108 protein-coding genes (1 of these 108 running past the window's edge) are annotated in these 115,343 nt (G+C 52.8%); 48 read left to right on the top strand and 60 right to left on the bottom strand.

The genetic code is table 11. The features are described 5' to 3' along the window. Positions 1–459, top strand: the 3' portion of a protein-coding gene (gene frr, locus NOU37_05390) for a ribosome recycling factor (GenBank protein ID MCQ4574663.1). Its footprint begins 102 nt before the window's first position; only the last 459 of its 561 coding nucleotides appear in the window; its start codon lies off the left edge, out of view; it ends in the stop codon at positions 457–459. Between the two features lie 62 nt (positions 460–521). On the opposite strand, the gene NOU37_05385 is transcribed toward frr, so the two are convergent. From NOU37_05385 to NOU37_05290, 20 genes are all read right to left on the bottom strand, one after another. After that, positions 522–1,787, bottom strand: coding sequence for an NAD(P)/FAD-dependent oxidoreductase (locus NOU37_05385; protein MCQ4574662.1), 1,266 nt, complete (start codon positions 1,785–1,787; stop codon positions 522–524). A gap of 17 nt (positions 1,788–1,804) precedes the next feature. After that, on the bottom strand, positions 1,805–3,259 hold the full coding sequence (locus NOU37_05380) for an NADH-quinone oxidoreductase subunit N (protein ID MCQ4574661.1): 1,455 nt from the start codon (positions 3,257–3,259) through the stop codon (positions 1,805–1,807). Between the two features lie 3 nt (positions 3,260–3,262). Then, on the bottom strand, positions 3,263–4,825 hold the full coding sequence (locus NOU37_05375) for an NADH-quinone oxidoreductase subunit M (protein ID MCQ4574660.1): 1,563 nt from the start codon (positions 4,823–4,825) through the stop codon (positions 3,263–3,265). Between the two features lie 12 nt (positions 4,826–4,837). Beyond that, positions 4,838–6,811 carry an NADH-quinone oxidoreductase subunit L gene (gene nuoL, locus NOU37_05370; GenBank protein ID MCQ4574659.1) on the bottom strand — a complete coding sequence of 658 codons (1,974 nt, stop codon included), beginning with the start codon at positions 6,809–6,811 and terminating at the stop codon, positions 4,838–4,840. Then, on the bottom strand, positions 6,805–7,137 hold the full coding sequence (nuoK, locus tag NOU37_05365; protein ID MCQ4574658.1) for an NADH-quinone oxidoreductase subunit NuoK: 333 nt from the start codon (positions 7,135–7,137) through the stop codon (positions 6,805–6,807). Before nuoK ends, nuoL begins: the two co-directional genes overlap by 7 nt. A gap of 23 nt (positions 7,138–7,160) precedes the next feature. After that, complete coding sequence (locus NOU37_05360; GenBank protein ID MCQ4574657.1) at positions 7,161–7,649, bottom strand: NADH-quinone oxidoreductase subunit J; 489 nt, start codon at positions 7,647–7,649, stop codon at positions 7,161–7,163. A gap of 4 nt (positions 7,650–7,653) precedes the next feature. Then, the gene (locus tag NOU37_05355) at positions 7,654–8,235 is read right to left on the bottom strand and encodes an NADH-quinone oxidoreductase subunit I (protein ID MCQ4574656.1); all 582 of its coding nucleotides are present in this window, start codon (positions 8,233–8,235) and stop codon (positions 7,654–7,656) included. A gap of 10 nt (positions 8,236–8,245) precedes the next feature. Next, positions 8,246–9,325: an NADH-quinone oxidoreductase subunit H gene (locus NOU37_05350; protein MCQ4574655.1), complete on the bottom strand. Its 1,080-nt coding sequence runs from the start codon at positions 9,323–9,325 to the stop codon at positions 8,246–8,248. A 6-nt stretch (positions 9,326–9,331) separates the two neighbouring features. Beyond that, a complete protein-coding gene (locus tag NOU37_05345; protein ID MCQ4574654.1) occupies positions 9,332–10,951 on the bottom strand; it encodes a molybdopterin-dependent oxidoreductase in 1,620 nt (539 codons plus the stop codon). 3 nt (positions 10,952–10,954) lie between these two features. After that, positions 10,955–12,229: an NADH-quinone oxidoreductase subunit NuoF gene (gene nuoF, locus NOU37_05340; GenBank protein ID MCQ4574653.1), complete on the bottom strand. Its 1,275-nt coding sequence runs from the start codon at positions 12,227–12,229 to the stop codon at positions 10,955–10,957. Between the two features lies 1 nt (position 12,230). Continuing rightward, on the bottom strand, positions 12,231–12,701 hold the full coding sequence (locus NOU37_05335) for an NAD(P)H-dependent oxidoreductase subunit E (GenBank protein MCQ4574652.1): 471 nt from the start codon (positions 12,699–12,701) through the stop codon (positions 12,231–12,233). 20 nt (positions 12,702–12,721) lie between these two features. Further along, positions 12,722–13,930 (bottom strand): NADH-quinone oxidoreductase subunit D, encoded by a 1,209-nt coding sequence (locus NOU37_05330; protein ID MCQ4574651.1) that lies wholly within the window; start codon positions 13,928–13,930, stop codon positions 12,722–12,724. A gap of 10 nt (positions 13,931–13,940) precedes the next feature. Continuing rightward, the gene (locus NOU37_05325; protein MCQ4574650.1) at positions 13,941–14,426 is read right to left on the bottom strand and encodes an NADH-quinone oxidoreductase subunit C; all 486 of its coding nucleotides are present in this window, start codon (positions 14,424–14,426) and stop codon (positions 13,941–13,943) included. Further along, positions 14,426–14,899 (bottom strand): NADH-quinone oxidoreductase subunit NuoB, encoded by a 474-nt coding sequence (nuoB, locus tag NOU37_05320; protein ID MCQ4574649.1) that lies wholly within the window; start codon positions 14,897–14,899, stop codon positions 14,426–14,428. Before nuoB ends, NOU37_05325 begins: the two co-directional genes overlap by 1 nt. Next, positions 14,890–15,246: an NADH-quinone oxidoreductase subunit A gene (locus tag NOU37_05315; GenBank protein MCQ4574648.1), complete on the bottom strand. Its 357-nt coding sequence runs from the start codon at positions 15,244–15,246 to the stop codon at positions 14,890–14,892. The genes nuoB and NOU37_05315 overlap by 10 nt, the downstream gene beginning before the upstream one ends. A 224-nt stretch (positions 15,247–15,470) precedes the next feature. Further along, complete coding sequence (locus NOU37_05310; GenBank protein MCQ4574647.1) at positions 15,471–16,163, bottom strand: 2-phosphosulfolactate phosphatase; 693 nt, start codon at positions 16,161–16,163, stop codon at positions 15,471–15,473. A 177-nt stretch (positions 16,164–16,340) separates the two neighbouring features. After that, positions 16,341–17,774, bottom strand: coding sequence for a pyruvate kinase (gene pyk, locus NOU37_05305; protein ID MCQ4574646.1), 1,434 nt, complete (start codon positions 17,772–17,774; stop codon positions 16,341–16,343). Between the two features lie 22 nt (positions 17,775–17,796). Next, positions 17,797–18,885 carry a phosphotransacetylase family protein gene (locus NOU37_05300; protein ID MCQ4574645.1) on the bottom strand — a complete coding sequence of 363 codons (1,089 nt, stop codon included), beginning with the start codon at positions 18,883–18,885 and terminating at the stop codon, positions 17,797–17,799. A 16-nt stretch (positions 18,886–18,901) separates the two neighbouring features. Beyond that, entirely contained in the window at positions 18,902–21,001 is a 2,100-nt protein-coding gene (locus NOU37_05295) for an acetate--CoA ligase family protein (GenBank protein MCQ4574644.1), read from the bottom strand. A 13-nt stretch (positions 21,002–21,014) separates the two neighbouring features. Next, positions 21,015–21,542 (bottom strand): type 1 glutamine amidotransferase, encoded by a 528-nt coding sequence (locus NOU37_05290; protein MCQ4574643.1) that lies wholly within the window; start codon positions 21,540–21,542, stop codon positions 21,015–21,017. 205 nt (positions 21,543–21,747) lie between these two features. Here NOU37_05290 and NOU37_05285 point away from each other — a divergent pair, with 205 nt between their 5' ends. From NOU37_05285 to NOU37_05275, 3 genes are all read left to right on the top strand, one after another. Next, a complete protein-coding gene (locus NOU37_05285; GenBank protein MCQ4574642.1) occupies positions 21,748–22,134 on the top strand; it encodes a metalloregulator ArsR/SmtB family transcription factor in 387 nt (128 codons plus the stop codon). 124 nt (positions 22,135–22,258) lie between these two features. Then, positions 22,259–24,391, top strand: a complete 2,133-nt coding sequence (locus NOU37_05280; protein MCQ4574641.1) for a heavy metal translocating P-type ATPase — start codon at positions 22,259–22,261, stop codon at positions 24,389–24,391. A gap of 28 nt (positions 24,392–24,419) precedes the next feature. Beyond that, complete coding sequence (locus NOU37_05275) at positions 24,420–24,890, top strand: hypothetical protein (GenBank protein ID MCQ4574640.1); 471 nt, start codon at positions 24,420–24,422, stop codon at positions 24,888–24,890. A gap of 85 nt (positions 24,891–24,975) precedes the next feature. On the opposite strand, the gene NOU37_05270 is transcribed toward NOU37_05275, so the two are convergent. Further along, entirely contained in the window at positions 24,976–26,424 is a 1,449-nt protein-coding gene (locus tag NOU37_05270; GenBank protein MCQ4574639.1) for a trypsin-like peptidase domain-containing protein, read from the bottom strand. A 33-nt stretch (positions 26,425–26,457) separates the two neighbouring features. Further along, entirely contained in the window at positions 26,458–27,012 is a 555-nt protein-coding gene (locus NOU37_05265) for a hypothetical protein (GenBank protein ID MCQ4574638.1), read from the bottom strand. Positions 27,013–27,302: 290 nt separating this feature from the next. On the opposite strand from NOU37_05265, the gene NOU37_05260 reads away from it, so the two are divergent. Continuing rightward, positions 27,303–29,654, top strand: a complete 2,352-nt coding sequence (locus NOU37_05260; protein ID MCQ4574637.1) for a diguanylate cyclase — start codon at positions 27,303–27,305, stop codon at positions 29,652–29,654. A gap of 39 nt (positions 29,655–29,693) precedes the next feature. Here the strand turns inward: NOU37_05260 and NOU37_05255 are convergent, their stop codons facing one another. Next, on the bottom strand, positions 29,694–31,862 hold the full coding sequence (locus NOU37_05255) for a thioredoxin domain-containing protein (GenBank protein MCQ4574636.1): 2,169 nt from the start codon (positions 31,860–31,862) through the stop codon (positions 29,694–29,696). A 375-nt stretch (positions 31,863–32,237) separates the two neighbouring features. On the opposite strand from NOU37_05255, the gene NOU37_05250 reads away from it, so the two are divergent. The 10 genes from NOU37_05250 (at position 32,238) to NOU37_05205 (ending at position 43,461) form a co-directional block, all read left to right on the top strand. Beyond that, the gene (locus NOU37_05250; protein MCQ4574635.1) at positions 32,238–32,789 is read left to right on the top strand and encodes an arginine decarboxylase, pyruvoyl-dependent; all 552 of its coding nucleotides are present in this window, start codon (positions 32,238–32,240) and stop codon (positions 32,787–32,789) included. Then, positions 32,786–33,871 carry a deoxyhypusine synthase gene (gene speY / locus NOU37_05245; protein ID MCQ4574634.1) on the top strand — a complete coding sequence of 362 codons (1,086 nt, stop codon included), beginning with the start codon at positions 32,786–32,788 and terminating at the stop codon, positions 33,869–33,871. Before NOU37_05250 ends, speY begins: the two co-directional genes overlap by 4 nt. A 27-nt stretch (positions 33,872–33,898) precedes the next feature. Then, a complete protein-coding gene (speB, locus tag NOU37_05240; GenBank protein ID MCQ4574633.1) occupies positions 33,899–34,786 on the top strand; it encodes an agmatinase in 888 nt (295 codons plus the stop codon). Positions 34,787–34,789: 3 nt separating this feature from the next. Then, positions 34,790–35,995, top strand: coding sequence for a bifunctional glutamate N-acetyltransferase/amino-acid acetyltransferase ArgJ (argJ, locus tag NOU37_05235; protein ID MCQ4574632.1), 1,206 nt, complete (start codon positions 34,790–34,792; stop codon positions 35,993–35,995). Between the two features lie 143 nt (positions 35,996–36,138). Then, positions 36,139–37,629, top strand: a complete 1,491-nt coding sequence (locus NOU37_05230; protein MCQ4574631.1) for an insulinase family protein — start codon at positions 36,139–36,141, stop codon at positions 37,627–37,629. Between the two features lie 2 nt (positions 37,630–37,631). Then, positions 37,632–39,122: an insulinase family protein gene (locus tag NOU37_05225; GenBank protein MCQ4574630.1), complete on the top strand. Its 1,491-nt coding sequence runs from the start codon at positions 37,632–37,634 to the stop codon at positions 39,120–39,122. 24 nt (positions 39,123–39,146) lie between these two features. Next, positions 39,147–40,028 carry a hypothetical protein gene (locus tag NOU37_05220; GenBank protein ID MCQ4574629.1) on the top strand — a complete coding sequence of 294 codons (882 nt, stop codon included), beginning with the start codon at positions 39,147–39,149 and terminating at the stop codon, positions 40,026–40,028. A 91-nt stretch (positions 40,029–40,119) separates the two neighbouring features. Further along, positions 40,120–40,608: a Crp/Fnr family transcriptional regulator gene (locus tag NOU37_05215; GenBank protein ID MCQ4574628.1), complete on the top strand. Its 489-nt coding sequence runs from the start codon at positions 40,120–40,122 to the stop codon at positions 40,606–40,608. A gap of 536 nt (positions 40,609–41,144) precedes the next feature. Further along, positions 41,145–41,954: a tetratricopeptide repeat protein gene (locus tag NOU37_05210; protein MCQ4574627.1), complete on the top strand. Its 810-nt coding sequence runs from the start codon at positions 41,145–41,147 to the stop codon at positions 41,952–41,954. A 652-nt stretch (positions 41,955–42,606) separates the two neighbouring features. Further along, a complete protein-coding gene (locus tag NOU37_05205; GenBank protein ID MCQ4574626.1) occupies positions 42,607–43,461 on the top strand; it encodes a transporter substrate-binding domain-containing protein in 855 nt (284 codons plus the stop codon). A 164-nt stretch (positions 43,462–43,625) separates the two neighbouring features. Here NOU37_05205 and NOU37_05200 read toward each other — a convergent pair whose 3' ends face one another. Beyond that, complete coding sequence (locus tag NOU37_05200) at positions 43,626–44,357, bottom strand: hypothetical protein (protein ID MCQ4574625.1); 732 nt, start codon at positions 44,355–44,357, stop codon at positions 43,626–43,628. Positions 44,358–44,925: 568 nt separating this feature from the next. Here NOU37_05200 and NOU37_05195 point away from each other — a divergent pair. The 3 genes from NOU37_05195 to NOU37_05185 all read left to right on the top strand — a co-directional run bounded on the left by NOU37_05195 (position 44,926) and on the right by NOU37_05185 (position 47,442). Beyond that, positions 44,926–45,402, top strand: a complete 477-nt coding sequence (locus NOU37_05195) for a Crp/Fnr family transcriptional regulator (protein ID MCQ4574624.1) — start codon at positions 44,926–44,928, stop codon at positions 45,400–45,402. 238 nt (positions 45,403–45,640) lie between these two features. Then, positions 45,641–46,012 carry a cyclic nucleotide-binding domain-containing protein gene (locus tag NOU37_05190; GenBank protein MCQ4574623.1) on the top strand — a complete coding sequence of 124 codons (372 nt, stop codon included), beginning with the start codon at positions 45,641–45,643 and terminating at the stop codon, positions 46,010–46,012. A 107-nt stretch (positions 46,013–46,119) separates the two neighbouring features. Continuing rightward, the gene (locus tag NOU37_05185; GenBank protein ID MCQ4574622.1) at positions 46,120–47,442 is read left to right on the top strand and encodes a clostripain-related cysteine peptidase; all 1,323 of its coding nucleotides are present in this window, start codon (positions 46,120–46,122) and stop codon (positions 47,440–47,442) included. 39 nt (positions 47,443–47,481) lie between these two features. On the opposite strand, the gene pheT is transcribed toward NOU37_05185, so the two are convergent. Beyond that, entirely contained in the window at positions 47,482–49,512 is a 2,031-nt protein-coding gene (gene pheT, locus NOU37_05180; protein ID MCQ4574621.1) for a phenylalanine--tRNA ligase subunit beta, read from the bottom strand. Between the two features lie 63 nt (positions 49,513–49,575). Next, on the bottom strand, positions 49,576–50,595 hold the full coding sequence (gene pheS / locus NOU37_05175) for a phenylalanine--tRNA ligase subunit alpha (GenBank protein ID MCQ4574620.1): 1,020 nt from the start codon (positions 50,593–50,595) through the stop codon (positions 49,576–49,578). A gap of 387 nt (positions 50,596–50,982) precedes the next feature. On the opposite strand from pheS, the gene NOU37_05170 reads away from it, so the two are divergent. Both NOU37_05170 and NOU37_05165 read left to right on the top strand, forming a co-directional pair. Next, positions 50,983–52,695, top strand: coding sequence for a 2-oxoacid:acceptor oxidoreductase subunit alpha (locus tag NOU37_05170; GenBank protein ID MCQ4574619.1), 1,713 nt, complete (start codon positions 50,983–50,985; stop codon positions 52,693–52,695). 118 nt (positions 52,696–52,813) lie between these two features. Continuing rightward, a complete protein-coding gene (locus NOU37_05165; GenBank protein MCQ4574618.1) occupies positions 52,814–53,677 on the top strand; it encodes a 2-oxoacid:ferredoxin oxidoreductase subunit beta in 864 nt (287 codons plus the stop codon). A 220-nt stretch (positions 53,678–53,897) separates the two neighbouring features. Here the strand turns inward: NOU37_05165 and nadC are convergent, their stop codons facing one another. The 3 genes from nadC to NOU37_05150 all read right to left on the bottom strand — a co-directional run bounded on the left by nadC (position 53,898) and on the right by NOU37_05150 (position 57,487). Continuing rightward, positions 53,898–54,779, bottom strand: a complete 882-nt coding sequence (nadC, locus tag NOU37_05160; GenBank protein ID MCQ4574617.1) for a carboxylating nicotinate-nucleotide diphosphorylase — start codon at positions 54,777–54,779, stop codon at positions 53,898–53,900. Positions 54,780–55,115: 336 nt separating this feature from the next. After that, positions 55,116–57,080 (bottom strand): excinuclease ABC subunit UvrB, encoded by a 1,965-nt coding sequence (gene uvrB, locus NOU37_05155; GenBank protein ID MCQ4574616.1) that lies wholly within the window; start codon positions 57,078–57,080, stop codon positions 55,116–55,118. Positions 57,081–57,085: 5 nt separating this feature from the next. Further along, positions 57,086–57,487, bottom strand: a complete 402-nt coding sequence (locus NOU37_05150) for a helix-hairpin-helix domain-containing protein (GenBank protein MCQ4574615.1) — start codon at positions 57,485–57,487, stop codon at positions 57,086–57,088. Positions 57,488–57,676: 189 nt separating this feature from the next. Here NOU37_05150 and galU point away from each other — a divergent pair, with 189 nt between their 5' ends. The 5 genes from galU (at position 57,677) to NOU37_05125 (ending at position 63,296) form a co-directional block, all read left to right on the top strand. After that, on the top strand, positions 57,677–58,540 hold the full coding sequence (galU, locus tag NOU37_05145; GenBank protein ID MCQ4574614.1) for a UTP--glucose-1-phosphate uridylyltransferase GalU: 864 nt from the start codon (positions 57,677–57,679) through the stop codon (positions 58,538–58,540). Between the two features lie 92 nt (positions 58,541–58,632). Beyond that, positions 58,633–60,060 carry a glucose-6-phosphate isomerase gene (locus NOU37_05140; GenBank protein MCQ4574613.1) on the top strand — a complete coding sequence of 476 codons (1,428 nt, stop codon included), beginning with the start codon at positions 58,633–58,635 and terminating at the stop codon, positions 60,058–60,060. A gap of 141 nt (positions 60,061–60,201) precedes the next feature. Continuing rightward, positions 60,202–61,941 (top strand): dynamin family protein, encoded by a 1,740-nt coding sequence (locus NOU37_05135; protein ID MCQ4574612.1) that lies wholly within the window; start codon positions 60,202–60,204, stop codon positions 61,939–61,941. Positions 61,942–62,024: 83 nt separating this feature from the next. Continuing rightward, positions 62,025–62,501: a 2-C-methyl-D-erythritol 2,4-cyclodiphosphate synthase gene (gene ispF / locus NOU37_05130; GenBank protein ID MCQ4574611.1), complete on the top strand. Its 477-nt coding sequence runs from the start codon at positions 62,025–62,027 to the stop codon at positions 62,499–62,501. 135 nt (positions 62,502–62,636) lie between these two features. Next, positions 62,637–63,296, top strand: coding sequence for a hypothetical protein (locus tag NOU37_05125; protein MCQ4574610.1), 660 nt, complete (start codon positions 62,637–62,639; stop codon positions 63,294–63,296). A gap of 442 nt (positions 63,297–63,738) precedes the next feature. Here NOU37_05125 and NOU37_05120 read toward each other — a convergent pair whose 3' ends face one another. The 10 genes from NOU37_05120 to NOU37_05075 form a co-directional block, all read right to left on the bottom strand. Continuing rightward, the gene (locus NOU37_05120; GenBank protein MCQ4574609.1) at positions 63,739–63,984 is read right to left on the bottom strand and encodes a hypothetical protein; all 246 of its coding nucleotides are present in this window, start codon (positions 63,982–63,984) and stop codon (positions 63,739–63,741) included. Between the two features lie 62 nt (positions 63,985–64,046). Then, a complete protein-coding gene (locus NOU37_05115; protein MCQ4574608.1) occupies positions 64,047–64,667 on the bottom strand; it encodes a MutH/Sau3AI family endonuclease in 621 nt (206 codons plus the stop codon). 34 nt (positions 64,668–64,701) lie between these two features. Then, the gene (locus NOU37_05110) at positions 64,702–65,646 is read right to left on the bottom strand and encodes a site-specific DNA-methyltransferase (protein MCQ4574607.1); all 945 of its coding nucleotides are present in this window, start codon (positions 65,644–65,646) and stop codon (positions 64,702–64,704) included. A 370-nt stretch (positions 65,647–66,016) separates the two neighbouring features. Next, a complete protein-coding gene (locus NOU37_05105; GenBank protein ID MCQ4574606.1) occupies positions 66,017–66,190 on the bottom strand; it encodes a hypothetical protein in 174 nt (57 codons plus the stop codon). A gap of 214 nt (positions 66,191–66,404) precedes the next feature. Continuing rightward, positions 66,405–67,535, bottom strand: a complete 1,131-nt coding sequence (locus NOU37_05100; GenBank protein ID MCQ4574605.1) for a radical SAM protein — start codon at positions 67,533–67,535, stop codon at positions 66,405–66,407. Positions 67,536–67,614: 79 nt separating this feature from the next. After that, positions 67,615–68,454, bottom strand: coding sequence for a lipoate--protein ligase family protein (locus tag NOU37_05095; protein ID MCQ4574604.1), 840 nt, complete (start codon positions 68,452–68,454; stop codon positions 67,615–67,617). Further along, positions 68,441–69,544, bottom strand: coding sequence for an alanine dehydrogenase (ald, locus tag NOU37_05090; protein ID MCQ4574603.1), 1,104 nt, complete (start codon positions 69,542–69,544; stop codon positions 68,441–68,443). The genes NOU37_05095 and ald overlap by 14 nt, the downstream gene beginning before the upstream one ends. Positions 69,545–69,555: 11 nt before the next feature. Then, complete coding sequence (locus NOU37_05085) at positions 69,556–70,743, bottom strand: phosphopentomutase (GenBank protein ID MCQ4574602.1); 1,188 nt, start codon at positions 70,741–70,743, stop codon at positions 69,556–69,558. Next, the gene (gene deoC / locus NOU37_05080) at positions 70,743–71,408 is read right to left on the bottom strand and encodes a deoxyribose-phosphate aldolase (protein ID MCQ4574601.1); all 666 of its coding nucleotides are present in this window, start codon (positions 71,406–71,408) and stop codon (positions 70,743–70,745) included. Before deoC ends, NOU37_05085 begins: the two co-directional genes overlap by 1 nt. A 73-nt stretch (positions 71,409–71,481) precedes the next feature. Then, positions 71,482–71,718 (bottom strand): YggT family protein, encoded by a 237-nt coding sequence (locus tag NOU37_05075; GenBank protein ID MCQ4574600.1) that lies wholly within the window; start codon positions 71,716–71,718, stop codon positions 71,482–71,484. A 438-nt stretch (positions 71,719–72,156) separates the two neighbouring features. Between NOU37_05075 and ribD the strand changes: the two genes are divergently transcribed. The 3 genes from ribD (at position 72,157) to NOU37_05060 (ending at position 74,669) form a co-directional block, all read left to right on the top strand. Beyond that, positions 72,157–73,284: a bifunctional diaminohydroxyphosphoribosylaminopyrimidine deaminase/5-amino-6-(5-phosphoribosylamino)uracil reductase RibD gene (gene ribD, locus NOU37_05070; protein ID MCQ4574599.1), complete on the top strand. Its 1,128-nt coding sequence runs from the start codon at positions 72,157–72,159 to the stop codon at positions 73,282–73,284. 67 nt (positions 73,285–73,351) lie between these two features. Next, on the top strand, positions 73,352–74,137 hold the full coding sequence (locus NOU37_05065; GenBank protein MCQ4574598.1) for a hypothetical protein: 786 nt from the start codon (positions 73,352–73,354) through the stop codon (positions 74,135–74,137). A 67-nt stretch (positions 74,138–74,204) separates the two neighbouring features. Then, complete coding sequence (locus NOU37_05060; GenBank protein ID MCQ4574597.1) at positions 74,205–74,669, top strand: hypothetical protein; 465 nt, start codon at positions 74,205–74,207, stop codon at positions 74,667–74,669. 29 nt (positions 74,670–74,698) lie between these two features. On the opposite strand, the gene NOU37_05055 is transcribed toward NOU37_05060, so the two are convergent. From NOU37_05055 to aroB, 3 genes are all read right to left on the bottom strand, one after another. Beyond that, complete coding sequence (locus NOU37_05055) at positions 74,699–75,316, bottom strand: hypothetical protein (GenBank protein ID MCQ4574596.1); 618 nt, start codon at positions 75,314–75,316, stop codon at positions 74,699–74,701. A 128-nt stretch (positions 75,317–75,444) separates the two neighbouring features. Then, entirely contained in the window at positions 75,445–76,548 is a 1,104-nt protein-coding gene (dprA, locus tag NOU37_05050) for a DNA-processing protein DprA (GenBank protein ID MCQ4574595.1), read from the bottom strand. Next, the gene (aroB, locus tag NOU37_05045; protein MCQ4574594.1) at positions 76,541–77,620 is read right to left on the bottom strand and encodes a 3-dehydroquinate synthase; all 1,080 of its coding nucleotides are present in this window, start codon (positions 77,618–77,620) and stop codon (positions 76,541–76,543) included. The genes dprA and aroB overlap by 8 nt, the downstream gene beginning before the upstream one ends. Positions 77,621–77,703: 83 nt before the next feature. Between aroB and NOU37_05040 the strand changes: the two genes are divergently transcribed. The 11 genes from NOU37_05040 to NOU37_04990 all read left to right on the top strand — a co-directional run bounded on the left by NOU37_05040 (position 77,704) and on the right by NOU37_04990 (position 89,770). Continuing rightward, positions 77,704–79,053: a bifunctional folylpolyglutamate synthase/dihydrofolate synthase gene (locus tag NOU37_05040; GenBank protein MCQ4574593.1), complete on the top strand. Its 1,350-nt coding sequence runs from the start codon at positions 77,704–77,706 to the stop codon at positions 79,051–79,053. 146 nt (positions 79,054–79,199) lie between these two features. Beyond that, entirely contained in the window at positions 79,200–79,508 is a 309-nt protein-coding gene (locus tag NOU37_05035) for a DsrE family protein (GenBank protein MCQ4574592.1), read from the top strand. Positions 79,509–79,573: 65 nt separating this feature from the next. Then, on the top strand, positions 79,574–79,924 hold the full coding sequence (locus NOU37_05030) for a DsrE family protein (protein MCQ4574591.1): 351 nt from the start codon (positions 79,574–79,576) through the stop codon (positions 79,922–79,924). 1 nt (position 79,925) lies between these two features. Next, positions 79,926–80,204, top strand: coding sequence for a hypothetical protein (locus NOU37_05025; protein MCQ4574590.1), 279 nt, complete (start codon positions 79,926–79,928; stop codon positions 80,202–80,204). A gap of 5 nt (positions 80,205–80,209) precedes the next feature. Continuing rightward, positions 80,210–82,675 (top strand): 4Fe-4S binding protein, encoded by a 2,466-nt coding sequence (locus NOU37_05020; protein MCQ4574589.1) that lies wholly within the window; start codon positions 80,210–80,212, stop codon positions 82,673–82,675. A gap of 78 nt (positions 82,676–82,753) precedes the next feature. Continuing rightward, the gene (gene rpsO / locus NOU37_05015; GenBank protein MCQ4574588.1) at positions 82,754–83,032 is read left to right on the top strand and encodes a 30S ribosomal protein S15; all 279 of its coding nucleotides are present in this window, start codon (positions 82,754–82,756) and stop codon (positions 83,030–83,032) included. A gap of 70 nt (positions 83,033–83,102) precedes the next feature. Further along, positions 83,103–85,211: a polyribonucleotide nucleotidyltransferase gene (gene pnp / locus NOU37_05010; protein MCQ4574587.1), complete on the top strand. Its 2,109-nt coding sequence runs from the start codon at positions 83,103–83,105 to the stop codon at positions 85,209–85,211. A gap of 151 nt (positions 85,212–85,362) precedes the next feature. Then, positions 85,363–85,578 carry a cold shock domain-containing protein gene (locus NOU37_05005; GenBank protein ID MCQ4574586.1) on the top strand — a complete coding sequence of 72 codons (216 nt, stop codon included), beginning with the start codon at positions 85,363–85,365 and terminating at the stop codon, positions 85,576–85,578. 36 nt (positions 85,579–85,614) lie between these two features. After that, on the top strand, positions 85,615–86,460 hold the full coding sequence (locus tag NOU37_05000) for an ATP-binding protein (protein MCQ4574585.1): 846 nt from the start codon (positions 85,615–85,617) through the stop codon (positions 86,458–86,460). An 8-nt stretch (positions 86,461–86,468) separates the two neighbouring features. Then, the gene (locus NOU37_04995) at positions 86,469–87,836 is read left to right on the top strand and encodes a sigma-54 dependent transcriptional regulator (GenBank protein MCQ4574584.1); all 1,368 of its coding nucleotides are present in this window, start codon (positions 86,469–86,471) and stop codon (positions 87,834–87,836) included. Between the two features lie 179 nt (positions 87,837–88,015). Next, positions 88,016–89,770 carry an adenosylcobalamin-dependent ribonucleoside-diphosphate reductase gene (locus NOU37_04990; GenBank protein ID MCQ4574583.1) on the top strand — a complete coding sequence of 585 codons (1,755 nt, stop codon included), beginning with the start codon at positions 88,016–88,018 and terminating at the stop codon, positions 89,768–89,770. Between the two features lie 13 nt (positions 89,771–89,783). Here NOU37_04990 and NOU37_04985 read toward each other — a convergent pair whose 3' ends face one another. The 7 genes from NOU37_04985 to NOU37_04955 form a co-directional block, all read right to left on the bottom strand. Next, positions 89,784–91,268 (bottom strand): B12-binding domain-containing radical SAM protein, encoded by a 1,485-nt coding sequence (locus NOU37_04985; GenBank protein ID MCQ4574582.1) that lies wholly within the window; start codon positions 91,266–91,268, stop codon positions 89,784–89,786. A gap of 86 nt (positions 91,269–91,354) precedes the next feature. Further along, the gene (locus NOU37_04980; protein ID MCQ4574581.1) at positions 91,355–92,839 is read right to left on the bottom strand and encodes a B12-binding domain-containing radical SAM protein; all 1,485 of its coding nucleotides are present in this window, start codon (positions 92,837–92,839) and stop codon (positions 91,355–91,357) included. A 143-nt stretch (positions 92,840–92,982) separates the two neighbouring features. Then, positions 92,983–93,846, bottom strand: coding sequence for a universal stress protein (locus NOU37_04975; GenBank protein ID MCQ4574580.1), 864 nt, complete (start codon positions 93,844–93,846; stop codon positions 92,983–92,985). Between the two features lie 33 nt (positions 93,847–93,879). Continuing rightward, a complete protein-coding gene (locus NOU37_04970) occupies positions 93,880–94,887 on the bottom strand; it encodes an acetylserotonin O-methyltransferase (GenBank protein ID MCQ4574579.1) in 1,008 nt (335 codons plus the stop codon). 138 nt (positions 94,888–95,025) lie between these two features. Continuing rightward, positions 95,026–96,228 carry a radical SAM protein gene (locus NOU37_04965; GenBank protein MCQ4574578.1) on the bottom strand — a complete coding sequence of 401 codons (1,203 nt, stop codon included), beginning with the start codon at positions 96,226–96,228 and terminating at the stop codon, positions 95,026–95,028. Positions 96,229–96,327: 99 nt separating this feature from the next. Further along, positions 96,328–96,540: a glutaredoxin family protein gene (locus NOU37_04960; protein MCQ4574577.1), complete on the bottom strand. Its 213-nt coding sequence runs from the start codon at positions 96,538–96,540 to the stop codon at positions 96,328–96,330. Positions 96,541–96,703: 163 nt separating this feature from the next. Beyond that, positions 96,704–97,654, bottom strand: coding sequence for a tetratricopeptide repeat protein (locus NOU37_04955; protein ID MCQ4574576.1), 951 nt, complete (start codon positions 97,652–97,654; stop codon positions 96,704–96,706). A gap of 417 nt (positions 97,655–98,071) precedes the next feature. Here NOU37_04955 and tilS point away from each other — a divergent pair, with 417 nt between their 5' ends. After that, on the top strand, positions 98,072–99,523 hold the full coding sequence (tilS, locus tag NOU37_04950) for a tRNA lysidine(34) synthetase TilS (protein ID MCQ4574575.1): 1,452 nt from the start codon (positions 98,072–98,074) through the stop codon (positions 99,521–99,523). An 80-nt stretch (positions 99,524–99,603) separates the two neighbouring features. On the opposite strand, the gene NOU37_04945 is transcribed toward tilS, so the two are convergent. Further along, a complete protein-coding gene (locus NOU37_04945; GenBank protein ID MCQ4574574.1) occupies positions 99,604–100,329 on the bottom strand; it encodes an XRE family transcriptional regulator in 726 nt (241 codons plus the stop codon). A gap of 163 nt (positions 100,330–100,492) precedes the next feature. Between NOU37_04945 and NOU37_04940 the strand changes: the two genes are divergently transcribed. Together NOU37_04940 and NOU37_04935 are read left to right on the top strand one after the other, a co-directional pair. After that, entirely contained in the window at positions 100,493–100,618 is a 126-nt protein-coding gene (locus NOU37_04940) for a hypothetical protein (protein ID MCQ4574573.1), read from the top strand. Positions 100,619–101,190: 572 nt separating this feature from the next. Continuing rightward, positions 101,191–101,943: a class I SAM-dependent methyltransferase gene (locus NOU37_04935; GenBank protein ID MCQ4574572.1), complete on the top strand. Its 753-nt coding sequence runs from the start codon at positions 101,191–101,193 to the stop codon at positions 101,941–101,943. 266 nt (positions 101,944–102,209) lie between these two features. On the opposite strand, the gene NOU37_04930 is transcribed toward NOU37_04935, so the two are convergent. Continuing rightward, the gene (locus NOU37_04930; GenBank protein MCQ4574571.1) at positions 102,210–102,389 is read right to left on the bottom strand and encodes a hypothetical protein; all 180 of its coding nucleotides are present in this window, start codon (positions 102,387–102,389) and stop codon (positions 102,210–102,212) included. Between the two features lie 639 nt (positions 102,390–103,028). Between NOU37_04930 and NOU37_04925 the strand changes: the two genes are divergently transcribed. Continuing rightward, on the top strand, positions 103,029–103,568 hold the full coding sequence (locus tag NOU37_04925; protein ID MCQ4574570.1) for a hypothetical protein: 540 nt from the start codon (positions 103,029–103,031) through the stop codon (positions 103,566–103,568). Between the two features lie 146 nt (positions 103,569–103,714). On the opposite strand, the gene NOU37_04920 is transcribed toward NOU37_04925, so the two are convergent. From NOU37_04920 to NOU37_04880, 9 genes are all read right to left on the bottom strand, one after another. Next, entirely contained in the window at positions 103,715–104,080 is a 366-nt protein-coding gene (locus tag NOU37_04920; protein ID MCQ4574569.1) for a DUF4168 domain-containing protein, read from the bottom strand. 321 nt (positions 104,081–104,401) lie between these two features. Then, complete coding sequence (locus NOU37_04915) at positions 104,402–105,085, bottom strand: TRAP transporter TatT component family protein (GenBank protein MCQ4574568.1); 684 nt, start codon at positions 105,083–105,085, stop codon at positions 104,402–104,404. Positions 105,086–105,241: 156 nt separating this feature from the next. Continuing rightward, positions 105,242–105,457, bottom strand: a complete 216-nt coding sequence (locus tag NOU37_04910) for a glycine zipper domain-containing protein (GenBank protein MCQ4574567.1) — start codon at positions 105,455–105,457, stop codon at positions 105,242–105,244. 380 nt (positions 105,458–105,837) lie between these two features. Beyond that, the gene (locus NOU37_04905; protein ID MCQ4574566.1) at positions 105,838–106,854 is read right to left on the bottom strand and encodes a choloylglycine hydrolase family protein; all 1,017 of its coding nucleotides are present in this window, start codon (positions 106,852–106,854) and stop codon (positions 105,838–105,840) included. Positions 106,855–107,379: 525 nt separating this feature from the next. Further along, positions 107,380–109,119, bottom strand: a complete 1,740-nt coding sequence (locus NOU37_04900; GenBank protein MCQ4574565.1) for an amidohydrolase family protein — start codon at positions 109,117–109,119, stop codon at positions 107,380–107,382. 242 nt (positions 109,120–109,361) lie between these two features. Further along, positions 109,362–110,363 (bottom strand): tyrosine-type recombinase/integrase, encoded by a 1,002-nt coding sequence (locus NOU37_04895; protein MCQ4574564.1) that lies wholly within the window; start codon positions 110,361–110,363, stop codon positions 109,362–109,364. Positions 110,364–110,446: 83 nt separating this feature from the next. Next, the gene (locus NOU37_04890; GenBank protein MCQ4574563.1) at positions 110,447–110,815 is read right to left on the bottom strand and encodes a hypothetical protein; all 369 of its coding nucleotides are present in this window, start codon (positions 110,813–110,815) and stop codon (positions 110,447–110,449) included. Between the two features lie 23 nt (positions 110,816–110,838). Then, complete coding sequence (locus tag NOU37_04885) at positions 110,839–111,606, bottom strand: type I restriction enzyme HsdR N-terminal domain-containing protein (protein ID MCQ4574562.1); 768 nt, start codon at positions 111,604–111,606, stop codon at positions 110,839–110,841. Between the two features lie 26 nt (positions 111,607–111,632). Further along, positions 111,633–112,367, bottom strand: a complete 735-nt coding sequence (locus NOU37_04880; protein ID MCQ4574561.1) for an XRE family transcriptional regulator — start codon at positions 112,365–112,367, stop codon at positions 111,633–111,635. Between the two features lie 124 nt (positions 112,368–112,491). Between NOU37_04880 and NOU37_04875 the strand changes: the two genes are divergently transcribed. From NOU37_04875 to NOU37_04855, 5 genes are all read left to right on the top strand, one after another. After that, on the top strand, positions 112,492–112,680 hold the full coding sequence (locus NOU37_04875) for a hypothetical protein (protein ID MCQ4574560.1): 189 nt from the start codon (positions 112,492–112,494) through the stop codon (positions 112,678–112,680). A 46-nt stretch (positions 112,681–112,726) separates the two neighbouring features. Continuing rightward, positions 112,727–113,083: a hypothetical protein gene (locus NOU37_04870; protein MCQ4574559.1), complete on the top strand. Its 357-nt coding sequence runs from the start codon at positions 112,727–112,729 to the stop codon at positions 113,081–113,083. Between the two features lie 811 nt (positions 113,084–113,894). Beyond that, a complete protein-coding gene (locus tag NOU37_04865; GenBank protein MCQ4574558.1) occupies positions 113,895–114,161 on the top strand; it encodes a hypothetical protein in 267 nt (88 codons plus the stop codon). Next, positions 114,158–115,114, top strand: coding sequence for a YqaJ viral recombinase family protein (locus NOU37_04860; protein MCQ4574557.1), 957 nt, complete (start codon positions 114,158–114,160; stop codon positions 115,112–115,114). Before NOU37_04865 ends, NOU37_04860 begins: the two co-directional genes overlap by 4 nt. Positions 115,115–115,129: 15 nt before the next feature. Further along, positions 115,130–115,343, top strand: a 214-nt coding sequence (locus NOU37_04855) for an ATP-binding protein (protein MCQ4574556.1), incomplete at its 3' end; no start/stop codon positions are given.

Below are 115,343 nucleotides of genomic sequence, written 5' to 3'. Positions count from 1 at the left end.
CCCGGTCTCGTCGATCATGTAAAGGTTGACTACTACGGCACGGGCACGCCACTGAAACAACTTGCCACGGTAGCCATACCCGAACCACAGGCCATCGTAATAAAACCATACGACCCCTCTGTACTGAAAGAGATAGAAAAAGCCATCCTGCAGTCTGATCTGGGGCTTAACCCCCAGAACGACGGGAAGTGTATCCGCATCAACCTCCCTCCCTTAAGCGAAGAACGCAGGAAGAAACTGGCATCCCAGGTCAAAGAACTCTCTGAGGGTACCAAGGTCTCTATAAGAAACATACGCAGGGAGGCCAACAAGCGTATAGACAAAGAGGAAAAGGACTCCATACTCACCGAGGACGATGCCCACAAGACCAGGAATAAGGTGCTGGACCTGACACACTCTTACGAAAAAAAGGTTACCCAGACCATTGAGAAGAAGACCGAAGAAATATTGAAGTTTTAACCCGTCCGAACCAGCCGGTTTGAAAAATAGTCATCATTGAATTATTTTGCAGCCTCAACCCTTTAACTCTTCGAACTGTCCCCCTTCGAGACTAAAAATTTATACATTGGGGACCCATTGAATCTGCTTATTTGCCGCGCCTCATACCAGGCGGTAAATTTTTCCAGATACCTCAGTATCGGCCCGGGCGGCCTGGCCCTGACCCTCTGCAGCCCCTCCAGAGTCCTGTCTCCGCGCAGCACCTCGCAGTAGGCATACCACAGCCGGTCGTTCCTGCGGTACAGGTTGTGGATGTAGCGGGGGAAGGTATTGAAGAAACTCCGCATCTTTCCCGCGGCGATTATCTCCTGCATCAGCCCCACGTCGATTTCCCTCTCGTAGTCCAGGAGACTGTCGCCTCCTCCGGCGAGATACTTCTGGATATGACATGCGGCAATCTGCCCGCTCCTCAGGGCATAATACAGCCCCTCGCCCATAAACGGGTCTACAAGCCCCGCGGCATCACCCACCAGCACCCCCCAGCCCGCGGCAATACGTTCTCCCGGCCTCCGGGTAGGTATAGGATGCGTGGAAAGACGTCCGTCATCAGGTATCTTCAGGCCCTCTTTTTCAAGAAATTTATGCAGGTATGGCCTCAAAATCCCGGCCAATTCACGGGGAACCATGGCGCCTACTGTAAGGGTGGTCTCCTTGGGGAATATCCACGCGTATCCACCCGGAACGCTGCCCCAGTCAATTATAAAGAGGTTTTCCGGTATCCGGGCATTGCTTCTCTCTTTTTCTACCTCACAGACAAGACCCAGCTGAACCAAGGCAGTACCGCCGGGGTCTTTTAAGACCTTCCTTACCATGCTGTGTGCCCCATCCGCGCCGACCACCACACGGGCCTCAAAGACGTCTCCGCCGGTAAAGACCCTGGTAATGCCTGTGCGGCCGGTGGTAGGTTCGAGTGACAGTGCCTTTTCCCCATGGAAGAGCTTTGCCCCAACCCCCAGGGCATGTCTGAGCAGAAAGTCATCAAACCTGGCGCGGTTCACGGTGTAAGAGATGGGCAGGCTGCACCTCCTCGTAAACCTCTCCCTCAGCCCCCGCTGGAAGACCATGCCGAAGACCTCCCGTTCCACCACCTCTTTAACGTCGAACGGTAGTATACGAACGGCCTTTAGCTGCAGTCCACCCCCGCACACCTTGGATACGGAGGCTGTGGAAGGGTCTTTTGCCTCTAATATGGCAACACTTATCCCATTGCCGGCAAGCGTATAGGCTGCCATAGAGCCTGCGGGCCCACCGCCTACTACTATGCAGTCGAAGGTCTTTAGCGAGGGCATATATTATGTGGAAGGAATTACATCACGGGAGACGCTATCGCGGCAACAGCCTCTTTAATTAACCCCAACACAGGAGAGGGATAAACCCCCAGGACCAGGATGGCAACACCCAATATGGCCAGGACCAACCTCCCCGCCATTGGATGAGTTACCACCGGCTCGCCCGCCCCCTCAGGCATTGTGTACATCCTCAGCAGGAGTCCCAGGTAGTAATATAAGGAGACAGCCGAATTAAGTACGCCGATCACGGCCAGGCCTACGAAGCCCGCGTTAACCGCCGCGCCAAATAGATACAACTTTCCTATAAATCCTGCCGTAAGAGGAATCCCCGCCAGAGAGAGGAGGCATACGGACAGGACGGCAGACTGTATCGGGTAATTGTAGGCCACCCCCGCATAATCCTGTACGTTGAGTCTCTCCTCGGGCCCCTTGGATAGATAGGCTATACAACCGAATGCCGCCAGCCCGGTCATCGCGTACACGGCCATATACAGAACGGCGGCCTCCATCGCCCTCGTATCAAGTACGACCAGGGCGACAAGCATATAACCTACTTGGGCAATACTGGAGTAGGCAAGCATTCTCTTAACGCTGTTCTGAAGCAGTGCGGAGATGTTACCCACAAACATGGTCAAGACCGAAATCCACCAGAGCGTGGCCACCCAGTCAACGTGCGGTACGGCGAACGGCCCTGCAAAGAGCCTCAGTAAGAGGGCGAAGACGGCTATCTTGCTCCCCGCGGACAGGAAACCGCTGATGGGCGTCGGTGCCCCTTCATAGACGTCAGGCGCCCACATGTGGAAAGGGACCATCGAAATCTTAAAGCCCAGCCCTACCAGCATCATTGCCAGACCTATCTGGGCGTGGAACGGTACCGTACCCTGCGAAAGTGCCTGCTTTATCTTTATGAAATCAATCGTCCCCGTGCCACCGAAGACAAGGGCTATACCAAAAAGTAAAAACGCGCTGGCAAAAGCACCCGTAAGCATGTATTTAATGGCGGCCTCATTGGATACCCACCTTTCCCTCTGGGAGGCGACCAGAACGTAGGATGATATGGATAAAAGCTCTATGGCCAGGAACATCACGAGCAGGTCCCTGCACGACACAAGAAGCATCATCCCCAGAACAGCCAGCAAAAGGAGCGGATAATATTTCCCGCCGTCAATACCCGTAAATTCCACGTAACCCAAGGATATGAACATTGTCGCGGCCGCGACCAATATAAATATAGTATCGAAGAATACCGTGTAGCTGTTGATGGCCACCATGGATTCCTCAGGTGGAACAACGGCCCCCCATTGTGAATACACTGCAAAGAGGGCGAGGCCCAGCCCCAGAAGGCTCGTTATAAACACGTACAGCTTATTGCGATAGAACGCGTCTACCAACAACGCCGCCATCGCAAAGAAGGCCACGATGAGCAGCGGCATTATCGTACTCAGATTGACAAAAGGAAGCGTTATCTCCATAGTTTATTCAGACCCATCTCTTTCAGTCTTGACCAGACGGACACCGTTTTCTCTCCCGGTATCGTCCAATTGTGCCGTTTCTTTCTTCACCTGTCCTATAAGTTTTAAGGCGGAGGGTTCAATCCTGTCGAGCAACAGATTAGGATATACGCCAATGACGACCACTATGACCGCGGGTATAGTAAGAGTAACCGTTTCTGCCAGAGAAAGGTCCTGCCAGGACCTGGCGCCTTCGGGCGGCTTCTCCAGCATAATCCTCCAGAACATCCACAGCAGATAGACGGCGGTAAGCACCACCACAAAGGCGGCCAGCACGCCGTAAATCACACTGACTTTGAACGCGCCAATGAAGATCAGGAACTCACCGACGAAGTTGCTCAATCCCGGCAGGCCCACCGAAGCAACTACAAAAAACAGGAAGAAACCTGCCAGAACCGGCATATCCTTCCACAGCCCGCCCAGTTGAGAAATCTTTTTGCTCCCGCTCCTCTGGTGAATCATACCTACAACCAGAAACAGTCCACCGCTGCAGAGGGCGATTGAGACCATCATAAACAGCGCACCCTCAATACCCTGGACGTTAAACACAAATATCCCGAGTATAACCAGTCCGACGTGGCTAATACTGGCGTAGGCAATAAGCCTCTTCATGTCATCCTGTGCCGCCGCCAACGTAGCGCCGTACAGGTTGGCGATGAGCGCAAGTACCACCACAATAGGGGCAAAGCTTGTAGAAAATTCCGGGAACAGGGGCAACAGGAACCGCAGGAACGCGTAAGCCCCCGTCTTTATAAGTAAGCCGGTGATATCCACGGCACCCGAGACCGGGGCCTCGGCATGCGCGTCTGTAAGCCAGGTATGGAAGGGGAACAGGGGTGACTTTACCGCAAACGCCACAAAAAACGCAAGCGCCATCGGCAGCAAGGCATGTGGCGGAATCGGCGTGTCATAGAGCCTCGTTATGTCAAAGGTGTACTCCCCCGTCTGGCCGTGATGGAAGAAGTAAAGGGCAAGTATGGCCACCAGCATGAGCAGGCTGGTGCTCATCGTGTATATTATGAGCTTCAGCGTGGCATAGCGCCTGTTCTCACCTCCCCACACGCCGATAAGGAAGTACATCGGTATCAACATGATTTCCCAGAAGACGTAAAACAGCAGAAGGTCCTGCGCAAGGAATAAACCGATAAGCCCCGCTTCCAGAAACAGCAAGAATCCGTAAAAAAGGCCCTGCCGTTTTCCCTCCTGGTTCCATGAGGCAAGCATGGCCAGGGCAACCATAAACGTGGATATAAGCACCATGAAAAGGCTTATCCCGTCCACGCCCAGGCTGTAGCTGGCGCCCAGCTCGGGTATCCAGTTGTGCTTCTCCACAAACTGCATATCGGCGCATGCAGGGTCAAATCGCATAAAAAGAAATATAGCCAATACCAGATTCTCGATGCCTAACAGGATGGCCAGGAGCTTTGACAGGAATTCATTCTGCCAGAGTCCAAGGAAAATGACCATTGCCCCTGCCGCAGGCAACAATATTAGTAACGATAGAATTGGCCAGCTAGATGCGTCCATTGTGATATCAACCTAGATATAAAGGATTAGTATTATCGCTCCCAGCACCGTAACCGTCGCGTACCAGCGCACCATCCCCAGCTGCAGGCTGGGCACAATGCGGCCAAGACCCGTAATTAAACCCGCCATCCCTCCGACAATATTGTCTATCACGGCCCTGTCTAAAGCCTTCCAGAAGAAGGTGGAGAGTTTCATATATGGGTCTACAAAGACGGCCTGATAGACCGCGTCAAAGAACCAGGCGTTTGTGAGGAGACTATAGACCACGGCAAACCTTTTGCTTATCGCAGCGGGTACGTCTCTACCGCCGGGCATTACGTAGAAGTAATAGGCCAGCCCGATACCGCTAAAGGCCATGACGGCCGACACCAGCATAAGGAGCATCTCCAGTGACAACGCGGGGGCGTGTCCTTCCACCGCTCCGGCAGCTCCTTCAGCCGCTTCGGCCGTAATCTCGTCTACAGATTCAATAGCGCCATGCGCCCCGGCACCATCGAAAACCGGCGAAAAGAACTCACCTATACGGTCGACTCCTCCAAGGACGTGCGGGACCCCCATATACCCGCCCGTGGCCGCAAGCAATGCAAGCAGCACCAGGGGCAGAATCATTACCTTCCCGGGAAGGTGGAGGTGCAGGTCCCATCTTTTTTCACCGAAAAAGACCACGAATATTATCCTGAACGTATAGAAGCCCGTCATGCTCGCCGTAACGGCTATAAGGGCCCACATCAAGAACCCGCCGTTGACAAAGGTGGCGTGGAGAATGGCGTCCTTGCTGAAGAAACCCGCAAGCCCCGGTACACCGGACATGGCCAGCGCGCCGATGGTAAACGTGAGGAAGGTGGCAGGTATATACCGCCTCAACCCGCCCATCTTCCTTATATCCATCTCATCGTGCATGGCATGTATAACGGCCCCGGAACCCAAAAACAGGAGGGCCTTTGCAAAGGCATGTGTAAGCAGGTGGAATATGGCCGCAGTCGGAGCGCCTATCCCCAGGGCCAGGAACATGTGCCCCAGCTGACTCACTGTGGAATAGGCCAATATCTTCTTTATATCCGTGTGCACCAGCGCCACCGTGGCGGAGATGAAGGCGGTCAGCAGGCCGATTATCGCGACCACCTGCAGGGCGCCCGGAGCCACCTGAAATAAGGGATAACACCTGGCCACCAGATAGACACCCGCCGTTACCATGGTGGCGGCGTGTATTAGTGCGCTGACCGGTGTGGGCGCCTCCATGGCATCCGGAAGCCACGTATGCAACGGCACCTGCGCGGACTTCCCCACCGCCCCCGCAAAGATAAGCAGGGCAATACACGTGGCCATACACGCACAAAGAACCTCTCCCGGATTCTCAAAGACGCTGGCGAAGTGGAGAGTACCGAACTGCAAGAAAATCAGTATTATCCCCACTGCAAAGAAAAAGTCGCCGAAGCGAGTGACCACAAACGCCTTCAGACTCGCCGACGCCGCGCTCCGCCTCTCATACCAGAAGCTGATCAAGAGATACGAACAAAGACCGACACCTTCCCAGCCAATATAGAGCACAAGAAAATTGCCCGCAAGCACCAGCGTAAGCATGAAGAACACAAAGAGATTCAAATAGAAGAAGTACCGGGCAAAGCACTTATCGCCCTCCATGTAGCCGACGGAGTAGACGTGTATAAGGAAGCTCACTCCGGAGACCATGATAATCATGGCCATCGAAAGCGGGTCTAACAGCAGGTCTACAGGGACCTGGAAGTTGCCGGAGCTTATCCACTGAAACAGACATTGCTCAAAATGTCTTTCCTCTACCGGCAGGGCGTAGAATATCCTGAAGATACACAGTGACAGCAGAAACGAAAGCCCGATACTGCCGCATCCGACTATGCTGACTATGAGGTTGCCCACCCTGTAGCCCAGGAGGCAATTGAAGAGTGCCCCGAAGAGGGGTATAGCAGGCACGAGCCACAGGAGGTTAAAGACTTCCTTGCCTTCTACCACTTGAGCACCTCCATATCGTCCGTGTCCAGTGAGCCCCTGTTCTTGAACACAAGCATTACAATAGACAGGCCCACGGCTATCTCCACCGCGGCAACGACCATTGCGAATAGCACAAAGATCTGTCCGTCAAGCGAGCCCATCTGCCTGCAAAAGGCGATGAAAGTGACACCGGCGCCGTTTATCATGAGTTCGATGCACATAAGAAGCACAATGATGTTGGTCCTCACAAGAAAGCCCAGCACGCCCAGGCTGAATAAAGCCGCGCCCAGTACGAGAAAGTGAGACGGTTCCACCGCTAAAAGATGCTGAATAACCTCAGGCTCCAAGACTGTCTTCTCCTCCAAAAGGTCTAACGCTTGCCGGCAAGCATTACCGCACCCACCACTGCAACCAGCAACAGAATCGACGCCAGCTCGAGCGGGATCAGATATTGCGTATACAACACGCTCCCTATGGACTTAATACTGCCAAAGTCTGCCGGAATGGACGCGCACTCAAAACAACCGGAGGAGACCAGCGAGATGAACACCCCTCCGAACGTCAACGCCACAAGCACTCCAAGCACCCCAAGGAGGTCGGGGCGGAGCCGCTTCTGCACCGTTTCGTCAAACCTGAGCATCATAACGGCAAACAGCAGTAAGACCACAATAGCGCCCGCGTACAGTATTACCTGCACAATCGCCAGAAACGGCGCGCTCAACATGGCGTACACCCAGGCAACGGTCAAGAGCGTGATTATCAGAGACAGCACGCTGTATATTACCCTGGTCTGCAGGACTACCGACGCCGCAGAGATGATTGCTATGGTAAACGCTACGTAAAAAAGTATCTGTTCCATTAGTCTATTTATAAAGCCCCAACGGGTTTACCTTTGGCGCCCCTTCACCGGGCGAGTTCAGGCTCCGCTGGTGGCCCGGAAGGGGTTTTTGCTCGATCAACACCTCTTTATTGTACTTCAGGTCTTCACGGCTGTAGCCGGCCTCCGGAAGCTCCCCGGTATCCATATACATAGCGTCCACCGGACAGGCCTCTTCACACATCCCGCACCAGCAGCACCTGGTTATGTCTATCTCAAAACTCTCCGGACATTTCTCAATCTCCGGGTCCTCGTGCTCCGTGGCGACTATGCTTATGCATTGCACCGGGCACGCCGTCTCGCAGAGCATGCATGCCACACACCTGGTTGAGCCGTCCGGCCTTGTGTTTAACCGGTGCCTTCCCCGCCAGCTCTTTGACATGGGGATTCTCTGCTCGGGATACTGTATGGTTACCGCGGCGGGCACGTCCGTTTGAAGGCCGAAGAGGTGGGCTATGTGATAAACCATGTTATACGCAAAATGGCCCGCCGTTATCTTCAGCCCCCTGAGTATCTCAAACAGATACAGGCTTTCCAGGAAGCTTAGCTTTTCACTTACTATCTTCACCTTTTGTCCTCTAGATAATAATCAGCATAAAACCGGTTAATACAACGTTTAACAGGGCCAGAGGGAGCAAGAACTTCCAGCCGAAGTCCATGAGCTGGTCATACCTGAACCTGGGCAGGGTCCATCTGATTAACAACATCAGCCAGCAGAAGAATATTACCTTGGCGCCGAACGCGGCTACCTGCAACAGCACCACCAGCACGTGGGGCAGCGGTATGGTCAGCAGGCCCGGTATAAACAGCCCCTTATCGTCCAATAAGGGAATCTGCCACCCGCCGAAGTAGAGTGCCGTCATGACCCCTGCCACGGCGATTATCTCTATAAACTCGGCCATCCAGAAGGCTCCAAACTTCATGCCGCTGTATTCTGTAAAATAGCCGATTATCTCCGACTCACTCTCAGGCAGGTCGAAGGGTGTGCGTTTGGTCTCCGCCACGCCCGCCGCAAAAAATATCAGGAACCCCAGGGGCTGGGCCACCACACCCCAGTACGGAATAAAGCCAAATATATACTGACCCTGCGCCCTTGCGATGTCGTCCAGCTCGATAGACCCGTATACCATTATGACGCCTACTACGGAGAGGGCCAGGGCCAGCTCATAGGAGATTACCTGGGCCGCAGCCCTTATGCCGCCCAGCATTGAGTATTTATTTCCGGACGCCCACCCGGCCAGGACCACGCTGTATATGCCCAGCGACCCGAAGGCCAGGACGAAAAGCAGCCCCACGTTCAGGTCGGCTATCTGAAGTTTTATGTTCAAGCCCCCGACGTGGAGGGTGTCCCCGAAGGGGATAACGGCAAAGACGATAAGCGCCGTGAAAAGGGAGAGAAAAGGCGCCAGGGTGTGGAGGAGTGGATTGCCTTTCGGGGGTATCCAGTCCTCCTTTGTCATCATCTTTATGGTGTCGGCGATGGGGTGGAACAACCCTATTATCCTGAACCCGAGGACGTCTGCACGATTCGCGCCCACGCGGTCCTGCATCACGGCGCTCTGCTTCCTTTCGGCCCAGCTCATTATCGCCGCCACGTTCAGCACAAACCCGAAGACGATGGCTATCTTTAACAGTATGATTGTCACTTCCAGGAACACCTGTCGCTATTCTCCTGATGTTGCCAGCTTTACGCCCTTGTCGCCCACCTTCTGATAACTCAGGCCGTAGTAACTGGACACCTCTCTGGATATCTCGTTAAATATGTCCTCGGCCTTTTCATAAGGTAACGGGTGACCCATGGCATGTGAGAGCCTTGTCGTTATTTCCCAGTCCGGGAGAGATTCGTCAAGTGGCTCGACGGCCCTTTTTATCCTCTGGACCCGCGGCTCGAAGTTGGTGAAGGTGCCGTCCTTCTCCACAAATGTGGCGCCGGGAAGGATGGCATGGGCGAACTGACACACGGGGCTGTAATTGCTCCCCTGGTATACCACAAACTCGACACCGGAGAGGGCGTCTCTTACCCTGTCTTCACCGAGGTGTTTTGCCATATTGCCGCCTACTATGTACAGCGCCCTGATTTCGCCCTTGGCCGCCTTATCTAGTATTTCTTCCGCCGTCGTCCCCAGACCACTGAGACCCAGCAGCTCGGCACCCTTTGAGTTAGGATTTCTGTCTGACATTAACAGCACGTCGTCTTTCTCGCCTTCATTCCACCCCGGCACCTTAAAATCAATGTTGGAGATGCCGAGTTTCTCGTGGAAGAGCTTTTTCACCACGTACAGGTCCTCATTACTGAGCTGGGCCGAGGGGATAACCCCGACAGACGACGGCCCGTATCTTTCATATATATTCCTCAACTCCCGGGCCACCATGTCGAGCGCGGTATCCCAGTCGGCCAGTATGAAATCCTCCCCCTTTTTTATGGTGGGTTTCCCCAGCCTGTCGAAGGAATCTACAAAATGATAGCCATACCGGCCTTCGTCGCATAGCCAGAGCTTATTCACGTCATCATTCTGCCGCGGCTTAAGCCGGTATACCCTGTGCCTCGTCTTGTCAACGGACCTGTGATTGGAATGAACTTCCACGTTACAACCCCTTGAGCATCCCGGACAGATGGACTCTGTTCTGGAAAGGAACCAGGTCCTGGACTTAAAGCGGAAATCCTTGGCCGTAAGCGCGCCAACCGGGCAAATGTCTGTAAGATTACCCTGGTAGTTATTCTCCAGTGGTCTGCCGTTGTAGCTGCCTATCTGTGAGTGGTCGCCCCGGTTGAATATGCCCAACTCCTCCTTGCCAACTACCTCCTGGCAGAACCTTACACACCTGGTGCAGACGATACACCTTTCGATGTCAAGGACTATCCTCGGACCAAGGTCTACCACCTTGGGCTTATGCAACTTGCCGTCTTTGGGGTTAAGACGGCTGCTGTGCAGGCTGAACTTGAAATAGTTGTCCTGAAGTTTGCACTCCCCGGCCTTGTCACATACGGGGCAATCCATGGGATGGTTCAGCAGGAGCAGCTCTAGTACGCCTTTTCTCGCCTCCTGTACCTTCGGTGTGTCTGTGAACACGACCATGTCGTCTCTGACCGGATTGGAGCAGGAAGTTATTAGTTTCGGCGCGTCTTTGACCTCCACCAGACACATCCTGCAGGCGTCCACGACGGTTAGGCTCGGGTGGTAACAGAAGTGGGGTATCTCAATCCCCAACTCCTTCGCCGCGTTCATGATTGACGTCTTCGGAGGGACGTCTATCTTTCGGTCGTTTATGGTAACGACGGGCATTTTCTAGTTAACCCCTCCATTTCGTATGTAATCTTCAAATTCACCCCGGAACTTTGTTATGAAACTTACCGACGGGCCAATAGCAGCCTGGCCCAACGGACACAGGGTCTTCATGTTTATGGTCTCGGAGATGCTCAGTATGGTGTCAAGGTCCGCTATCTCTCCTTCGCCCTTTTCTATACGGGTCAATATCCTGACCATCCAGCCCGTGCCTTCCCGGCACGGTGTGCATTTACCGCAGGATTCATGGGCGTAGAACCTCATAAGGATATTCAGGGTCTTTACCATGTTAGTGTCTTCATCCATTACGATAATGGCGCCTGAACCGAGCATGGTCTTTATGGCCGCGAGTGAATTGAAATCCATTTTGACGTCTATCTCGTCCGCGGTCAGCACCGGCGCCGAGGACCCGCCGGGTATTACGGCCTTTAGCTTCTTGTCTCCTCTTATGCCGCCGGCGTGCTCGTATATAATCTCTCGGAGCACCGTCCCCAGGGGGAGCTCATAGACACCGGGTTTCTTCACGTGCCCGCTGATTGAATAGAGCTTTACCCCTCCGCCCACGTCAGGTGCGCCAAGGTTGTTAAACCATTCGCCGCCTTTATTTATTATGCAGGGTATGGCGGCCATGGTCTCGACGTTATTTATGACGGTCGGACCCTGAAACGCGCCGACTATGGCCGGAAACGGTGGTTTCATCCTGGGCTGGCCCTTTTTGCCCTCCAGAGACTCTAGCAGGCCGGTCTCCTCGCCACATATGTATGCCCCGGCGCCTCGATGTACAACCATCTCCAGGTCAAAACCTGAATTCAGGATATTCTTGCCCAGATACCCCTTGGCGTAGGCCTCGTTTATCGCATCCCGCAGTTTCCGGATACTCTTTGCGTATTCTCCCCGGACGTAGATAAACGCGGTGTGGATGTCAACGGCGTAGCTGGTAATGATGGAACCCTCTATGACCGCGTGCGGGTCTTGTTCCATGAGCGGCCGGTCCTTAAAGGTGCCCGGTTCGCCTTCATCGGCGTTTACCGTAAGGTACTTGGGCTTTGGGGAATCCTTTGGGATGAAGCTCCACTTCTTACCCGTTGGAAAACCGGCACCGCCCCTGCCCCGAAGGTTCGACTTCATTACCTCTTCCACAATTTTCTCTCGCGTCATCAAGGTAATGGCCTTCTTCAGCGCCGTATAGCCGCCTCCGCTCTCGTACACTCCGATTACGTGTGAATCCCTCTTTCCGAAGTTCCTTGTCAGGATAGGTGTAGGGGCCTTATTGGTCATGTTACTTGAGTGAACCCAGTATTTTGTCTAAAGATTCGCCGGTAAGATTCTCATGAAAATCGTCGTTTATCTGTATTACGGGGGCGGTGCCGCAGTGCCCCAGGCATTCCACGGTAGACAGTGTAAACTTCCCGTCCGCTGTGGTCTCACCCACGTTGATCCCCAGCTTATTTTTCAAATGCCCCAGGATGTCCTCCGCGCCGAGGAGCGAGCAGCTTATGTTGGTACATAGCTGAAGGTGATACTTACCCAGGGGTTTCGGGGTGTACATGGTGTAAAAGCTGCGTACCTCTTGCACCCTCACCGGGGAGACGCCGACAAGTCCGGCGACATACTCCTCTACCTCTGGAGTAATAGCGGAGAACTCCTGCTGCGCCAGCCATAAAGTCGGTAGCAGGGCCGCACCCTTCTCCGGGTACTTGTTTACCACCGACTTAAATTTGTCCATTGTTTTGGCAGAGAATTCTGGCATAGTTATTTCCCGGCTATCCCTTATCTGTCACACTCGCCGCCGATCATGTTCACCGAACCAAAGCTGGGCACGATGTCGGCTATCATGCCCCCCACGACCATCTTTTTGACACCTGTCATATTACAGAAGGACGGGGCCCTGCATCTCATTCTGTAAGGCTTACCCGTGCCGTCGCTTACGATGTAAAAACCCAGTTCGCCGTTTGCCCCCTCGACGGCCTGGTAGGCCTCGCCCTCAGGCGGGCAGATACCGTGCCCCTCCATGAACAGCTTGAAATGGTTTATGAGGGACTCCATATTGCTGTAGACCTCTTTCTTCGAAGGGAAGGTAATCCTTTTATCCTCCACATTAACCGGGCCGGAGGGTATTTGGGCCAGTGCCTGTTCGATAATTCCCATGCTCTGCTGCATCTCCTCCATGCGGCACAGGTAGCGGTCGTAGTTGTCTCCGTTGGAACCCACGGGCACGTCGAAATCCATCTGCGCATACATCATATAGGGCTGGGCTTTTCTTACGTCATAGGGCACGCCGGTCGAGCGTAGACAGGGTCCCGTAAACCCGTGTGATATGGCCTCGTCGGCGGTTATGACGCCCACGCCCTTCACCCTGTCCACGAATATCCGGTTCTTCGTGAGCAGTCCGTGTATCTCCTTCAGTACGTCTCTGGTAATTTTGATGGCGTTTATCGTCTTGTCATGGAAATCCTCGGAGAGGTCGGCCTTTACACCGCCTATCCTCCCGTAGCTTGGGGTAACACCCCTGCCTCCAGACACATCTTCTATCAGCTTCCACAACTCCTCCCTGGCCTTTAGCATATAAAGGAACGCAGTGAGTGCGCCCAGCTCCATCGCCGTGGCGGCTACACAGGTGAGATGGTCGGTTATTCGGGATATCTCGCTCATTATGGTGCGTATGTATTTACCCCGCACGGGTATGTCGATGCCAAAAAGCTTCTCCACCGTCATGGCGTAGCCGAAGTTGTTGATAATGGGCGAGACGTAGTTTAACCTGTCCGTGTATATTATGGCCTGATGATAGGTGCGGTTCTCGCACATCTTCTCAAAGCCCCTGTGCAGGTAACCGATGTTGATGTCAGTGTCTACCACCGTCTCCCCGTCCAGCGTGAGGAGCATCCTTACCGTACCGTGCATGGCGGGGTGAGACGGGCCCATCTGGAGGACCATCTCTTTGGTGTGGATTTCCCTGGCTAGTGTGCTTACATTTTCCATTTATATCTGACTAACTCTCCGGAAGTACGAGCGGCTGGCGTTTGTCGACAGGGTAGTCCTTCCTGAGGGGATGGCCCTCAAACTCTTCGTAGAGCAGGATTCTCCTGAGGTCCGGATGGCCGTTAAACTTTATGCCAAACATGTCCCAGCATTCCCGCTCCAGCCAGTCTGCCACCGACCACAGGGAGCTTACGGAGTCAATAGTGGGGTCCGATTCCGGTACAGGGGTCTTAACGCGCAGCCGTTGATTATTTTTCAGCGAATAAAAGTGATAAACAACCTCGAAACGGGGGTCTTTCTTGCCAAGATAATCAACCGCCGTCAGGTCCATAAGGAAATTGAACGATAGGTCTGCGTCCTCCTTAAGATAGCGGCATATCTCCACGATATCCACCCTCTTGACTACTGCCGTGTCATCTCCCCTGTGAGAGTGAGTCGCCACGATAGAGCCGTGGAATCTTTCCTTCAGCTTCTTCAGGGTAACGCTCTCGGCCATCAGACCTCCTGCTTCTGGTTCTGAATCTTTTCCTGCAGTTTCATGATACCCTCCAACACCGTTTCGGGTCTGGGGGGACATCCGGGTATGTATACGTCGACGGGGACGATGGTGTCTATCCCCTGCACTGTGGCGTAGTTATCGTATGGGCCGCCTGAGCAGGTGCAGCCTCCGAAGGCCACCACCCACTTCGGCTCACACATCTGTTCCCAGACCCTCTTCAGTACGGGAGCCTGTTTATGGCTGATGGTTCCCACCACAAACAGCACGTCAGACTGCCTGGGAGAAAAGCGCGGAAGTCCCGCGCCAAAGCGGTCTATGTCATAGTGGCTAGCGGCCGTGGCCATATATTCCATCCCGCAGCATGCGGTTACAAAGGGGTATAGAAACAGGGAGTACTTTCTGGCCCAGCCCAAGACCTTATCAGTCCTTGAAAGGACTACGCTGCCACCCAGGGCGTCCTCTAGCGCCATTCCAGTGCCTCCTCTTTCCATGCATATATAAGCGCAATCGCCACTATCAAAATGAACACCATCATTTCCATAAGGCCAAAAATAGCGAGTTCATCGTAGAGCACCGCCCAGGGGTAAAAAAAGACCACCTCTACGTCGAAGACAAGAAACAATACGCCTAATAGATAAAATTTTATGGGAAATCTATCCCTGGCGGGACCGGAGGGAGGCATTCCACACTCAAACGGCAATGCCTTTACGGGGTTCATCCTCTTTGGGCCAAGCACCGAGGTGAGAAATATGAGAAGCCCGGGAATAAGGGCCGCTACTATAAAGGTGAGAATTAAGGCTAACTCGTTGCCCTGCACGCCACCACCCCTCCTCTCCTCTCAGAATTACGAAGGCCACTAAGTTTACAAAAAATATTATCAATGTCAAACGATTTCTTGTTTCATCATGCAGAGCAAAGCCCTATGTACTAAGCACATAGCAGTTTAAATGTTAGTGTGTTGGGGATGGCGGTGCGGTGGCGGGGTGTGTGTGTGTGGCTGTGTGTCCCTCTGCCCGTCGTGCGCGACCGGGTGTGCAGGGTTCAGCCACTCTGCAAGGATACTTTACCTCGAATATACCGTGGTATTATCTCGTATTCGCCCACCCGTGCGCAAAAATCTATATCATCCTTGAAACCGAGTTCGAGAAGGCGTATGCCGTGGTTTGAACCGATGACGGCCTGTGGGAGGCTGTCACGGTGGTGGAGATAGAGGGTGTAAGCGGCGCGAGCGGAAGCACTTAAAGCCACCTCACGCCCTTTCAGGAGTTCATGGATAATCATTCCGCCGCACACGGTGTCCTCGGCGGACATCTGTCCGTCAGTACCCGAGAGGGCCAGCAGCACGTCTCTGTCTCCCGCAGAGAGATATTCCGCCACCGCCGGAAGGTTTATAAAAGAACATATTATCACCTCTTTCGGGCCGTTGAGCGCCGTCAGATTTTTCGTACAGTTCGTGGTCGTAAAGATGAGGGTCTTGCCGCGGACCATTTTGGCGGAATATTCACTGGGTGAATTACCGAGGTGAAAACCCTTGACCTTTATACCGTCCCTCTCACCGCCCAGGAGCACTCCGTTCTTCCCAAGTCTTTTAACCTGCCGCTTATACAATTCCCTCGCGGCACTTACGGTAGCGCAGGGATAGACGACACTACACCCCTGGGAGAGGGCGTATATTATAGTAGTGCATGCCCTGAGCACGTCAATGACCACCGCTGTCCGGCCCGCCTGCTCCACGCGGCATAGTTCAGACGGCGTAAATGACAGGTCTACCTCAAATAATTTCTCTGTAATAAGGCTCTCCCCACTGTTTCATAAAGACGGGGTTCCGGCGCACCGCGCATTACTGAGACCATCCCAAATTCCCGGGTGGGCGTATTCTTTGCGTCGTTTTCACCGGGGGCTGACGTATTGTTATGGGTGCCCTATCCTGTAGGTCTTCAGCATGTTGGTGTTGGGATAGCCGGCGGTTATTACGATTGTATCCCCGCGTTTTACCAGCCCCGTCTTCAGGGCGGCCTTTTCCGCCTCTTTCATCATCTCATCCGCACTTCGGACTTTTTTCATCCTTACCGGGTAAACACCCCAGGTAACGCACAACCGGTTAACCACGTCCGGGTACGGGCTGGCGCCTATGATCTGGTATTCCGACCGGTAGCGGGACACCAATCTGGCCGTCTTACCTGTGTTTGTACATGCAATTATAGCCCGCGCCCTTACATCCATAGCGGCCATGTTCGCACCGTGTGTAATGGCGTCTTCTATCGTGTCCTCGCTAATCTGCTCCTCGGCGAGTAGCTTCTCATGGTCTATGGTAGATTCGGCCTTACGCGCGACCTTGTCCATCATCCTGACACACCTCACCGGGAACCTGCCCACGGCCGTCTCCTCGCTCAGCATAAGGGCGTCTGTACCGTCCAGCACGGCGTTGGCTACGTCCGCCACCTCCGCCCTGGTGGGGGAGGACCTTTCTACCATGGACTCCAGCATCTGCGTGGCGGTTATCACGGGCTTGCCCATAGTAACGCAGGAGCGGATTATCCTCTTCTGCACGAGCGGCACATCCTCCAGCTCCGTCTCCACGCCCAGGTCTCCCCTGGCCACCATCACGCCGTCCGCCGCCTCAAGTATCTCATCCAGATTGTCCAGCGCCTGCCGCCGCTCTATCTTGGCTATTACGGGGATGTCCCCGCCACCCTTCGACGCTATAAATCTTCTGGCAATATGTATGTCCCTGGCGCTCCCCACAAACGACAGCGCAATCAGGTCCACCCCCTGAGAAAGCCCGAAGGTGACGCACTTCCTGTCAGCTCCGGTCAGGGCGTCGATGTCTAAATCCGTATCCGGCAGGTTGACCCCTTTATGTTCCCCTAGCAGCCCGCCTTCCAGGACGCTGCAACTAATTTCTTTCTTGTCCCTGCGGACGCCCGTGACTTTCAGCCTTATCTTCCCGTCGTCAATTAATATGGCAGCGCCCGGGCGGATTTTCTTGATGAAGCCGGGGAAGTTTACACTTACCCTTTCGCTGCATCCCTCTACGTCCTTACCCGTGATAACAAGCCTCCCACCCTTCCGTATCGTGACAGATTCCGACTCCATCCTGCCCGTTCGTATCTTTGGGCCGGGCAGGTCCTGCATTACGGCTATGGGCCTTTTCAGTGACGCCGATATCCGGCGGATGCGGGCTATTGCCTTCGCGTGGTCTTCATAACTGCCGTGGGAGAAATTCAGTCGTGCCACGTTCATCCCCGCAAGCGCCATGTCCCTGAGTACCTTTGGGCTGGAACTGGCGGGCCCGATCGTGCACACTATCTTCGTTTTTCTCAGCATTTTATTAGTCGGCGGCATACCGGGTTACCTCATCACAAGTTCATCTGGCGGCCTTCGGCGACAGCCCAAGCTTTTTATAAAACAGGGGGAAATCGATCTCACGTTCTGTTATGTCTCTAAGTCTTGGCAATTTAAGCTCGCTCCACCTCTGCAGGTGAGTGGCCAGGCTCTCACACGTCTCTACCGCCCAGGCCGTGTCCTTCTTCACCACCACAACCGCCGTGCCCGTCTCCTTCGCCCGGGCCAGAATGGCGGCGCTGGGATGGAAACCACCCGTAAGTATAAGACACTTCGTCGGTGTCTCAAGGGCGGCGAGCTGTATGTCGCTCCTGTCACCCCCCGTGACAACCGCTTTGTTTGCCACACGACGGAAGTATTTGAGCGCACTCTCCATGTTCATCGCCCCCACCATGAAGTGTTCTACCAGTTCGTCCAGTCCCTCCTCGCCAGAGATTACCTCACCCTTCAGCGCCTTGACCATTTCCCTCACCGGTAATGAACCCATCAAGGGGTCGTTCTGTATAACCGCAAGCGTGTCAATGCCGTGCGACTTAAGATACGGCGACACCACGTCTTTTACATATTCCAGCCTGTCCTGCGGCACCAGATTAAATATTACACCGATAAGACTGTCGCCAAGGACGTTACGGGCGTACATGAAGCCGTCCAGGGCCTCAAGGAGGTTTTCGTACTTGTCCACGAAGACCACCTTCGCCTTAGTCTCATCCACAAAGTCAAGCCCCGAGAGACCCACCAGCGACCCGTTCGAGAGCTTCCCCAATCCGTGCACAAGCATAATGTCCCTGCCCTTTGACAATTTTGCAAAGGTCTTAAACACCTTGTCCCTCACCTGCGACGTCTTCAACTCACCCCTCAGGGCGGAGGTCAACACCTCGTCTGTCAACACCACGGGGCATACGGATTCAAGCGGTACGTCTTCACCCAGGACCCTCTGTAACGACAGTGCGTCTTCATCTACAACGGTATCGTTTACCCTGGTGGGCAGCGCACCCAGGGGCTTGAAAAAACCGACCTTAAAGCCGTCGGCCTTTAACCTGAGCCCCATACCCAGCCACACCAGGCTCTTCCCCGAAAATTCCGTCACAGAACCTATCATAACAGGTATCATGACCAGATAACCTCCATCATCCGGGCGTTATGGCGGCGCGCGCGTCCAGGGCGACCACGCCGCTCCCGTGCGGCAGTACCACCAGGGGGTTTATGTCCAGCTCCAGTATCTCAGGGAAATCCGTAACCAGCTGTGAGATGCGCTGGATGCCTTCGACGGCCGCGTCTATGTCCAAAGCGCCTTCCCCCCTCACGCCCCTGAGCAGTGGATACGACCTTATCTCTTTTACCATCTCAGAGGCATCTGCCCGCGTTACGGGGGCTATGCGGAACGAGACGTCCTTAAGCATCTCCACGTATATACCCCCAAGCCCGAACATAATAAGATGACCGAATTGCTCGTCGTAACTGACGCCCAGAATCACCTCCCGGCCGCCCTTGACCATCTCCTGCACAAATACGCCGTCGATGTGGACGCCCGGTATCCTCCGCCTCACGCCCGCGACGATTGACTCAAATGCGCGGCCCACGTCGTCCGGGCCCTCAAGCCCCAGCCTGATGCCCCTGACGTCAGACTTGTGCAGTATGTCGGGCGAGGCCACTTTGAGGACCACCGGGTAACCAATCTCCCCGGCGGCGCTCACCGCAGAATCTTTTGTGTCGGCCAGTATACTCCCGGGCACCCGGAACCCGCACGCAGTGACCACGTCTCTAGCATCACCCTCGGCCAGCGTGTAGCGGCCCTTCTCCCTGGCCCTTTTGAAGACGGCGCCAACGGCCCCGCCGTCTATTTCAAAGACAGCGGGTTTCTCCACCACCTTTTCCACCCACTGCCTTTGTTTATACATCATGTCAACCGCGCGCACCGCGTTCTCGGGAAAGCGGTAATTGGGGATGCCGTACCCGGCCAGCACGTCCACGGCGGGTTTCATCGTGGGACCCCCCAGGAACGAGGCCACCACCGTCTTCTCTTTATACTTATCCCCAAGCTCGCCCACCACCCTTGCGATCTCCCTTTCGTCCAAGACCGCGATGGGGGCAAGTATGGTGATTACCGAGTCCACGTTGTCGTCCTTTAAGACTATCTCAAGCGCGGTGCGATAACGTTTGGGGCCCGTATCGGCAATAGTGTCGACCGGGTTATATATGCCGGCCATTGGAGGCAGGCTCGCCCTCAGTGCCTCGATAGTGTTCTTTGAAAATGAGGCCATCTTAAGGCCCGAACGTTCTACCGTGTCAGAGGCCAGGATGCCCGGCCCCCCGGCGTTGGTAAACAGGGCGATCGACGGCCCGCGCGGTGTGTCCCTCAGGCTAAAGGCCTCAGCCAGGATGAAGAGCTCCTCCAGGGTGTCCGCCTTCAGTACGCCCGACTGGCGAAAGGCCGCGTTAAAGGCATTCTCAGAACCCGCCAGGCTCCCCGTGTGCGATGATACGGCCCTTGCCCCGGCCTCGGAACTGCCGGACTTTATAAGTATGATAGGCTTCTTCTTTGTCACACGGGACGCGGCCTCCATGAAGGCTCGCCCGTCCTTTATCCCCTCGATGTAGCCCAGGATGACGCGCGTATCCGGGTCGTCCTCAAGGGCATTCAGCAGGTCCACCTCGTCTATGTCCATGTTGTTGCCCATGCTGACGAATTTAGAGAACCCGATGTGCTCAGTCAAGGCCCAGTCAAGTATGGCGGCACAGACCGCCCCCGACTGGGAAAAAAAGGCGATGTTGCCGCCGGGAGGGTTGCCCGCCGAAAAGGTCGTGTTAAGCCCGTGATGCGGATTTATGACACCGAAACAGTTGGGGCCGATTACCCTTATATTGTGCCTGCGTACCCTCTCAAGGAGTTCCCTCTCTCTGGCCGCACCCTCACTGCCGCTCTCCTTGAAACCCGCCGTGATAATCACTGCCGAGTCGATGCCCTTTTCCGCGCACTCATCTACGACCTGTAAGATAACACCTGCGGGAACAACTATAACGGCCAATTCTATCTCTTCTTTAACCGCCCTTACGCTGGGGTAGGCCTTGTGACCGAGGATGGAATCGGTATTGGGATTGATGGGAAAAATCCTCCCGGGGAAATTGAAATCAATGATGTTCTTGAGAATACTATGGCCGATCTTATGTTCTTCCCGTGCGGCGCCGATGACTGCTATGGATTTAGGTTGGAAGAAATGTTCTAGCATACCGGGGTAGATGTTATGATTCCTTGAGCTTGGATATAATCGCCTTCAAAAAATCCGGAAGGTCGGCCGGAAAACGGGAGCTTATCATATTGCCGTCGACGACCACCGGCTTGTCCTCATAGACGGCGCCGGCGTTTATGACGTCATCTTTAATGGTGCGGTAACACGTCATCCTCTTGCCCTTTACCACGCCTGCCGATATCGGCACCCAGGCGCCGTGGCATATGGGCGCAATCACCCTGCCCGCCTCGCCCATGGCCCTTACCACCTTGAGCACGCTGTCGTAACACCTGAGCCTGTCGGGGGCATACCCTCCGGGGATGATTACCGCGTCAAATTCTTCCCAGTTCACCTCATCCACGCGGCAGTCTGCCGGCATGGGATAATTACCGTTCTTGCCGCGGTATGTCTTCTTCTCAGGACCCGCGACCACCACCTCCGCCCCCGCCTCCAGCAGCCTCAGTTTGGGATACCATCCCTCCAGGTCTTCATACAGGTCCTCCACCAGGATAAGGATCTTCTTGCCCCTGAGTGGTTCCATCGCTGTACTCCCTTATATATAATGTAACCGTTCCCGCAACTGGCCAGATTCTAATACAAGGAGTCTGAACTATCCAACAAAAACATCTTTATAATAAGTTTACCCCCCCATATGACGACCTTGACTTACACGGTCTCATTAACTATCATATGTGAACAATTGTTCAATAATAGTTCCGTGGATATCAAAATTAATTAATAAAAATATGCCCAAACAAATACTGCAAAAGCGAACGAAGATAAAGGAAGACATCTGCGACACGCACTACATCAACCGCGAGAGGGTGCAGTACGTAGAGAAGCGGATGCAGGCCGACGGCGTGGTGGTCAGGCTGGCCGAGACCTTCCAGGTGCTGGGAGACCCCACCCGGATAAAGATAATCTTCGCGCTGTCACAGAAGGAACTCTGCGTCTGCGACCTGGCGGGCCTGTTGCGCCTGTCGAGTTCCGCCGTCTCTCACCAGCTCAGGGTGCTCAGGAATATGAGGCTGGTAAAATACCGGAAGGAAGGCCGTGTCGCGTACTATTCCCTGGACGACTCGCACATCAGCAGGCTCTTTGACGAGGGCCTCAGACACGTTAAGGAATCGTGAGAAAGTAGTATCGCAGGGTTAAAGTTCGCCAAAGGCAGATTTCCCTCCAAACAAACCGGCGGGTCGTGCCGAAGGTCAGATCCACCTCCGGCGGACTGCCGCGTTCAACGAGTAGAAGGGTTATATGGAAAAAACGCTTTCACTGAAAATCCCTGAAATGGACTGTCCCGAAGAGGCCAAGCTGCTGAAGAAGAAGTTCGGGGGCCTGAAGGGGGTGAGCAGTCTTGACACCTTCCTGCTGTCCAAGGAATTGAGGGTCAGTTACGACGAACGGCACCTGAGCAGGGACGACATCATAAATGCGATAAAAGAGACCGGTATGAGTGCCAGCCCGGTCGGCGCGCCCGCTGACCAGGCTGACCAGAAAAAAGCAAGCGACCGCGACAAGAGGCGGCAACTGGCGCTCACGGGACTCTCCGGGCTCTTTGTGGTATCGGGGCTGGTACTGTCTCTTGAGGGCTTTACCGCAAACATAACCATACCGTTATATATGTGCGCCATGCTCACCGGCGGGCCGCGTATAGCAATAAAGGGGTTAAGGGCGGCCCGGGAGCTTGACCTCGACATCAACTTTCTCATGACCGTCGCGGTCATTGGCGCCGCGGCCATAGGTGAGTGGAGCGAGGGCGCGATGGTGGTCTTCCTGTTCTCGCTGGCCCAGTTACTCGAATCGCGCAGCCTCGACAGGGCAAGAAACGCCATCCATTCACTTATGGACCTGTCCCCGCGTGAGGCGCTGGTGAAGAGGAACGGAGAGGAGGTCGTCCTGCCCGTGGAGGATGTATGGCTGGGGGACATCGTGCTGGTAAAGCCCTCGGAAAGGATTCCGCTAGACGGTATAGTCACGGATGGCTATTCCTACGTGAACCAGGCCCCTATCACCGGTGAGTCAACGCCCGTAAAGAAGTATCTGGGGCAGGAAGTCTTTGCCGGCACGATCAACAAAGACGGCGCCCTGGAGTTCCGTGTAAACCACCTCGCGAAGGATACGACACTTGCCCACATAGCCCACCTGGTTGAGGAGTGCCAGTCACAGAGGGCGCCGTTCCAGAGTTTTGTGGAGAAATTTGTGCGTGTATACACCCCGACGGTAATAACCCTCGCGATACTGGTGGCAACCGTTCCGCCCCTCGTTATGGGGACCGCCTTTTCACCCTGGGTCTATAAGGGGCTGGTGCTGTTGGTTATATCCTGTCCCTGCGCGCTCGTCATAGCCACGCCCGTGAGCCTGCTCTCAGGGATTACCTGCGCGGCAAGAAACGGTGTCCTCATAAAGGGAGGCATGCATCTGGAAGAAGCGGGCCAAATAAAGGCAATCGCCTTTGACAAGACGGGTACGCTCACAAGGGGTATCCCGGAGGTAATCGACGTGCTCCCTCTGGCAGCAGACTCAATATCCCGGGACAGGCTCCTCAGTATAGCCGCATCGATTGAATTAAGGAGTGAACACCACCTCGGCAGCGCCATAGTCCGGACGGCGAGGAGGGGTGACATAAAACTCATGGAGCCGACCGTCTTTCAGGCCATCCCCGGAAAGGGCGCCTTCGCAGACATAGAAGGAAAGAGGTATTACATAGGAAACATGAAACTCTTCAGGGACCTGGGAACGCCCATATCGCACGTAGAATCCAAGCTCTCAGGACTCCAGACACAGGGTAAGACGGTTATGCTCGTAGGAGAGGCCGGCGGCCTGCTGGGTATAATCACGGTAGCGGACGAGGTGCGTAAGTCCGGCATAAAGGCGCTGCCGGAGCTGAAACAAAACGGCATAAATAAGATTCTGATGCTTACCGGAGATAACAACGGCACGGCGAAGGTTATCGCCGGGAGACTCGCCGTTGATGAATACTTTGCGGAACTCATGCCGGAGGACAAGGTAACGGCGGTAAGGGAGTGTATAAAGAAATACGGCAAGACGGCCATGGTGGGAGACGGGGTGAATGACGCGCCGGCCATGGCGGCGGCAACACTGGGTATTGCAATGGGCACGGCAGGAACCGACACCGCCCTGGAGACGGCGGACATCGCGCTTATGTCTGACGACCTCTCGAAGCTGCCGTTCGCCTTCGGTCTGAGCCGCCGCACGCTGGGGGTCATTAAGGAAAACATCGCCTTCGCCCTCATAATAAAGGCCGTGTTCCTCGGCCTTATAATCCCCGGCTGGACAACGCTGTGGATGGCGGTGGGGGCCGACATGGGCGCCTCGCTCCTGGTAATATTTAACGGCCTCAGGCTGTTGAGGTATAATTATCGGTGAAGGCAGACGTTTTAGGAGAGGGATTAATATGAGATTTCTAAAAAGGACGGTGCCGTTTATCTGTGTGTTCCTGATGTTTGTTGTGCACATCTCACAGGCTCAGCAGGTCCAGAAGAATCAAGACCTCTCAGGGTTGTGGAAGATGCACTTTAAGGGTGTTGAGGCCGGCTGCCAGGACGAGGCCGAGAACGGGCCGAAGGAGGGGGAATTTGTCTTCAATGTATTGCAACAGGGAGACACACTCTCTGGCACGTGGACAGACGGCAGGGCCACTAACATGTTTACCGGCAGGGTCAGTGGCTCCATCGTCAGCGCGGCGGTGTACGGATTTTACAATGAAAATTGTCGTGTCCTCACGGACATAACCGTACAGATTGCGGGCGAGGGTAGACTGGTAGGGACGTACTCCGGGCATGAATTAAACTGTGAGACGTGTGCCTGGCAAGGTGAGGTTACTATAATCATTCAAGATGTTCCCGAACTGCCGCCTCCCAGATAGCCGGGGAGTGAGTGCCTCAGGTGACGGTGGCGGAGGGCCCTGAGGGCCCTGAGGGGACGTTCCCGCGGGACTGTGTCAGGATGATTTACCTGCCCGTTATCTTTGTCTGCCTTTCAAGTTCAGCCTTTGTGTTTACTTCTGTCTGTTCTTTCATCTCCGGTCGCTCTTTTGTCTCTGTCTGCGCGGGAGTTTCAAAGAGTTCCGCTACGTGTTTGGCAGGGATGGCAAGGTTTGAGCCGGTAAAGCCGGTGAAGATGCCGTAGGTAATGGCTATCACCTTGCCGTTACGGTCAATAACCGGCCCTCCACTTCCACCGATAGTCGTCTGGGCGTCAAACACAACCTTGTCCTCCAGCACGCCTGTTATGTGTCCCTGCGTGGCAAGTGGCCTTACCAGATGGCGTCTTGAGAGTTCATCGGCCAGCTCCAGGAAATCGAGCCCCAGGGTATAAACCAATTCATCCATTACGGACTTCTCGACTCTGGCAAGAATGGCGCTTATCCCGGCAGGGTAACCTATAACGACTACCGGTTCGCCCACAACGATGTCCCTGTTGGTGTCCAGCTCCAGTATTGGGAGTTTTTTATCGCCGTGGTCGATACTGACTATAGCCAGGTCCATTCTTTCTGAAACCCTTTCCACCTTAATGGGGAATGATTTCTCAATGCCCGGGAAAAACGCCCTGAACTCCTTGAACTCTGGCGTGAAACCCATCTCCACCGGTCCGTACCGCCCGGGCCGTCTCCACCAGGGTATGGCTATATGCTTATTGGTCAGAATCTTACCGTCCATACCAATCAAGAAACCTGAGCCGGTATACTCGTAGGGGACGTTTAACGGGCCTACGGACTTATCTGTTTGAAAACCGTAGACGCCCTGTATCAGACACACGCCGCCGCTGAAGTTCCTTATTATCATCTCGGCGACAGCGTCTCTGGCCTCCAGTGTCTCTATCCTCTCGGCGGTTTTCTCCAGGCGGTGTGTTACCTCTTTCTCAAGCTTTCGCTGTGAGAGTGAGCTGTAAAATATAATCGACCATAGTACAAGGGCGACCAGTACTCCAAATCCAAGCGCCATGCGGAAGCGCAGGGAAGACTGCGTAAACGCCTCCCACAGTAGTTCTCTTAAGAAGGACCCGGTAGTAATGAGTCCTCCCTGATGCTCCTCTCTGGCCATGGCGACGGAGTCCTCCAGCATTTCCCGGAAGGGCTTGCCCACCGGCCCCTCTTCGCTTTTTGCCCTGAAGCACACCTTAGGGCCCCCCTCACCAAATTCAATCATATCGCCGTCGTGGAGTATAACCTCCTCCACCCGCTGATTGTTTATGGAGATGCCGGCTGCCCTGCTCCTCAACAGGTACTTACCGTCTTTCTGCTCTACTATTTCGGCGTGGAAGGGTGCGGCGTGTCGGTCAATGGAGGGGTCGAAGCACAGCTCGTTTCCGGGGTCTGTGCCGACATTCAGCCTAGCTTCGGTGAAGACCTCTGTACTGCCTCTCTTACTGCCTGAGAGATGAACAAACACTATCTTCATTGTATACCCCCATCAGAAAACGCATCAACGGGGTTAGTGTTTATGGAAATGCTCGTAAATATCGTCAGCAAAAGACCTTAACGCACTGACGTCATGGCCCAGCTCCTTAAGCCTCCTGTCGAAATCATCAATACTGATGAAATTCTCAGAGACATATTCCGCCACAAAGGTCTCTGCCGTTATCAAATTTACCTCAGGGCCTTTGTCGTCCGGGCTCTGATATATTTTATAGGCTATCAAATCCGCAATAGTCTTCAGCGCAATGTCCTCGTCCTTTTCTATTTTACCTCTTACCGTCTCAAATGTAAGTTCTTTCATCCGGTAATGGTATCTGTAGGTTGCCTCCGCAATCTCCTGGAGCCCTTTTGTGTCTCCAGAAAGCCGGGAGACCTTGGCCAGAAAATCCTCCGGATTTTTGAAATGGTCTGCTATATATTCCTTTAAAGCGGCTTCGGCCTCCTGGAAATTGGCCTCCCGGCCCTTACTCCCCTTGCTTTTGGATATCTTGTATGCCACCAGGTCCACAATGGCCTTGAGGCTGGGATTTTCTTCAATCTTTGCGCCTGGCTCGTTAATGTCCGAGTGCATAACGATTACCTTTCCCCCTCAGGCAGTTTACCATACGTCACGCCGGAACGTCTCACAAATGAATGTACGGTATTATATATCACACGGCCCCGCAATTCTACGTGAAACCCGGTTCCCAACGACACCTTTTTTGCCGGGTCAACATGGCGGCCTGAGTCCTCAACGGGGACTTATTCCTGCGGCCCCGACCTTACGAAAGGCCCGAGCCTGGACGCCAGAAGTATAAGCGCCGCCTCCGCCACAATTTTAACAGAGTGTGCTGAAACAGAATACGTAGTATAATGAATTTCATGAAGAAATCCATAAGGACACACTTTGCGCTGCTTTTCGCCCTGCTGTCTCTGGCCCCGGTCGCAATAATCTTTGCCATCTACAGCCCCGGGGTTATAAGGGATTTGAACGTCAGGGGCATCCAGGACCTCCATACCCTGGGCAGTGGTCACCGCAGTGTCATCTCCCTGTGGATTAAGGAAAAGACACAGGATGCGGAGCGCATCGCCCTTTCCCGCCAGGTCCTCACGGCCCTTAAGGAACCGCAACAGGGCCGGGAAGGACTCTCCGGGTTCCTGCATTTTAACCTGAAAGAGCTCGGTTTATCGGGGATTTATGTCTTTGACAGAGAGGGCGAGCTCGTGGCCTCAGAGGGAAAAGGCGGAGATACCGGTCCACCGGAAGACGTAAAACGGCTCCTCGAAGACGTCCGGGAAGGCACGTCTGTAAGATGGGCGGACCTGCATAAGCCGGGAAATGTGAACAACAAGCATCTAGCCCCTTTTTTGACGACTCCCGTACTCGCAGGGTCGGATGCCGTGGGGACCGTGGTCGTACACCTCGATCTCTGCGAGTTAAGAGGGGTGTTGGCGAACATAGTCGGTAAAAGGGAAGGTTGCAGTTACCTTATCGACAAAGAAGGCAATATACTAACCTGCCTCATACTAGACCCTGCCGGTTCATACCTTAAAAGTGTGGGCAACAAACCGGTTGACCCCCGGACGGGGAAACCCACGCTGGCAGTAAGCGCCTGCGTCTCCGGCCGGACGGGTTTTTCCCTGCAGCCTTACGCCAACAATGAAGGGGAAGACGTAATGGGTGCGTGGGGATGGCTGCCGGAACTGGACGCGGGGGTAATACTGGAGTTGAGCGCGCAGGAGATATATGGAGCGGCCTCAATGGTCAAGAGAAGGCTGTGGCCCCTCCTGCTGGTAATTACTCTGGGTGTAATCGTGGTATCGGTATTTATAGGCCGCAAGGTCTCGGAGCCCGTACTCTCTCTGACAGAAACGGCAAAGAAAATAGCCGCGGGCGACCTGGAAGAACGCACCTCGGTAAAATCGCAGGATGAGCTCGGCGAGCTGTCGGAAAGCCTCAACACCATGGTCGAATCTTTGCGGAGAGAACATGCCGCGCTTGAAGATGCCAACAAGAAACTTGCCGCGGCCCTGGCAATAGACAGCCTTACCGGACTCTACAACCATCAGCGCTTTATGGAGATGATAGACGCAGAGCACCGGCGGGCCGGGCGTTACAACCTTCCCCTGTGCCTGTTAATGGTGGATATTGACAATTTTAAACTGATAAACGACACCCACGGCCATCCCTTTGGTGATTTTGTCCTGAAAGAACTTGCTCACTTAATAAGAAACTCTATAAGAGATACCGATATTGCGTACAGATACGGTGGTGAGGAGTTTGCCGTCATCCTCCCCAGCACCGGCCTTGACGGCGGCTACGCGGTGGCGGAGAAGCTGAGGGAGGAAGCAGCCGGCCACGTCTTCAAGAAAAGTGGTTTGGTCACCAGGCTTACACTGACCGTGGGTATATCGTCCCTGGAAGGCGAAAGCATAAAAACCGGCAAAGATATGATAAAACATGCTGACAAGGCCATGTACGAGGGGAAATTAAAGGGGAAGAATACGGTTGTCTCCTGGAGTGAAAGTATAATCCTGGAAAGGCTCATTTCTAAAGAAGAGGCGAAATCCACGGAACACTACCGGAAGAGGTTCTTGTCAACTGCCGATACCGCCAAGAGGTCGTACATGGAGGCCGCCACCGGGCTGATAAAGACCCTGGAGGCAAAAGACGGTTTCTCCGCTACACACTCATACCTGGTGGCCGCCTACGTGGTAGAGTTTGCGGAAGAACTGGGACTTTCTAAAGAAGACACGGAAGTTATAAAAAACAGCGCCATCCTCCATGACATAGGCAAAATCGCCATGCCGTCTTTTATCTTGGTAAAGAAAGACAAGCTCACGGAAGAAGAATACGGTAGATTAAAGATACATGCCGAAGAAAGCGTGAGGATGCTAAAGGACACAGGCTTCCTGCAAAAAGAACTGCCCATAATCCTCCACCACCAGGAGTGGTTCAACGGAGAGGGTTATCCTCATGGATTAAAGTTGGCGGCTATCCCGCTGGGCGCAAGGCTGCTGGCCGTCTGTGATGCATATGCAGCGATGACCTCCAAGAGGCCCTATCGTAAGCGCCTGTCCTCTAAACATGCCTTTGAGGAACTGCGCAAGGGGGCGGGGACGCAGTTTGACCCCGACCTTATAGAACCGTTTATCCGGATGGTGGAAAAATTCATCGCCAGCACCAGACGCATCCACATCCCGCAGTTAAATAAGACGGTGGATATAGCGTAAACTACAGCCGTGCGGGGTGTATTGCAAGCCGCTGGCAGACTACTCCACCCCCAGGGTCTTTAATAACTCCGCCACCCGCGCCTCTTCATGCGTGGGGGGTGCGCAGTAACTGAGCGGTATACAGACATAGGCCACCGCCGTGCCGTCGCTGCTCGCCGGGTAGGGCAGTTCAGATACGTCTGTGGGGTCGTGCAGGGTGACTATCTTCCCCGGCCGGTAAGCCGCTAGAGCAGATCCCAGAAGCAGTAACGTGTCCGGGGCGTCCATCTTCCCAATTATAACCGCGTGGGGCGGAGGGTTTATGTGGTAGGCAAGGGCCAGAGCGTAGGTAGAGGCAAAATGGCCGGATGCCTCGGCAGACCCGGCGAAGGCCCTGAGTGTGCGCTCCGAACTCTCACGGTATTCCTCCTCGCGCGTCATGTAATACAGCCTGTCCAACACCATTACAGCCACCGCATTTGCCGCAGGCGTCGGCACGTCTTCATACGACTTACGCGCGAGATTATCCCGGGCACGGGCCGTGTCAAAGAAACCCCCGCCTTCATTATCCCAGAAATTGTCGAGACAAAATTCCATGATATCCTCTGCCACCCCAAGATAGAACCTGTAGCCCGTGACCTCATAGGCGTTAAGACAGGCCATAGACATCTGTATATTATCATCCAGAAAACCCGGTGCACGCGCCTCTGTCTGATAGTACGTGTGAAAGACCCCTCTCCCCCTCCTGTAGGAGTTCATTAATAAGAAATCCAGTGCCTTCAGCGCGTCGTCCATTATATCTTTACGGCCGAGAAACTTATATGCCTCCAGATATGCCGAAATCATCATCCCGTTCTGAGAACTGTACTTGTTCCTGTCAACAAACGGCGTGGGGGAGGCATTCCTTGATTCAAACAATTTCCTGCGGCCATTGTCTATGACAGAATACACCTCTTTGACCGGTATGTTCAGCTCACCTGCCACGTCCTCCGGCGTGGCAGATATCCGCAGTACGTTCCTGGCGGGGTTGTGCCGCATCTCTCCCTGCGCCTCTATCCCGTAGTAATACTTAATCGCCCCGGCCTCCAGAGAGGTCAGCGCGGCGTCCACCTCTGCGGCCGTCCACGTGTAATAATCACCGTCATCCCCCCTGCCGGCGTCCGCATCCTGAGAGGCATAAAACCCGCCGAACCTGCTGTCAGACGCCTCACGGTTTATGTAGTCCAGCGTCTCTTCCGCGGCCTCTTTGTAGGCTTCACTGCCCGTGGCGGCATAGGCATGGACGAGATTTCTTAGCATACCGGAGTTCACGTAGGACATCTTTTCAAAGTGCGGCACGCGCCACTCCCTGTCCATTGTGTATCGGAAGAAGCCGCCCCTGATGTGGTCTCTGATACCTCCTTCCGTCATGGCATCGAGTGTCTTCAGGGTCAGCCCTTGTAGCCCCGCATCACCGTTAACAAAGGCCCTCCAGAGGGCAAACTCCACCCCTGTCTCGCTCGGAAACTTCGCGCCCGTACCAAACCCGCCGAAATCGCCGTCAAATTCCCCGGTAATCCTTCCCGCAATGGCATCCAGGAGCCCGGGAGATGGTTCGCCGGTCCTTAACCCGGCGTCCTTTTGCACAAGGGCGAACTGATGGTGTTGTTCCGCCTGCGCCAGAACCTCACCTTTATGTTCCCTGTAATAATTCGCAATCCTGGGGAGCAGGGATTTTAGGCCCGTAAGCCCCAACTGGTCATCCGCGGGAAAGTACGTGCCGGCGAAAAAGACCTTGCCGTCAGGGGTAAGAAACGCGGTAAGCGGCCAGCCGCCCTGTCCGGTGATGGTACTCACGGCGGTCTGATACCAGCGGTCTATGTCCGGCCGCTCATCCATATCAACCTTGATTGCCACAAAGTATTTGTTGATCAGCCCGGCCACCTCCGGGTCCTCATACGTCTCCTCGTCCATCACGTGGCACCAGTGGCACCATATGGCACCTATGTCAAGCAGTATGGGCAGGTCCAGTTTCTTCGCCAGTGCGAAGGCCTCTTCGCCGTATTCGTGCCAGTCTATTGCCTGGAACCGGGCGCTCCTGAGGTAGGGGCTGGCGGATTCGGCGAGTCTATTCTCCTCTTGTTGTACCGGTGCCGGACGACCTTGCTCCCCGGCACAAAGAGGCGTAACGCCGTTCAAACCACCTGCGATAACAACACTTAAGAGGATTACACTGTGTAATGTCGACATACTCCCCCTCGTAAAAGATGTTTCTTATTTAATATATTCCCCCCCGGCCTCAATTTATTTCATGATTACGATACATTTAATGCCCGCCTGTAATTGTCTTGCCTGAGAGACTCGCGGAGACCTGCCCGCAACATGGTGTATCTTGACATACGTTACATGCCGTATCACGGCACAGCAATTCACCGGAAGCGAATCTACCTCTGCACGGCCCCGGTTTCACATAACATAGCTACGCGAAGGGGAAACTCCACGTGTGAGTCGTATTTGTTCAGGCAATTAATTTTTTATTTTCTGTTGATTTTTAGAGGGCTTTATTCTAATTAGTAAAGATTCACATGTTTTTTGATAAGAGCTCTTATTTTAAGAAAGACGACGATGCAGGGACTGGTCCCAAACCGGGTATTTTTTACAAAGGGCGTGGGAAAGCACAAAGAAAAACTCCAGTCGTTTGAGCTTGCGCTCAGAAAGGCCGGCATCGAGAAATACAACCTGGTCAAGGTCTCAAGTATTTTTCCTCCGAAGTGCAGGATCGTAACCAAGAATATAGGCAACCCCCATATCAAACCCGGGCAGGTGGTCCACTGCGTACTCAGCGAAAACTCCACCAATGAACCCCATCGAATGATAAGCGCTTCCATCGGGCTTGCGGTGCCGGCCGAGGCCGAGCACTACGGCTATCTGAGCGAACACCACGGGTTCGGAGAGAATGAGGAAAAGGCGGGCGATTATGCCGAAGACCTCGCCGCTACCATGCTTGCGACTACACTGGGAATAGAGTTCGACCCGGAAAAGAATTACGACGAGAGGAAACAAATCTTCCGCATGAGCGGTAAGATAGTAAAGACCAGGAATATCACACAAACGGCCCGCGGCGATAAGGACGGGCTGTGGACTACCGTCATTGCTACCGCGGTCTTTCTGCCATGAAAAACTGCCGCCAACAGACGCTGAGAGACAAATACCTTCGTGGGGGCACCATCCAGGCCTTCCAGACAAGAGAAGACATGCGTGTGGTAGACCTGGTGGAGGGTTTCGCCGCCTCAGGGGCCTTTAATGCGGGCAGGCTGGCAGAGGCATCAAAGCTTTTTCTGAAGATGGCCGGGGGAGATACCACCATATGTCTCACCCTCTCAGGGGCATTGACCCCAACGGGTATGGGCGGCATCGTGATAGAACTCATGGAGGCAGGGCTGGTAGACTTTGTTATCTCTACCGGCGCGAATGCCTATCACGACCTTCATTTCGCTCTTGACCTGCCCATGCACCGCGGCGACTTCCGCGCCGACGATTCCGAACTCCGCCAGGCAAAGGTCTATCGCATATACGACACGTTTGTCACTGACGAGGTGCTGGTGGAAACCGACAATTTCCTGCAAGACATTCTGAACCATGACACGGATTATAATGGCATATCAAGCGCGCACCTGCACCACATCATCGGGAAGGTTACCCTGGAAAAGGCGCCTTACCCGGAACGAAGTTTTGTGGCCCAGGCCGCAAAACTCGGCATACCAATATTTACTTCCTCTCCCGGAGATTCGGCAATAGGCTTGATGCTTGCCCTTTTAAGGCTTCACGGGGGCAAGGCCGCTGTGGACTCCAACCTGGACGTCCTCCAGACGGCGGCTGTAATCCACGCCAGTAAGCAGAACGGCGTTATCATCCTGGGAGGCGGGTCACCCAAGAATTTCTATTTGCAGACACAGCCCATGCTTGAAATGGTCTTTGGCAGGCCCTGCAAGGGGCACGATTACTATATACAGATAACTACCGATTCACCCCAGTGGGGCGGTCTCTCCGGGGCTACGCCACAGGAGGCTATATCCTGGGGAAAGGTTAAAGAGGAAGAGGTCAAGAACCACGTCGTCGTATACTGCGACGCCACTATAGCGGCGCCTATACTGATGACATACGGCCTTGCAAAGGCGGCGAAGAGACCTCAGAAAAGGTTGTACGAGAAACTTCCGGAGATGGTTGCCGCCCTCAAGCAGGACTCAAAACCTCTCTAAAATCACTTTTTGGGTACATGTGGTTTCATGTCCGAACCCGAATACGTTCCATATAATTTTGGCGCGCTGCCCGAAGAGGACTCCCAACTCGAAAAAAGCCGGTTAGTGATACTCCCCGTGCCGTACGACTCCACCGCAAGCTACCGCACGGGCACGAAAGAAGGCCCACGGGCCATCATAAACGCGTCAAGAAACCTGGAGACATTCGACGAGGAACTCCTATGCGACGTCACCTCACAGGGCATACACACGCTCCCTGAACTCATGCCGGACCACAGGGGCCCCGAACACATGATAAAGAGGGTCGAGGAGGCCGCTGAAAAGATCCTTAAGCAGGGAAAGTTACTGGTAACGCTGGGTGGTGAACACAGCATCACGCTTGGGGCGGTCCGTGCCCATAAGAAAATCTTCCCGAAACTGTCGGTACTTCAGATAGACGCCCATCTGGACCTCAGGGATTCCTACGCAGGCTCTATATACAGCCACGCAAGCGTCATGCGCCGCGTGTATGAACTCACCGGTATCACCCAGGTGGGCATCAGGAGTTTTTGCGAAGAAGAGTATGATTTTGTTAAGAAAAACAACCTTAAACCCTTTTACCAGCGTGACATCAATAAAACGGAAAACTGGCCCGACGAGGTGGTAGAGAGAGTTTCGGATGAGGTCTACGTTACCGTTGACCTTGACGGACTCGACCCCTCTATCATGCCTTCTACGGGGACTCCTGAGCCGGGGGGGCTGGGGTGGTATGAGGTCCTGAGGCTCCTGAGAAAGATATCGGAAAAGAGCAGGATAGTCGGCTTCGACGTTACGGAACTCTGCCCAGAGGCTGATAATACGGCCCCCGACTTCCTCGCCGCCAGACTTGTTTACAAACTAGCCACTTACACACTAACTTCTAAAAAAGGGAAATAGGATATGGAAGAGATACAGGGAGGCGTAACTGTGCCAAAGGGCTTCCTTGCGGGGGCGGCCCACGGCGGCCTGAAGAAGGAAGGTTATGACGTGGGTATCATACTGTCCGAACGTCCGGCACAGGCGGCAGCGATGTTCACCACCAATCAGATAGTGGCCGCACCGGTGGTCTACAGCCGTGAGGCGATAAAGAAGGGCCAGGTGCGCGCCGTGGCCGTCAACAGCGGCAACGCCAACGCCTGCACCGGCAAACAGGGCCATGAAGACGTAAGGGCGATGGTGGCGTCCACCGCAAGCTCCCTGGGTATTCCACCGGATGACGTGTTCGTGGCCTCCACCGGAATAATCGGTGAACGACTGCCGGTCGATAAGGTCACCTCAGGGATAAAAGAGGCCGTAAGAAACCTGGGACCCGAGAGGGAAAATGGGCACGCCTTTGCGGAATCGATTATGACCACCGACACCCGTACAAAAGAGGTTGCCGTGAAGATAAAGGCGGGTGAACATCTAATCACCATCGGCGGGGCTGCCAAGGGTGCCGGCATGATAGCCCCCAATATGGCCACCATGCTATGCTTCATTACCACGGACTCCGCAGTCCCAAGCAATATATTGGGCAGGTGCCTGAATAAATCAGTAACCAACTCTTTCAACCGGATAAGCGTGGATGGGCACATGAGCACCAATGACACGGTCGTTATTCTTGCAAACGGTGCTGCGGGCGAACCGGTAATAGACGACGCCACAATGGTGCTCCCTGTCTTTCAGGAGGCCCTGGACCACGTCACACACCACCTCGCAAGGGCAATCGTTAAAGACGGCGAAGGGGCGACCAAACTTGTGGGAATAGCCGTCAGCGGCGCCCCCACTGATGCCTACGCACTGCGGATAGCCCGCGCCATAGCGGATTCCCCGCTGGTCAAGACCGCCGTAAACGGTGAAGACCCTAACTGGGGAAGGATCATCTCGGCGGCCGGCGCGACGGGCATTCCCCTTGACGAGCAAAGACTCAACCTATATATTGGAAATGTCCTTGTATTTGAAGGGGGAGGTCCTGTTGCCTTCGAGCAGGAGAAACTCCTGGAGGAGATGAAGAAAAAAGAGGTGCATATACACCTCCATCTGGGTCTGGGCAAATCAAAGATCGAGTTCTGGACCTGCGACCTCTCCCACGAATACGTCACCATAAACGCCAAATACCATACATAAAACGACATCTCGAAAGACCTGTATAATTGTCATTCTGAGTTTTTTGACCGAAGAATGACATGACGTATGGTTGGTATTTGCAAAATTTTGCAGAATCCTTGAGACTGTTATCAATTATACGCAAAATACAAGATAGAAAGAAAATGAAGATCATGAAAAACCACAGGAACTGCATGATAATTTTCACTGTCCTGTTGACTTTCTTTCTGCACGCAGCCACCCTCAACGCCCAGGAGCTGAGGCTGGACGCCAAGGAGCACGTCCTGAAGAACGGTATGACGCTGCTGATGCTCGAAAAACACCAGAGCCCCACGGTCTCTGTAAGAATAGTCTTTAAGGTCGGTTCGGTAAACGAGCGTCCGGGCATCACCGGCGCCTCCCATCTCTTCGAGCACATGATGTTCAAAGGCACACAGCTTTTCGGCACAAAGGACTGGGAAGAAGAGAAACCCCTTCTTGAAAAAGAAGACGAGCTGGTGCTGGCCATCGAAGCCACGGACGATGAGGCAGAGAGGGTTGCACTGGAGAACGAGCTTGCGGGGGTAAGAAAGAGGCTCCAGGAGATTACGAACACCGAGGAGTTCTGGGCCATATACATGAGAAACGGGGCCACGGGTATAAACGCCTCAACAAGTGATGACATCACCCGCTACTACTGTAACCTGCCGGCCAATAAACTGAAACTATGGGCCTTTCTGGAGTCGGACAGGATGAAGAACCTGGTGCTCCGCGAATTCTATTCCGAAAAGGACGTGGTAATGGAGGAGAGGAGGATGCGCACGGAGACAAGTCCGTTCGGCCTCCTGTTTGAGCAGTTAAACGCAGCGGCCTTCACCGCCCATCCCTACGGTTGGCCCACCATAGGCTGGATGTCGGACATAGAAAACATTACGAAAGAAGAGACGGAGAAATATTTTACCCGGTATTACGCGCCCAATAACGCGGTAATCGTCGTGGTCGGAGACATAAACCCGCAACAGGTAATCGACCTTGTAGAGGAATATTTTGGCGACATCCCCGCCCAGCCGCCCATCCCCGGGGTAACCACCCTGGAGCCGGAGCAGAAGGGCGAACGCAGGATAGAAGTGGAGTACGACGCGAACCCGATGGTGGCCGTCGGCTACCACAAGCCGAATATCACGCACCCCGACCAGTACGTCTTCGACGTGATAGAGAGCCTTCTTACCAGCGGCAGGACGTCCCGCCTCTACAAGAGGCTGATAGAAGACGAGAGGATCGCGGTAATGGTGAGGAGCTATGCCGGGGGTTCGAAGTACCCGGACCTGTTTTTTGTCTTCGCGAGTCCCCGCCACCCGCACACCACCGGGGAAGTGGAAAAGGCGGTATATGAAGAGCTGGAGAGGCTCAAGACCGAGCCGCCCTCGGACTGGGAACTCCAGAAGATAAAGAACCAGCTCGAGGCCAATTTCATTCGAGGTTTAGAGTCCAACTCCGGCCTGGCCGACGAGATAGGCTATTACGAGGCCGTTGCCGGTGGCTGGAGCTACATAAACACGGCTGTAGAAAGGATAAAAGCCGTCACCGGAGAAGACGTCATGAGGGTGGCGAAGAAATATTTCATTAAAACAAACCGCAACGTGGGCACGTTAATTCAGAAGAAGAAAGGGGCTTAGGGATGAGGAGAAACGGATTCCGGAACGTCGTGATTATAGCCCTTGCCCTGGTCGTGTCCGTGTTGCTCGGCGGCTACGCGCACGCGCAGCACGCGATGCCCGGAAAGGGCGCGGCCCTTACGGAGCCCCAGTCAAAGGGCGCGAAGATTGTGTCAAAGTTCAAATATGAGCCGCTTGTGTGGTCGCCCCCTAGGGTGGAACGCAGGGTGCTCCCCAACGGGATGATACTGTTTATGCTGGAGGACCACGAACTCCCCCTGGTGAACATAACGGCGGCAGTGAGAACGGGCTCCATTTACGAACCCGCGGACAAGGCCGGTCTGGCGTCCCTCACCGGGTACGTGATGCGTTCGGGCGGGACGACGAACATGAGCGCCGAAGAGATTAACAGGGAACTTGAATACATGGCCGCCTCGGTTGAGACGAGTATCGGCAGGGAGGAAGGCTCCATCGGGCTCTCCGTAATGACAAAGGACCTGGACAAGACACTGGAAATCTTTGCTGACATACTGAGGCACCCCGCGTTCCCCGAAGACAAGATTGAGCAGAGAAAGGAAGAGGTCCTTGAATCCATAAGAAGAGAAAACGACGACCCTACCCAGATAGCCTTCAGGGAGTTCCGCAAGCTCCTGTACGAACCACATCCTTACAACCGGAAGGTCAACGGCTACGCCGATACGATTCCAAGGATTACCAGAGAAGACATGATAGCCTTCCATAACAAATTCTTCCATCCCAACAACATGATTATGGGCATCTCTGGCGACTTTGACACGGCGGAGATGTTACGGAAGCTCGAAAAGGTCTTCAGTGGATGGGAAAAGGAGAAGATAGACTTTCCACATGTGCCAAAGGTCGACAAAGAAACGGAACTCTCCGTGAACTACGTCGACAAAGACTTGAACCAGTCCACCATCCTCCTCGGTAACATCGCGATTGAGAGGACAAACCCGGACTACTTCGCCGTTAAGCTGATGAGCTTTATCCTGGGGGAGGGCAGTTTCACGGCCAGGATACCCAAAAAGGTAAGAGACGAGGAGGGGCTTGCCTACTCCGTCTACAGCGCGTTCCATACCCCGAGGGATCTAGGGTTCTTCTTTGTCTCGTGTCAGACCAAGGTCGAGTCCACCTCAAGGGCCATAGAACTTATACTGGAAGAGATTCGGAGGATAAAACAAAGGCCCGTGAGCGATGACGAGCTCAACGGTGCAAAGGACACCTTCATAAATCAGTTTATCTTCCTCTTCACTACCAGCGGCGCCATAGTAAGCCACATGGTGGATATAGAATATAAGGGCCTGCCCCTTGATTACCTGGACACCTATGTGGACAACATAAAGGCCGTTACCAGAGAAGACTTGATGAAAGTGGCAAAGAAATACCTCCATCCCGATAAAATAATCATCCTTGTAGTGGGAGACGAGGACAAGTTTGACCGTCCCCTCAACGACTTTGGGAAGGTCAACGTGCTGGAACTGGAACCGGCACAATAGACACTTTCTCTTCAGGGAAACAAAGTGAGAGAGTCCGCACACTCCATCGCCGGCGGGGGCCGCTTCAAAGGCTATGGGTGGATTGGGCTCGGCCTTATACTGGCAGCCGAGTCAGCGCTTATACTGCAGAACGAATACCCCATCGCCAGAACAATCAGCGTATGGACGACTCCCATCTGCTGGTGGGGCTACATACTCTTCGTGGACGCCGTAATCTTCAGACTCAAGGGCAGCTCGCTCATAAGTACGAGGACGGGCGAATTCTTCCTGCAACTGCCGCTTTCAATAGGGTTCTGGCTGATCTTTGAGATATACAACCTGCACCTCCAGAACTGGGAGTATCATGGCCTGCCGGAGAACCTCGTAATACGCAATCTTGGACTGGCCCTGTCCTTTGCGACCATAATGCCGGGAATATTCCAGACGGCAGAACTGCTGGCGACCCTCAAGGTCTTCCAGGGGTTTAAAACGTCTCCGCTCCGGGTAACAAACAGGATCGTTTACGGCGGCATGGTGCTTGGTTTCCTTTTCCTGATAATACCGCTCCTGGTCAGCCAGCATCACGCCCGTTATCTGTTTGCGTTTGTGTGGACGGGCTTTGTGATATTGCTGGACCCTGTAGTGTATTCAAGCGGTGGCAACTCACTGCTCAAGAACCTGGAGGAAGGGTTCCTGGAAAGGATTCTCTGTCTTTTTGTGGCGGGCTATATCTGCGGCTTCTTGTGGGAATTCTGGAACTACTGGGCCGCCGCGAAGTGGGTATATATCGCACCCTTTACGGCGGGTGTAAAGATATTTGAGATGCCCCTGGCGGGTTTTTTTGGTTTTGGCCCGTTTGCCTGGGAGTACTTTGTGATGTATAATTTTGTAAGGCTTTTCATCAGGCGTAATACCGGTCCGTGCTAAAATCTTTGAGGGCGTTACAAAGAATATCCAGGTACAAGGCCGCCTTTGGCCTGTACAGGGGTGTTTACCATCTAAATAGGAGGAGTAAGAGATGGCTAACGTTATCGATATTAGCTTCGAAGGTGCGACGGTAAAAGTTCTCAATCCGGGAGACATCCTCTATAAAGAGGGAAGTATTGCTGACAAGATGTTCTACATCGAGAGCGGCTCGCTTTCGCTAACGAGGGAGGTTCAGGACAAGATCATAAAAATCGGGGAGGCAAATGAAGGAGAGTTCCTCAGCGAGCGGGCCATACTTGGTGAAGGGGCGGCACGCGTCACAACGGCCGAGGCAAACACCGAATGCGAGGTAGTGGTGATAGGCAAGAAGCAGTGCAAGAAGTGCTTCGATGACCTTCCCCCCTTCATCCAGAAGATGATAACGAGGATGGCCAGAAGGCTCACACAGGCGAACGAGCTGGTTGTGAAGCTGATTTACACACAAGAGATGGTGAAGGAAATGGCCGTAAAGATGCAGGAGCTTGAGGGCTCCATGCTGGAGAGCCTGGAACATCACGGCATAAAACATCGGAGGGTATAGAACGTCACGAGACGGGTTGACAATGCGCGATTTCACTGACCGATACCCCCTGTCCCCCTTCCCGCACTAATTTTGTGGCGGGTATTAACCCTGAGCACGTTATATATGGTTTAACCCCTTATTTTTTAAGGTTATGAGCTAAGGGAAGGTGACTTACCCCCACTCAAAGTATCAGTATTTAAGTTAGTACTGCAGTGGCTGCCGTACGGTTCCGTTCGGCTATATGCAGATATTACTCTTTGAGGCGGGAATAAGTCAATCTAAAGGTGACCGGAGGATTTGATAAGCAGCACGAGAGGCCCCGAAATTTAACAGACACCCACCCGCCAGAATCGATTTTAAGGCTGTTTTGCCTAAGAGAGTCTTAGGTTTCAAGGACATTGGATTGGTTTAGGGTGGTATTGGTCGGGTAGGGCAGAGTTTCTTCCCAAAAAAAGCAGTTTTTGGGGTGTAGGAGGTCTACAAAAGCCCACAGAATGTAGGCTTGACAACCCTTCCTGCTAGTAGTACCTTCCCACATTAGAGGGTGCAAAACAATGAGCAGTACAAGCCCAAAAAATCTCCTGTCAACTTTCCACACGGTTCTATTCTATGTTCTCTTCACTAATCTTGTATCCTACCAATTTCTGCCGTCTGTTAGCCAAGCTGGCTGGCTTAGCAGTGAGAAATCCCCAGAAGAGATAGCAAAGGAGTACGGAGATACAGTGGTGTTAATAGCGGCCTTCGATAAAAACGGTAAGTTATCTACAGCAGATTCAGAAACGCCAGAATCATTGAGTAGCGCTGAAGAGCATTATGTGCTGGGTAACTCGTATTATAACGAGAAGAAGTACGACTTAGCAATAAAAGAGTACGAGGAGGCAATACGCATAAAGCCAGATTATGCAGGGGCACACTATAACCTGGGCTTGGTGTACACCCAGAAGGGCCTGTACGACCTGACTATAAGGCAGTTCAAGGAGGTAATACGCCTAGAGCCAGATTTAGCAGGGGCACACTTTACCCTGGGTTTCGCGTACGGCCGGAAGGGCCTGTACGACCTGGCAATAAGGCAGTACAAGGAGGCCATACGCACAAAGCCGGATTATGCAGAGGCATACTATAGCCTGGGCATGGTCTACGGCAAGAAGGGCCTGTATGACCTGGCAATAAGGCAGTACAAGGAGTTCATACTCCTCAAGCCCGATTATGCGGATGCACACTATTACCTGGGCGTGATGTACAGTCTGAAGGGCCAGAATGGCCTTGCGATAAGGCATACCGAGCAAGCTCTGTTGCTAGACCCAAACAACAAACCGGCAAGTGAACTTCTGGATGTGCTCTATCGGAGGAAGCGTGGATATTGAAAGTGAAGGGCTTTTCAGCAGGGTAATAGACGGAGACACGCTAGAAGTACGCTTGCATAATTAAAGACGTGTGGTATACTCCTTGAGAGTTAATAAAGCGGGGCGTTAGGTAGCTAGATACCCAACACCCCTAAGCAGGTACGGTAATCGCAGAGCAACCCGTAACTGCCTGATTCTTAATATAAAGCTGCTCCGCAGAAAAGGCAAGTACAATGAAACCCACCAAAGTAGCGATTTACGCAAGGGTATCTACCCAAGAGCAAGACCCCGGCCTGCAACTCTCAGAGCTACGTAGATACGTTCAGGATAGGGAATGGACGGTACACCATCAGAACGTTATATATAGTTTAATCCTTATTCTTTAAGATTATGAGCTAAGGGAAGGTAGCCTGCCGCCCCCTTCATCATGACTGGCAAGTAACTGTCAAGTAAACACACTAAAATATCCTCAAATAAGCGGGGGTCATGGAGAGAGCCACTCCCCACAACCCCTAATAGAATCAAGCGCTTGGCGTTTGATCTGAAGTCGCCTATTTTCCCTTAAACTTTAGAAGCCCTTTTGGTATTATTACACCGTTCTAAAAGAACGCCTCGTATTACAAATAAGTAACTTTAAGGAAGAAAAAATGAAATGCAGACACATCGAAACATTGTGAATAAACTAAACTACTTGTTAATCATCCTGCTTACAACATATTTGATGTCTACAACAGGGTGCAAACAGGAATCTCCGAGCGGCAACTCCTCAAGGTCGGCGGGAGGAACCCTGCAGAAGATTTATAATGAAGGCGTTCTAAAGGTAGGCTACGTGGTGTATCCTCCTACAATTATAAAAGACCCAGAAACAGGAGAACTTTCCGGGTACTTTGTTGACGCCGTCAGATTTATAGCAGAGGTATCGGAGGTAAGAGTAGAATTTGTAGAAACTACATGGGCCACATTCATGAGTGGATTGCAGTCGGGCCAATTTGAGCTATCTATTGGAGCAACATATAGAACTATACCTCGTGCTATGGAGGTTGCTTTCACAAAGCCAATTATTTATATCGGAAATGGTGCTATTATAAGAAATGGCAATGGTCGTTTTACTACTATCGAAGATTTCAATAAGGAGGGAATTAAAATTGCAGTAGCACAAGGAGAAACAAGCCATGAATATGCAAGAACATACCTTGGAAAAGCCGAACTGATAGTGGTATCTACTGCAGACTTATCTGAACCTCTGACAGAAGTTATCGCTGGTCGAGCAGATGTTGGTCTTGCAGATTCATGGACAACCTTTCAGTTTGCTAGAGAATATCCTGAAGTAGTGACCGATTTGTTCGCAGACCGTCCCTACAACATAATGCCGGTTGGGTGGGCAGTTAAGCAGAATGACCAAGAGTTCTTAAATTTCTTAAACACCTCTATTGATTATCTTATAAGTACTGGTCAAATGAGAGAATGGGAGAAGAAATACAATGCTCGCCGGCTTCGTCCAAAAATCTTGTGGGAAGCGGGTGAATAAAAAGGGGAAGGTTACTTAAGCTCAGCACCAGTCCAGGTGTTATATCCCCTGCCTGGCGGCACAAGGATAGCACGTTATATATAGTTTAATCCTTATTCTTTAAGGTTATGAGCTAAGGGAAGGTGGTCTGCGCATGAAACGAGTCACTCTCTTCAATTGCTTCTCTATATCCGTGAACTGTATTCTTTACGTAGGGCCTCTATCCATAATCTAATGAATTCGTTTTCTTCACTTGTTAAGTAATCGATCTTTCTATTCGATTTCATAAGGTCATTTACTAGACATTCTAATCTGGTAACTCTCCTTCCTCCTCCCTGCTCTCTTAAATCTTCTAAGTTAATATCATAAAACTTGATGTATTGGAAAGTAGTAGACTTCAAGGCTTCTTCGAATATATCAGATTCAGGAGTGTCTTCACTTGGAATTTCTTCAATTAAAAGATGCCATAGGGTTGCAAGAGCCTTCTTTATAAGATTAAATGGAAGCATCTTGAAGAATACTTCTATATCTTTTTGCTTTTCTATTGCATAGTCTCTCCGCCGTTCATGAGTTGCCAGGACAAAATCCTTTGAATCTATTTTGATTATCTTCTTTGGTAATAAGGACCTATCTGTATCGTCATCATTAAGAATGATTAATATGTCTACTTCTTTTGGATTATGCCCATGACCAACGAAATTTCTAGAGCTTCGTTCTACTTCAATGATTACCCTTTTTCCTTTATAAATCCCTTTAAAATCATAGCCATGTTCAAACGGCCCTTCAAGATCATCGAATTCAAGTTTCTTATAATTAGCTTTGACATATAATTGTAACCAATATTCTCTAAATTCGCCTTTTTCAGCACGTTTGATAGATTCTTCTAAACCTCGGTTTTTATTTCGATTGGTATTCATAAGTTTCAAGTAATACTGACCAGTCCAGCGTCTTATTGCAAGTGTACTTCTTTGGTAGGCTCCTCTTGTGACAAATGTATTACTAGCAGGAAGCGGAGTCAAGAAAAAAGGGTAGGAGGCAACATCAGCAGAACGTTGGGGCCCCTTATAAAAGGAAAGGCCCCGACCCCGATGCCCGGGCTGTATTGCCGTTAAACGGGGCAGACAAACCCATGTCTGCCCATACCTGTGTGAAATGAAGTGTCCTGAAAAGAATTATCTGCCTGCTTTCGACGGGCCGTCTGCGCGTTTCTGTGGGAATCCGGGTGCTGTTGCGCCGCGGCAAGACGGTTCTGCCCCGCATCTTTCACGCCGACCGTAAACACCTTTGAGGGTCCCTCCGCAGGTTTCTTTAGCCTTGTGCCCCTTGCCTGGGAGTATCTTGTTATGTATAATTCCCTGAAAGTCGTTCACCAGGCTGAACGCAAGCACGCATTAGTCTTCAAAGGTATTATACGAACGTTTTCGGTACAACGGTCACCCTGGACCTGTCTCGAGATGTTCACTGCTAAAAGTGGGAGGATAAGAGATGGCAATTGTTCCTGATTTTAGATTCGAGGGTGCTAAGTCAAGGACCCTCAAGCAGGGAGAGATCCTTTTTTATGAGGGGAGCCCTGCCGACGAGATGTATTTTGTTGAGAGTGGCACCATCGTGATAACCAAGCGGGTGCTCAACAATAGTGTGAAACTGGGAGAGGTTGGTGCCGGGGAGTTTATTAGTGAACGCGCCCTGCTCGGCGAGGAACTCCCGCGCTCTGCAACGGCCGAGGCATTTACAAATTGTGAATTAGTGGTAATAGACAAGAAGCTCTGCAAAAAGTACTACGAACAACTGCCGCCTTTCATCCAGAAGATGCTTGAGAGAATGGCCACCAGGCTTCAACAGACGAACGACATTGTTGTGAAAATGGCCCGTACGCAGGGGATGATAAAGGATCTGGTCATGCGGATGCAGCTGCTTGAAAGTTCCATGATGCAGAGTATAGAACACCATGGAACGGTTTAACAATTGAAAACCGTGTTTCCTGTCTCCCACTCGTCTTGTGTTCCCGGACAGGTCCCTTTGCCTTCGTATCCCTTGCCTGGGAATATGTTACGTTGTATAATGTCTTCGGGTCCTTCGGCATGTGTAGCAGAAACGGTGTTGAGCGCTAAATTGTGACAGGGGGCATCAGGTCACAACTGTTTCTTCAACCAGACCCGGATAATATATTCACTATTTCGAAAAAAGAGGAGAAGTAAAGATGACGTTTGCTGATATCAGTTTCGAGGGCGCCAAAGTAAAGATTCTCCAGCCGAAAGAGATCCTCTTTAAGGAGGGTAGCATTGCCAGCGAGATGTTCTACATAGAGAGCGGCACGCTTGACATATTCAAGGAGGTTGACGGAGAGCGTGTAAAGCTGGGCAAGGTAAGTGACGGAGAATTCCTCGGCGAACGCGCCATACTCGGCGAGGGTCTCCCGCGCACCGCGACGGCCGAAGCACGCACGGAGTGCGAGGTGGTAATAATAGACAAGGAACACTGCAAGAAGTACTACGACGAACTTCCCCCCTTCCTCCAGAAGGTGATGGCAAGCATGGCTATCAGACTGCAAAAGACAAACGAGATGGTCTGAAGCCGGACCCCCGAACCAGAGGCGGTAAAGAGATTGGCCGATAACATACAGGACGGTTTTGACCTAAAGATACCGGATAACGCAGAAAACCGCGTATTGGCGTAATCATGCGACTTCACAGGCTGATACCCATTATCGTCTTTGTCACTTTATTCACCTTCCAAACGGAGGGGCTTTGCGACGAGGGCCGCAAACCCCTTGCAAAATGGACCTGCATCCTTTACCTGGCCGGAGACAACTTCCTCGACTGGTTTACCGTACAGAGCCTTGAAGAGATGAGGGCGGTAGGTTCAAGCTACGACGTCCGGGTGGTTGTGCTGTTGGACAGGACGGACAGGCGCGGCCACCTCTACGAGGTGCGAAAGAACTATCTGGTCAGCCTGCCGCTTGAGGCGGTCAGTCCCGGCTGGAAGGGAGACAGGGAGTTAAACACCGGAGACCCCGAAACACTCTCTACGTTCGCCTCATGGGCCGTGGAGAACCTGCCGGCGGAGAATTACTTTATCAGCCTGGGAGGCTACGGCGAGGGCTGGAGGGGCCTGCTGCACGACATGAATAACGGCAGCGATAAGGTTGACATACTCGGCATAGACGAGATGGAAGAGGCCCTGACCAGGATTACAAAAAGTATAAAGAAGACCAACGGCAAGGATTTTATAGACATACTGGGGCTGGACGCGTGCTACATGGGTATGGCCGAGGTACTGTACCAGGTGGGCGACACCGCAAGGTACGTAATCGTCTCCGAGAACGAAGAGGCGCTCGGCGGCTGGCCCTACGACAAGGTCCTTGAGGCCTTTATACGGGGTCCGGACCGCCCGGCCCGGGAACTCGCATCGTCTGTCGTAGACGCATACGTAAATCAGGTCCGGAACGAGAAAGCCGTTAAAAAGGATAACATGCGGACCGCTTCGCTTATTGACATGAAGGGCTTCAAGAAACTGGTGCCCGGGCTGGAGGCATTGGCGCTTGAACTCAGCGGCATGTTACCGCGTGAGATAAGAAAGATGATTGTGGCAGACCGTCTTACCTGCACGTTCAACGTCAGCGCCCACATAGCCGGCCGTTACGTGCCGTACAGCGTGCACTACGACCTGGGAGAATTTCTGAAGGCACTGATGTTCACCTTTAGCGACGGAGACCCCGCCCTGTGCGCAAAGGCCGAAAACGCCATGAAGGCCCTCTCCGGGGCGGTTATAAAGGAAAGACACCAGGAGGTGGCCGGCCGCAGACTTACCCTGAGCGGCCTGACTATTTATTCAATGGGCGCGGAAGTGGAGGATTACGCCAAACTGCCGTTCCCCCGTGATACCGGATGGGGCAGGTTTGTACAGGCCAAACTAAAACCCCTCGAAAAGGCCATAGGGAAGAAAGAAAAAAAGAAAAAAGAAAAGAAAAAAGGAAGGGGAAAAAACAAGAAGAGCAGGTAGGGACAAGAAGAGGCAAAATCGTTAATTCGTCCCAAAAAACTACCTCAACGCCGCGCCCAGTTCCCTCGTAAGTCTTTCTTCCACAAGCTTCTGCATCTCGCCAACCTCCTCGCCCCTCAGCGTCCTGTCATTGGCGCGGTAACAGAGCTTGAAGGCCAGGCTCTTCTTGCCCGGCGGGACCTGCCTGCCATGATAGAGGTCAAAAAACTCTATCGATTCCAGATATTCAAGTCCCGATTCCTCTATGCACCGTCTAATGTCGGCCCAACTCACCTGTTCATCCACCACCACGGCCATGTCCCTTACCGCGGAAGGATACAGGGGCAGCTTCTTGAATACCGTTGAGAGGTCGGCCCTCTCCACAATAGCGTCAAAATCCAGCTCGGCCATAACAGGCGAAAAGTTAAGGTCGTACTCCTCCACGACCTTTTTCTTTATCTCCCCAAATACCCCAAGCTCCTTGCCTTCGTACTCGACCCGGCAGGACCTCTTCTCGTCAAACGGCCCGCCCGGATGCCCCTGCCACGTTAGAACGCCCCTGAGTCCGAGGGTGGCGAACATGCCCTCCAGTACACCCTTAAGGACGTAAAACGCCTCTTCCGGCGCGACACCCTCTTCCTCCCAGAGCACACAGAGACAGGTCTTCTCATCAGGCAGTTTTCTCGCGCTCTCTGTTGGGAAATAGACGCGGGAGATCTCGAATATCTTTATATGCGGAACGCCACGGTCCTGGTTATGCCTCTTTACGCCGAGGAGGTTGCCCATAAGCGTCTGCCTCAACCGGTCCTCCCCCTTCCGGATGGGATTCCGCAAGGTGAGTGCCGGGGCGTTTTTTGAAGACGTGCCGGGCCGCCGGTACTGTGTTTTATCGACAATGCTGTAGGTTATAACCTCCGTAAGACCCCAGCCAGTAAGTAGTTCACGGGCCATCTCTTCCACCTGTCCATATCTGTTCTGTGGTTTTACCTGGATACTCAGGCGCGTATCGGTGGGGATGTTGTTGTAGCCGTAAATGCGGGCCACCTCTTCTATGAGGTCCACCTCCCGGGTAATGTCGCCGCGAAAGCTGGGCACGGTCACGTCGAGTCTCTCTTTGCGGACCTTGACCTCGAACCCCAGCCGCGACAGGATGTCACCGGCCGTAGCCGGTTTTATCTCTGTCCCCAGAAGGCCGTTAAGCCGCCGCATCCTCACGGAAACGACCGGCTTCTTGAACTTTCTGGAACCGATATCGATTACGTCCCTGCATACCTTTCCGCCCGCCAGTTCCTGTATCAACCGTGCGGCCCTTCTCGACGCCCAGTCCACACCCTCCGGGTCGACACCCCTCTCGAAGCGGTAGGAAGAGTCCGTTGACATAACAAACCGCTTCGCCGCCCGCCTTACAGTCGAGGGTTTGAACCGTGCCGATTCCAGCAGGACGTTCGTAGTCGAGTCCCCGACCTCCGTATCTATACCGCCCATTACCCCGGCGATGGCAACGGGCCTCTGCCCGTCGGCGATAACCAGGGTCTCCGGCGTCAGGTCGTGTCTCGTGCCGTCAATGGTCTTTAACGCCTCCCCACTGGCGGCACGTCTGATTACAAGCCGTTTATCCAGCAGTTTATCCATGTCGAAGGCGTGAAGCGGCTGGCTCGATTCAAGCAACACGTAGTTGGTGACGTCCACCACGTTGTTTACCGGCCTGAGTCCCACCGCCTCAAGGTGCCTCTGGAGCCACGGAGGTGAGGGGCCCACCTTCACGCCGCAGATTATGCGCGCCGTGTAATGTGGGCATGATTCAGAGTCTTCCACGCGGACCTTGAAGTCCACCGGCAATTTTTCCGCCGTATAGTCCGCCTCCGGAGGTTTCAGCTTGCCGCGGGTTATGGCGGCAACCTCCCGGGCAATCCCCAAAAAACCCAGACAATCCGGCCTGTTCGAGGTGACCTCTACGTCCAGACAGTGGTCGTCTTCCAGGGGCTTTAGTTCCTCCACCACCAGGCCGGCCTCCGTAAGGGCGTCGGCAAGCGCCTGCGGCGAGAGGTCAAAATTGCAGTATTCCTTCAGCCAGTTATAGCTTATCTTCATGTTTCAAGGAAACGTCCTAGAGTTGTATGGACACGGTCGTACCGGAGGCGGATTACCGACCGGTCAAAACTGAGACAAAAACCTCATGTCGTTCTCAAAGAATGACCTTATGTCGTTTATACCGTACTTGAGCATGGCCATCCTTTCCACGCCCATCCCGAACGCAAAGCCGGTGTACTTTTCCGCGTCGTAGCCAACCGCTTTGAACACGTTGGGGTCGACCATGCCCGCGCCAAGTATCTCCATCCACCCAGAGCCGCAGGTGCTGCAACCCTTGCCCTTGCAAAGGGAACACGATATCTCCATCTCGGCCGACGGCTCGGTGAAAGGGAAGAAAGACGGCCTGAAACGCACCTGTGTATCGGGCCCGTAGTATGCCTGCACAAAGAGTTTCAGCACGCCCTTCAGGTGCCCGAACGTAACGCCCTCTTCTACCATCAACCCCTCTATCTGGTGGAACATGAATGAATGTGTGGCGTCCACCGTGTCGGGCCTGAATACCTTGCCGGGGGCAATTATGCGGATTGGGGGTCCCTGTTTCTCCATCACCCTTATCTGCACGGTGGAGGTCTGGCTCCTCAGCAGGACGTCATCCGAGCCTGAGACGTAAAAGGTATCAAAGTCGTCCCTGGAGGGATGGTCCGGCGGGATGTTGAGCGCCTCAAAGTTATAATACTCAAGCTCCACCTCCGGCCCGAAGGCCACCTCAAAACCCATCCGGGTGAAGATGTCTTTTATCTCGTTTATGGTCTGTACGAGCGGGTGCCTGCGGCCGAGAGAAGGCCTTCTGCCGGGCAGCGTCACGTCCTGAACCGCGGCGGCTGCGCCGGGACGACCCTTATCTCCCAGTGCCCCTTTCGCCTCTTCATACCTGCCGGACAAATTCTTCTTCAGTTCGTTAAGAAGACGCCCCGCCCCCGGTCTTTCCTCTGCGGGCAGGGACGGGATTTTTGTAAGGAGTTCACTCAAAAGCCCCTTTCTCCCCAGGTATTTTATACGGAAGGCCTCAAGTTCATCGGGTGAACCGGCGTTCTTCAGCTCTGCCTCCGCCTTCCCTTTCAATTCCCGCAGTTCCGTTTTCATAATGACTAAAACCTCTGAAAGGCTTATATGCTCCCGTCTATATATATTAAAATATTAAACCAAAGGCAGAAAAGGTTGTCATATACCACTTTTCCCCCTCCCCCATCAAGGGAGGGGAAGGTGCAGCGTCCGGTCTCCGTACCGGACGTAAGAGACCGTTTAACAATTTGTCACAAAACCCCGCAAATCTATGGATATAAACAAATTATGCCAAGCAAAATAATATCACAACACACATGATTGTCAAGAAATCTCACGGGGACTGCCGCCGCAATACCTTTATAGCTTGACACCTGTTTAACGCAGGGGATAAGATGCAATGGCCCTGTCAAATCACGCGGATACGCGGATACAAAAAAAGGGGGGGGTATACAACTGGATTTTAAGATAAAGATAGGCGGTGCTGCCGGGCAGGGGATGCAATCCATCTGCCACATCCTTTCCCACGTCTTCTCCCGCAACGGATACCACGTATTCTCGGTCCAGGACTACCAGTCACGCATCAGGGGCGGGCACAATACCTCTACCGTAAGGATACGGGACGAGTACGTAACCGCCATGACGCAGGGCGCCGACATACTGATAGCCCTGAATAAAGAGACCATTGACCTGCATAGGGGAGAGGTGCCGCGGGGCGGGGCGATTATTTATGACGGGGAGAAGGTGCGTCTGCCCGATAGTTCGCAACAGGAGGGCCCGGCACTTGTCAGTGTGCCGCTCGAACGGCTGGCCGTGGAGAAGGGGGGCCACAGGAGATACGGTAATTCGGTGGCGGCGGGCGCGGCGCTTGGGCTCATGCGGTATGATTTTGAGACTCTCGCTGAGATGTTGAAGGAGATATACGGCAAAGATGAGAAGGTCGCGGACGATGACGTAAAGGCCGCGAGGGCGGGATACGATTTCACTACCGAGGATTTCTCCAGACAGTTCACCTGGGAGTTCACCCCCCCTGATAAGGGTAAACGCCGGATGCTCATAAGCGGCAACGAGGCGCTGGCGCTGGGGGCGCTTGCGGCGGGATGCAAATTCATGTCGGCCTACCCGATGACCCCGTCCACCGGGATAATGACCTACCTTGCGGGAAAGGCCGGTGAGTGGGGACTGATAGTGGAACAGGCGGAGGACGAGATAGCGGCCATAAACATGGCCATCGGCGCGTCCTTCGCAGGGGTCAGAACCTTGACCGCCACCTCCGGGGGCGGTTTCTGTCTCATGGTCGAGGGGCTTGGCCTGGCGGGCATGACCGAAACGCCGATTGTGGTGGTGGAGGCGCAGCGGCCCGGACCATCAACCGGACTTCCCACCCGGACCGAGCAGTCGGACCTTGAGTTTGTGCTGCATGCGGCGCACGGTGAGTTCCCAAGGGCGATACTGGCGCCGGGCACCGCTGAAGAGGCATTTTACCTCATGGGCAAGGCGTTTAACCTGGCGGACAGGTACCAGACGCCTGTGATAATCATGAGCGACCAGCACCTCGCCGACTCCTGCTGGACCATAGATGAACTTGACGTGGAAAAGATAACCGTTGACAGGGGCGAATTTCTTACCGAAAAAGACCTGGCAAATATAACGGACGGGTACAAGAGACACGCCATCACCGACTCCGGCATATCCCCAAGGGCGCTTCCCGGGACCCCCGGCGTAACGGTGGTAACGGACAGCGACGAGCACGATGAGGAAGGCCACCTGACCGAGGACCTTGAGATACGGAACCGGATGGTAGAAAAACGCATGAAGAAACTGGACGGATTGAAAGGCGAGATATTACCTCCCGGGATTTACGGTGCGAAAGGGGCAGAGACCCTGCTAATCGGCTGGGGTTCAACCTACGGGGCCATGCGGGAGGCGGTGGACACGATAAACGCGGACGGCGGCAGCGCCGGTATGATGCACATGAGCGAGCTGTGGCCCTTCCCCTCGGAGCATGTGGCCGGTGCAATGGAGAAGGCCAAAAAATGTCTCGTGGTGGAGAACAATGCCACCGGACAGCTGGCACGCATAATAAAGGCAGAGACAGGCGGCAGGGCCGTCACCGGGAATATTCTTAAATATGACGGTCTCCCTTTCTGCCCGGAGTATATAATTAACCATGCGAAATAATCTGAAATAGCAAAACAACAAAAAAATGCAGCGTGCGAGCAAGCTCGCACGTAATTGCTTGTTTAACATTTGATTGGGGACGGAACCCCGGTGCTATATTTGAAAGGCTAGTGCGGTCATGGTAGAGCTGAAGGATTATCAGGGACAGGAGACGGCGTGGTGTCCCGGCTGCGGTAACTTTATGTTACTGAGGGCTGTGCAGGAGGCGCTTGTCGGGCTGGGTCTGGAGCCTCATCAGGTGCTCCTCGTCTCCGGTATCGGCCAGTCGAGTAAACTCCCTCACTACATGAAGGGCAACACCTTTAACAGTCTCCACGGCCGCACACTCCCGCCGGCCACCGGGGCGAAGCTCGCGAACCACGAGCTGGTGGTCGTGGTCACAACGGGCGACGGCGACTGCTACGGGGAGGGCGGCAACCACTTCATGCACGCCATACGGAGAAACGTCAATATCACCGTAATCGTGCACAACAACCAGGTCTACGGCCTGACCAAGGGCCAGGCATCACCCACCAGCGAGGTAGGGTTTGTGACAAAAGTCCAGCCGGGGGGCGTGTTTGAATCCGCGTTTAATCCCATCGCGGTGGCCATTGCCCTTAATGCCGGTTTTGTCGCGCGTGGTTTTGTCGGCGAGAAAACACACCTGGTGGATTTATTCCAAAAAGCCGTCCGGCATGAGGGGTTTGCCCTGGTAGACGTCCTCCAGAACTGCCCCAGCTTTAACAAACAGAACACTTTTCAGTGGTACAAGGAGCGGGTCTACAAATTGGAGGATAAAGAACCGGATTACGACCCCGGCGACAAGATGGCGGCGTTCCAGAAGGCGCAGGAATGGGGCGACAGGATACCCATAGGACTGATATACAACCACACCGGCCGCGCGGCCATGGAGAAGCGAGAGCCTGTAATCGCCAAAAAACCCCTTGTAAAACAACCCCTCGACCGCTCCGGGTTTGATGAACTGCTTAAAGAGTTCTATTAGTCTGTCGAGTGCGTCGAGACGCACCCGACTCCCTGTCGCCACGAAAAATTAGCTGAGTAAACTCAGCCACTACAATGGAAAAACACCCAAGCCCATTTATTGTAGCGGTCGAGCTTGCTCGACATAAAACCACAGGGGCACGACATGTCGTGCCCCTACGGTTGAACGTGGCAGCAAGCTGCCACGCTACATAGAAAGTTCTGTACTCGTGCCCCTCAACCTAAACCCTCCCCTTAATCTCCAGGGCGATGTCGAGACCGCTGGCGGAGTGGGTGAGGGCGCCGACGGATATCCAGTCCGGGCCGGCCCCGGCAATCTCCGCTACGTTCTCAAGCGTCACGCCGCCTGAGACCTCTACTATAGCGGATTCTTCGCCTCCGCGGCTTCTTATAATCTCTATGGCCCGGGAAATATCCTCAACGGACATGTTGTCCAGCATGATTATGTCCGGCCTTGCCGCAACCGCCTCTTCCACCTCTTCGAGAGACCCGGTCTCTACCTCGATGAGCATCCACTGCGGCGCTTTTTGCCGCGCCTCCCGGACGGCCTTTGTCAGGGCCTGACCCTCCTCAAGTATCTTCAGGTGGTTGTCTTTTATAAGTACCTGGTCGTAGAGGCCCATGCGGTGGTTCATCCCGCCGCCCATCTTCACGGCGTATTTCTCGAGCGTCCGCCAGCCAGGGGTGGTCTTTCTTGTGTCGTATATCTTTGCCTTATGCCCCTTTATCCTTTCTACGTATCGCACGGTAAGGGTGGCTATGCCGGAAAGCCTCTGCAGGAAATTGAGTACCACCCTCTCCCCGAACAGTATGGCCCTGGCGGGACCTTTCACCGAGGCAACCGCCCTGCCGGGAAGCAGCATCGCGCCGTCAGCCACCAAATATTCAAAGGATACCTCCGCGTCTAGTTTCTTATATACCTCTCTGGCTATGGGCAGGCCGGCGACCACTCCAGGCTCTCTGATGATGAACTCCCCCTTTGCCTCCAGCCACTCAGGTATCAGGCTGTCGGTGGTCACGTCACCGCCGCCTATGTCTTCGCTTATGGCCGCGTCTATCAGGGCCTGTATCTCTTTTTCTTGAGGATTGACCGGCAACTCCATTTTTTCACCACCCTTTTTATGTGATGTACAGGGGCGACCCTGCCGCCGCAACGTTTATAATTTAAACTTTAGACATAGTACCGGGGCTCTGTCCCCCCGGTCAACGATGTTACGTCAGACATGGGTGGCAGAGCACCCATGCGATATTATTTCTTATTGGGTGCCGCAGGGCTTAAGCCCTGCGGTGTTCATGCGCTAACACTTGTAGCTGCACCATTCATGGGGCTTTGATACAGGCCCGATAAATCGGGCAGCTACGCAAAACACACGGCGCGTCGAGACGCACCCTACAAAATATTGTAGCGTCCGATCACCGTATCGGACGAACAAAAAAAACTAATTAGAATAAATTGCCGTGAGCCTGTCCCTCAGCTCGGCGGCCCGTTCAAAGTCGAGCTTTGCGGCGGCCTCCTGCATCTCCTGCTTCAGTTCGTTTATGTAATCGCGCGTTACGTATTCTTCCTCGGTCTCCGCCACCACCTCGCGCGCGTACCTCTTTGACGACACCTCTTCCTCGATGCCCCTGCGTATCTCCTTCTGGATGGTCCGGGGGGTGACGTTGTGCCTGCGGTTATATTCAAGCTGGAGTTCACGGCGTCTGGCGGTCTCGTCGATGGCCCTCTTCATGGAGGATGTGACGGTGTCCGCGTACAATACCACCTCGGCGTTTACGTTCCTCGCGGTGCGTCCGATGGTCTGTATGAGCGAGGTCTCCGAGCGGAGGAAACCCTCCTTGTCGGCGTCCAGTATAGCCACCAGCGACACCTCCGGCAGGTCCAGGCCCTCCCGGAGGAGGTTTACCCCTACGACCACGTCGAACTTGCCCATACGCAGGTCGCGCAGGATCTCCACCCTCTCAAAGGCGTTCATCTCGGAGTGGAGGTACATACCTTTAAGCCCCTCCTCCTGGATGTATTCGCTTAAATCTTCCGCCAGACGTTTTGTCAGCGTAGTGGCCAGCACGCGTTCATCCTTTGCTGCCCGCTTCTTTATCTGCTCAAGCAGGTCCTTTACCTGTGTGGTCGCGGGTTTGACGTGGATGACGGGGTCAAGGAGTCCCGTGGGCCGGATGATTTGCTCCACAACCTCTCCGCCGCACGCCTTCAGTTCATAGGGGGCGGGTGTGGCCGAGACGTACAGTACCCGGTCTATCTTGCCCTCCCACTCACTGAAGCGCAGCGGGCGGTTGTCCAGGGCGGAGGGCAGGCGGAAGCCATGCGCCACGAGGGTTTCCTTTCTCGAGCGGTCTCCGTTGTACATGCCGCCAATCTGGGGCACGGTCACGTGGGACTCGTCCACTATCAGAAAAAGATCCTCCGGGAAGTAATCAATCAGCGTAAAGGGCGGTTCACCGGGGGCGCGGCCGCTTATATGCCGCGAGTAGTTCTCTACACCGTGGCAGTAGCCCGTCTCTTTCAGCATCTCCATATCATAACGCGTGCGTGCCTCAAGGCGCTGCGCCTCCAGGAGTTTACCCTTGGACCTGAGCTCGCCGAGCCACCATACCAGCTCCTTCTCTATCGACGCCACCACGCCGTCTATCTTACCCTCCGGCATCACAAAATGCTTGGCGGGGTAAATCTCAAGCGAATCTTCCTGACTGAGCACCTCGCCGGTCATGGGGTCTATCACCGTGAGCCGGTCTATCTCATCACCGAAGAATTCTATACGGTAGCCACACTCCTCGTAGGAGGGGTACAGTTCCACAACGTCTCCCCTCACGCGGAATGCGCCCCGTTCAAAGGCGAGGTCGTTGCGCTCGTACCGTATGTCCACCAGTTTCTTCAGTAACAGATTGCGGTCCATCTCCTCACCCCTGTTAATCCGTACGTACATCTCCCGGTACTCTTCGGGCGAGCCCAGACCGTAGATACAAGAGACGCTGGCGACTATCACCACGTCCTCACGTGTCATAAGGGCGCTGGTGGCGGCGAGCCGCAGCCGGTCAAGCTCCTGGTTTACTGTGGCCTCTTTTTCTATGTATATGTCCCTCTGGGGAATGTAGGCCTCAGGCTGATAGTAGTCGTAGTAGCTGACGAAATACCTGACCGCGTTATGGGGGAAAAATTCCTTGAACTCGCTGTATAGCTGGGCGGCCAGGGTCTTATTATGGGACATAACCAGAGTGGGCCTGCCCAGGGCCTTAATGACGTTCGCCATGGTGAAGGTCTTGCCCGAGCCGGTCACGCCCAGAAGGGTTTGACATTTCCTGCCCCCGCTGAATGCTTTATCAAGTTTTTTTATGGCCCCGGGCTGGTCGCCTTTGGCCTCGTATGTGGATACCAGTTTGAAATCAGCCACCCGTACTACTCCGTCCTCTTGCTGTAAACTTTTTTGTTGTCACCGCTTATCTTTACAAAATCCCTGATTGTCTCCAGGACGTTCGGTGATATACTTTTTACGTTCAGGAGTTCGTCCAGGCTCGTAAAGGGGCCGTGTTCCCGGCGGTATTCCACGATGGCCTTTGCCCTCTTTTTTCCTATTTTCGGCAGCGGCAGGAGTTCGTACCACTCCACGGTATTTATGTCAAGCCGCAGCGACAGCTCACCGGGATTCTGCCTCAAGACCTTTATCTCCCCTGAGCCGATGTGGTTGTCCATCACAAATTTGATGGTGATGCCGATTATAAGGGTGGAAAACAGCACGCAGAGCACCGCAAATTCCCTGCGGGAGAGTTCCAGAGGTTCAAGGTTTTTCGGTAACTTCATCTTTAATATTGATTTAAGGACGTGGTGGATTGTCTCAACACTGATTCTATTGACACAAAATCATCCGGTCAAGGAAATTTGTCTCCTGTTTTTCCATTGGAATAATCGTATCAACTAAAGTAAAATTATACGGACTTGTATCTTAAGTGGGGGTTCCCGTTTGTCACATATTAAGGTAAGAGGAGTCTTATGAAGGTCAGGAAGGCCGTAATACCCGTGGCCGGTCTGGGCACGAGGTTCCTGCCCGCCACAAAGGTCTCGCCCAAAGAGATGCTCCCTCTGGTGGACAAGCCTGTGATTCAGTACGTGGTGGAGGAGGCGAAGCTCTCGGGTATAGAGCAGATAATAATGGTTACGGGCCGGAGCAAGAGGCCCATTGAAGACCACTTTGACACCTCCTATGAGCTTGAGAGCCTTCTGGAGAAAAAGGGCGACCACAAGCTCCTCAGGGAGATAAAGGCCATCTCTAACCTTATCTCCTTTTGTTTCGTCCGGCAGAGCGAGGCCTTGGGGCTCGGGCACGCAATACTCTGTGCCAAAGATGTCGTCGGGAACGAACCATTCGCAGTACTTCTGCCCGATATGATAATGGAGTCTGAGACACCCGCGCTTGGGCAGGTCCTTGACATATATTATCGCTTTAAGGGACCTGTGATATCGCTGGAAGAGGTGGCGCCGTCCGAGGTAAGCCACTACGGGATAATCAAACCCGAGACGATTGAGGACGGTGTTTACAAGGTACTTGACATGGTCGAGAAACCGAAGCAGGGGGAGGCGCCCTCGAACCTGTCCATTTCAGGGAGATACGTACTTCCCCCCGAAATATTCGGCCTGATTGAGAAGGCCGCCCCCGGCACGTCGGGTGAGATACAGCTTACAGACGCCCTGAAGAGCCTGGTGGACTTGGGGCCGGTCTACGGCTGCCGTGTAGACGCAAAGTTGTACGACACCGGGAACAAGCTGGGCTTCCTGCAGGCCACGGTCGAACTCGCGCTGAAGAACCCGGAATTCGGCGGAGACTTCCGCAGGTATCTCAAGGAACTAAAATTATAAAGCCGCCTAATGATTTCTCAGCCCCACCTCTTAGGATGATAGGATGATGGGATGAAAACACCCTTGATATTATTAACCTATGTAAGGTTGCCATGAGTAAAGAGACACAAAGCATACGTCTGGACTTTAACGGCATGATGACCGGGTGTGTCGGTGAAGAACACGGTATATCCCGCGCCGAACTTGAGGATGCCGGCGAACGGGCCGCCGGGTGTTTCACTGATTTAGTGAAAGAAAGGTCCGCGGGACGGCTCCCGTTCCTTGACCTGCCATACGACAAAGATACTGCCGCAAAGGTATCCGAAGCGGCGGATGACATCAAGAGGGCTAAGGTTGAGGATTTTGTGGTACTTGGGATAGGGGGGTCGGCCCTCGGCAATATTGCGCTCCATATGGCCCTCAACGACCCCGTCTATAACGAGCTTCGGGATGTGCGGCAGGGACGCCCACGGATACACGTCATAGACACCATCGACCCGGACATATTCGATGCGCTGCTCACGATAATTAATCTTGAAAAGACGGTTTTCAATGTCATCTCCAAGTCCGGGACCACGGTAGAGACGATGGCGCAGTTCCTTATTGTCAGAGATATTTTGAGAAGAAAAGTTAAGGGCGGTTACGGGAAACACTTCATCGCCACTACCGACCCGGAGAGCGGGGTGTTGAGGCGCATCGCCGGGGATGAGGGTTACACCACCCTCGATATACCCGGGGGCGTAGGCGGGCGGTTCTCCGTGCTTAGCCCCGTGGGTCTGTTGTCTGCCGCCGTGAGCGGTATCGACATAGACGCGTTACTGGCTGGCGCGGCCTCCATGGACAAACGCTGCCAGTCCGGTGATATAAGACAAAACCCGGCCCTCATGAACGCTGTACTGCAGTATCTCAGCTACAACAAGGGCAGGCATATCTCCGTTATGATGCCGTATTCGTCAAGACTTGAGGGCCTCTCAGAGTGGTACTGTCAATTGTGGGCCGAGAGTTTAGGGAAGAAACTGTCACTGGACGGGAAGGTCGTCCACTGCGGCCCGACCCCCGTGCGTGCCCTGGGTCCGACAGACCAGCATTCACAGCTCCAACTCTATATGGAGGGGCCACTTAACAAGGTTATAACGTTTCTCGCAACCGGCAGTTTTTCATGTTCGCTCAAAATCCCTTATGATGTGCCGGACGACAGCCTGTCCCATCTTTCAGGCCACTATCTTGACGAACTAATGGATGCGGAAAGGCTTGGCACAGAAGCCGCACTGACTGAGGCCGGGCGGCCAAACTGTACAATATTTTTGCCCGAGATATCGGCCTTTTATATCGGACAACTCCTTTATTTCTTTGAACTTCAGACCGCGCTGGCCGGACGGCTGTTTGGTATAAACCCGTTTGACCAGCCGGGGGTCGAGGCATGCAAGATAAACGCAAACGCCCTCCTGGGTAAGAAGGGTCTTGAGGACAGGAAAAAGGAACTGGAACAGTCTTACGAGAAGTATCAGGATACTGAAACGGGATGTGAAAACGTAATCTAGTTCTCTCTGTATTTTGCCGGCTGAATCTCTGCAAGGGGACGCAGGGAAAAGTTCTTACTTTCCCAAAAAAGTTCTTGACGTAAGATGATATGCTAGTATAATTTGCGCTTAAGGTGGCCTACATAGACTGATACTCAACGTATGTCAAAAGCTATCATCAAGAATAAGGAGCTCAAGAGGACCCTAACTGAGGTCACGGATCTCCTAAAAGACGTTGAGGGTTTTTTCACCCGAATGGGCAATCCCGATTTCGAGAAAAAGATTCGGGATATGGCCAAACAGATGGCCGAGCCCTTTTATATCATTATTGCCGGCGAATATAACGCCGGTAAATCCACCTTCGTAAACGCCCTCCTCGGTAAAAGAATTCTGCGTGTAGGACCCACACCGACTACCCATAACGTGGTCCTTCTCACCCACGGCGACAGCTTTGCACAAGAGCAGTTGCAGGACAATCTCTCACGGGTCACCTACCCGCTGGAGGCATTAAAAGAGATTACCCTGGTTGACACCCCCGGCACGAACTCCATCTTTGTCGAACATGAAGCCATAATAGAGAATTTTATACATCGTGCGGAGCTTGTAATATTTATCACGTCTTCGGACAGACCCCTTACGGAGAGCGAGAGGAAATTTATCCAGCTTCTCAAGGGTAAATGGGGCCGTAAGGTAATCATTGTGCTGAATAAGACGGACCTGAAGACAGAGGAAGAGCTTAACGAGATTATCCCGTTTATCGAAAAGAACTGTTACAAGCTCCTTGGTTTTGACCCCAAAGTTATTGCACTTTCCAGCTTAAGGGCTACTGTGGCCAAGGCCAACCAGGATGAAAAAGTGCTGCAGGAAAGCAATATAAAGGAGATAGAAGAATTCATATTTGAGAAGATGGACTTCGACGTAAAAATGGAGCTGAAGTACCTCAGTCCTCTGCGTTTCCTCACAAGCGTTTTTTCAGAACTTAAGATGGATTTGGAGACGAGGATCGCCCAGTATAACTCAGAGATAGCGGGCATAGAACGCCTGGAGGCGCGGCTGAAGAGTAAGAGGGAGGACATGCAGGAGTTCGTCAAGAAGTACAAGATGGAGATTGAGTCGGCCTTCTCCCGGCTTAAGGAGAGGCTGGAGATGTTCCTTGGCTACCACATGACCACCCGCGCGCTGATGGCCTCGCTCTTTGCCAGGGAGAAGATCGGACAAAAATTCAAGAAAGAGATGACCAGCCTTTCCAACCCCCTGCACGACCTGGACAGGGTAATCGACGACGCCGTTGACTACATAACGAGGAACAACAGGTCACTCTGGGAGATAGCCCTTGACTACAAAAAGACAGAGACGGGCAAGGGCGACGTGGAGGCCCTTGGTGAGCACAGCTTTGAGGACAAGAAAAACGAACTCCAGTTCGTCCTCAAAGAACACTCAAGGGAATACAGGGAGTTTGACCTGGCCAATGAGGCGGACAGGATAAAGGCGGTGTCCCAGGCCGGGCTGGTAAGCTTCCTCGCGATGGAAGGAGTAGCCGTGGCGGGCCTTGCGGGTCTCAGTTTCCTGCTCACGCTCTTCCTGCCCGTGGCTGTAGTGATGATAGGCGCCATCGCACTGGGCGTGGTTGGTTTTACGGTGATACCGCACAAACGGAAGGCGTATCGTAACGAGATATTTAAGCGAATCGATACCCTCTCAGACAGGTGTTCAAACTTCACTATGTCTGAACTGAACAAGGCGATAGACCGGGTCATTGAAGATATTGAAAACACCGTGGCCTGCTTCCGCGACGTACGCTGGTCTGAGAGAGAGATGTGCATGAAACATCTCTCCGAACTGAACGAACTCTCCGACAGGGTGAGGGGTTTAATTGGAAAAAGCTCTGCCGACGTGCGATAGACTCGCTCCTGCATCCCTTTCTTGCCGAAACTCCATATTCCGTTTTCTGTCCACAAATTTTTCTGTTTTGTGACCTTTAAAACATGATGCTTTTTGGGATAGGTTATGACATCCACAGGCTGGTAGAAGGCCGCAGGCTGGTGCTGGGCGGTATAGAGATAGATTACTCCCTTGGCCTGGAAGGCCACTCCGACGCCGACGTGGTTATTCATGCCGTGTGCGACGCCCTGCTGGGGGCCGCCGCGCTGGGGGACATAGGGGAACATTTTCCCGATAACGACCCGAAATGGAAGGACGTCGCAGGCCGGGTGCTGCTGGAGCACGTCGCAGGTATGATAAAGGGAAAGGGGTTAACCGCCAACAACGTGGACGTCGTGATAATCGCCCAGGTACCGAAGCTTGGGACAAAAAAGGCGGAGATGGGGGATACGATGGCCCGGCTCCTGGGTATACCGGCCGACCGGGTGAACGTGAAGGCCACCACCACAGAGGGGCTCGGGGCCATCGGAGAGGGCAGGGCAATCGCCGCCCAGGCCGTTGCGGGCCTCCGCGAGGTTTAGGATTGACAGGGCAGATGTACAGGCATAGTATTATAGGCGTTAAAAGACGTCTGGCCGGGCGCAGGCTGTCCAGGTTCAACGGGCACGACAACGTTCAGGTGGCGGGACACGTAACGGAGACATAAACACTTAGCCATGTTATGGCGGTACGCTAAAAAATTCCGCAAGGCCACGAAAAACACCGAGGGGGATGTGTACGGCGGTCCCGGGGTGGAGGCCTTTGAAAAGGCAAGGCTCGCCGAGGAGTCACCTGAGGGTGAGGAAGACGTAATCTACCAGGACGAAATGGTAGAGGAAGGACTTAAGAGGGCGCCAATACCCGCGGAGGAGGAAGAAGAAGGTAGGGAAAAATACCATTATGAATACGAAGAGGTAGAATCCCCCGGCGGCATATACATCTCCGACAAAAAGATAACGGGCGGCTTCACTAAATTCGGCATATCGCTGCTCTCCCTGGTCCTTCTGCCGTGGATACTCGCCTTCGGTATAAGCATCGTCGCCATCGTGTCCATGATAGTGTTCCCCGTCGCGATGTCGTTATTCCCCATATTTCTCGTATCGCTCTTTGTACTCGTGATTGTCGCCCCCCTGATAATGCCCCTTTTAATAATTTATCTCCTCGTCACCGAGCGCGGCAAGCTGCTGATAAATTCGGAGGGCAAGTTATTCTCCTTCGTCTTTATAACCGAGGAGGAAGAGGAGGAGGCGTTGAGAAGACCGGAAACCCCCGAAGAGACGCCCGCCAGCGAAGAACACCTGTACGAAGAACACCTGCACGAAGAACACCTGCACTAGCCCCCACAGTCATGTCATTATCTTCACCCGTTCCGGCTTTTAGCCTTCGGCGAAGGATTACAAAATCTGCCCCTACCATCATGTTGCAGAGCAAGCTCTGCCACTACAGCTTTTGGGGAATAATAGGAGATTTTCATGGGTGCCGCAGGGCTTTAGCCCTGCGATACACGCATTTTATGTAGCTGCCCCATTTATGGGGCGTTTGTTAGCTCGGCAAATCGAACAGCTACAAAATAACAAGGTGTGTCCAGACGCACCCTGCAACTGGAATAGAGGTAAATTATTTGTCAGGATCGGGAGTTAAAAAGATCTTTTTCAGAAAAGACGTTCGTGCGTAAAAGGCCCATAAATGGGGCAACTATAAATGGCAGTATTGGGGTGTGGCAGGTCATGCCAGAGGGGAGATTTGGGTAGTGTCCTGTTTTCGTCCCCCTTTTTGATGTCACCTTCCCTCTTTAAAATGTTGTGTGTCTCCGGTTTTAAGATTCAACTCAACAATTCCGAGCGCATTGCCAGTATTTGAATCATAGGCAGCTTGGGCTGTGTCAAAAATATCAATTACGATAGTATCTTCACTTTCAAGGGTTATATGGACTGTCCTATCAAGCTTTTCATCCACATAGAATCCATCAAGTTCACCTATTTTAAAGATTCTCTTCACTTGTTCTCTTTTCATTAGTTTTTCCATTATTGGTTTCTCTTTCTAAGACACCCTGTAAAATAATTCCTCCCGAGTTCACACGTGGCTTCTTATTTACCTGAATCGGGAGGGAAAAAGATTTTTTTCAGAAAAGACGTTCGTGCGTAAAAGGCCCTCGATGTGCTTCCATGTCCCGGACCTTTTGTCCGTGGTTGAATAAATACACCCATTTTGCTGGTTAATGCCGAAAAACCTTTATTGATTATTGTATTTCGGACTAAATCATAGTCCGCTTTTACTTGCTTATATATCTCAGGGTCATTTAAATCAAATGTCTTTGCAGCATAAAGTAATGAAAATGTCTCTTCCTTATTCTCCCAAATCCTTCCGGGTAGCAACATCCTTCTCATCTTATTCAATAAATGGCTGTGTTCGAACTGCGTCCTAGCAACATTATAAGGGTCAATCATTGTTACTGCCATTGTCTCTTTAACGGTAAGTGCCCCGCTTTTGAGGTATTTCAGAGAAATAACCTTTAATTCCCAAGAGCCAAAGTTCGGTGATCTGGATGAATTTAAAGGTAGCCCCAGGTGACGCTCTACAACATGGCCCGCCCAGCCTTTATTCTTTTTTCCACACTTGAAGACAGTTACCCTATACTTTTTAGCAAGTTTACGAAGATCCTTACCGATTATAGTAGATATCCTCTTGATAGCTTCTTGCCGTTCCATATAGCATTCGTTATTTATAAGGGTTAACGCTGAACTAGCAAACAGACACTGCCTCTTCAAGCGGGAATAAAGACGGGTTTTCAATTGCCTCTTTTAAACGTTTCTTAGAAAGACACAAATATTCCGCCTCCAAATCAATCCCTACATACTTCCTGTTCAACAAAACCGCGGCAACCCCTGTTGTCGAGCTGCCACAAAAGGGATCTAGTACAAGGTCATCTTTTTTGGTTGAAGCGAGTATTATCCTTTCTAAAAGTCCAACAGGCTTTTGTGTTGGATGCTTACCATGCTTCTTTTCTACCTTTGGGGGCGAAGAAAGTTGCCACACGTTCCGCATTTGTTTACCATTATTAAATTTCTTCATCAGCTTGTAATTAAAATAATGCTTGCTCTTCTTGTCTTTGGCTGCCCATAAAACAACCTCCGTCGAGTGGGTAAAATACCGGCATGAGAGATTCGGGGGGGCATTACGCTTGTACCATATAATGTCGTTAAGAATTTTGAAGCCAAGTTCCTGCATGGCAAAGCCGACCGAGTAGATGATGTGGGTGGTTCCGGAAACCCAAATAGTCCCATCAGTTCTTAAAACACGCTGGCAAGCCTTGAGCCACTCGAGATTGAATAGGTGGTTCTGCTCTACCCCCTTAGATTTGTCCCAGCTACCTTTATTTACAGAAACCATCTTACCTGCATGACAGGTAATACCACCGTTTGAGAGGAAATAAGGAGGATCGGCAAAAATCATGTCTACAGAGTTTTCCCTTGCTTGATTCAGTATTTCTATACAATCACCTTTTAGCAGCCGTATAGAGTGTTCGGGGGCATCGTAATATATAGAGAACGGCTTTTTCCTGCCGTAAGAGGCTGTATCTTCAGAGATGTAAAATTCAAGAGGCTCTTTTGGGAAGTTGTATAATGTCGTTCTTCTGCCCTTAGCGTTAATTTTAACTGCAGGCTTCTTCTTTGTTTTCTTTTTCATCCCAATGCTTAAAAACAGTCAGGAAATTTTGTAGCAAAAGCGTTAAAATAAAGTTCCAGCCAGCTAAATATACCCTAGCTACCCCCTGTCAGCAAGGTTAAAGATCTTGGAATTTGGCCGTGAATTTAAGCCCGTAGGAAGTGGACGTGATGTCCAGGCCAAGGAGGATTAGATGCAATTTATGTGGATAATGACGGAATGGAGGTTTGCTGTTACTTCAAGAAGATGTATGCGCGTGTTTATGTAGTTCCACGATGGCGCAGGGGTCTGCACAGGCTGCAGCCTTCAAACGGACACTTATCCCTGAAGACGACACGGGTTCTTTCTCTTAAGATGCCTGCATGAGAAGAGGAACTTTTGCTTATTGTCTTCAATTGTTCTTCCCATCCGACTTCCAGACCATTATTAGTTCGTGGCCGTATATGGGACTGTCTCTCCAGTACCAGAAGTCAGGTATACCGTACCGCCTGGCGAGACTATTCGCCAGGTCAAGACGTTTTGGCACAGGCAACGAATCCCAATTTAGTATTTTCTTTAGTAACATGGCAAAAACCCCTTCCTCAACGGCATAACCTTCTAACTCTAATAGTGATAGCTGCAATACGTGTGCCGTTTCAGGTTTTTTGTTGATTAAAATGCCGCAGATGCAACACTGTATCTTACTGTAGATAAAGGAATTACGTCAGACTGCAAGACGGATTTGACGGCTGGTGTGGATTATGCAATGGATATGGAACGGATTCTACGATTTATGTAGTTTATTCTACAATAGACGTAGGACGGGGTATCGGTCGTCTTCGGCGGCCGGTTTTTGTGCCCGCTCCAAAAAGCTCGTCCAGTCTTAGTTCTCTCTTTATGCGCCCAAGGTCTTCCGGCGCCGGGTGGAACGGGAAGTCTCTGAAGGACTCACCCGGACGGTAGCTGCCAAAGGGACGGTTGCAGCCGATATCGCCGTCTCTGTCGGGGCATCCACCGGTCACAAAGGGTCTCCCGTCTTTAATAGCTTCTTCCACAATCTCCTTTACAGAGTCTTTAATACGGATGAGTCTGCCCCGCGGGTCAAACTCGACGTCAGGTTGTTCTATAAGATGCCGTTCCACCAGACAGGCCAGCAGTTGCGCGCGGCGGAATCTCTTCAGGGCGGGCCGCTTCCGCCGGGACATCCGGGAATGCGGCTCAGGGTAAAAGCTGAACAGGTGTATCAGCACCCCCATGGCATGCACCTGAAAAAAACACTCGGCCAGTTCCCTGTCCGTCTCCCCGATGCCCACCATGATGTGGCAGCTCACTCGTTTTTTTCCAAAAACCTCTACACCGCCCCTAAGGGTGTCGAGGTAATCGGCCCAGCTGAGCGGGCCGCGGACGCGGGAACCGCGCGTCAGTTCAAACGCCCTCTCCGAGGCGGCGTCAAGCCCGACGCCCAGGTAATCCGCCCCAAGAATTTTTAACTCCCCAAGTTCCCCGAGGCTGAACAGGCCGGGCGTAATTAACACAGAAAGCGGGACGTCCACCGCCGCCGCGCGCACGGCCCCGGCGAGGTTAATGGTGTCTTCAACTGCACGGGGGTGAAAGACGGTTGAGATGCAGATTCGCCGGACCGTATCACGGTATCTTGAGAGCCTGTCCAGTACGTCGCCGGTCCTTAACACGGGCCAGTCTACACGGATGAAGGAATCTTCTCCCCGGGGCCGCGAACGCGCGAGACCGCAGTATGCGCAGTTCGCCCTGCAGTCGTCGGGGTAGTTTAGCAGGAGGTTTACGCAGAAATTCCGGGCATCACGGTAGAACCTGCCGGAGAGAAACCTCAGGGTCAGGGCGGACGCGAGGCTGGTCTTGACGGATTCAGGGTATTGTGTGCTGTGTGTATGGGTCTTGTGTTGGGTGTGCACGTCCACTGTCATTAGGAATCAGAGATTGCTTCGCTTTCGCTCGCAATGACAAGCTTGTGCTGGATGCTCTCGTCCTTTGTCATTGCGAGGGGCGTAACCCCGCGGCAATCTCCAGTTGTTTGCGCGAGTTTTGTGTTGGGTGCTCTTTTCCATGATATATCCAGTCCGTGTTACTATATTTTTTTTGTTCCAGGTTTTTTACCTCTGCCAGTTCTTTTTCGGTTAGCGGCTCCGGTATGAACTCGGCGTGAAGGGTTTTTTCAATGCCTCTTTTAACATAGTCCCTTAGTTCATCGGTGCTGACATGCCTGCCCAGTTCGCTGGAGACGGTGGTTATTGCACCACCTTTCTTGTTACCCGGTTTTTCCCCCGGCTTTTTTAAGAGGTCCAGCATCAGGCCGGTATCCATATCCGCCAGTATGCTTGCGTGGTAGAGCACGGCAGTACCTTCGTCCAGACAGCAGGAGGCAAGCCCGGCTATCTTTTTGTCTCTTATGCAGATGTCATTTTCCGGCCGGAACCATGCCTGAAGGCACATCAGCCCAAACGCGGCGATTATTCCCCTTGTGAAGGGGCTTAACACGGCCTTTGACGCCAGAAGCGGTGACCGGTCTTTCTCTTTCATGGGACCTGCTATGGCTACGCCCAGTTGTCCCTCTCCCATGACGATTGCGCCGCCGCCGGTCGGCCTGCGGTTTATTTCTACGCCCGGTAATTCTCTGCAGCGGGAGAGATTGACCTCTGAGTCAACGTCCTGAAACCTGCCCACCATGACACACGGCCCTTTGTACGTGTAGAGCCTGATTATGTGGGAATAGGGCGACGCGCAGAGTTTTTTGGCAATGTATTCGTCCGCCGCAAGCCCGAAGCCGGCCGGGGAGCCGTCGTCCTCTATGTATCGCCACTTAGAAGGTGTCATGATGTGTTAGACCGAATGCCTCCGCCACGGCCTTGTTGACGATTTTTCCTTTTACGATGTTTAGTCCACATCTTACGGCCGGATTTTCCGACGCCGCCTTTTCGTATCCCTTGTCCGCTATCTCTACCACGTACGGCAGGCTGGCATTGGCCAGCGCGTAGGTAGACGTGCCGCCTACCGCGCCGGGCATGTTGGTCACGCAGTAGTGCAGCACCCCGTCGACCATGAAGGTGGGTTTGGTGTGTGTGGTGGGCCTGCTGGTCTCGATGCAGCCGCCCTGGTCAATGGATACGTCGACTATCAGCGCGCCTTGTTTCATCGTCTTTACCATATCCCTCGTAATAAGCACCGGGGTCCGTGCCCCTTCTATGAGTACGGCGCCGATGAGCAGGTCGGCCTCCCTGAGCCGCTCTCTTATATTCTGGGCGTTTGACATGAGGGTGATGACGTTTTTGGGCATTATATCGTCGAGATACCTCAGCCTGTCCAAATTGATGTCCATAATCGAGACCCTTGCCCCCAGGCCGGCGGCCACCTTCGCCGCATTGGTCCCGACAATGCCGCCGCCTATCACCACCACCTCCGCGGGGGCTACCCCCGGGACCCCGCCCAGGAGGATACCCCTCCCTTCCATCGGTTTCTCCAGATACTTCGCCCCCTGCTGTATGGACATCCGCCCCGCCACCTCGCTCATGGGCGTCAGCAGCGGGTGGCCCCCACGCTCGTCCCTCACGGTCTCATAGGCGATTGCCACAGACCTTGATTTCACAACCGCATCGATGAGTTCTCTTGAGGCCGCGAAGTGAAAGAAGGTGAAGATTATTAAATCCTCCCGGAGAAGGGTATACTCCTCCGGCAGGGGCTCCTTCACCTTGAGCACCATATCCGCGTCAGAGAAGACACGTTCCACGTTCTTGACCAGCTTTGCCCCCACCCTTGAGTATTCCCCGTCGGTGATGCTGCTGCCAAGCCCGGCGCCCTCTTCCACCAGGACCGTATGCCCCAGTTTCACCAGTTCCTCGGCACCCACCGGTATGAGGGCTACCCTGTACTCGTCCGCCTTTGTTTCTTTAGGTACGCCGATAATCATTTTAACCCCGGTTAGTTCTGAAACATGTCCCCGTAAAAGCTCGTTCCGTGGGCGAGGGGCGGCAGTCCAAGGGCCTCCGCCACGGTAGCCCCAAGGTCGGAGAAACTCTGTCTGACCCCAAGGGAACGTACCTTGCCCAGGGACCTGCCGTACACCAGAAGGGGCACGTACTCCCGGGAGTGGTCGGTGCTCGGCGTGGTGGGGTCGCAGCCGTGGTCTGCCGTCATTGAGAGTATATCGTCGTCCCTTAGTGCGTCCAGTATCTCAGGCAGGCGCACGTCAAACTCCTCCAGACACCTCGCATAGCCCTCCGGGTTATTTCTGTGCCCGTACTTCATATCAAAGTCTATCAGGTTGGTAAAGATTATACCCCTGGGATCCCCTTTTTTGATGCAATTTATCGTTTGGTCCACCCCTTCATGATTGTTCCCCGTGTGGAGTTCCCGGGTCAATCCCGTATGGGCAAAAATATCCCCTATCTTGCCTACGCCTGTTACCTCAAGGTTCTTATCTTTTGCCACGTCCAGCAGTGTAGGTCTGGGCGGCGGCACGGAGAAGTCCTTCCGTCTCTCGGTCCTTACGTATCGTCCCTCTGAGACGATGAACGGCCTGGCGATGACACGGCCCACGTTATGCCTGCCGGTCAGGATACCGCGGGCCGTCTTGCACATATCATATAACTCTTCTACCGGTATTACAGCCTCACAGGCGGCTATCTGGAACACGCTGTCGGCGGAGGTGTAAACTATCGGGCGGCCCGTCCTTATATGCTCCTCTCCCAGCTCCTTTATTATCTCCGTGCCCGACGCGGGTTTGTTGCCCAGTACGGGCCTGCCGATAGCCCCGGTAAATTTTTCGATGACTTCTTCCGGAAAACCGTCGGGATATGTGGGAAAGGGTTTTTTGGTAATTATACCGGTCATCTCCCAGTGGCCGGTAGAGGTGTCCTTTGCGCTGGAGTGCTCGGCCATCTTTCCATAAAATGCCCCCGGGGTTGCATCGCCGCGAAGCCCCTCGACGGGTATTATCTTTCCCAGTCCCAGTGCCTCGAGATTGGGCAGCCGCAGACCGCCCACAGCCCGGGCCAGATTACCAAGGGTGTTGCTCCCCTCGTCGCCGAACCATTCAGCGTCGGGCAGCTCCCCGACGCCGAGGCTGTCCAGGACGATTATTACCACCCGGCGGATATCTTTAGACATTATTTCCCGCAGCCCTTTATTATTTCAGGCCCCGTGCTGGTGCCTATCCGTGCGGCGCCGGCCGCTATCATTGCCAGCGCGGTCTCTGCGTCACGTATTCCTCCGGCGGCCTTGACCTGTACTCCCTCAGGGGCATGCCGCCTCAGCAGCCGCACGTCCTCAACCGTCGCGCCTCCGCCGACAAGCCCGGTAGACGTCTTCACGAAGTTCGCACCGGCATCTCCGATAATCTTGCATGCCTCTATCTTCTCTTTATCCGTCAGCAGACAGGTTTCTATAATCACCTTGACCGTGCCGCCGCGGGCCGCCATTACCACCCCTTCTATGTCCCTGCGCACCAGGGAGTAGTCCTTCGACTTCAAGGCGGCAACGTTCATGACCATGTCAATCTCCGCCGCGCCCTGGCTTACTGCCAGCGCGGTCTCCACTATCTTGGCCTCGGTGTAGCCGTATCCGAAAGGAAAGCCTGCAACGGCACCGACCTTTACGGATGAACCTTTCAGGCACTCTACCGCCAGGGAGACGTACACGGGTGGGATTGAGACCGCACAGAAGCCGTATTCCCCGGCCTCACTGCAGAGATTTATTATTTGGTCTCTCCCGGCATCAGGTCTTATCTGTGTGTGGTCTATCATCTTCGCCAGCTTTTCACGGGAGAGTTTCATTAAAACCGTCCTTTCTGCGGCAGAAGAGAGGTCATACGAGGAGAATCATGAGACCATAGAGGTAAAAAATTTATTAGCTGAAAATACGTTTGACAAACTCAAGCCCGATGAAGAGGGCAATGGGAGACGCGTCTATCCCGGCCACGGGCGGGATGACCTTTCTAATGGGCTCCAGCGCGGGCTCGGTCACCTTAAACAGAAGCCCTGCTGCCGGATGCTCACGGTCGTGCGGTATCCACGTCAGGACGATCCGCACAAATAATATCAATTCATAAAGGCCAATCAAACCAGCTATTGGAGAGCTATGCATCGAAAGACCCTTTCAGGCTGACCAGTGGAATAGTAACCAGGCAAAAATTCTACCACAGCCAGCCCAGCTTTTGCAAACGAATAAAGGTAGATTATGTTCGTGAACTTCATTAAGATGCCCGGTAACATATCCGTATAAAGGCGACCATCGGCGGGAGAGGGGTTACTTCACCGGTTATCAGGGATGCGCCTTCAGGGGCGGTCCGTGCAACGAAGAATATACGCAGGTCTTGATAACCTTGTGGGATTCTGATAAAAGGAAATATACGTGGCGACAGCACAAATAACGGCGGTTGTTTTAGATCTGCTCACCGGGGGATGTCACTGTGTCCGATGTCCTGAAGGGGGGGGGCTATATGTCACCGCGGCGGGGCTTTGTGACGACAAAAACGGACAAAAGGTGTTGCCAGATACATTTTTTCTTTAGAGAGTTGATTGGATGAAACATACTACGAAAGACGACGGGCGCTTTATGCAGGTGGCTCTGGAGCTTGCAGAGAAAGGAATTGGCAGGGTAGAGCCTAACCCCATGGTCGGTGCCGTGATGGTTAAGGACGGCAAGGTTGTTGGTCAGGGCCATCATGAATACTTTGGCGGTCCGCATGCAGAGGTGTGTGTGCTGGAAGAGGCCGGTTCCTCTTCGCGGGGCGCCACACTTTACGTCACCCTTGAGCCCTGCGCACACCATGGGAAAACGTCCCCCTGTGTCGAAAGACTCATAGAGGCAGGTATAAAGAGAGTGGTGATGGCGACAATGGACCCAAACCCTGAAACGAAGAGCAAGGGCGCGGACAAGTTGAGGCAGGCGGGCATAGAGGTAGTGACAGGCGTGATGGCAGAGGAGGCCGGGAAGTTAAACGCGCCATTTTTTAAGCTGATGACGGTGGGACTGCCGTACGTCACTGCCAAATGGGCCATGAGCCTGGATGGGAAGACGGCTACCCACACGGGAGACTCTCAGTGGATATCCTCTCAAGAATCGAGGGAATACGCCCATAAGATCCGTTCCCAGGTAGATATGATGGTGGTAGGCATAGGCACGGTGTTAAGGGACGACCCGCTGTTGACGTGCCGCCATCATGAGGGGGGAAGGAATCCCAAGCGGCTGGTGATGGACACACGTGCCCGTCTCCCACTGGACTCTCAACTGGTACGCACCATATCGGAGTCCGAGGTAGTGGTGGCTGCGACCCACCACGCGCCTGCTGAACGCCTGGACAAGCTGAGCAAGGCGGGCTGCAGGTTAATGATAGTTGAAGGCAGGGGAAGCAAGGTAGACCCGGTGGAATTGATGATGTTGCTGGGCAAGGAAAAGATTACCAATATACTCGTCGAAGGCGGGGGCATTCTAATGGCCTCCTTCTTTGAAGAGGGACTGGTGGACAAGGTGATGGCCTTTATTTCACCAAAAATAATCGGTGGTGGCGAGGCGAGCATGCCTGTACTGGGGATTGGGGCGGATAAGGTTGAGGATGCCCTGGCGTTGAAAGACGTCAGCACCAGGGTGTTTGGAGAGGACGTCCTGATAGAAGGCATTGTGCCGCATACCCACAAGCAGGAGCCTTAAGAATATTGAATCCGAAGCATTTCCTTTGCTTTCTTGCTTCTTACCGGGATAGTGACTAAGGGGCTATATGATGCCTGAGTTAAAGGGCCGGACAGGACGTGTCCTGTGTTACGTTTTCTCGCTGTACATCATGCTGTCAACGGCGGGTTGCGTAGATGAGCAGTGGGTTAAGGGATATGTGCGACAAGAGCTGGGGCCGTTGAAAACAGACAGTTACAAGCTGCTCGAGGACGACCTTGCGGGGATCAAGGAAGAGTTGAAATCTCTGCGGAAAGAGGTGGAGGAAATGGGCGCCGGGCTTAAGACGCACGAATCCCTGGAGCTGGCCCTTGAAGAAAATAAAGAGGAGTTGCTGTGGCTCAGTGAGAACGCCGATGTGATGGAGACCAGACTTTCCGCCCTGGAACATACCGCGGAAACCCCGGGACAGGGTCCGGCGGTAACTGAAACCGTGCCGGAAGCCGCACAGGAACCGTCACCAGAACCAGAATCAGCACAGGAAGAGGCCCGCCCGCCAGAGATTGACGTACCGGAATCACAGCCTCTGGAGGGCCTAGCTGCTCTGGCCGAGGAGCTGAAAAAGCTTCACAAGAAAACAAGTGACGTCTCATGGCGCATCGAGCACATAGACACGCAGTATCAGCAATACCACAAGGAAGTCGGAGAACTGCGGGTAGACTTAATGAACGATATAGATACACTGAATAAAGGGATGTTGGCGCTGGACGTCAAAATGTCTGCATTAATGAACACACAAAAGGTACTATTTGAACAGATAGCGGAACAGTCTCAGTGGGACGTTGAGTCTCTGGAGCAAAAACTGCGTGGACTGATTAAAGGTTTGCCTGAGTGATGAACCCGAATGTGCGGGTGTATTACATGGTTTCAAGCACGGACTTTCTAACCAACGGAGATAGAAAATGAGAAAAAGGTCTTTCTTAACGGGGCTCTTGTGCGTTTTTCTATTAACGGGTTGTGGCGCCAACCAGCAGTGGGTTAAGGAGTACGTGGAACAAGAGATAACCTCGGCGAAGATGGATACCCGGGAGAGGCTGCAGCCTCTGGAACAGGCCGTTGATAATACCAATATGCAAATCAAAAAAGTGGATGGAGCTATCAACAGTCTCGACGTCAGACTGAACCAGTTTACCGAAAAGCTAGTACGGTTTACAGAAAGCCTTGAAGAGGTAAACAGGAGCTACAGGCAGGGGCTTGCAGACGTTGAAAAGGCCATGCAGGCAGACACCAAAAAGGTAACACAAAAGATGCAGGTTTTGGACAAAAAACTCCAAAAACTGGGTAAAGGGCTGATTACATTCCAGAAGAGTATGGAGATGCTGGAGAGAAAACTTGAGGAATCCAAAAAAGCGGGGCTCCTCCAATAAGACGGCAGCCCTGTTTTATATCGTAAGAACTAACTGCTGACAGGGATGGGTTTGTTCTTTCTTATGTAATTTTTTCCCACCCTCAGGAGGGCACATTCAAGACGGACAAAGTCTTTTGTATGTCTGTCGGGTGTCTTCAGGTTTATCTTAAGCTTTTCCGCCGCCAGTTCCGCGTAGGGGCTGATCGCCGGGTTGGCCTTGGTCCAGACATGGCGCATCTCTCTGAGGAAAAAGCTTGCTGTAGCGGGTTCTATGCCCCGGAACTCTAAGAGTCGTTTCTCCAGGTCCTTTGATTCCAGGGCCTTTTTATGAAGTGCCGTCAGGGAGCCATACTCTGATAGCAGCTTTTCGGATATCTTAATAAGGTTGTCCGCCGCATTGAAATCATATCTCACGTAGCCCCCGGTATCCAGCAGGATAACAAGTTTGCGCCAGCCAGTATCCAGGATTGCTTTTGGTGTGAGTATGTTTTCCTTCTCAAAACCCCTGTATGTATTGATAACGACGTTTTCTTCAATGCGCTTGCCGTAGAGGATGCTGGCCAGAAACCACTTGAAGACCTCCTCTTCCTTACCGCTGTCAAGGTCTATACCCAACCCCTCTGAGCGTAGCTGGCCGAATCTGTCGATTAAGTCCGAAATATCCATTTTGAATTATGGGTGAGCAAAGGACGAATTGTAGACAGCAATATGTTTGATGTCAAGGGGCTAAAAATTAAAAAAATTACCCCTCAATCGAAGGCTATCTCCGAAAGGCTTTGATAATGTCATAAGCTCTACATCTTGACAAACCTCTTGCCGGAGAGCTGTTTTACGAACTTTCGTATCTCCAGGATCATGAGCGTGCTGGCCACGTTTGAAGCGGGCAGCCTGGACTCTCCGGTTATCTCATCAATGGTCTTGGGCTGGCTGCCCAGCAGGAGAAAGACCTTTTTCTCCTGAGAGTTCAGCGCCAGGCTTCTGGGGTCTTCAACCTCCTCCTTTACACCCGGCCCCAGGGTCTCCGCCAGCGGGCCCAGTTCCTCGATTATATCGTTTACGTCTTCAACAAGTTTGGCACCGTCTTTTAAGAGCCTGTGCGTGCCGCGGCTGTAGGGGTTGTCAACCTGGCCCGGCACGGCGAATACCTCCTTACCCTGTTCGAGCGCCCAGCGTGCGGTTATCAGCGCGCCGCTCCGCTGGCTCGCCTCCACCACTACCACACCCAGTGAAAACCCGCTTATCAGGCGGTTTCGCGGGGGAAAGTTCTTCTGGGTGGGAGGGGTGAGCATCGGCAGCTCTGAGACAACCGCGCCCTGGCAGCTTATACGCTCGGAGAGCTCTCTGTTTTCCCTGGGATACACCCTTCCCAGACCGCAGCCCATTACGGCGATGGTTCTGGCGCCTACCTCCAGCGCCCCCAGGTGTGCGGCCGTATCCGTCCCCCTGGCAAGGCCGCTTATGATAGTAAAACCCGATTGGCCAAGGAGCCTTGCGAGCCTCCTGGACTGAGATTGCCCGTAGTGGGTGCACCTTCTTGAGCCCACAATAGCCATAGACAGGACGTCGTTCGGGTCTATTTCTCCTTTTACGTACAAGACAAGAGGGGGGTCGTAGATGGTCTTTAGATTTCGAGGATAGTGCTCGTGGGTGAACGGGATGATGTTGACACCGTGTTCCTGCGTAAGGGCCAGCTCATGGTCTACGTCTGCGCTGTCCCTGGAACGCGCAAACTCGTCCGCCAGCTTCGTACCTATCCCGCGTGTATCCTGCAGGTCTTTTCTGTCCGCGCTGAGGATGGCTGAGGCGGAGCCGAATCGCTCCAGCAGCACGCGGTAGGTTGTGGTGCCTATACCCCTTGTAAGGCTCAGGCGCAGGAGCGCCTTCGATTCCTCATCCACCGGCCAGGACCTCCCTCACGACATCTATATCCACCTCTTTCAGGACGACCTTGCCGATTTTTACGGGCAGCACAAAATTGAGCCTCCCACCCACGGTCTTCTTGTCGCGATAAAGGAAATCGAATAACGGCTCCGCATCCTCTCTGTAATAAGTAGGTGCGCCGGCCCTTTGTAAGAGTTGTCTCTGCCTCTCAAGGACCTTTTCATCGGCCATGCCCAGCCGCACGGCTATACCCGTTGCCAGTATCATGCCTATCGCCACTCCTTCACCGTGGCGTGGTCCCTTGTACTTGCCGACGGCCTCAATCGCGTGACCCAGGGTATGACCGTAGTTGAGAATCGACCTGAGCCCGGTCTCCTCCCGCTCGTCTCTCTCAACCACCCACGCCTTAATGCGGCAACAGTTCTCAATCACTTTTTCCAGGATGTCAGGCTCGAGATGAAGCGCCCCGGGGAGGTTTTTGTCCAGGTAATCGAAGAACGATGCGTCGCGTATCACGCCGTATTTAATGACCTCCACAAGGCCCTGGGCAATCTCCTCTCTGGGAAGGGTCTTCAGGGTGAGGGGGTCTATGTAAACGGCCTTCGGCTGATAGAAACACCCGATAAGGTTCTTCCCCCTGGCGTGGTTTACGGCCACCTTGCCGCCGATACTGCTGTCAATCTGGGCCACAAGTGTAGTCGGCACCTGGACGTATGGGATTCCCCTCATATATGTTGCGGCGACGTAACCTGCCAGGTCTCCCACTACTCCACCGCCCAGCGCAATTATCAACCCCTTGCGGTCCACCCCCTGCTCGAAGAGCCTGTTGTACAGGTCCTCCGCCATTGACAATGACTTCTGTTCCTCCCCCGGGTCAATTGATACTACCGTAGCATCCAGCTTGTAATCATGCAGGGCCTTTGTTACAATGTCTCCATAAGACCGCTCCACGTTCTTGTCAGTTATGATAATGACTTTAGTTATGCCGGGAAACCCGCTGATAAGGCTTCCGAGTTTGCCCGATAATATCCCGGCGGAGATATGGACCTTATAACTCCTTGAGCCTAGACTCACCCTTGCTGTTTTCATATCATTTCCTTCTGGTTAGCTGCGCTCTATTTACGGGCTTGAAGCATATAATTTTGAGACCATTATGTCAAGGTGGCGTTTAGATGCGATTTGGTTCCTACGAGGAGGCCGTTGAATTCCTCTTCCAGGCGATAGATTACGAGAAGCGGACCGACTATAAGTACGATACGCCGGGTTTCAACCTGGACCGTGTCGAGCGGCTTTTGTCTCAGGCAGGCAGCCCCCACAGAATGCTCCGGGCGGTTCACGTGGCCGGCACCAAGGGCAAGGGTTCCACCGCGGCCATGATTGCACGCCTCCTTAACGAGGCGGATATCAAGCCGGTAGGGCTGTTTACCTCACCGCACCTGGTACACCTTGAGGAGAGGATAAAGGTGGACGATACGTTGATAACAAGAGACGACGTCCGCAGGCTCCTCGGGGAATTGAGGCCCTATATAGAGAAAGAACGGCGGAAAGACCCGCTCCTCGCCCCGACATACTTCGAGACGGTTACCGTGCTGGCGCTCATGCATTTTCGAGACACGGGGGTTGGCTGGGCGGTGCTTGAGGCGGGTATGGGAGGCCGGCTTGACGCGACAAACGTGATAAGACCTCGCGTATCCGTCATTACGGGGATTAGTTTTGACCACATGGACATGTTGGGCGAGACCCTGGAGCAGATAGCAGGTGAGAAGGCGGGCATAATCAAAGAAGGTGTGCCGGTCATCTCCTCTCCCCAGCCGCCTGAGGCCCTTGGGGCTATTGAAAAAATATGTGATGAAAAGGGCGTTCAACTCTATCTTGTAGGTAGAGACATAGAGATTCTTGGCCGGAAAGGTCTCGCGCTCGACGGTCTCGTGTGTGACATAAAGACGTGGCAAAGTACTTATCATAATCTACGGCTCCCGCTCCTGGGTGAGCATCAGGCGAAGAATCTTGCCGCTGCCATAGGCGCGGTAGAGGTGTTGGCCGGCAGCGGCGGCCTTTCGTGGGATGAGACGGTGGCGGCAAAGGCCCTGGAAGGCCTCCAGTGCGCGGCCCGGATAGAGGTGGTCTCCAGGCGGCCCCTTGTAGTCCTGGACTCCGCCCATAACGTCTCTTCGATGCGGGCCCTGGCGGACACCCTGAGGAAGTCTATGAGCTTTGACAGACTGGTGCTGGTACTGGGCCTGTCAATGGATAAGGACATGGAGGGGATATTTGCAGAGGTGGCACCCATGGCGCACAGGGTGGTTCTGACGGCCCCGGACTTCCCGAGGTCTGCGCCGCCGGGACTCCTGGCGGAAAGGATTATGCCGCATCTTCGCCCCGGCGCGGAGGCCCTGGTGGCTGATGACCCGTGTGATGCGCTGAGACTGGCAAAAAAACTTGCCCGACCCGAGGACTGTATATGCATCACAGGTTCCTTTTACCTTGCGGGCAGGATGAAGGAACTGCTTGAGGGTGAGTAGGACGTTGCGGCGGGGGATGACGCGGCAGACCGCCCCCGCAATTAAGATACTGCCCTATTTACGGAAGATATTTTGACTACGTTTGGGTTCGGTGTTATTATAGAGAGCAATGCGAAGACGGCGATAACCCGTATTGAGAGAACGACATGAATAAAAAGTTGGGCATTCTTCTAACCACCAGCCCGGAGAGTGAGAACACCCATACGGTGGTACGGCTGGCAGAGGCGGCCCTGAAGGCGGGGATTGCGGTGGAGATGTTCCTTATGTGCGACGGAGTGTACCACCTGGAGGACTCCCGGCTGGCCGAACTCTCGGCAAGGGGGGTAAGGGTGGTGGTATGCGCCCATAACGCCGTGGAGCGCAAGGTGGAGAGGAAGGACTTTGTGCATTGGGGCAGCCAGTACGACCTGGCTTCCCTGGTAAAAGACTCTGACCGCTTTCTATCCTTTAACTAGTTTCAGGAGCAATCCGGCAGCCCCCCCCACTCGATACACAATTGTTCTTTAGACGGCAAAATCTTATGGCAGACGTGGTCGTTATAATACATAGGCCCCCGTTCAACACGCTCAGAAATTCGGAGGGGCTTCGCATGTCGGTGGGCCTTACCCTGGAGGAAGACAATAAGGTAACGGTCTTGTTCATGGGCGACGGCGTGCACCTGCTCCGCAGGACAGACCCCGGGCTGATAGAGTCGGGAATAATATATAAACATCTGGACGCCCTGCGGCTCCTCGGGCACAGGGTGGTGGCGGAGAAGGAATCTCTTGAGAAAAGGGGTATCAACGAATTAGGTGCAGAGGCTGAGATATTACCCGGTGAACGGGTAATAGAAATGCTTGCGAACGCGGACAGGGTAATACCCTGGCAATAACATGAAGACGCTCCACGTAATCAAAGAAAAGGACCACGCGCTTGCCATCTCGACGGCCGTTGACCAGGCCGGCAAAAACTCCGCGGCAGGGGACGGTCATCTGGCCGTGTTACTCATACATGACGCGGTGTTGACCGCGGAAGACCGCCTTAAAGGGCTGAAGACTATGGTGTTAAAGGACGACGCCGCGGCCCGGGCCGTAGAGTTGCCGTATCCTTCGATTGATTATGATGAGATGATTAAGCTCATCTTTGACTCCGATAAGGTGATATGCTGGTAGGACAAATGTCACAGGAAAAAAAGAAACCTTTCCGGGCGTATAAACTGCGGAAGTGGTCACAGGCCCTCAGTCTCGCGGTGTTTCTAATACTCTTAATATATCTGGACCCGCTGACCTCTGCCGATTTTTCCGACGGGAATATATTCCTGCGCCTCAGTCCCCTCTCCGGCCTGGGGGTGAGCGTAGCCGCCGGGGAGCTCGTAACCCAGTACTGGCCCGCGCTGGTACTTATTGCCATGACCCTGGTTATGGGGCGGTTCTTCTGCGGGTGGGTCTGCCCGTTCGGCACCACGATAGACCTCACGGACAAGATTTTTAAGGGGTCGCGGACTGATGAGCCTAAGGCTGGGTGGACGCCCTATAACGGCAAGCGGCTTAAATATTATCTGCTGGCCTTCCTCCTGCTCAGCCTCTTTCTGAGCAGGCAGATAGTGGGATGGTTTGACCCGCTGAGCCTGGCGACGAACGTCTATTCCGTCCTGGTCCATCCATACGTTGTGGCGCTTTCCTCGGGTATCTTCGATTTTATGTATGGACTGCCTGTCGTGGGCGCATTGGCCGCGCCCGCGCACGAGCTTTCAGATAAAATGCTTTTTGTGGAACGCGAACCCTTCTTCCGCAACCATTCGGCCTTCCTGGTCATTTTCCTGGCCATTGTTTCTTTCGGGCTGGTCTTCAGACGGTACTGGTGCAGGAACCTCTGTCCGATGGGTGCGTTGCTGGCGCTGGCGTCTGTGGGGGCCCACTGGCAGAGGAGGGTGCGGGAGGACTGTGAGGTATGCGGTCTGTGTGAAAAGGGATGCAGGATGGGGTGTATAACAGAGGAAGGAAGGGCCACTCAGGCGGGGGAATGCATACTCTGCATGGACTGTCAGGAGGTATGCCCCAGCGATGCAATACGATTCAGGGGCGGTGGTGTCCCCCAGCTCCGTGAGGTGGACCTCTCAAAGAGGGGTCTGGTTACAGCCTGTTTTGCCGGTATTGCCGCCGTACCGATGCTGGGGTTCAATTTCCCCTGGAGGTCCGGCAAGGGACACGGGGTCATCCGCCCGCCCGGCTCTGTGGGTGAGGAGGAATTTCTGGCAAGGTGTGTCAGTTGCGGGGAGTGCATGAAGGTGTGCAAGACGAACGGACTGCATCCCACGCTGATGGAGGCCGGTCTGGAGGCGGCGTGGACGCCCAGGCTGATACCCAGGATAGGGCACTGTGAGTATACCTGTACCCTGTGCAGCCACGTGTGTCCCTCGGGCGCCATAGAACCGCTGGAGCTGCCGGAGAAGCAGAAGACGGCCATAGGCAAGGCGCGTATAGACTGGAGTCGCTGCATACCCTGGGTGGGTTATGCGGGACTGCCCGCCCTCAAGAAGGACTGGCACGACGTTAACTGCGGCGTGTGTGAAGAGGTATGTCCGGTACCCTCCAAGGCGATTCATTTTAATACGTACACTGACGGGGAGGGCCGTGAGATAATGCGGCCGTTCGTGAGGGAAGAGGTTTGCAACGGGTGTGGTTTCTGCGAGTATGCCTGTCCCGTTGTGGGCAAGGCGGCCATCGTTGTTGAAGGTATGCAGCCGCAGTTAGCCGTAAGATTTGAGATGCCGGTTGCCTCGGCGGCGGAGGGTTTATTTCCGCGGGTGATAGGTGGATGGAAGATGCTTTCAGAGGCCAGTGTGTATGCAGGGGAAGACGGCCTTTATGAGTATATAGACGGCGCGGCCGAGCCCTACCGCACGTATTCTTACCGGGAGGTGAGTGTGACACGTTATGGAGACCCGGAGGGCAGGGAGGTGCTGGTTGAGTTGTGGACGTTTGGCTCAAGCGATGACGCGTTCGGGGCGTATAGCTACGACAGGTCGGGAGAGAGGTACTACCTTGGGGACGAGGGTACTGTGTTCGAGAATTACGTCTGGGTGTGGAAGGGCAGGCACTATATCCGTCTTGAACCCGGCTCAAGCGACGTGGATCTGGAGCAGGTGGTTCATATTGCCGTGGCGATCCTTGAGAGGTTGCCCCACGGCGAGTCCGCACGGCCTGCGCTTTTGGACTATTTACCGGGTGAGGGGTTGCTTCAGGGGCGAACTAAGTTCTTTCACAGCAGTATAATTCTTGACAACATCTATATAAGTGACGAGGTTATAGAAGAGAACGTCTTTGGCCTGGACGGCGAGACCGATGCTGTAGTTGCGGAATATGAGTCCGGGAAGGACCTGCCCACGATGAAGCTCATGGTTGCAGAGTACCCCAACACGGAGAGTGCTCGCCAGGCGTGGAAGAACTTCGTTAAACTGAGAAGTTCCTGGGGTGAAAGCCCCTTGCTCGAGGGCAAGCTTCAGTGCTTTGAGGACAAAAACGGGCGTTACTCCACTGCGTACCACACGGGCCGTTTTCTTGTCGCGACGTTTTTGGCACCGGAGAGGCGGCGGGCGGAAGATTCCACGAGGGCTGTGGTCGCTGAGATCGCATCTCGATAATATTTTTCTATTGCAAAAGAGGGGCATAACCCGTAAAATCCCATACTTTTAGTGAAGGCATCTTGAAGGATACAGTTGATGGGAATTGATAAGGAACGTAAGGCGGAAGTAATTAAGGACCTTAAGACTCACCCGGACGACACAGGCTCCCCAGAGGTTCAGATTGCCATCCTTACCGCTCGTATAAACCATTTGAGCGGCCACCTCAAAGACCATAAGAAAGACCACACCTCTCGCAGGGGACTCCTGCAAATGGTTGGCAGGCGGTCTTCTCTCCTGAAATACCTCGGTAAGAAGAATAAAGAGAGATATAAGCAGGTAATCAGCAAGCTGGGAATTCGCGAAAAGAGCCTTTAGTTAATTAATGTGAAGTATTTTTTTGTCAAGTGAAGACAGGTAGGAAGAAAGGGTAGGAAGAAGAGAAAATATGGCTATACACAAGGTGGAAAAGTCTATAGGTGGCAGAACGCTGAGTATTGAATCGAACAGGATGGCCAAGCAGGCGGACGGTGCAGTTGTAGTTAAATATGGTGGTACCGTAGTCCTGGTGACCGCGGTGTCCGGGCGGGAAAGAGATATCGATTTTTTGCCCCTTACCGTTGATTACAGGGAGAGGACCTATGCGGCGGGAAAGTTTCCCGGGGGTTTCTATAAAAGGGAAGGAAGGCCCAGCGCAAAAGAGATACTTACCATGAGGATGATAGACAGGCCGACAAGACCGCTGTTTCCTAAGACATACCGCAAGGACTTACAAGTAATGGGTGTTGTACTTTCCGTGGATAAAGAAAACAATCCGGACATATTGGCAATGATAGGCGCCTCTGCCGCCCTTTGTGTCTCCTCAATCCCCTTTTCTGGCCCGGTGGGTTCAGTCAGGGTGGGGAGAGTAAACGGAGAGTTTGTCTTAAACCCCACTAGCGAGGAACTCCAGTCCAGCGACCTGAACCTGGTACTTTCAGGAACGGAGGACGGCATGCTGATGGTGGAGGCGGGGGCGAAGGAGATGTCTGAAGAAGACATTCTGCAGGCGCTTGTCTTTGCCGAGCTGGGGGTTAAGGACATAGTGCAGTTGCAGAAAGAACTGATAGACCTGTGTGGCAAAGAGAAGCAGCAGGTGATGGCCGAGCCTGAAAAAGACGAAGAAATCCATAAAGCCATCTGGGAAGAGGCCTATGACCAGGTGAAGGAGAAGAGCCTGACACCGGGAAAGCACGCAAGAGATGATGCGCTGGGCGAGATACAGAATGCCATCGTAGAAAAATACTCTCAGGGTGACGACGCCAGGATTACGGGAACAGAGATAAGTGAGTTATTCGACGAGATGGAGTGTAAGGCCGTCAGGGAACAGATAATAAACGAGAACAAGAGGGTGGACGGCCGGGGGCTTGATGAGATAAGGCCCATTACCTGTGAGGTGGGTGTTCTTCCCATGACCCATGGTTCGGCGCTGTTTACGCGGGGAGAGACGCAGGCCCTGGTGGTGGTTACTCTTGGCACTTCTATGGATGAGCAGAAGGTAGACGGGCTGGATGAGCCGTATACAAAGAAGTTTATGCTCCACTATAATTTCCCCCCGTTCAGCGTGGGAGAGGTGAAAAACGTCTTCTCCGTATCCAGGAGAGAGATCGGCCACGGCAACCTGGCGGAGGCCGCGCTAGAGGCCGTGATGCCCGACCATGAGAAATTCTCTTACACCGTCCGCGTGGTGTCAGACGTACTGGAGTCCAATGGCTCTTCATCTATGGCCAGCGTATGTGGTGGCACGCTTTGTTTGATGGATGCGGGCGTGCCGATAAAGGACCCTGTGGCGGGGATAGCTATGGGGCTGGCAAAGGAGGGTGACGAAGTGCGCATCCTTTCCGACATCCTGGGCACGGAGGACCATTTTGGCGACATGGACTTCAAGGTGGCCGGAACGCAGAGGGGTATCACCGCCCTTCAGATGGACTTAAAGATACCCTGGCTCGATGAAGACGTAATGAAGAAGGCCCTGGAGCAGGCGAAAGAGGGCAGGATTCACATACTTAAAGAGATGTTGAAGGTCCTGGACAGTCCCAGAGAAGAGATTTCCGAGCATGCGCCGAGACTGTTGCGGATAAAGATAAATCCGGATAAGATTGGCGCCGTGATAGGCCCGGGCGGCAAGGTCGTCAAGAAAATCCAGGAAGAGACGGGCGCCAGAGTGGAGATAGAAAATGACGGCACCGTGACCATATCATCCGTATCAGCGGAGGCCGCCGAGACGGCAAGAGAGACCATCGAGAAAATAACGGAAGAGGTGCAGGTAGGGAAGATCTACCAGGGGAAGGTTTCTTCCATAAAAGAATACGGTGCGTTTGTGGAAGTCCTTCCCGGTCAGGACGGACTCCTTCATATATCTGAGATGTCAGACGAATATGTTGGAAAGGTTGACGACGTGCTGAAGGTAGGGCAGGAGATAGAGGTGAAGGTCATCGGAATCGATGACCAGAAACGTATAAGGCTTTCGAGGAAGGCAATATTGAAAGAGCGGGAAGCCAGTACTTCTGTAAGCTGACAGACCCGACCAGGGGGGTTCTTCTTGTTTTAAACCGTTTTTAACTATTTCTATACAGGAGGTGCGAAAATATAAAGGGAGGCAGGTCTTTTTGCTTATGGTCTTTTAATTTTTGTTATTTTTGATATTTTCAAGAATTAAGGAGATTAGAATGGCTACAAGGGTCACCGGTAAGGTAAAGTGGTTTGATGCAAAAAAAGGATTTGGTTTCATCGAACACGAAGGGGGCAAAGACGTTTTTGTTCATTATTCTAGCATCAATGGAGATGGTTTCAGGACCCTTGAAGATGGCGAGAACGTAGAGTTTGACCTTATAGATAGTGACAAAGGACTTCAGGCCCAGAACGTTACCAGGGTAGCGTCGTAGTATCTTCTGTTTGTTAGATGAGCCAGGGGGTATTAATTGCCAAAGAATACCCCCTTGCTCAAGCCTTACATAGGCACGTATGTGATGGATAAAAGTTTCTTCATCGTAGCTGTTATAATAACGGTAGCGGCGTTTTCTTACGTCCTTTACCGAAGAAGAAGTCTTAAGAGTAATATACTTAAAACCGGAAAGAAATTGCGTCATCCACCTCCATCTCTCGACACTCTGGCCCTCGGGCTAGCGCACGAGATTAGGAATCCCCTGAGCATACTGAGTGTTAATCTGCAGCTACTCGAAGAAGAGGTCGGTGACGGCACAAACAACCGTGGAGAGGTTGTAAAGAAAAAGGTTCAGGACCTTCAGCGAGAGGTGCAAAGGTTAGAGGAGGTTGTGAGCGACTTCCTGCGCTTTGCACATGAAGAGCGTCCGAGGTTTGCGGAACACGACGTGAACAAAGTGGTGGACGAGGTGGTTGATTTTATTGCCCCCGAGGCCAGAAGGAACAATATTGTCATAGACAGGTGTTATGAAACTTCCATACCGCCTGTGAAGTTGGATGCGAATTTGATAAAACAGGCGCTTCTGAACATGATGATTAACGCCCAGCAGGCGATGTCTGGAGGGGGTAAACTTTCCATACGCACCGCGCGCAAGAACGACAGCCTTCAGATTGAGGTGACCGACACCGGGAGCGGTATCCGCAGTACGGACTTCGGGAAAATATTTGAGGTCTACTATTCCACGAAAAATAACGGGACGGGGCTCGGTCTGCCTACTGTCGAGCGTATTGTCGAAGAACACGGTGGTACGGTATCTGTTAATAGTGAAGAGGGTAAGGGGAGTAGTTTCATCGTCCAGTTGCCCTTGAGGAGGAGTTGTTAAGAGGTTCTATGGGATATAAGGCCAGGATATTAGTCGTTGACGATGAGGCCGCGCACGCAAGGGCTACCGCGGAGAGCCTGGAGAAGGTGGGCTACAAATGCGTTGTGGCTACAGGGGGACGGGAGGCTCTCGGCCACCTGCGGCAGGAAGATATAGACATAGTGGTAACCGACCTTGTAATGAGAGACGTGGACGGCATGGAGATACTCAGGGCGGCCAGGGAACACGTTCCCGACGTCCGTGTCGTCATGGTTACCGGATACGGCACCGTGGAGACGGCCGTTAAGGCCATGCAAAACGGTGCGGTTACGTTTCTCAGTAAGCCGGTTAATATCCATCAACTCAGAATGGTTGCGGATGAAATAGTTAAGAAGCAGTCTGTTGCAAGAAATGAGGCTGAAGGAGGGGGGGCCAAACCAGGCCAAAGACATGCGAGCGGTCTTCCCGGCATTATCGGGAAATGTGCCAGCATGGAGCGCACTTTGGGCGTTGTAAGGCGGATCGCCTCGACGAATGCGACTGTTCTTATCACGGGTGAAAGCGGTACCGGGAAGGAACTCATAGCCAGGGCCATTCATAATTGCAGTCCCAGGAGGAACAGTGTCTTTGTGGCGCTGAATTCTGCTGCCATTCCCGAGGGGCTTCTGGAGAGCGAACTATTTGGCCATGAACGTGGCGCGTTTACCGGGGCCGTGGCCAGGAGGAAGGGGAAGTTTGAGTACGCTCATGGCGGGACGCTCTTCCTGGACGAGATAGGAGACATGCCCCTTTCGGCACAGGCAAAACTCCTCAGAATCGTGGATGACGGAAAGGTTATCAAAGTCGGCAGCAACGAGCCGGTTCTCGTTGACGTCAGAATAATCGCCGCTACCAATCAGAACCTTGAGGGACTGTTGAAGGAGAAGAAGTTTAGAGAGGACCTGTATTTCAGGCTCAACGTAGTCTGTCTCAAGTTGCCGCCCCTGAGGGAGCGTAAAGAAGATATACCCCACCTGGCAGAGGCCTTTATTAAAGAATATTCGCGGACGTATGGTAAACAGGTATATTCCCTGACACCTGAGGTTAGAAAGAGATTTCTCCAGTACTCCTGGCCCGGCAACGTAAGAGAACTAAAAAATTGTATCGAGAGTATGGTGGTGCTGGCGCAAGGTGACACCCTTGGTGTGGAAGATATCCCCGGCCACGTTTTTCCGGATGACGCGGGGAAGGTGTGCCAGCAGGAACCGCTGGCGGGAATGTCTCTTGAGGAGATGGAACGAGACCTTATAAAAAACACGCTGGCCTCAGCCAAGGGCAACAGAGGCGTATCTGCCAAACTCCTTGGCATAGGCGAGCGCACACTCTACAGAAAGCTCGACAAATACGGCCTCAAATAACCTCTTTACTTGAGAACCCACCTTACCCTTACCTCTCCTTATCATTTCTCAGATAGAGCGACGTCTTCCTTGGAAAACCCTCGTGTCTTTGTCCGTTGCATTTTCAAGCATACAACATATAGACATTTATATCCGGCATCGCTACACTATGTAGTTGAGGGTTGTGTGAGAATCGTGTTATGGGAAAAAAGTCCGAGAAAATAGAACTATCTCCAACAGGTCTGCTGATACTAAAGAAGAGGTACCTGAGGAAGGACGGGCAGGGCCGCTGTATAGAGTCTCCGGAGGAGATGTTCAGGCGGGTGGCCCGCAATGCGGCCGGCGCGAACGCCCTTTACGGGGAGGACCCCCGGGAGGCTGAAGCGGCCTTTTACGGTATGATGTCGAGGCTCGAGTTCCTGCCCAACTCGCCCACGCTTATGAACGCCGGCAGGAGGCTCCAGCAGTTGGCGGCGTGTTTTGTGCTGCCCGTGGAGGATTCTATCGAGCATATATTCGACATGGTAAAGTTTTCCGCCCTCATCCACCAGAGCGGAGGGGGGACGGGGTTTTCCTTTTCCAGACTCAGGCCGAAGAATGATATAGTCAGCACCTCAGGGGGGCCCGCCAGCGGCCCGGTCTCCTTTATCAGGATATTCAACGAGGCCACGGAGGTCATTAACCAGGGCGGATTCCGCCGGGGCGCCAACATGGCCGTCCTCCACGTTACACACCCCGACATACTGGAATTCATAGATTGTAAGAACCGTCAGGGAGTCCTTACCAACTTCAACGTCTCTGTGGGTGTGACGGATGCCTTCATGAAGGCGGTGGAGGATGACGGGGAATATGGGCTCATTAATCCCCGCACGGGGAAGACGGTGAAGAAGCTCAGGGCCAGAGAGGTCTTTGACAGGCTTGTGGAGGAGGCGTGGAAGACGGGCGAGCCGGGGATACTCTTCCTTGATACCATAAACGCCTCTAACCCTACCCCTGAGCTGGGCGCAATAGAGAGCACAAACCCGTGCGGCGAGCAACCGCTCCTGCCGTACGAGTCCTGCGTGCTGGGTTCGGTGAATCTCTCCGGGATGTTGAAGGACGGTGACGGTAAAAGACCCGGAGTTGACTGGGACAGGCTCAGGGAAGTTATAAGATGGGGGCTGTACTTCCTTGACAACGTCATAGACGTAAATAAGTATCCGCTGCCGCAGGTTGAGGAGATGAGCAAGGGCAACAGGAAGATAGGGCTTGGTGTCATGGGCTTTGCCGACATGCTGGTGAAGATGGGCATTCCTTATGATTCTGAAGAGGCCCTTGGTGCGGCTGAGGAGTTGATGAAGTTCTTCTCCGGTGAGGCCAACGCCGCGTCAATCGAGCGGGCGGAAAAGCGGGGTGTATTCCCCAACTTCTCGCGGAGTATATACGATAAAGCGGGCGGGCCCCGCTACAGAAACGTCTCCCGCACCACTATCGCCCCGACCGGCACCATCAGCATCATAGCCGGTTGCTCCAGCGGTATAGAGCCGATATTCGCCTTTTCCTTCGGCAGGCGCATCCTGGACGAGGAGTTTATCCCTGAGGTCTACGATTTGTTTGTTGAGACGGCGCACCGGGAGGGGTTTTACTCCGACAGGCTTATGGAAGAAATCTCAAAAGAGGGTTCCATCCAGTCTATCCCTTACATACCCGACGGGACAAAACGGGTCTTTGTGACCGCCAGGGACATCCCCGCGGAGTGGCACGTCAGGATGCAGGCGGCGTTTCAGAAGTACACGGACAATGCGGTATCGAAGACCATAAATTTCTCTTCCGCCACGTCAAAGAAGGAGGTGGAAAAGACGTTTATGCTTGCCTACGAGAGCAGATGCAAGGGGATAACCATCTACAGGGATAAGAGCCGGATATCCCAGGCCCTTGCGCTTGAGTGTGAGTGCGAGGTAGAGACAGTCAATTAAAAAGGCATGGGGGCTACAGGTATTCGTTTACCTTGCGGAACTTCTCCATGTCCTCTTCGTATGCCTTCCTTTCCGTCTTCCACCAGACATCCAGCTTCTTCCTGAAGATCTTATACTTCCTGTAGTAATAGCCCGGGCCCATCAGTTTCCGGTATATGGGTGATGGTTCCGCCATCAGGAAAAATTCACGGTGGAGCTTCCATCTGAGAAAGGAGAGCTCATCTGCCGGGATGTGTTTTGTCCTGACATTGACCCAGAATCCGTTGTATTTTGCGAAATCGTAGGGGTTTGTCACGAGGCCGGCATCCATAAGTTCTTTCCTTATCCCCGTTTTGGGGTATGGGGTCAGCATCTGGTCCAGGTAGGCATCTACGCCGTATTCCCTGAAGAACTCGTAGTTTTCCCTGACATCCTCGCATGTATCGTCAGGGTTTCCGACGATCATCCCACCGATTATTAATATATTGGCGTCATGGAGGTATTTTATGGCTTTCTTGCTGTATTCTAATATGTCTCCCTTGTTGAGCCGCTCCAGGGTGCGCTTTGAGGCGCTCTCTATACCCAGGAAGACAACCATGAATCCTGCGTCACGCATGGCCTTTGAGAGTTCGGGCGTGGAGGCGATACCCTTGCAGCTTACCTGGGCCCAGTAGTTCATGTCGTTATAGCCTTCTCTGGTTATTGCCCGGCAGAGTTCCGTAAACCTTTTCGGGTTCAGGGTAATGTTGTCGTCTATGAATCCCACCATGTTGCCCCCCGCCTTCCGGATGTCTTCGAGGTCTTCTATCACCCTGGAGATGTCGTAGGTCCTGAAGGTGGTACCGTACATGTGGTGTATGCTGCAGAAGTTGCAGGTAAAGGTGCAGCCCCTTGAGCTCTCGACGACATCAAATTTGTGGAAAAAAGCATTGTAGTCCTTCCATATCCTCTTCGATCTGTCTGGCGGTTTTATGGCCCTTACGTCGAGAAGGGGCCTTCGGTCGTTGTGGCGCCACTCGCCGTTACTCCTGAACGACAACCCCAGGATGGAATCAAAGTCCTTGCGCCCCCCGTCCAGGGTGTCTATCAGCTCGCGGAAGGTTTCTTCACCCTCGCCCCTTATCATGAAGTCGAATAGTCGGCCGTCCTCGCCGGAGAAGTCGAATAGTTTACTGTCGTCATCGCTTCTGGTTTCCGGGGACATGAGCGAGGCGTGGTAGCCGCCCAGGGCCAGTTTGATGTCCTTGTTCATACCCCTTACGAGGCGCGCAATCTTCTTGGCGGTGATGTACTGAAAGGTCATTGATGACAGGCCCACAAGGTCAGGTTTATACTTATCTATTGCGTCACGGACGGCCCCGGGTATGTCGTCTCTTCTGGTGCAGAGGTCTCCCACGTAGACGTTGTGGCCTTCAGAAACGTTGGAGGCCACCGACGTCATGCCGAGGTTGGGTACCTTTATATTCTTTCTGAATATAAGCGGGATAAAGTCCGGCATACTTAGAAGGAGTACATTCATGATGTCTCGGTCCTCAAGTAAAGTCTTTCAATTTTGAGATGTATCGTTTTGTTGGTATTTGCGCGAATGTTTCCCCAGATGGCCAACTACAAAAATTCGTTTACCTTCCGGTATTTCTCCATCTCCTGCTCGTAAACCTTCCGTTCTGTGTTCCACCAGGCGCCCAGCCTCTTTCTGAAGATTTTGTAGTTCCTGTAGTAGTAGCCTGCTCCCATATATTTTCTGTACAGGGGTGAGGGACTGGCGAGCACGAAGTAGTCGCGGTGCAACTTCCATCTGAGAAAGGAGAGCTCGTCTTCCGAGAGGTGTTTTGTCCTTACATTGGTCCAATATCCGTTATATTTCGTGAAATCGTAAGGATTTGTGACAAGGCCGGCCTTCATGAGTTCTTCCCTTATCCCTGTCTTAGGGTACGGGGTCAGTATCTGGTCGAAGTATACGTCTATGCCCTGGTCTTTAAAGAATTCGAAGTTCTCCTCAAGGTCCGCGACTGTGTCCTCAGGGTTGCCGACGATCATCCCGCCGATTACGATTAACCCGGCGTCATGGAGGTATTTTATGGCCTTCTTGCTGTATTCTAATATGTCTCCCTTGTTGAGCTGCTCAAGGTTGCGCTTTGAGACGTTCTCTATCCCCAGGAAGACCATCTTAAAACCGGCGGCCTTCATGGCCTTTGAGAGTTCCGGCACGGAGGCGATACCCTTGGAGCTCACCTGCGCCCAGTAGTAAATGTCATTATGTTTTTCCTTAATCATCGCCTCGCAGATTTCCAAAAATCTTTTCGGGTTCAGGGTGATGTTGTCGTCTATAAACAGGACGATATTGCCCTTCACGCTCTTGACGTCTTCAAGGTCCTCCATCACCCTTGAGATGTCAAAGGTCCTGAATGAGGTGCCGTACATGTGTTGCATGCTGCAGAAGTTGCAGGTAAAGGTGCAGCCCCTGGAACTCTCAGTGGTGTCAAAGTTGTAGCCCCAGTAGCTGTAGTCATTCCATATCCTCGTTGACCTTTTGGCCAATTTTATGGTCTTTACGTCCAGAAGGGGTCTTTGGGCGTTATGGTGCCACTCGCCGTTGGACCTGTATGACAGCCCCATGATGGAATTAAAGTCCTTGTTCCCCCCGTCCATGGCGTCTACAAGCTCACGGAAGTTGACCTCTCCCTCACCCCTTACCACGAAGTCGAACAGCCGGCCGTCCTCGCCGGAGAAATCGAATAACTTGCTGTCATCTTCGGTCTTGAGTTCCGGGGACATGAGTGTGGCATGGTAGCCGCCCAGGGCCAGTTTTATGTCCTTATTCATGCCCTTTATGAGCCGTGCTATCTTCTTGGCGGTGTTGTACTGGAAGGTCATTGAGGAAATCCCCACAAGATGGGGTTTATACTCCTCTATTGCGTCCCTGACGGCCCCCGGCACGTCGTCTCTCTTAGTGCACAGGTCTCCCACATAAACGTTGTGGCCTTCAGAGAGGTTGGTGGCGATCGATGTCAGGCCGAGGCATGGGACCTTTACGCCCCACTGCAACAGGAAGGGAAAAGAATCCGGCATACTTAGAAGTAGTATGTTCATTAAGAAATCCCGGTGTCTGGTGATTGTCTGGATTTATGACTTAAAGCTTTTGAAGCAAGAATTAAAACAGTTTACGTTGTTTGTGTCAAGGCTTTCATAAGATGGACGGTGTATGTAACTTAGGTGTATAGCGGCTGCGGCAGTTACGCCACGAGCAGAATGGGACATTTCGCATTCTCGAGTACGTTCAGGGTAGTGCTTCCAAAAATCAACTCCTTGATGCGGTTCATCCCAAAGGCGCCCATCACGATAAGCCCGGCGTCTGTCTTACCTGCGTGTGCCGAGATGGCCTCCCATGGCCTTCCGGACTCCATGAAAAAGGACGCCTTAAGCCCGTGCGGAGTCAGGTATTCTCCGGCCTCCCGCTGGGGTTCGGCCGCATCCTCCGGGTTGTCGACTACGGTAAGGACGTCTATAGTCTTTGAGGCCTGCAGCTCGGCGATCATTGCCCCGGCCTCTATGGCCCGTTGAGAGGCCTCGCTGCCGTCGTATGCGACGAGTATGTGTGTGCCACGCCGGGTGCCCTCGGGCACTACCATGACCGGTCTCGCAGATTTGTGGAGCAGGGCCAGGGTTATCGAGCCGGGGGTGTGCGCCTCGGGCTTCCGGGTGTGTTTACCGCGACGGCCGATAACCACCAGGTCCACCGTCCTGGCCGCCTCGATTATCAGCTCACCCACCTCGCCACGAACCACCTTAAACGTGCCTTTAACGCCCTGGGCCTTGCACTCGGTGTCAAAGCAATTCTTAATCCCTTTTTCCTCCAGCGCGGCACGGTTTTCTTCCTCAACCAGCTCTTCAGGAGGCAGCGGTACGTTGGTGGTCGGCGCCGCGCCTATTGCCCCGGCGATGGCCGTCGAGGTGGGGACGTAAACGAAACGCCACTTGTCCACCACAAAAAGGCCGCGCACCTCGGCCCCGGCAGCCTTCCCCAGCGCAACGGCGTTTGCAAGGGCGGAAAATGACGCCTCAGACCCGTCAAGTGGTGCAAGGATACTTTTTATCATGTTGATTCCCTTTTCTTTGTTTATTAGATGGCTTTAGCTGCGCTGCGCCGTTACGACGGAGATGTCACGGGGCAGCGAACGTCGAGACCACTTAACAGACTTAAAACCCGCGTCCTTCAGCCAGGCCTTTATCTCTTCGAAAGAGTACGTCCTGCCTTCCTCCGTGAAAACGAGCATACAGAGGGCGAAGGTAGAGGCAAAACCGGGTTGAGTCTTATCCTCTTTTAATATAAAATCCTGGATTATTATCTTCCCACCGGGGTTCAGGGTGTCATAAATCCTCTTCATTAGAGCGGCATTGGCCTCCGGCCCTTCACTGTGGATGATATGGGAAAGGAATGCCGTGTCAAAGCCCTTTGGCAGTTGCTCATTGTAATCGCCTTCCTGCAGGGTGACCCTGCGGGACATTTTGTATCTGGAAACAACGTCCTTCGTTACCTCCAGGGTGCCGGGCAGGTCAAAAATAGTTGCCTTCAGCCGCGGGTTGGCCTTACAGAAGAATATAGAGTAGGTGCCGGGACCGCCGCCTACGTCGAGGAGTGTTCTGGCCCCGTTCAGGTCCATGAGAGAGGCCAAATCCTCTGCGTGGCCCATTGCGGTGTTGTGCATGGCCATGATGAACGTACGGGTTTCCTCCTTGTCTTCCTGAAACATGTCGTGCCGTTGCGCGGGTCTTCCGGTTCGGATGGATTTCTCCAGGCCGCTCCAGCCCGCCCACATGGTCTCGTGAAAGCGGAGTATGTCCCCGATATAGTAATCTTTTCCCTCAAGGAACACCTCCCGGCCACAGCGGGTGTTAGAGTAGCGCCCCCCTTTTTTGTTAACGTAACCCATGCCGGCCAGGGCATCCAGAAGGAGCCTGGTCCCGTGGCTGCTGGCGCCCATGGAGCTTGCCAGTTCATCCGGCGATTTACTGCCCGTACCGATGTGATTGAATATGTCCAACTTGGCTGCCGTCATAAGGGCCTTGGCATTGAAGAAGACATAACCGGTCTTAAGCGCATTGTCCCTGTAACGTCTCAGCGCGGCTGTCTTTTGCAATATATTTCCACCTTGTCTTGGATAGATGATAGATTGAAAAAAATCTCTCTCCCCGCCATGGCCGGTTTCTGTGAAAGCAGCAGGAGTAGTGGAAGGGTAACCGGGACACAACCCCTCATGCGGACCCCCTTCTTTTGATTAACCTTTCTTTCTCAGGGCCTTTGGGGTGTATATGCAATAAGGTTCCTCTGCCATATAATCTCCGGTCTCATAGAACGCCCTCGCGCGGCAGCCCTCACATATCTTTTTATATTCGCAGGCCCCGCATTTTCCACCGAGCAGGTCCACGTTGCGCATCCGGGCGAAGACCTTTGAGTTGTGCCAAATATCCACAAGGTTCTCTGTGCGCACGTTGCCTGAGGTGACGGGGAGATACCCGCAGGGGAAAACCTCCCCCTTGTGCGACACAAAACATACGCCGGTTCCCGCAAGACACCCCCTGGTTATGGCTGCCATTGCCCCCGGCGCGCTGCCGGGATGTCCACCACCTGGGTGTCCACCGCCCGGATGCCCTCCCGGGTGTCCACCGCCTGAGTGTCTGCCCCCAGGTGTCATAGAAGGGTCGTTGGGCATCCCCAGCTCCGCCGCCTTCTCCCTTACGATCCTGAAATAGTGTGGCGCACAGGTGGCCTTTGTCTGAATCTTCGCCTCCCTTGCCAGGTCGTAGAACAGGTGCAGGCTTTCTTCATACTTTTCGGCGCTCAGCATCATGTCTTCGGCAATCTCTACTCCACAGCCCACGGGCACCAGCATAAATATATGAAGCGCGTCTGCGCCAAGCGAGACGGCCAGGTTATAGATGTCCCTGAGCTGGTGGACGTTGTGCTTTGCGATGGTGGAGTTTACCTGCATGCTCATGCCGAGCTTTTTGAGGTGTTTAAAGCCCTCGGTGGCCCGGTCAAACGAGCCGGGGAGTTTTCGGAATTCGTCATGTGTCTTTGCGTCCGCGCCGTCAAAGCTGATGGCTACACGCTGCACCCCGGCGTCTACAATCTGCCTTGCAATGGGCTCATCAACCAGTGTGCCGTTGGTCGCAAGGGCCAGCTTGAGACCCCTGGACCTCGCGTAGCGGCCTATTTCGAAGATGTCGGGACGGTAGAGGGGTTCTCCGCCACTCAGGACCAGTATCGGGCTGCCCAGGGTTGCCAGGTTGTCTATAAAAGAGAACGCCTCCTCGGTGCTGAGGTCGTCCTTGGCCAATTCCTTCATGACGTCCAGCCTGCGGCAGTGGATGCACTCAAGGTTACATGCGGCGGTTGTTTCCCAGAATAAAAGCCGCAGTTGGAATTTTTCTGCGGGTCTCCCGGCGGCCTCCCGTACCGGGGCAACTTCTTCTTTCATGTATCGTTTCCCTCCCCCGCCGTGTCTGGTAAATACTGTCTTTGGCGGGCCCCAATGCCTCCAGTTGCCGGTAACCTACCGGCAGGGTCTCTAGACCCCTCAGGTGCCCCCAAAACCGACGGTTACCTTCTCTCCTTCCACGATGACCGGCACCTCCCTTCGGCCAGAGGAAAGCTCCAACATCCGGCTCATCGCCTGCGGTTCCTCTTTTACGTTTATATAGTTTACGGAAAAGCCGCGCCCGGCGTAGTCGTCTCTTGCGCCAGTTGTGTAAGGACAGTCATCCTTCCCGTATATGGTTACCTCTGCCATATCACCGCTCCTTTATGTCCACAATTTGTGTCCATGGCCTTACGGCGCTTTTGTAATCGGGTCATTTCGTTGCTTTGTTATAATACCATATTCTGTGGGATTTTATGGCATTAAAAGGATGCCGGACGGCTTGGCGGGCACCTATCGTTTCGCATGCTTATGGTTACCGCCGTCTCCTCCATAGGAAGATTAAGCAGACCAGTACGACGAGGGCTATCCAGACCTGTGCCACAAGCGTGTATGCGACGAGGCCCACAAATATCTTGCCTACAGGTGAGCTGTTCCATATGGCTTTCAGACCCCCCCTTTTTTCCTTCTTTTTCTTGGCCGCCTCTTTTTTAGACTTCTCTTTTTTGGCGGCCTTCCTTTTAAATCGCTTTTCGGCCGCTTTCTCTATCCTTTTTCTTTCCTTTTCTGCTATCTTTTTGTCACGGCGTTCCTTTTCCGCTCCATCCTTTGATGTGCGAGAGCCATCTTCCGTCCACGCCCTGCTTTCCAGTTGTCTGTCTCCCGGTTTTTTGTCCCAAGCCCTGGATTCAAGTTTTCTGCCCGCAGGCTTGTCCTCCCATTTCCTGCTTTCAAGTTTCCTGTCCGCAGGCTTCTTTTCCCATTTCCTGCCTTCAAGCTGCCTGCTTTCCTCCGTCTCCTCTTCTTTGGCCCGGGTTGCCTTACGACGGACTTTCTTGCCTGCCTTTTTTGCCGTGCGGGATTTTCCTCCCTTGCTTAAGGTGTTGTAATTCTCAAACTCCTTCTTCGCCTCATCCTTATTGCCCAGCCTTCGGTGGGCCAGGCCCATGGCGTAATGCACTTTGGCGTAGTCTGGTTTTATTGCGGTCACTTTATTGTAGTGCTCCAGTGCCTTTTTGTAATTCTTCTTGAGAAAGTAGGAGTTGCCCAGGCCAAAAAGTGAAGAGGCGTCATTGGCGTTGTGTTCAAGGGCCTTGTTGAACTCTACGATTGCATTGTCATATTTGCCGGCGCTGTAGAATTTATTGCCCTTGTTGAAATGTTCTATGGCGTCGTCTTTGGTAATGTCATGCTTGGCATGGACGGACGGACTGCACATGAACATGCTTATGGCCGTTAATAGCAGTATTGTCGTTACCTTACGCATGGTTAATTTCTCACGGCTCCCTGTAGTGTCTCAAGGAATTGGGAGCCAAACACATCTGTGGGCTCTATGGCCCCACTTTCAAACCATTCGTTGAAACCGTAGATGGATATCCACAAATCTCCATTTCCATGATTATATCCTCCACGCTTGTACGGAAAAAGTTAAAAATTCAGGGCCTGCGACCCGCCGGACCTGCTGGTGAAGATAAATGCCCCAACATCTTTTTCTTAATAATAATTATTCGGTCAATGCCTCAGGCAGGTTCCTTACAAGGACCTCCGGGCAATTTGTCCCGGACACTATTCTAAGTCGTAAGTGCTTGAAGTCAAATAGGTTCTTTGTCACGGCATGGCCCTGACTTGGCCTTGACTTGCGTCCTCCCCGGGGTTATAGTCCACTTTGCGGGAGGTTTTGGGCGTGAAAACTGTAGAGTTAGAAAATCGGGTAAGAGATACGATTAGACACTACGGCCTGTTGGAGCCGGGGGACGGTGTCGTAGTCGGGGTCTCCGGGGGGCCTGATTCAGTAGCACTGCTGAGTGTGCTTATGGAATTAAATAAATCAACGGGGTGGGGTTGCGGGCTGCATGTGGCCCACGTCAACCACATGCTCCGCGGCGGGGAATCCCGGGAGGACGAGCGCTTTGTGCGAGGCCTGGCCGGGTCGCTGGGCCTTGAGTGTGCCGTGAAGGAGGTGGACGTAAGTGGGTTGTCGTCCCGTGAGAGATGTTCCATAGAGACGGCGGCCAGGAGGGCAAGGTATGAGTTCTTTGAGGAGTTGGCCCGGGAGGTTTCGGCCACACACGTGGCCGTGGGTCATACGGCCGACGATAATGCGGAGACCGTGCTGCATCGCATCATAAGGGGCACGGGTCTTCTGGGGCTGGGCGGCATAAGGCCGCTGCGAACCATATCACCGGGCTCGAAGGTGAAGCTGGTGAGACCGCTGCTTCATGTCTGGAGGGCGGAGATACTTTCGTATCTCAAGGAGAAGCCCCTGAATTATAGAACCGATTCTTCCAACCTGCGCCCCGAAAATAATCTGCGCAACCGCATACGGCTTGAACTCCTCCCGCTGCTTGAGAAGGATTACAACCCGCGGATGAAAGACGCCCTGACAAAGCTGGGCGACATCGCCGGCAGGAGTAATGATTTCCTGCAATCAAGGATAAGCACGATCGTAGGAGCAACCCTGAAACGGGACGAGGCCGGCACCTGTTCATTTGAGGCCGACCTGCTGAAACACCACCCCCCCTTCTTTCAACATTTTTTTCTGAAAGAGGTTTTTTCCAGGATGGGCATGTCGCTCAGGAAGATGGACTACGAACACTACAATAATGTAATTGAGATGGTGGAGGGCGTCACGGAGTGTAAACAGATAGAACTTCCGGGACGATGGACGGCGTGTCTCGAAGGCGAGGAGCTTTGCCTCAGGAAGACTGCCGGGCCATCACGCCCCCGTACGCAATCATTTGAGCCGGTGGAGCTGGTCGTGCCGGGCATAACAAAGTTATTTGACGGAAGGGAAATCAGGGCCGAGATTATTGACGAAAAGATAGAGGACGGCTTCCTCGAAAAGTTTAAGACCGGGAAAACACCCGATGAAGAGATTGTGGACGCCGACAGGGCAGGCAAAAAACTCTACGTCCGCACCCGCAGGGATGGAGACAGGTTCTGGCCCCTGGGCGTGGGCGGCGAGAAGAAGCTTAAGGATTTTTTTATCGACACAAAGACCCCCAGGTGGGAGAGGGATAACGTGGTTATCGTTGCATCAAAAGCCCATCCCGTCTGGGTAGTAGGACTCCGGATAGACGAGAGGGTCAAGGTCACCCCAAAGACCAAGGAGGTTTTGAAGTTGTCAATACGTTGACCGTCAACCCTTCCCATAGTTTTTTATCTGTTGCTGCCGTTTCTATCTTTCGTAGCCCCCGCACCAGAAACCAGTAAGAGTTATTTGTGTTGACAGCAGGTCCACTCAAGCCTGCCGAGTATGGGGTTTGTGCCATTGGCCTTGAAACGGATGGGTTTCGGTGCGTCCGGGTGGTTAATGGTCTCGAACACAAGATGGGTCTTTGTGGTGTTGAGCCGGCGGATAAGGGGCATGTGTTCTACCATGATTACACAGAGTTTTCCGCTAAGGCGTGAAGGAGATTTGAGGGAGCAATCCACTGCGGCTATGATTTCATGGTCCGTCAGTGGTTCCACGCACGTACCCATAACCTTGCAGCAGAATGTGGTCTTCGGTCTCTTGATCCATTTATAAGGCACTACGCAGAAGTCTTCCGGTTTGAAGGTTGTTATGTCGGTGATGGTCTTGGGCAGGTTGCTCACCAGCTCGCTGCCGAGTACGGGTACTGCTACGAAGTCATGCCCTCTCTTGCCGAATTTGCCGCCCCTTAACAAAAGTTCCTTTGTGGTGACTACCTCCATCCTCTTTTGCTGGTAGTCCGCCCGCCTTTCTCCATACCTTGGACCATTCCCTGTCAGTAACCAGTTGGCGGAGACGTTGTACGCCTGTATCAACTGTTCGACTATCCTGACCGTCGGGCGGGTCCTGTCTCGAAGGATGTCGTTTAGATGCCCGGGCGTAAGGCCCAGGGAAGCCGCAAAATTCTTTTGTGAGAGGGCAGTGTCCTTTAGTATCTCTGCCATTCTCTGATTGATATGATTAACCATAAGAGGTTCCCCGGACATAACCTACGTATTATCTACCCTGAATTATACTGTTGTCACGAATAATTATAACCACAGAATGAGGCCTGTGCAAGTGCCAAAAACATATTCTAGGAAAATTACGCGGAATACGGATATGAGGCTTTGTAAACTACGCAGTAAACGTATGCGTTCTAACAGGATGCATGGGGGCCTGCGCCTCAGGATAAAGGCCGAAGACGTCGGCTCCCCCGAAGAAGAAAAAACCAGCAAATCCGCTTTCAGACTCCGCAGCGAAGTCAGCAGGACATAAAACAACCCATTATTTAACACCCACCCAAATACAGCCGCCGTTGGAATCAAAAACCCTCTTGCAAGATTTAGGGGGGTTGGGTATCATTTGCGCTTGTCGAGACAGGCCGAGGGCCCCACAATATATATCTATATAATATACGCAATATGCAGAGAAAGACTTGTTAGAGCCCCCGGAGTTTTCTTGTGGAAAATATCTTATATCATCCGTCAGACATCCTTTGATAGCCGCATGGGAGAGTAATGCGCAGATTCAGATTGTTATGGTACCATAGGCTTATCGTACTCGCGGACCTGCAATCCGGAGACATCAAGACCGTGGCGCCCATCCTGACCATACCGGTCAGCCGGTGAATATAGAGAGACAAAAACACCCGCCCGTACGATGGAAGATATTGAAAATGGTTAGTGAAGAGCGTACAATGCCTTAATAGCTCGAGGAGCGATAAAGAACAAACTTACGCATGAGTAACGAGGGCGCTCATGTATGGCAGGTTCCCGGGTATACGGCGGGTAAGACATGGCTTGCGATACTAAACCGGTTTCATTTCAAAACTATGTGCCCCGGTACATATGAAAATTGAGCATATTTTTATTGAGCCAAGAGAAGTAGCTGAACGGCATATTAAGGAGCTTCAGGCGGCCGGACTGAGCTTCAAGGGCAAGCGAATTCTGGATATAGGCTGTGGTACGGGTGCCTATACCCGGCTTATGGCAGAGCAGGGAGCCGCTTTAGTAACTGGTGTAGACAACACTCCAGGTAATATAGAACTTGCCCGCGAGATTAACAGTGTCTCTAATGTGGAGTTCGTTTGTGCGGATATTGAAGATTGGGAGATTCGGGGGCCTTTTGACTTTATATTTATACGCTCGAGTATCAGCTACCTAAATGAGGATTTAGAGGTAATAATCTCCAATCTTGTCGGGATGCTGGCTCCCGATGGAAATCTTTTTGTTACCTTCATGAATACCAATCCCAGGGCCCTCGTGAGGAATACTATAAAGCGATGTGCTGTTCAGCTGCCAGAGGTCCTGCACCCGGCACTGCGTACGACCCTTACCGCCATTTATTCTTGCGTAGTATTCCTCGTGAATCGTGAGAAACCGGACTGGGACATACTGGAAAATAAAATGAACACGATTTTCTTCCCGCTAAGACACTTAGTCGACCCGGCAACTGCCAGTCGCATTCTTGTTAAGAACGGTTTGTCCGTAGCCGGATTTTTCGCAGAACAGGGTCAGAATCCAAGTTTGAGCGATGAATACGGAATCTGGGCGGTGCCGGGGCCGGAACGGCACTCTTCATCTCAGGACATACCGGAGTAAAGCAGGATGGGCAGGTCTCTTTCAAATAATGGCCGGTTTGATGCGAAGCGAAAGGCCGGGTAGAGGCGGGAGGGTATGTCTTCCGGGGGCGCTGAATACGGCTCGTTTAAGCCGCAAAATCCTCCCTAGGCCCAAGAGGAATTTAGCGGCTTAGGTGCCTTTGGCATTGTACTACCGCTGTAGGGGTTTTCTGGGCCCCAAATAATAAGAGCTTTAGACATGCAGTGCGTGCTTCTGTAATTAGACACCCTGCTGCCCCAGTCAAACTACTTTAGCAGGTCTTCTTCCGCCGTACCGAGAGAATATTCCGGGAACACGTCAAACTCGAAATCTTCGTCTTCAATCCGGATAGTTATACGGTAGACGGCACCCTTGGGGCTCTCTCCGGGGGTGTATTTTTCTAAAGACTTCACTTCATAATCAAGCACGAGACCAGGATCTTCCATCGTTCTTCCTCCCCAATTAGGAGCCTGCGCCTGTACCGCAAATTGCCCCAGGCGCCGCAGAGATTGTTCAAGGCTTGTCAGACAGCGCCTTGCCGATACAGATCCTTTAGTATTATGGCTTTTTCCTTGCTCTAACAGAAGCTTACCACACATCATCAAAGAGTCAAGGCGGGCCTCTGCCTTTCACAGAGGTCCTGCCGGGAAATGCAGTGAGGCCCCACAGGGCACTAACATAATACCCTGCTGCCAAAGGGGTTATGGGAAAGCAGCCTTCTCTATGTCCTTTTTTGTCCATGGAGTGGCCCTCCTCAGCGTAACACGGGCCACTGTAAGGCCTTAGGCCTTGTGGCTTCGGAGGGATTCTCTATGATAAGTTTATCACGCAAAGGGAAATCGGCAAGGGGTAAGGGGGGCGTTTACTACCCGGGATACACAGTCCGCCTGTCGCAAAAACTGCTGGTAAATTGAATTATTTGTCATGGCGCAGGTGCTTTATATATATTATAGTCCACTTGGGTTATGCTATCCGTATAATGTATCCGCGCAATCTAAAATATCAGAAGAGGGTTTTTTGGGGGCATACAAGGGGGCAGGGGATGATAAACGGGGATTGTGAAGATGACCGTCAGGAGACAGAACATGAAAAAGTTAGTAATTCTGCTAATTGTAGCTGCGGCTTGCAACGTGCCGGGCATTGGGGAAAGGGTCCTGGCCCAGAGTGATACGCCAAAGGTTTCCTGCAGGGTTCAAGTTATCGTTACAGCAAACCAACAAATAGCAGGTAGTATTTCAAGCTATATAAAGAGAGAATTGCGTTCGTTGCATGACGTTGTAATTACAGATAATAACCCGCAATATAATTTTCGCATCGTCGCTACAGAACTGAAATCAGACAGAGGCACAAAAATTGGAGTCGGGATCTCATGTGTTATAACGGAGTCCCTGGCGCTGGACGCCTTTGTAAACATGCTTGAAGTAAGGTTCCCGGAATGCCGTATAGATTGGGACATATTAAAAGATAGATGTAAAGACCAGACAGAGATACTCTTGCATAAGGTTGTTTACACACCGCACGAAGACCTCCGCAAGACGTGTGAAAAACTTGTGGCGGATTTTGATGTCACCGTTCTCGAGCTACGCCGTAAGTCTCTCAGAAACGTCTTAGATACTGAAAAATAAGGCAGTGTAAAACGGAGGCCGTCCAAAAAAGGCTCTGAAAAATCAGCATTTCCGGTCTTGCTATTGCACGACTTACGAGAGGTGTTTTTCCGCCCAAAAAATGCCTTTCTGGACAACAAGCTTCTGTCTGGTTCTCTGTGTTGTTTTTACTCTTTCTCCTCCTCTTTTATTGTTTTTATCATCTTCTCTACAGCCTTCTTAAAATCAGGGTCTTCATTCATGAGTTCAGATAATTGGTTGTATCGTTTGATGGTTAAACCCTCCTGCTTGACAATGGAGGTTGTTTTTTCATAGACTGCCCCGCCACTCTCTTCCATGGCCTCCTCACCCTCAAGGACTGCCTGGACGCTTACAAAGGCCCTGGCAAACATCTTCAATTCTTCGACGCTGACCTCATTTGCCGTTATTTTATTCGGTTGGCCTTTTTCCTTCGTTTCTTCTCCGTAGCTGATGGTAGCGGAGACTACTAGGAGAATCGCGCATACTATGTGGACGTATCTTGTCAGATTCATAGCCCTCTCCCGTAAAAAGTTAAATTGATGTTCACATTTTTCCTCGGACGGGCCTCCTTATAACCTCTTTGGCTTTTATGGCCAACGGATTAAGAATTGCCTTAAAGCTAACTAACATTTATTCTATCCATGTTCAAGTGGTTTATTCTATGTCGTACTTGCCGGGTACAGGAACCTTTTGTCTATTTAAGGGTGTTTTGGTGTGTTTACTTGACAGTAAGAGGCACTACCCCAAGAGGGATAGTGTGTCTGCGCGTCTTCTTTTTCCGCGTCGGCGAAGGGCACAGCCAGGTTAATGTGCAGCAGTTAGCCTGTGGAAGACTACCAGTCCGGCTCATTGTTATTCGCTATATTCCCCAGGATCCTCTTTGTCTTCATGATAGCGTATCTGTTTTCAAGGACGTCTGACGGCAGGATGTCGTCGCTGTCGGCGGCTATTTCATTCAGAAGCTTTTTGGAACCCGGTTTGTCGTTGTTTACCCAGAGGGCCTGTGCCAGGATGAGCTTGTTTTCCAACATCTTCGGTCCTATCTTAACGGCTTTCTCGGCATAACCTTGCGCCTTTTCTGAATTGCCCCTGGCCAGTAGATACTCCGCAACACCCCTGTCGGGCGATCCCTGAAGTCCTTTCGGGTCAAGGTCCGCCGCCTTCTTGAACTGTTTCTTTATGCCTCCACCCGTCAGGCCACCCCTGAAAGAGGCCTTGTGTATGAGCCTCCACAACCCCAGGTTTGCGGCCATGTAAAAATGCGCCTCAGCGCTTTCCGGGTCTGCGTCAATTGCCTTTTGGGCCCAGTCCTGACCTTTGTTGGATTGGTTCGACCGGTCGTCATCAGATGTCGAAAGATACTTCGTAATCTTGAAGTAGGCGCGGGAAATGTCGACGTATACCCTCGCACGCGCCTTTTTGTCATTCTCCGGAATCTCCTTTACGGCTGCCTCGTATTTCTTTATGGCCGCCTCAAGTTTTGCCCTGCCGTCCTTTTCGGACCTCTTTGCGTACAATTCATCTCCTTGCTGAACAGTACTTTGCCAATCCGCAAAAACAACAACAGGGGAATATACGGTGCAGGCAAGGACGGTTAATGCAATCCAAACGGCCTTTGTAATCAACATGTTCTTGTTTCCTTAAATGAAAATACAGTTCCTTTTCAACCCCCGTTAATGTTTTTCCTCTTTCTCCTTTTCCTTTTCTTCTTTTTCTTTTTCTTCCATTCTTTGCTCCTGTCCGGTCACCACGCCGTTTATACCACCAACGGTACTGCCTATGGTTGCGCCTATACTCGCGCCCACGAGGCCGCCATAATGTTCACCGATAGTTGCCCCTTTGACTGCTCCAGCCACGCTGCCCGCAGCCTGATCCTTTCTGGCGCCCATACCCGCATCCTTCGCGGTCTCCGAAGCTTTACAGCCTGGCAACGCTAAGGCAAGGACAAACAGGCAAATAAACATAATCTTACGTTTCGTTTTCTTACCTCCACTATCGTGAAGTTTAATATTCTCCCGCCATTTAAAGCATTTTGCGTGGGTTGTCAACGAATTATACAGTTCATTTATGTACTTTACAACTAGACAGAGATAGGCCTCCCAGAGGGGGGGGTAGGGGTCTTTATGTATAGAAGCAGTGTTGCAGTGCCCCGGATTTAGGCATTATCGTCACCCTCTTCCCACAGTCCAATTCGTCCTAAACACCAACATCAAAACTGGACCGGTTTAAAGGGGGGCAGGTCACATTCTGCATCTGCAGGCGGACCGGCTTACCAGGTCGATGAGGACATATCTATTATCGGAGTAGTTCCTTGAAGCGTCGATATTTGCTTCAACTCCTTGGCATTCAGATCGAACTTCTTTAGGTCAACCATCCTGATCGTCTGATCGTCGTAAGTGCGGTAGTAGTAACGAAGCGCCTGCGGGTCACGCACCATGGTTGCCTGCGTGTAATCGCTGAGGACCGTACCATCCTTCTCCACGACGCGGGCCACGCCAATCGGGATGTCGAACTGATTGAGAATATGGAACACTTGCTTGACGCCTTCCTCGGCGTCCTGTGAAGGAATCGCTGTTGTGCTGAAGACGGTGGCCCGAACGAATCGCGACACTGGCGTGAAGTCGCCCGGCAGTCCCAGCATTCCGCTGCCTTGCCCCAATACCTGCAGCGTGAGACTATCGATCTTGACCAGTGGCACATCGCGCGTACTGAGCGAGATGTAGTTGCGCAGGTTAATCAGATGCCATTCGAAGGGCGGCGAGTTGGTTAATACGCCGATCGGATTGTCGTGCACGACAAGCGTCCCACCCACAGGCTCGATGACAAGCGATGCGCCGGTCTTGTCATACACGATGTAGTGCAACGGCGGGGCCTCGGGACCCCAGCCCGGGACAACCGTCGGCCCGACGACCGCCGCGCCCGCCTCTATCGCCGCTCGAACCTCACCAACGGTCGCGAACTGGGTCAGAATCCAATTAGGGAAGTCGGTTGCCGACATCGCCTTTGCCTGGTTCTCTGGCGTGACCTCAGTGTACTGGGTAAACGTCGCGAAATAAAACGCCCCGGCAGCCAGCCCGGCCTCGTTGAGACCGTCCTGAACTCCCTGGTCTTTGAAAGTCCTCAACCCGACGACTGCATACTTAGCCTCGTATGTGATGCCGTCACCTCTCGGCGTCTTACCGACAAATCGATAGCCGCGCGGTATCACGGCAATGTTGGACTTGATCTCCATTCCGAACTCGAGCGTGCGTCCGTGCACGATACTGGAGTCCATGTTCGTCAGCATGATTCCGGTGCATCCCTGCAGGTCTCGCATTGACCCGAAGACACCTAAGACGCCAGTGATGATTACCGCGAGAAGGAGGTTCCTTCTTGGCCACACCCCGGCCGTGCCTTCAGTTTTTACTCGAGCCGATCCTGTGTCAGACATTTCTGCCGGTGCCGGCGCGGGCCTGGGCTTGGCGGTCGTGGTGGTCGTTGTGCGCGTAGGACGTCTCATGGCAGTTCTCCTCTCAGGTTTGGAGGCGAGAGCCGGTTTCCGTCCGGCCTCACCAGTGACCCGCCCCCACTAATAGTATTATTATTTAAGTTAGTCCCGATGTGCCTGCCGTGCAGTTCCGTTCGGGCATATACGGATATTATCCCTCTGAGGGGAAATAGGTCAATGAAAGAAGACCACAGCATTTGATACCCCGGCCAAGAGACACGGAATTTAAAGGAATCCCCTCCCTACAAAACCCCACAAAAAAGGGGTAGTGACCGCTTGCCCTTTAACCCTGCCAGCCTGCGTCTGCGGGCTTCCAGAAATGTTTTACTCCCACACAAACCTGTGACCGCTAAGGTATGTCTCCAGTACCTCAATCCGGCCGAGTTGTTCCGGGGGAACCTTGCGCGGGTTGTCGGAGAGCACGACCATATCTGCCACCTTGCCCACTTCCAGACTGCCCCTGCTTTCTTCCTCAAACACCTGCCACGCGGAGTGTATGGTTGTAGCCGTTATGGCCTTGTCGATGTCAATGCGCTGTTCCGGCCCCAGCACCTCTCCTCCGTCGCGCATCACGCGCGTCACCGCAGTCTGCATCACATGTAAAGGTTCCAGAGGTGTCACTGGAGAATCGCCGTGCAGCGACGGATGCGGGCTGTATTGAAAGGCATCAACCATAGGCATAATCCTACTGGCACGTTCCGGACCAAGTATGTCATCGCGTAATTGTTTACCCCAGAAATATACATGCTCCATGAGGTAGGTGGATGTGACACCGAGGTCTGTGGCACGTTTTAGCTGTGCGGGTGTTATCAGCATGTTGTGCTCCAGCCGGTGGCGATGGTCCGTTCGTGGATATTTAAGTAGCACGGACTCGTAAACATCCAGCGCCTGGTCAATCGCACGTCCTCCCTGGGTGTGGATGGCGACCTGCCATCCGTCGCGATGATAGCGCTCCACGGCATCATGTAGAGTCTCAGTGGACCAATTCAGTTTACCCATTTCGTTTTTCTTGTAACCCAGACCATCGATGGTGAGTTCTGTGTTCAGGTAGGGTTCTTTTACCGCCATGCCGCCGGAATACGGTGAGCCGTCTGCCCAGAACTTTGCACCGTTTACCTTAAAGCGCTCGCTGCCAGACCTGTGCGAAAAGTTGATGGTACCGTCAGGACGGCCGGTTGCGTAGGCAACGATTCGTACCGGAGTGTCCTTACAGGCTAACACCTCTTGGGTAAGGCGTGCAAGGTCCGGCATCACCGGCAGCAACCCAAGGTCTACGACCGTAGTGAAACCTTTGCGGGCGTATTTCTGGAATTCCCCCTTGAGCATTTTAACGTTTTGTGCGTGCGATAACGGCGGCATTTTCTCCATTAACCGTACGATAGCAGACTCTTCCTTGAGTTCACCTGTCAGGTTGCCGTCTTTGTCCCGTACAAACTGACCACCCGGCGGGTTGGGAGATTTCTCTGTAATACCGGCAATCTCAAGTGCGGTACTGTTTACGTATGCGTTGTGCAGGTTCTGTGCGAGGATTACTAAAGGATTGTTCGGCGCCATTTCGTCCAGCTCTTTCAGGCTTGGAGCCCTGAGACCGGTAGTGAGAACGGGGTCCCATCCCCAGGCGGCAACCCATTCGCCGGGTTTTGCCTTTGCAACGCCGTCACTTATGATTTGTCTGACCTCTTCAGCGCTGGAGACCGTGTATCCGTTTATGTGAAGCCACTGGTCGAGTACGGCCGTCACGGCAGGGTGGGTATGGATCGCATAAAAGCCGGGCATAAGGGTCTTCTTCCCAAGGTCGACAACCTCAGTCTCCTTACCTAACCAATTGAACACGTCGTCTCTACTGCCGACCGCGACGATTCTGCCGTTCAGTACCGCCAGGGCCTCTGCCTCCGGGTTGTCCTCGTTGACGGTGATAATGTCACCACCCACAAAAATCGTGTCGGCCGCCTGGTGTGCATCAGCCGGGCTATTACTGACCACGGCGTATAACATAGTACACAACAGAGTGCAGAACATGACCAGTAGGAATTGCCATATTTTGGATGAGAAGTATACTTTCATCTGTATTCCCCCATTAGCAGAGATGCGGGTTCGGACTAAGTCCTCTTTTTTGTTAACCCGCCCCCCACTGGTTGTACCAGTATTTAAGTTAGTCCTGCAGCGGTTATCGTAGGTCCTTGCAGAATATGGTGGAGGATAAGGGAGTCGAACCCTCGACCTCTTGAATGCCATTCGGCGACGGATAAGAACATATAAAGACTTACGATAACGCTGCGGCTATTCTGTAACCAACACCAGTGTTTTTAAAGCTGTATCTTCTCTACCGCCTCTCTTAAATCCTCCGGATAAGTGTCAGTGTATATATCAGTCGTTGTGCTTGTGCGCCGATGCCCCATAAGCACGGCGGCTTTCTTTTGATGAGCGTCTGCGCTTGCCAGTAAAGAGGCAAAGGTCTTTCTCAGGCTGTGCAGGTCCACGCCTTCCTGGTCAATTTCCGCACGTTTGAGGCATACCCGAAAGGCCCGCAGCAGATTATTCTTGAGGGGTGTGCCGTGGGGAGTGGTAAAGACATAGTCCTCTGGCCGCTTATTCTTCAGGAGCGGCCACAAGGCCTTCTGCAGCGTCCGGTGCAGGTGAACGGCCCTGACACCAGCGTCAGTCTTTGACTCGGCTACAATAAGCGTGCACGCTTTCCTATCTATATGTTTGACCCGTAGTCTGACCAGTTCTGAGCGACGGAGGCCAGTTAGTATGAATGTCAGCCATATCTGGCGCCATTTCCCGGAGTGTTTGAGCAGGGCCTTTATCTCCTCGGGCCTCAGAGCACGCCGCAATCGTTTCCGTTCCTTAAGCTTTGGGACATCGGCCATAGGGTTAAAGGGTATGAGGTTAGTTTGTACCCCATAGGCCAGCATCCGTTTGAGGAGGCCTAGCGTTACGTTCATGGTGTGGTCTGAGATTCCCTCTTTCTTGCGTGCGTCTGTATACTCATTGAACCGGTGGCGTATCTGGTGCAAGGGTGTGTCCACGCCGATAAATTCTAATGCCCGGGATAGCATAGTTATATAGCCTTCGTAAGTAGTTCTGGAGACGCGGGGCTTAAGCTCTCTCAGGAATTTATCCTTAATGTCTGGTAGCGGGTAATTGTCCGGGGCGATCCCGAACCTTGAGAGGTCCCGGTTTCTCAGGAGGTCGTCTCTTATCTTTGTAGCCAGGGCCTTGTCTTTAGACAAACTTTTGACTACACGCTTACCGCCAATGTAATCGTCCATGTAATATGACCTGCCGCGTTTTTTCAATGGCATTTTACTCTGACCAAATCCCCCTCTTAGCCTTCCGGGCCTCGAGGAAGTAAAGTTAAAAAATAACAGAGATAATAAATCATCACTTAATCTTCAGCTATCCATATTGAACCAATGTATGAAGCCTCGCCAACTTTCCGATTTGAAGCATCCCGCACTTGTAAAATTAAGGCATTGTGTGTTGGATTAATAGCTTGCCACAAATTATAGAATGACTGAACAAGCTGCCTTCTTTCATGAGGCATTGCATAATACCAGTCATCCGTAACTATGACTTTTATAAACTCATTACCACTTGAGCTTGGTCTAATGGCTGCAATTAATCCTTCTACATCTGATTCGGCAAGCATTGTTTTGAAAGTTTCTATATTTTCTTGTGTAACCTCTACTTTATTTTCTGCATCACAACTAAAAATAAATAAAAATATCGAGATAACTAAAGCTAATTTTCGCATTCTATTTCCTCCTCTTGACGCCACTATGTCCCTTCCTGTATTTCTTTCTCCTGTGGAAGTTGGATAATAGGTGTCGCCTCTTTAGCGGTTTGTTTTGTTCTTGTAGCCTTTCGCTTTCTCTTGATTTTTACATCGCCGATTTCCTCCCACGCTTTCTTAGACAACATCTTTTTTATGTTGTCCGCTAAGTCCTGTTCGTCTACTCTTACACCCGACATTTTCCTTAAGAGTTTACCCATCACCCTCAAGGTATCCTCGTGGAATATAGCCCGAACAATGCTCTTGGGTGAAAGGGTTTTAACCTTAGCAAGATAATTCTCTAACGCCCCTTTTTGTACACTCTTTTTGTGAAGGAGGGCTATTTTGGAGGCCACTGCCTTTGGGTTGTCTTCTAAAAGGTCAACAGACCAGACAAGGTCGCTTTGGATTCCCTCGTCAAAAGTAAGGTGATACAACTGCCAATATTTACCATTTGTTAATAGGACCCACGGTATCCCAGAATTAGCGGCATAGTTACTCGCCTGTTCAATGTGTTTCTCTTTCAATTTAATGCCCGCCTGCTTGACTTCCACGAGGAACTCAATCTTGCCCTTTATTGTTATAGCATAATCAACGTAGCGGTCTTTAATCATGTGTTCTTTTGATATTTCCGTGAAGACATCGTAACCCAGCACATCCTCGAAAAACTTGCTTATTCTCAACGAGGTCTCTGCTTCGTTAATGGCTTGCTCATGCGTTGTGCGGAAAATGGGGATGTACTTCTTTAATCCCTTGTTAATATCAGTTGCCATAACATTCCCCTTTCTGCCCTGACGGGCTATTCCTTAATTTTTGTGGTATTCCAGCACACAACCGGGTGCATGAAATATATATCTTCTCTCTGGAATGCCAGCGGGTCGTGTGCCTGCATGTTCGTTGACTCTAGGACTACAATATGGTCGAGCCTTTTTAGGAGCTTTATGTAAACCTTGCCCGATTCTTTTGCTCTACAGATAACAACGTTGCCTTCCTTTGCACGCTTATTCGTAACCGCTACAACAACTGTACCGTCCGGCATCATCGGGAGCATGGAATCACCCTTGACGATCAATCCATAAGCGTGCTGGTCCGTTACACCTTCAGGGCGCACCATCCGGTCTATACCCTCTCCTGCAGGATACCCGGCGTCGCCGTAGGCTACCTCTGTATCACCAGCGCTTACATAACTAATGATGGGTATGGTATCCCCTTCGCCGATTGTCTCCGGCTGCTTGAGCGGAATCTTGCCGGGGATGTCTGGTGGTGCTTCTGGAAGGCGGTCTCCGTTGGAAGGGGGCCAGCCTTTTTTACTATTCAATAGATATTCTGTAGTAAGCTGTAGGGCCATACTAAAAAATTCAACCTCTTCCGCAAAGACCCTCCTTGCACTACCCTCTATTCTGGACACAGTAACTTGCTCCATCTCAAGACCTATATCACTGAGTTTTTTGGCCAATTGGTCTTGACTCAAGTCGAGTTCCTTCCTGCCCTTCTTAATCTTGTCCCCTATATCCATGCAGAAAGTGTATAACATAAACCCCCTATAGGCAAATAGATATGGTATATCCTAATAAATTATAAGGAATTCTTATAAATTCTACTTGACAAACCATGAGTAAAATGCATACTTTATGCAGTTTCATTCTAAGGAGACTCAGATGGTCAACAAGAAATCAGTCAATATCGAGTTCTATTCCAAGGACTACAGACGCATAAAAGAGGCAGCCAGGGCCGAGCAAATGGGAGCTGCTACCTGGTGCCGACAGAAAATTCTACAGTTCTTAGACGGTCGTCTTATTGAGGCACCCGGAGCTACAGCGCCCGTTCTTGAGGAGAGTAGCACATAAATTTTTTTTAGCAATACATGGCCATCGGTCAGAGTGGGTCAGAAAAATGCATCAGATTAATGTGTTCTCGGAAATAGAAGAAAGTACCAGTTCCCTTCTAACGTATGGGGTGCAACTAGTATTCGAGGGCATCCGAAAGGACGTTATGGCACACCCAGGGGGCTTAGAAGGCTTTGCTAGAGACGTGGGTGTTCTCCCTAATACCGTTCATTGCTGGTGGAATCCAAATCATAAGAGGGCCATGCCCCTGTCAACATTGGTCACATTATTGCTTGTCAACCCTGGCACACATACAAAGAGTGCGGTCTTGGAAGTGGCGGATGTTTTTTCACAGCACAGGGAAAAGCTTGTTGTGCGAAAGCTCGAAAAGCTCAGGAAGGAACTCGGAGGGGCGTTGAAATGAGGAACATGGGTATCAGGTTGGCCGCATTTATTCTTCTGGCATCTGGAAGCCGGCCTCTTTCTGTATTCCTTTTAAAATATTTAAGAGGTACATCGCATCGGGGAAGGACATTGAAAGCTCATGCAGAGCGTCCTTCTTGTCTGTGTATTGTATATGGACAGTGCCTGTGTCCCAAGACTGGCCGGGTTGTGCATGGGCGCCTCGCATACGACCCACGTTTGGCAGTTTATTGATTTGCATGGCATAGGTCTCCTTGTTTTAAGCGTTCTGTTAGATGCAATGGGCTATCAGATAGTAATGCTTATCACCTGGGGGCTTATGCCTAAGTAGCACAAAGAATTATGAGAGGCAACAACAAAATGATCGAGGGTTTTGTAAGCACCAGTCAGGCGGCACGATTCTTAAATTGTCATGTCAATACGATTTTAAGACGGGTGGCTGAGGCAAGGGAAGGGTGGGGAACCTTTCCCTATCATCAGGATATGCCGGGGGGCAAATTGAGTTTCAAACTTTCAGAGCTGGAAGGGTGGCGCAAGAACCGCAGGATTGAGCGGGAAATACAAGCGGGGAAACGCAAGTTATGTCTTATTTCGACTATGAGGGCGCACGGATAGGCTGCAGTAGAGGGGCGGCTTTCACGGCGGTATGGCTGTTGATTATCTTTATCGTAATGCTGATTTTCAAGGTGATGTTTTGATGCGAATTTCTCAAGGCTCAGGGAAAGGACATGTCCTCTTGCTAGATGTGGTATATGGCCGCTCGGTGCGGCAAGACCTGGGCCTTGGGATTTTACCAGTAGGGGGTTGAGGTAATGATTTACAACGAGTCTGACTGCACCTGTGGTTCTTTCACACAGCTTTTGGCTGGTGGGTCCCAAAAATTCAGATGCCCGTTCCACGATGAGGAAAAGATTAGAGAGGAACTTTCGTATGAGGATACCGACGACATAAACAGGGTGCTTGTAGAGATTGTCAGACAGTGCAACGACAGGGACCTACTGATGGGGGCGATTGTTTTTATGGCCTACTGGCCGGAGGTCGAAGCGGTAATGAATGAAATGGAGGAGGTGGGGCCATGATAATTACGGCAGAACCTAAAAAGATGGACCGTACCCTGGCGATAGGGAGCTCAGATATGGGGTCGCTGTTCAATCTAAACCCTTACGGCTGCCAGCGGCGGCTCTGGTATGAGAAGCGGGGGGTCGAGGCTGATTATCCCTTCCTTGGGAATGAGCATACCCGTCGTGGAACTTTCTTTGAGCCGATTATTGCAGAGTATTATACGCAACGAACGGGAGTTGAACTTGTCACGCTGAAAGAAGCACAGCTACCCATAAAGGACAAGGAGTATTCCTTTATTGCGGGCCGCCCGGACCGGCTGGTCAAGAGGGACGGCGCGCCTTTTGAGGCCAAATGCCCGGGCCGGAGGGCGTTTGCGAAGGTAAAGACGGAAGGATTGAACGATGAGCACATCCTGCAGATACAGCATCATATCCGTGTCACCAACAAAGAGTATGGGACAGCGGCCCTTCTTTGTGCTGAGACTGTGGACTTCCTGCATTTTGACCTGTCCCGCGACAACGACATGATTCAGATGATTGTGGAGGCCTCCCGTGAATTTTGGGGAAAGGTGCAGAAGGCTATTGAGCCTGAACGTTTGGACCCGAAAGACGCGCGGTGCGGCAAGTGCGGGCACAGGACGATGTGCCAAGGTCAGGCTTTGCTTGAGGCCATGCCAAGTGGGGATGGGGAGATAATCACAGATGAGAGCTTTGCTCCGCTGGTCGAACAATACTTTGAGGCAAAGACCATTGTAGACGATGCAGGGGCATATCTTGAGGAGGTCAAGGGGAAGATAAAGGAGAAGATGAACAAGGCGCAGATGGTGGAGGCGTCTGGCGCCAGAATTTGCTATCGGCCTATTACGTCAAAGAGGGTAGACGCAAAGGCTTTGAGGGTTGCACACCCTAAGATAGCGGAGGAGTTCACGAAAGAATCAATCTCATCGCGGCTTACTATTTATCCGAAATAAAGGAGGCAGAGACCCATGAAGGTCGCAGCGATTAAGATTCACAATATCCTTGGGATTGAGAGCTTGGAAATCAAGCCTAATTCCATGACGTTTATTGAGGGTGAAAACGGCGCGGGCAAGACAAGCGTGCTTGAGGCTATCAAGGCCATTATACACGGTGGGCATGATGCCACGCTGTTAAGGAACGGTGCAGACAAGGGGGAGATCGTTCTGGTCCTTGATAACGGCG

The organism is Candidatus Bathyanammoxibius amoris (genome assembly GCA_024451685.1).
Classification (GTDB): domain Bacteria; phylum Planctomycetota; class Brocadiia; order Brocadiales; family Bathyanammoxibiaceae; genus Bathyanammoxibius; species Bathyanammoxibius amoris.
Note: the sequence above shows the minus strand (reverse complement) of the source record. Positions and strands in the feature narration are given on the sequence as shown.

Coding starts and splice junctions, on each gene's coding strand:
- NOU37_05385 (MCQ4574662.1), bottom strand. CDS start 1,787: ATGCCCTCGCTAAAGACCTTCGACTGCATAGTAGTAGGCGGTGGGCCC.
- NOU37_05380 (MCQ4574661.1), bottom strand. CDS start 3,259: ATGGAGATAACGCTTCCTTTTGTCAATCTGAGTACGATAATGCCGCTG.
- NOU37_05375 (MCQ4574660.1), bottom strand. CDS start 4,825: ATGGACGCATCTAGCTGGCCAATTCTATCGTTACTAATATTGTTGCCT.
- NOU37_05360 (MCQ4574657.1), bottom strand. CDS start 7,649: ATGGAACAGATACTTTTTTACGTAGCGTTTACCATAGCAATCATCTCT.
- NOU37_05345 (MCQ4574654.1), bottom strand. CDS start 10,951: ATGCCCGTCGTTACCATAAACGACCGAAAGATAGACGTCCCTCCGAAG.
- nuoF (MCQ4574653.1), bottom strand. CDS start 12,229: ATGACCAATAAGGCCCCTACACCTATCCTGACAAGGAACTTCGGAAAG.
- NOU37_05335 (MCQ4574652.1), bottom strand. CDS start 12,701: ATGCCAGAATTCTCTGCCAAAACAATGGACAAATTTAAGTCGGTGGTA.
- NOU37_05330 (MCQ4574651.1), bottom strand. CDS start 13,930: ATGGAAAATGTAAGCACACTAGCCAGGGAAATCCACACCAAAGAGATG.
- NOU37_05325 (MCQ4574650.1), bottom strand. CDS start 14,426: ATGGCCGAGAGCGTTACCCTGAAGAAGCTGAAGGAAAGATTCCACGGC.
- nuoB (MCQ4574649.1), bottom strand. CDS start 14,899: ATGGCGCTAGAGGACGCCCTGGGTGGCAGCGTAGTCCTTTCAAGGACT.
- pyk (MCQ4574646.1), bottom strand. CDS start 17,774: ATGCCGCCGACTAATAAAATGCTGAGAAAAACGAAGATAGTGTGCACG.
- NOU37_05300 (MCQ4574645.1), bottom strand. CDS start 18,885: ATGATACCTGTTATGATAGGTTCTGTGACGGAATTTTCGGGGAAGAGC.
- NOU37_05295 (MCQ4574644.1), bottom strand. CDS start 21,001: ATGCTAGAACATTTCTTCCAACCTAAATCCATAGCAGTCATCGGCGCC.
- NOU37_05290 (MCQ4574643.1), bottom strand. CDS start 21,542: ATGGAACCACTCAGGGGCAAGAAGATCCTTATCCTGGTGGAGGACCTG.
- NOU37_05285 (MCQ4574642.1), top strand. CDS start 21,748: ATGCCCAAACAAATACTGCAAAAGCGAACGAAGATAAAGGAAGACATC.
- NOU37_05280 (MCQ4574641.1), top strand. CDS start 22,259: ATGGAAAAAACGCTTTCACTGAAAATCCCTGAAATGGACTGTCCCGAA.
- NOU37_05275 (MCQ4574640.1), top strand. CDS start 24,420: ATGAGATTTCTAAAAAGGACGGTGCCGTTTATCTGTGTGTTCCTGATG.
- NOU37_05270 (MCQ4574639.1), bottom strand. CDS start 26,424: ATGAAGATAGTGTTTGTTCATCTCTCAGGCAGTAAGAGAGGCAGTACA.
- NOU37_05265 (MCQ4574638.1), bottom strand. CDS start 27,012: ATGCACTCGGACATTAACGAGCCAGGCGCAAAGATTGAAGAAAATCCC.
- NOU37_05260 (MCQ4574637.1), top strand. CDS start 27,303: ATGAAGAAATCCATAAGGACACACTTTGCGCTGCTTTTCGCCCTGCTG.
- NOU37_05255 (MCQ4574636.1), bottom strand. CDS start 31,862: ATGTCGACATTACACAGTGTAATCCTCTTAAGTGTTGTTATCGCAGGT.
- NOU37_05250 (MCQ4574635.1), top strand. CDS start 32,238: ATGCAGGGACTGGTCCCAAACCGGGTATTTTTTACAAAGGGCGTGGGA.
- speY (MCQ4574634.1), top strand. CDS start 32,786: ATGAAAAACTGCCGCCAACAGACGCTGAGAGACAAATACCTTCGTGGG.
- speB (MCQ4574633.1), top strand. CDS start 33,899: ATGTCCGAACCCGAATACGTTCCATATAATTTTGGCGCGCTGCCCGAA.
- argJ (MCQ4574632.1), top strand. CDS start 34,790: ATGGAAGAGATACAGGGAGGCGTAACTGTGCCAAAGGGCTTCCTTGCG.
- NOU37_05230 (MCQ4574631.1), top strand. CDS start 36,139: ATGAAGATCATGAAAAACCACAGGAACTGCATGATAATTTTCACTGTC.
- NOU37_05225 (MCQ4574630.1), top strand. CDS start 37,632: ATGAGGAGAAACGGATTCCGGAACGTCGTGATTATAGCCCTTGCCCTG.
- NOU37_05215 (MCQ4574628.1), top strand. CDS start 40,120: ATGGCTAACGTTATCGATATTAGCTTCGAAGGTGCGACGGTAAAAGTT.
- NOU37_05210 (MCQ4574627.1), top strand. CDS start 41,145: ATGAGCAGTACAAGCCCAAAAAATCTCCTGTCAACTTTCCACACGGTT.
- NOU37_05200 (MCQ4574625.1), bottom strand. CDS start 44,357: ATGAATACCAATCGAAATAAAAACCGAGGTTTAGAAGAATCTATCAAA.
- NOU37_05195 (MCQ4574624.1), top strand. CDS start 44,926: ATGGCAATTGTTCCTGATTTTAGATTCGAGGGTGCTAAGTCAAGGACC.
- NOU37_05190 (MCQ4574623.1), top strand. CDS start 45,641: ATGACGTTTGCTGATATCAGTTTCGAGGGCGCCAAAGTAAAGATTCTC.
- NOU37_05185 (MCQ4574622.1), top strand. CDS start 46,120: ATGCGACTTCACAGGCTGATACCCATTATCGTCTTTGTCACTTTATTC.
- pheT (MCQ4574621.1), bottom strand. CDS start 49,512: ATGAAGATAAGCTATAACTGGCTGAAGGAATACTGCAATTTTGACCTC.
- pheS (MCQ4574620.1), bottom strand. CDS start 50,595: ATGAAAACGGAACTGCGGGAATTGAAAGGGAAGGCGGAGGCAGAGCTG.
- NOU37_05165 (MCQ4574618.1), top strand. CDS start 52,814: ATGGTAGAGCTGAAGGATTATCAGGGACAGGAGACGGCGTGGTGTCCC.
- nadC (MCQ4574617.1), bottom strand. CDS start 54,779: ATGGAGTTGCCGGTCAATCCTCAAGAAAAAGAGATACAGGCCCTGATA.
- NOU37_05150 (MCQ4574615.1), bottom strand. CDS start 57,487: ATGAAGTTACCGAAAAACCTTGAACCTCTGGAACTCTCCCGCAGGGAA.
- galU (MCQ4574614.1), top strand. CDS start 57,677: ATGAAGGTCAGGAAGGCCGTAATACCCGTGGCCGGTCTGGGCACGAGG.
- NOU37_05140 (MCQ4574613.1), top strand. CDS start 58,633: ATGAGTAAAGAGACACAAAGCATACGTCTGGACTTTAACGGCATGATG.
- NOU37_05135 (MCQ4574612.1), top strand. CDS start 60,202: ATGTCAAAAGCTATCATCAAGAATAAGGAGCTCAAGAGGACCCTAACT.
- ispF (MCQ4574611.1), top strand. CDS start 62,025: ATGATGCTTTTTGGGATAGGTTATGACATCCACAGGCTGGTAGAAGGC.
- NOU37_05125 (MCQ4574610.1), top strand. CDS start 62,637: ATGTTATGGCGGTACGCTAAAAAATTCCGCAAGGCCACGAAAAACACC.
- NOU37_05120 (MCQ4574609.1), bottom strand. CDS start 63,984: ATGGAAAAACTAATGAAAAGAGAACAAGTGAAGAGAATCTTTAAAATA.
- NOU37_05115 (MCQ4574608.1), bottom strand. CDS start 64,667: ATGGAACGGCAAGAAGCTATCAAGAGGATATCTACTATAATCGGTAAG.
- NOU37_05110 (MCQ4574607.1), bottom strand. CDS start 65,646: ATGAAAAAGAAAACAAAGAAGAAGCCTGCAGTTAAAATTAACGCTAAG.
- NOU37_05105 (MCQ4574606.1), bottom strand. CDS start 66,190: ATGTTACTAAAGAAAATACTAAATTGGGATTCGTTGCCTGTGCCAAAA.
- NOU37_05095 (MCQ4574604.1), bottom strand. CDS start 68,454: ATGACACCTTCTAAGTGGCGATACATAGAGGACGACGGCTCCCCGGCC.
- ald (MCQ4574603.1), bottom strand. CDS start 69,544: ATGATTATCGGCGTACCTAAAGAAACAAAGGCGGACGAGTACAGGGTA.
- NOU37_05085 (MCQ4574602.1), bottom strand. CDS start 70,743: ATGTCTAAAGATATCCGCCGGGTGGTAATAATCGTCCTGGACAGCCTC.
- deoC (MCQ4574601.1), bottom strand. CDS start 71,408: ATGAAACTCTCCCGTGAAAAGCTGGCGAAGATGATAGACCACACACAG.
- NOU37_05075 (MCQ4574600.1), bottom strand. CDS start 71,718: ATGCATAGCTCTCCAATAGCTGGTTTGATTGGCCTTTATGAATTGATA.
- ribD (MCQ4574599.1), top strand. CDS start 72,157: ATGAAACATACTACGAAAGACGACGGGCGCTTTATGCAGGTGGCTCTG.
- NOU37_05065 (MCQ4574598.1), top strand. CDS start 73,352: ATGATGCCTGAGTTAAAGGGCCGGACAGGACGTGTCCTGTGTTACGTT.
- NOU37_05060 (MCQ4574597.1), top strand. CDS start 74,205: ATGAGAAAAAGGTCTTTCTTAACGGGGCTCTTGTGCGTTTTTCTATTA.
- NOU37_05055 (MCQ4574596.1), bottom strand. CDS start 75,316: ATGGATATTTCGGACTTAATCGACAGATTCGGCCAGCTACGCTCAGAG.
- aroB (MCQ4574594.1), bottom strand. CDS start 77,620: ATGAAAACAGCAAGGGTGAGTCTAGGCTCAAGGAGTTATAAGGTCCAT.
- NOU37_05040 (MCQ4574593.1), top strand. CDS start 77,704: ATGCGATTTGGTTCCTACGAGGAGGCCGTTGAATTCCTCTTCCAGGCG.
- NOU37_05035 (MCQ4574592.1), top strand. CDS start 79,200: ATGAATAAAAAGTTGGGCATTCTTCTAACCACCAGCCCGGAGAGTGAG.
- NOU37_05030 (MCQ4574591.1), top strand. CDS start 79,574: ATGGCAGACGTGGTCGTTATAATACATAGGCCCCCGTTCAACACGCTC.
- NOU37_05025 (MCQ4574590.1), top strand. CDS start 79,926: ATGAAGACGCTCCACGTAATCAAAGAAAAGGACCACGCGCTTGCCATC.
- NOU37_05020 (MCQ4574589.1), top strand. CDS start 80,210: ATGTCACAGGAAAAAAAGAAACCTTTCCGGGCGTATAAACTGCGGAAG.
- rpsO (MCQ4574588.1), top strand. CDS start 82,754: ATGGGAATTGATAAGGAACGTAAGGCGGAAGTAATTAAGGACCTTAAG.
- pnp (MCQ4574587.1), top strand. CDS start 83,103: ATGGCTATACACAAGGTGGAAAAGTCTATAGGTGGCAGAACGCTGAGT.
- NOU37_05005 (MCQ4574586.1), top strand. CDS start 85,363: ATGGCTACAAGGGTCACCGGTAAGGTAAAGTGGTTTGATGCAAAAAAA.
- NOU37_04995 (MCQ4574584.1), top strand. CDS start 86,469: ATGGGATATAAGGCCAGGATATTAGTCGTTGACGATGAGGCCGCGCAC.
- NOU37_04990 (MCQ4574583.1), top strand. CDS start 88,016: ATGGGAAAAAAGTCCGAGAAAATAGAACTATCTCCAACAGGTCTGCTG.
- NOU37_04985 (MCQ4574582.1), bottom strand. CDS start 91,268: ATGAATGTACTCCTTCTAAGTATGCCGGACTTTATCCCGCTTATATTC.
- NOU37_04980 (MCQ4574581.1), bottom strand. CDS start 92,839: ATGAACATACTACTTCTAAGTATGCCGGATTCTTTTCCCTTCCTGTTG.
- NOU37_04975 (MCQ4574580.1), bottom strand. CDS start 93,846: ATGATAAAAAGTATCCTTGCACCACTTGACGGGTCTGAGGCGTCATTT.
- NOU37_04965 (MCQ4574578.1), bottom strand. CDS start 96,228: ATGAAAGAAGAAGTTGCCCCGGTACGGGAGGCCGCCGGGAGACCCGCA.
- NOU37_04960 (MCQ4574577.1), bottom strand. CDS start 96,540: ATGGCAGAGGTAACCATATACGGGAAGGATGACTGTCCTTACACAACT.
- NOU37_04955 (MCQ4574576.1), bottom strand. CDS start 97,654: ATGCGTAAGGTAACGACAATACTGCTATTAACGGCCATAAGCATGTTC.
- NOU37_04945 (MCQ4574574.1), bottom strand. CDS start 100,329: ATGGTTAATCATATCAATCAGAGAATGGCAGAGATACTAAAGGACACT.
- NOU37_04940 (MCQ4574573.1), top strand. CDS start 100,493: ATGCGTTCTAACAGGATGCATGGGGGCCTGCGCCTCAGGATAAAGGCC.
- NOU37_04935 (MCQ4574572.1), top strand. CDS start 101,191: ATGAAAATTGAGCATATTTTTATTGAGCCAAGAGAAGTAGCTGAACGG.
- NOU37_04930 (MCQ4574571.1), bottom strand. CDS start 102,389: ATGGAAGATCCTGGTCTCGTGCTTGATTATGAAGTGAAGTCTTTAGAA.
- NOU37_04925 (MCQ4574570.1), top strand. CDS start 103,029: ATGAAAAAGTTAGTAATTCTGCTAATTGTAGCTGCGGCTTGCAACGTG.
- NOU37_04920 (MCQ4574569.1), bottom strand. CDS start 104,080: ATGAATCTGACAAGATACGTCCACATAGTATGCGCGATTCTCCTAGTA.
- NOU37_04910 (MCQ4574567.1), bottom strand. CDS start 105,457: ATGGGCGCCAGAAAGGATCAGGCTGCGGGCAGCGTGGCTGGAGCAGTC.
- NOU37_04905 (MCQ4574566.1), bottom strand. CDS start 106,854: ATGCTGACGAACATGGACTCCAGTATCGTGCACGGACGCACGCTCGAG.
- NOU37_04900 (MCQ4574565.1), bottom strand. CDS start 109,119: ATGAAAGTATACTTCTCATCCAAAATATGGCAATTCCTACTGGTCATG.
- NOU37_04895 (MCQ4574564.1), bottom strand. CDS start 110,363: ATGCCATTGAAAAAACGCGGCAGGTCATATTACATGGACGATTACATT.
- NOU37_04890 (MCQ4574563.1), bottom strand. CDS start 110,815: ATGCGAAAATTAGCTTTAGTTATCTCGATATTTTTATTTATTTTTAGT.
- NOU37_04885 (MCQ4574562.1), bottom strand. CDS start 111,606: ATGGCAACTGATATTAACAAGGGATTAAAGAAGTACATCCCCATTTTC.
- NOU37_04880 (MCQ4574561.1), bottom strand. CDS start 112,367: ATGTTATACACTTTCTGCATGGATATAGGGGACAAGATTAAGAAGGGC.
- NOU37_04875 (MCQ4574560.1), top strand. CDS start 112,492: ATGGTCAACAAGAAATCAGTCAATATCGAGTTCTATTCCAAGGACTAC.
- NOU37_04870 (MCQ4574559.1), top strand. CDS start 112,727: ATGCATCAGATTAATGTGTTCTCGGAAATAGAAGAAAGTACCAGTTCC.
- NOU37_04865 (MCQ4574558.1), top strand. CDS start 113,895: ATGATTTACAACGAGTCTGACTGCACCTGTGGTTCTTTCACACAGCTT.
- NOU37_04860 (MCQ4574557.1), top strand. CDS start 114,158: ATGATAATTACGGCAGAACCTAAAAAGATGGACCGTACCCTGGCGATA.